We start from the raw sequence: 113,421 nt of genomic DNA, 5'->3' as shown, positions 1-113,421 counted from the left end.
CCTTGGGGTCGATGTCCTTCCACTGCTTGGTGTAGTAGGCCACGGCGATCGTCTGGATCGCGGAGTAGGCCTGGTCCACCGCGCGGTCGCCGAGGTCCGACTTGTAGACCGGCAGGTCCTTGGGCGCGATCTGGCGCAGCACGTCGACGTTGCCGGACTTGAGGTCCTCGTACGCCGTCTCGAGGCTGGTGTAGTTCTTGAAGATCACACCGCCGTTCTTCGCGGCGTTCGGGCCCTTGTAGCCGTCGAACTTGGCGACCTCGATCTGCTTCTTGTGCTGCCAGCTGACGAACTTGTAGGGCCCGTTGCCGATCGGGTGCTCGCCGGCCGCCTTCGGGTCCTTGTAGAAGGACGCGGGCAGCGGGTCGAAGACCTCGTAGCCGAGCTTGTAGACGAAGTACGGCAGCGCCTTCGACAGCGTGATGGTGAAGGTGCTGTCGTCGACGACCTTCAGACCGGAGAGGGTCGTGGCCTTCGGCTTGCCCTTGGCCGGCGCGACGTCGTCGTAGCCCTGGATGTCGGAGAACCAGAAGCTGTTGGTCTGCTTGTTGGCCGGGTTCGCGGCCCAGTTCCACGCCTTGACGTAGGAGTCGGCGGTCACCGGGGTGCCGTCGTGGAACTTCCAGCCGGACTTCAGCTTGACCGTGAAGGTCTTGTTGTCCGTGGAGTCGACCGACTGGGCGTTGACCATCACGATCTTGCCGCTCGAGTCGTAGTCGACCAGGCCCGAGAACAGCGAGCGGATGACGATGCTGCCGTTGGACTCCATGGTGTTGGCCGGCTGCAGCGGGTTCTGCGGCTCGCCCACCTCGACCGAGAACTTTCCGGCCGGGTCGACAGCGGCCTTGCTGTCGCTGCCCTTGTCGTCACTGCCACCGCCACACGCAGTGGCCCCCAGCGCCACAACCGCAGCTATCGCAACCCACTTGGCGCTCTTGGCACCACGCATGGGGCTCCTCCTCATGAGTCCATTGGTTCACCGCATGGAGGAGCACATGACACGTCACCGTCACCGGTGCCTGAAACGGTCAAGTGCCCCCGCGCTCGTGAGTCGGCGCCGCCTGCGACGCGTGACCCGTTGATCCGAGCTCTACGCGCCTAACTATCTGCCATGCGCCGTGGCCGAACCACACTGAAAAGGTCTCGGTTCGATCACACCTGAACCGAACATCTTCCAAAATCCGGACAAACGGTTTGACGAAAGATCCCTGCGAAACGGACTTGTTACACACCTATCGGACCTGCATGTCCGTATACCGAACGCGAAGGGCATGAAAATTCGCTTGCGGATCCAAGTTCGCTGTGTATGGGCGCACGACGGGCCGCTTTCGGCCAACAGGCCTTCTTCTCAAGGCAGTTGGCGGAGCGCACAGCGGAGGGACAGTTCTCACCCTGGCAGAAGCCTAGTGCGGTTCGATCCGCCTTTGCGGAACCGGAACGAGAACTAGGGTTTTCCCTATTTCTGCACCCGCCGTCTTCGCACCCAACGCAAAACCGGGCACCCCGCGTTGCGGAGTGCCCGGCGCCGTCGTGGGACGGCCCGAATCAGCCGTTCTTGGCGCGGCTCGCGGCGCGGGCGCGCTCGCGGGCGTCCAGGTTCACCTTGCGGATGCGGACGGCCTCCGGGGTCACCTCGACGCACTCGTCGTCGCGGCAGAACTCCAGGGACTGCTCCAGGGAGAGCTTGCGCGGCGGCACGATCGCCTCGAACGAGTCGGCCGACGAGGACCGCATGTTCGTGAGCTTCTTCTCCTTGGTGATGTTCACGTCCATGTCGTCGGAGCGCGAGTTCTCGCCGACGATCATGCCCTCGTACACCTCGGTGCCCGGGTCGGTGAACAGCACGCCGCGCTCCTGGAGGTTCGTCATCGCGAAGGCGGTGACGGCACCGGCGCGGTCGGCGACCAGCGAGCCGTTGTTACGGGTCTGCAGCTGGCCGAACCAGGGCTCGTGGCCCTCGTGGATGGAGTGCCCGATGCCCGTGCCGCGGGTCTGCGTCAGGAACTCGGTACGGAAGCCGATGAGACCGCGCGAGGGCACCACGAACTCCATGCGCACCCAACCCGAGCCGTGGTTGGACATGTTGTCCATCCGGCCCTTGCGGACACCCATGAGCTGCGTGACCGCGCCCATGTGCTCCTCGGGCACGTCGATCGTCATGCGCTCGACCGGCTCGTACGTCTTGCCGTCGACGTCCTTGGTGACGACCTGGGGCTTGCCGATGGTCAGCTCGAAGCCCTCGCGGCGCATCTGCTCGACCAGGATGGCGAGCGCCAGCTCACCACGGCCCTGGACCTCCCAGGCGTCCGGGCGCTCGGTGTCGAGCACGCGGAGGGAGACGTTACCGACCAGCTCGCGGTCGAGACGGTCCTTGACCTGACGGGCGGTCACCTTGCGGTCCTTGACCGCGGCCTTGTTGTCGGCGCCCTTGCCGGTACCGCCACGGCCGACCAGCGGCGAGGTGTTGGTGCCGATGGTCATCGAGATCGCCGGCTCGTCCACCGTGATCAGCGGCAGCGGGATCGGGTTCTCGGGGTCGGCGAGGGTCTCGCCGATCATGATGTCCGAGATGCCGGCGACGGCGCAGATGTCGCCCGGGCCGGCCTTCTCGGCGGGCTTGCGGGTGAGCGCCTCGGTCATCAGCAGCTCGGTGATGCGGACGCTGGACATGGTGCCGTCGCGCTTGATCCAGGTGACGGTCTGGCCCTTGCGCAGCTCGCCCTGCTCGACGCGGAGCAGCGCGATACGGCCGAGGAAGTTGTCGGCGTCCAGGTTGGTGACGTGCGCCTGGAGCGGGGCGGCCTCGTCGTACTCGGGGGCCGGGACGTGGGACAGGATCGTGGAGAAGAAGGGCTCCAGGCTGTCGCTGTCCTGCGGGACGGTGCCGTCCTCGGGCTTGGTCAGCGAGGCCACGCCGTCCCGCGCACACGCGTAGACGATCGGGAACTCGATCTGGTCCTCGTCGGCGTCGAGGTCGAGGAAGAGGTCGTAGGCCTCGTTCACGACCTCGTCGATGCGCGAGTCGGGGCGGTCCGTCTTGTTGATGCACAGGATGACGGGCAGGCGGGCCTGCAGCGCCTTGCGCAGCACGAAGCGGGTCTGGGGCAGCGGGCCCTCGGAGGCGTCGACGAGCAGCACCACCGCGTCCACCATCGACAGCCCGCGCTCGACCTCGCCACCGAAGTCGGCGTGGCCCGGGGTGTCGATGATGTTGATGGTGATGACGTCGCCGCCATCCTTGGGGTGGTACTTCACGGCCGTGTTCTTGGCCAGGATCGTGATGCCCTTCTCACGCTCCAGGTCGTTCGAGTCCATCATGCGGTCGTCGAGCGACTCGGCGGCGTGCGCTGCGAAGGCACCGGCCTGCTTCAGCATGGCGTCGACCAGGGTCGTCTTGCCGTGGTCGACGTGGGCGACGATAGCGACGTTGCGGATGTCGTGGCGCGTGGCCATAGTGCGGCGTACTCCCGGAGTGTGAGGAAGGCCTGCGCGGACGTCTGTGTTACGCGGACCCTGCCGGGCTCAACATGCCACGGCCTTACCCCATGGTACGGGGCCCTGGGGCAAGGGGCCTCCGGGGGCCGCCGGGACCCCCTGCCCGCGGGCGGGATCAGGCGCCCTTGGTGGCCTTGGATCCGTCCGGACAGGTCTCGCGGGCGGCGGTACGGCCGGTGGCCACGTCCGTGGGATCGGAGTCGCAGGGGAGGAAGCCGCTGCCGGTCGTCTCCCAGGTGAGCACATGGCCCTTGACCGGCTGCTCGCTCCCGCAGGTGTACGTGAAGTCGGCGTCGACCAGGCTGATGTAGGCCCAGGAGTAGTAGGCGCCCTCAAGGTCCTCGGTCGTCTCGAAGTACTCGTCCTCCGAGGGCCGCTCCACCTCCGACGGGTCGGCGAGTGGCTCCTCGACTTTCAGGTGTGCGCCCAGGACCTTGATCACTCCGGTCGCGGTGGCGCCCGCGGGGACGCCCGTCACCTTGGGCCGGTAGACGGTGTCGCCCACGGGCTTGAGGTGGGCCGAGTAGTGCTCCGTCTTCTTCGCGAACGAGATGGGGTCCGCGAGCGCGGTCAGCTTCTCCGTATGCCGGATGCCCGCCCAGGTGTACGTCCCCTTCGAGCAGGCCTTCGCCCCCTCGTCCACGCTCTTGCCGCCACCGGTACAAGCCGTGAGCCCCGCCGCCACCGTCACCGCGACCAGTCCCGCCGGCCAGGTCCCCCGCCCGAATACGCGCATTCCGCGCCCCCGTCTCCCCCGTGCGCGAACGCCCGGCGCCCGCACCATGATCGATACCGACCTCATGGTGCGGGCGCCGAGCGAATACGGCAAGCGTGCTCAGCCGTCCGACGACGCGCTCGCCGAGGGCTTCGCCCCCTTCTTCAGGAAGCCCATGTCCTCGTACACCGGTGTCTGGAATCCGAAGGCCCCGGCGTTCACCACGTCTCTCTTCGCGGCCGTCAGCTGCGGCCTCTGGTAGAGCGGGATGGAGCCGGCCGCCGCCCAGATGCGGGAGTCGGCCTTGCGGATCAGGTCGCGGCTCTCGTCGTCGTCCAGCGAGGCCATCGCCTGGTCGAAGAGCTGGTCCACCTGGTCCGTGCCCACCCGCGTGTAGTTCTGCTCGACGTCCAGCGAGCCGTCGGCCGCCGGCACGGGCTTCGCGTAGATGGGGCGCGCGTCGGTCGCCGGGAAGGCGGAGGCGGGCCAGGAGTAGAGGGCGAGGTCGTACTGGCCGGCCGCGATGTGGTCCTTGAAGTAGCTGTCGTCGGACACCTTCACGATGTCCGTGCGGATTCCCACGCGCGCCAGCATCCGGCTGATCCGGTCCGCCACCGTGCGCAGGGTCTCGGACCCGGCGCCCGACGGGATCACGAAGCGCAGCGTGAGCGCCTTGCCGTCCTTGGCCAGCTGCGCGGCCGCCGCGCCGGCCGGCGCCGCCGTGCCCTTGGGCGCGTACGCCCCCGGCGCCCCGCCCTGCTTCAGGTGCTTCTCGCCGTACTGCTTGCCGTCGGCGAGGTGCTTGGACCCGTCCTCGCCCTGGTGCTCGTGCTTCTTCTTGTGGTCCTTGGTGTCCTTGCCGTCGGCACCCTTGTTGTCCTCGCCGACGATGTACGTCCCGTCGTCGCCGCCGTCGGAGTCGTCGTCGGCCTTCCTGCCCTTGGCGCCGGCCGCCTTCTCGCCCTTCTTCTGCTCCTTGACCGGACCGCCGGGCACCCATCCGGCGTCGGCGAGCAGCGCCTGCGCCTCCGCGGTGTCCTGGCCGCCGATCGCGCCGCTGTTGTCGGCGTAGTCGGCCTGGCCGGACAGCGCGAGGTGGCTGCCGACCGGCACCGCGGGCAGGCCGAGCGGCCCCAGCACGGCCTCGGCCAGGGCCGCCCGGTCGAGGGCACGGGCCACCGCGCGGCGGACCCGCTCGTCGGCGAGGGGGCCCGCGGAGCCGTTCAGGGCGAGCTGGGTGAAGGCCGGTTCGAGGGACTTGCGGACCTCGAAGCCGCGCAGGGTCTGCTGCTGCTTCTGGTACTTGGCGATCTTCCTGCGCTGCTTCTCGAGGGCGCGCACCTCGTCGTCGGCGGCGTCCTCGTCGGTGCCGTGCGCCAGCGCCCAGGACCGCAGCGACTTCGCGGCGACACGACCGCCGCCGACGGAACCCGCCAGCGGGGAGGCCCCCTGCAACGGCGTGTTGGTCCCCGACTTCGCCCGGTCCGCGAGGGCGATGCGCTCGGCCGCGGACGGGTCGATCTCGGCCAGGTCGATCTTCCCGGCGGCCAGCGCGGCGGCACGCTTGTCACGCGGTACGGCCATCAGGTCGATCTCGGACAGCTTCGCCGGACGGCCCCACCAGCGGGGGTTGCGGGCGAGGGTGACCTGGTCGTCCTTGCGGTCGACCTTCTTGAGGGCGAAGGGTCCCGCGGTGACCTTGAGCTTGCGGCGGGCGCCGTCGTTGAAGGAGTCGGGCGTGCCCATGACGTCCTTGGGGTACAGCGGAGAGAACAACGACTGCCAGTCGGCGTACGGGCGCGCGAAGGTGACCTTGACCTCCAGGTCGTTCGCGCCGCGCTCGATCTTCTCGATGCGGTCGTAGCCGGCGTTGCGGGCGGTCCAGTAGGCGCTGTCCTTGCCGGACAGGGCGCGCCACTGGGCGGCGAAGTCGGCGGCGCCGATCTCCCGGCCGTCGCTCCACACCGCCTGCTGGTTCAGCTTGTAGACGACGACCTGCTTGGGCTCGGTGTCGACGACCTTCGCGGACTCCAGGTAGTCGGCGTTGCGCACGGGCCTGCCGGCGGCGTCCATGCGGTACATCGACGGCAGGACGGCCTGCGCGATGCGGGTCGTGGCCGCGTCGGCGTCCGACTGGAAGGTGTTGAGCGTCTCCGGTACGTCGTCGACGGCCCAGCGCAGGGTGCCGCCGTCGGCGACGAGCTCCCGGGCGGCGGGGGCGACGTCCTGTGCGGCGAGGGGCTTGCCCGCGGGATCGTCCGAGCTGCACCCGGCGAGCAGGGGGACGGCCAGCGCGCCGGCGGTCAGAAAGGCGGCCGATCTGAGTGCTGCGCGGTCGGTAGTCGTTCGTCTGCTGGTCCGTTGTGGCTGGTCGCGCAGTTCCCCGCGCCCCTTCAGGGCGCTGTCCGGGCCGTCGTTCGACATCTTTGGGTTACCTCCGGAGAGCCGCTCCCGCCCATGCCACGAATAGGGCCTCTGATCACATTTGGCGGTATTTTGGAGTTGATCAGATCTACGGCCCCACTGAAGAGGAAAGGGTTCGCCTGCCGGGGGCGACACGGCGGCGGGGGCGGACAAGCCCACCCGTGCGGCGCAATGCCGATGAAATGCGCTCCCCGGCGCACACAGAGCGCATGCGGGCGTGCACTGGAGGCGTGCAATCCGCCAATCGCTGCACATCCCTTCCCACCGGCAGGTGTGACGCGCAACACTCGCAGGCGCATGAACGTTGCCGACCTAGGCCGCAAGGCCGACGGAAGTGAGGTCACGTCATGTCCGTGCACGACGACCTGACGTCAGTCCAGCGCTGCCTCGACGACCTGACCCGGTCGGTGGGCCGCCTGGAACAGCAGCTCGGCAGCGGCGGCCTGGACATGCGCCGCGTCCGCGCCGACGCCGATCACCTGCGGGAGAGCGTCCAGCTCCTGCGCGCGGCGGCGTCGCTCCAGACCACGCCCGCCAAGCCCGAGCTGGTCACGATCCCCGACACCCCGTACGACCCGAAACTGTGGACGGACTCGGACGACGAGGGACTCGGCGCCCGGCACACCCCCTGACCCGACCCCCGGAGCCTTCAGTTGGCCACTGGTACGGAACCCCATCCGAACAGCGGCGGCGTGAGAACCGGTACGCGCGCCGCGATCGCCGCCCCGCACCTGCGCACCGACCGCTGGTGGCTGGCCCCCGCCGCCACCGCGGCCGGACTGCTCGCCTTCATCGTCTACTCGACCTGGCGGGCCTTCGCGAACGCGGACTACTACTCGGCGCCGTACGTCTCCCCGTTCTACTCGCCGTGTCTGGCGGAGAACTGCAAGAACATGCCCTCGGGCCCGAACGCCGATCTCTTCGGGAGCTGGTGGGCCATCTCCCCCGCCATCATCATCCTGATCTTCCCGCTCGGCTTCCGGCTGACCTGCTACTACTACCGCAAGGCCTACTACCGGGGCTTCTGGGCCTCGCCCCCGGCCTGCGCGGTGGCCGAGCCGCACAAGAAGTACTCCGGTGAGACCCGCTTCCCGCTGATCCTTCAGAACGTCCACCGGTACTTCTTCTACGCGGCGATCGTGGTCGCGGGCATCCTGACGTACGACACCGTGCTGTCCTTCCGGGACACCGACGAGAACTGGGGCCACATGGGCCTCGGGACGGTCGTGTTCCTGGTCAACATCACGCTCATCTGGATGTACACGATCTCCTGCCACTCCTGCCGGCACATCGTCGGCGGGAAGCTCAAACACTTCTCCAAACACCCCGTGCGCTACAAGGCATGGCAGTTCGTCGGGAAACTGAATGCCCGTCACATGCTGCTCGCCTGGGCGTCGTTGGTGAGCGTGGCGCTCGCCGACTTCTACGTCTATCTGCTCGCGTCCGGTGCCTTCGACGATCCGCGCTTCTTCTGACTGAGATGAGTGGGGCCTTCTGATGTCCGTGGTCGACCGCCAGGAGTGGGACGTCGTCGTGGTCGGCGCCGGGGGCGCGGGCCTCCGAGCCGCCATCGAAGCGCGTGAACGAGGCGCCCGTACGGCAGTGATCTGCAAGTCCCTGTTCGGCAAGGCGCACACCGTGATGGCCGAGGGCGGCATCGCGGCGGCGATGGCCAACGCCAACGAGCACGACAACTGGCAGGTGCACTTCCGCGACACCATGCGCGGCGGCAAGTTCCTCAACCAGTGGCGGATGGCCGAACTGCACGCCCAGGAGGCCCCGCAGCGGGTCTGGGAGCTGGAGACCTGGGGCGCCCTCTTCGACCGCACGAAGGACGGCCGCATCTCGCAGCGCAACTTCGGCGGGCATGAATACCCGCGGCTCGCGCACGTCGGCGACCGCACGGGCCTCGAGCTGATCCGCACGCTCCAGCAGAAGATCGTGTCGCTCCAGCAGGAGGACAAGAAGGAGACCGGGGACTACGAGTCCCGCCTGAAGGTCTTTCAGGAGTGCACGGTCACCAGGATCCTGAAGGACGGAAGCCGGGTTTCCGGGGTCTTCGCGTACGAGCGGGAGACCGGCCGTTTCTTCGTCCTCGAAGCGCCCTCGGTCGTCATCGCCACCGGTGGCATCGGCAAGTCCTTCAAGGTGACGTCGAACTCGTGGGAGTACACGGGAGACGGACACGCGCTCGCGCTGCTGGCCGGAGCGCCGCTGCTGAACATGGAGTTCGTGCAGTTCCACCCGACCGGCATGGTCTGGCCGCCGTCCGTGAAGGGGATCCTGGTCACCGAGTCCGTCCGCGGTGACGGAGGCGTCCTGCGGAACTCCGAGGGCAAGCGGTTCATGTTCGACTACGTCCCCGACGTCTTCAAGGAGAAGTACGCCGAGTCGGAGGCGGAGGGCGACCGCTGGTACGAGGACCCGGACAACAACCGCCGTCCGCCTGAGCTGTTGCCGCGTGACGAGGTCGCCCGGGCCATCAACTCCGAGGTGAAGGCGGGCCGCGGCTCCCCCCACGGCGGCGTCTTCCTCGACGTGTCGACGCGTATGCCGGCGGAGGTCATCCGGCGCCGACTGCCGTCCATGTACCACCAGTTCAAGGAGCTGGCGGACGTCGACATCACGGCGGAGGCGATGGAGGTCGGGCCGACCTGCCACTACGTGATGGGCGGCATCGCGGTCGAGTCCGACTCCGCGGCGGCTCGCGGGGTGCCGGGCCTGTTCGCGGCCGGCGAGGTGGCCGGCGGCATGCACGGCTCCAACCGCCTCGGCGGCAACTCCCTCTCCGACCTGCTGGTGTTCGGGCGCCGGGCCGGCTGGCACGCGGCCGAGCACGCGACGGGGCTGAAGGGGGCCCGCCCGCCCGTGGACGACGTCCAGATCGACACGGCGGCGGCGGAGGCCCTGCGCCCCTTCTCCGCCGAGGGTCCGGCCCCCGGCGAGGACGACGGACGCCCGCCGGAGAACCCGTACACCCTCCACCAGGAACTCCAGCAGACCATGAACGACCTGGTCGGCATCATCCGCCGCGAGGGCGAGATGGAGCAGGCCCTGGAGAAGCTGGCGGATCTGCGGGTACGGGCCCGTCGGGCCGGCGTCGAGGGCCACCGCCAGTTCAACCCCGGCTGGCACCTCGCGCTCGACCTGCGGAACATGCTGCTGGTCAGCGAATGCGTGGCGCGGGCGGCGCTGGAGCGCACCGAGTCGCGCGGCGGCCACACCCGCGAGGACCATCCGACGATGGACCGCAAGTGGCGCAACATCAACCTGCTGTGCCAACTGACCGACCCCACGGGCGGGTTGGCGGCCACGGACCCCGTCCGCGGCCAGATCGACCTCACCCGCGAGACCACCGAACCCATCCGCGCCGACCTCCTCGCTCTCTTCGAGAAGGAGGAGCTGGTCAAGTACCTCTCCGAAGAGGAGCTCTACGAGTGAGCAGCTACAAGGCCCGCTTCAATGTGTGGCGGGGCGACGTCAAGGGCGGCGGCCTGGAGGACTTCGAAGTCGAGGTCAACGACGGCGAGGTGGTGCTCGACATCATCCACCGCCTCCAGGCCACCCAGGCCCCCGACCTCGCCGTCCGCTGGAACTGCAAGGCGGGCAAGTGCGGTTCGTGCTCCGCCGAGATCAACGGCCGCCCGCGTCTGATGTGCATGACCCGCATGTCGGTCTTCACCCGCGAGGAGACGATCACCGTCACTCCGCTGCGCGCCTTCCCGGTGGTACGGGACCTGGTGACCGACGTCGGCTTCAACTACACCAAGGCGCGCGAGGTCCCGGCGTTCGTGCCGCCGGAGGGTGTGGGTCCCGGCGAGTACCGGATGATGCAGGAGGACGTGGACCGGTCGCAGGAGTTCCGGAAGTGCATCGAGTGCTTCCTGTGCCAGGACACCTGCCATGTCGTCCGTGACCACGAGGAGAACAAGACCGCCTTCGCCGGCCCCCGTTTCCTCATGCGGGTCGCGGAGCTGGACATGCACCCGCTGGACGCCGCCGCCGAGTCCGGCCTGGACCGCAAGAAGACCGCCCAGGACGAACACGGCCTCGGCTACTGCAACATCACCAAGTGCTGCACGGAGGTCTGCCCCGAGGGCATCCACATCACGGACAACGCGCTGATTCCCCTGAAGGAAAGGGCAGTTGACCGCAAGTACGACCCGCTGGTGTGGCTGGGGTCGAAGATCAGACGGCGGTCTTCGTAGGTCGCGGGGTGCGGCCGGGCCGCTCGGCGAGGTACTGGACCCCCAGCCCCGCCATGAACGCGACCCAGCCGCACCATGCGACGCCACCGCGCACGCCGATCGGCGGCCCCGAGAAGGGGCCCAGGAACATGAACAGGCTGCCGCCGACCACGCACATCAGCGCTCCGTATCCCCACAGTCGCGGCCGCAGGACCTTGGACCGCCGCCACGGGATCACCCAGCCGGTCGTGAGGGCGGCTATGCCGAGCGCCCCCATCAGCGACATGACCAGCGTGCCCGCCACCACCAGGTAGATGTGCATGGCGATCAGCATCCCACCAGGGCGAGAGCCTGCGCCAGGTTGTGTTCGGCGATCTCCCGCATGAACCCCCGGTCCGGGAAGTCGCCGTCCAGCAGCCGGAGCGGCCCCGCGGCCAGGGACAGGTGCATGGCCAGCCGGTAGAGCCGGATCCGGTCCTCGTCGAGGTCCGGGGTGCGCAGGGCTTCGTAGTGTTCGTGGAAGCGGATCCGCAGGAAGACGTGCTCCCACTCCACGTCGAAGTAGAGCAGCCCTTCGATGTCGATGAGGGCGGGTTGCCCGTCCGGCGTCAACAGGACGTGGTCCGGGCCGAGTTCACCGTGGATGAGGGAGTAGCGGCTGCGGGGCTGGACGACGGCCGCCAACGCCCTTACAGCGTCGGCCAGTTGATCCCTCGCCGCCGCTGCCCGCGCGTCCCGTACGACGATCTCGTCGATGTCGCGCAGGGCGCCCTCGGTGACGCGCTGCTCGCACGAACCGGCCGTCGGCGTACCGCCGTTGTCGACGAGGGCGGCCTTGCCGAAGGTCGGGCCATGGTGGGCGTGCAACTGCCCGAGCTGGGCGGCGAGCAGCTCGAGCGAGCCGCGGGCCGCGACCGGGTCCCGCCGCAGCGCCTCCTCCAGGCTGCCGCCCGCCATGTCCTCGACGACCACCTGTCCGTCCCCGGCGTACAGCAGGCGGGGCGTGCGGACGCCGGCCGCGGTCAGGCGGTCGTACGCGGCCGTGAACAGGTCGAAACCGGTGCCGTGGGAGAAGGGGTCGCGGAGGTCGGAGGGGCCCGCGTCCCAGAAGTCCTCGTCCGCGGACCAGACGTAGGCGACGGCCGTCGAGTCGTCGTCGTGGACCAGCCGGTAGACGCCCTTCTTGGTGCCGCCGCGCAGCCTCGTGACGGCGGCCAGGGTGCGGCCGGTCGCGGCACGGGCGAGAGGGGCGAGGTCGTCGCGGGTGAGGTGCTTGCGGGTGGCGGTCATCGGCGGATCCTCGCACTCCGGCCGGGCGACCGCAGGCGGATTTCAGCGGACCCAGTCCTCCCGGTACGCCGTCCAGTCCTTCTCCTCGGCCGCGAAGTCGACGTAGAGGGCGACGCCGAAGTTGGCGCGGTCCGCGTCCGTGCGGGACAGGCCGAGGCGGACGCCGCGGACGGCGGCGGGGACGGTCTCCGCGTGATTCCAGTGGCCGAAGCGGTTCTCGTGGTAGAAGGGCAGGCCCATGAGGAGGTCGGTGGAGGGTGGGGTGACCTCCAGGGCGAGCGAGGTCTGCTGGGCCACGTAGCCGCCGTACAGGCTCTGCAAGGGCTGCATGGTGTCGTACGACATCACGGCGATCTGGTCGACCCGGCGCGCGACCTGTCCGAAGAACTTCTGCGACCACCACTTCGGGTGGCCGGCGACCGTGCCCCAGAAGGAGTGGAAGCCGGGGAGCGGGTCTATCTGGTGGGCGGCCACGGAGAGTTGGGCGTCGTGCGCGCGGGTGACGGAGTGGAGGGAGTCGAGGAGGGTGAGGTAGTCGCGGTCGCCGGAGTGGAGGGGTTCCAGGTCGAAGTGGGCGCCGTCGAAGCCGGCGGCCAGGATCCGGCGGGTCGAGGTGACGACGGCGGCGCGGGTCGCGGGGCGGTCGAGGTGCATTCCGGTGGGGGTCTCGGTGGCGAGTACGTCGCCGAGCCAGGCCTGGACGCGGATGCCCGGGGCGGCACGGTGGACGGCCTTGATCAGCCAACCGGCCTTCGGGTACGCCGACTCGGGCAGCGTTCCGTTGTGCTCCAGGGGGCCCGCGTGGACGTACAGATCCCGGATGCCGGTGGTTTTCAGGCGGGCGGTCAGGGCGGTGACGTCGGCGTCGGTCTTGCGGCCGTCGACCCAGGCGTGACCGAGCCAGATGGCGTCCTTCTGGCGGGTGTACGTGCCGGGTTCCGGGTCACCGAAGTAGTTCACGCGGAGGGCGGTCTCGGCGGCGAGGACGGGGAGGAGCAGGACCAGCAGGGCGAGCAGCCCGATCCGACGCGCCCGCCGCCACCCGGCCTTCCGCACGTGCCGCCCGACGCGCTCGCCGGCGCCCTCACCCTCACCCACCGCGGCCCGCTCATCCGCCTCCGTCCGCTCATCCATCCCCGCGCCCTCGCCCTTGCCCGCCTCCGCCCACTCCATCCCCGCTCCCCCGCCGCCGACCCCGTCCGTCGTCATACGTCCCCCTGTCTCACGCCTCCTCCACCCCCACCCCTGCCTCACCCCTGCCTCACCCCGGTCGCGCGGGCGCTTTCCTGCTCATACGCTCCGAAATGTGACGTCATCCTTGATCCGGGGCCGGCCGCGGCGGGCCACCTCTCACATATCCGTGCGGGTGGTGCACACCCTGCTGGGCGGGCTGGCCGGGGTGGTGTGGCTGGTGTTGCCGGGGATGACGATCAGTGGCGGCGGGTCGGTTCCGGACGCGCGTGCGAATTCCGCGGTCGTGAGGGGAAGCCCCGTCGCCGAGGAGGACGAGACCTCGGGCGCCGATCTGGTGCTGCCGTTGGTGGCCGTGGGGGCGGCGGGGGTGCTCGCCGGGTACGGGTACGTGCGGCGCACGCGGCGGGCGCGGAGCCGGACGACACCCGGCGGCGGTTCCTCGCTCACCGGCCCCGCCCCGCCTCCGCTCGGCGAACTGGACGATCAGGTACGGATGTTGCTCGTCGAGGCCGACGACTGCGTGCGCACCAGCCGGGAGGAGCTCGGCTTCGTCGAGGCCCGCTTCGGGGCGAAGGCCGTCGCACCCTTCGCACGGGCGGTACGGGACGCCCACTCCGAACTGTCGGCCGCCTTTCGGATGCGGCAGCAGTACGACGACGGTGTCCCCGAGGACGAGACGGCCCGGCGGCACGCGCTCACGGGGATGGTCGGGCGGTGTCAGGAGGCGGGGCTGCGGCTGGACGCGGAGGCGGACGGCTTCGACCGGCTGCGGGCGCTGGAGGACGGGGTGGGGGAAGCGCTGGAGATCGCCGAGGGCCGTTTCCGGGGGCTGGCCGGGCGGGTCGGGGGCGCGGACGCGACCTTGTCGGAACTGGCCGGGCGGTACGGCTCCCCCGCGGTCGCCGCCACCGCCGGTCACGTCGAACAGGCCAAGGACCGCCTGGTGTTCGCCACGGTCCGGCTCAACGAGGCCCGTCAGTCGGCGGACATGGGCGAGGGGAAGGCGGCGATACGTCATCTGCGCGCCGCCGAGGGCGCGATCACGCAGGCCGACATGTTCATCGCCGACATCGACCGCCTGGCCGACGCGCTGAAGTCGGCGGCAGGGTTGGTGCCGGCCGCGCTGACGGGGGCGGAGGCGGAGCTCGCCGGGGTGCGGGGGCCGGCGTCGCGACCGGAGACCCCGGTCCTCCCCGCCGGTGAGCTGCACGCCGTCGTCGCCCACGCGGACCTCGTACTGACCGCCGTACGAGAAGAACTGACCACGGACGGACCGTACGACCCGCTCGACGCCCTTCGACGGATCGTGGCGGCGACCGCCCCGGCGGGCCTGGGGCGGGCCGGGGTTCTGTCGGCCGCCGCACTGCTGCTGGCGCGGAGTGCCGTCGGCGGGGCCGCCGGGTTCATCGCGACGCACCGGGGAGCGGTGGGCGCCACGGCCCGTACCCGCCTGGCCGAGGCGGAACGCCTCCTCACCACCGAGCCGATCCCCGCCGACACCCTGGCCCGCGACGCCCGGGACCTGGCCGAACAGGACGTACGCCTGCACGGCAACCCTTACGAGAACCACGCGGCGGGAGTGGCCGGAGCGGTCCTGGGCGGAGTCGTGTCCCCCGACGGCACACCCCCGACGTACGGCGGCCCACGCACCCGCCCCCGCCGAGGGAACCATGGGATCGAGCGGTGAGCGGTCGTGGCGACGGGGACCGAGGGGTCGTCGGCCGGGCGGTGAAGGACTTCACCCGGCGCGAGGAGGTCGTTCTCGCCACCAAGGTCTGGATGCGGATGCCAGATCCACCGCTGGGACTACGACACCCCGATCGAGGAAACCCTGGAAGCGCTGCACGACGCGGTCAGGTCCGGGAAGGTCCGCTACCTCGGCGCCTCCCGCTCCGCGCCGACCAGGGCATCGGCGTGATCCCGTGGAGCCCGCTGGCGCGGGGCAGGCTGACGCGGGCCCGGGACACCGCCACGCCTCGGCGCACTCAGAACAGGCTGAGCAACGCCTCCGCGGGATCCGCCAGCCCTGTCTCGCCGTCCGGCAGCGGCAGTTCGAACCACACCGTCTTTCCGCGCGGGGTACGACGAGAGCCCCACGCCGCGCTCAGGAGCCCCACCAGCTGAAGCCCCCGGCCGCCTTCGTCCGTGTCCCGAGCCCGCCGCCGTCGGGGCTGGACCAGCCCCGAGTCCCACACCTCGCACACCAGCGTGCGATCCAGCAGCAGCCGCAGCCGGATGTCGCCCTCGCCGTACCGCAGAGCGTTCGTCACCAGCTCGCTGACCAGCAGCTCCGTCGTGTCGACCAGCGGCTCCAGATCCCAGGAAAGCAGCTGCCCGCGCGCGTACTCACGGGCCCGGCCCACACTCCGCGGCTCCCGCGGCAGCGTCCAGTCGCCCACCGAGTCGGCCGGCAGACCCTGGACCCGGGCCATCAGCAGGGCGATGTCGTCCTCGCCGTGGTGGGTGTCGAGGGTGTTGAGGACGTGGTCGCACACGTCCTCCAGCGGCCGGGTGGGGTCGGTCAGCGCGCCCACGAAGGCCTGGAGGCCCTCGTCCAGGGGGTGATCGCGGCTTTCGACCAGTCCATCCGTGTAGAGCGCGAGCAGGGCGCCTTCGGGTAGTTCGACCTCCACCTCCTCGAAGGGCTCCCCGCCGACGCCGAGCGGCATGCCCGGCGGGACGTCGAGCATCAGCGCGTCCTCGCCGGGTTCGACCAGGACCGGCGGCAGATGCCCGGCGTTGGCGAAGGTGCAGCGGCGGGTGACGGAGTCGTAGACCGCGTAGACGCAGGTCGCGAGGTACACCTCCAGGAGGTCGGCCTCGCGGGGGCGGCGGGCGGAGCGGGTGGCCTGCTGGACACCGCCCGGTGCGCCGAGGCCGCGGGCGATCTCGTCCAACGCGCTGAGGACTTCCGCGGGTTCGAGGTCGAGGAGGGCCAGGGTCCTTACCGCCGACCTGAGTTCGCCCATCGCCACCGCCGCGCGCAGACCGCGGCCCATGACGTCGCCAACCACCAACGCCGTGCGGTGGCCCGGCAGTTCGATCACGTCGAACCAGTCACCGCCGACCTCGCTGGGGCGGTCCGCGGAGGAGTTGCCGGGGAGGTAGCGGCAGGCGATGTCCAGGCCGGAGGCGACCGGGTCGCCGGGCGGGAGCAGGGAGCGCTGGAGTATGAGCGCGCGCTCGTGCTCGCGGCGGTACAGGCGGGCGTTGTCGATACAGACGGCGGCGCGGGCGGCCAACTCCACGGCCAGGTCGCGGTCCCGGTCGCCGAACGGCTCGCTGCCCTTCGTACGGGCGAACTGCGCGATGCCCACGACCGTGTCGTGGGCGACCATCGGCACGGCCAGCGTCGACTGGACGAGGCCGCCCTCCTCGGCCGGGACGAGCTGCGGCCGGGCGGTGCGCAGGGCGTCCGCGCAGGGCGAGTTGAAGGGGAAGTGGTGGACCGCGCCGACCGAGACGGGCGGCCCGGAGCCGATGAACGGGGCGTCGGAGACCGCGCTGGCGAACGCCACCCGGCGCAGCTCCGCGCTGCCGTCGGCGAGGCCCGGCGGGGTCTCGTCGCCGGCCAGCAGGCCCTGGTAGAGGTCGACCGTCGCGAGGTCGCAGAAGCCGGGGACGACGACGTCGAGGAGTTCGCGGGCCGTGGTCTCCAGGTCGAGGGAGTTGCCGATGCGGGCGCCGGCCTCGTTCAGAAGGGCGAGATTGCGCCGCGCCGAGGCCGCTTCCCGGGCCGCCGCGCGGCGGGCGGTGATGTCGGTTCCGAGCCAGGCGATGCCGATGGGGCGCCCGGAACCGCTGTGCACCCGGTAGAGGTTGATGGACCAGTGCCGGCGCTCGTCCGAGCCCGGCAGGAAGCCCGTGACGTGCATGTCCGTGATGGAGTCGCCGGTCTCCAGGACCCGGCGCAGGGTCGCGGCGACCCGCTCGGCCTCGGGGCGCGGCAGGTAGTCGTGCACGTCCTTGCCGCGGTGGTCGTCCGGGGTGCCGCCGAAGAGGGAGGCGAACCGCTGGTTGGCGCGCCGGACCCGCAGATCGGGGTCGATCAGCAGGAAGCCGAACGGAGATTGACCGAAAATCGCCTGCGAGGCGGCGAGGTCGGTCTCGATGCTGCGCAGGGTGCGGACGTCGACCACGATGCAGACGGCGGCCTTCTCGCCCTCCTCGGTCCGCGTCGGCATGACGTAGACCTCGGCGAGGCCCTCCCGGCCGCAGTCGCCGTCGGCCGCCCCCGGAGGAACCCGGAAGGGGACCACACCGGTCCACTCCCGCCCGTCGAGGATCTCGGCCATCTTGCGCTGGCCCTGCTCGCGCAGGTCGGAGTCGATGAACGCCTCGATGGGGTCCATGCCGACGGCGCGCCCCGCGGGGATCCCGAAGAGCTGCTCGGCCCTCAGGCTCCACTGGTCGACCAGGCCGTCCGGGCCGATGGAGAAGGACGCGACCTTGATGTAGTCGTAGATCGAGCCGGGTGGGCTGCTCTGCCACATCGCGTCACCGCCGGGCGCGTCGCCCAGGCCGGTGTCGCGGAGTCCCGTGCGGGACGGCGATCCGCCCGTACCGGATCCGGAAAGCCCCGTGCCGCCCGTCGCATGCCTCGCCGCGTCCGCGGCGGCATCACCCGCGGACTGTGACCTCGCGCGGTCCGACGGGTCCGTGGACCCCGTGGCCTTCGCTGGTATCTCGCTCACGCGAACCGTCCCCTCCAGCTCACCGCGTCCGGCACCGGTCACCGGGGGCGGCTGCCCGCAGTATCCAGCACTACGGCGCCGCACAACACGGTGTTCACGATCACAGCACGGTCCCGACGGTTTTCGGTCCCGGCTGCGACAACACTTCCAGTCTTCTAACCAGCCAACACCTCGTCGAATCACGCGCGGCGACAACCGCCACTGGCCTGAACCAGTCGGTCGACAACGCGGGGGCGGTCGTACAACCCGGATCCGGCCCGGATCGGCCCCGGATCAGCCCGGTACGGCCAGCTCGAACCACACCGTCTTGCCCGCCTCGCCGGGGCGGGTGCCCCAGCGGCGGGAGGAGTGGGCGACCAGCTGGAGTCCGCGGCCGCTCTCGTCCTCGGGGTGGGCGACGCGTTCGCGGGGCGGGTCGGGGAGCGGGTCGGAGACCTCCACCAGCAGGACGTCGGGGAGGCTCACGGGGCGGACGAGGCGGACGCCGATGGGGCCGGTGGCGTGCCGGAGGGAGTTGGTGACCAGCTCGCTGACCAGCAGGGCCGCCAGGTCGCCGAGGGTGTCGAGGTGCCAGGTGTGGAGTTGGCCGCGGACCGCTGCGCGGGCGTTCCGGACGGCGCCCGGTTCCGCGGGAAAGCTCCACTCGGCGCAGTCGCCTTCGGTGTCGATCACGCCGATCACTTCCCGGGCCAGCAGGCTCACCCATGTCCGGTTTCATGGGGTTAATGGGCACATACCCGATATTCGATGGGGAGTACCGTCCGGGGAGGCGCACTGTGGCACGAACGGAGTAGGGGGCGTGCGCCTCCTACAGGTTGGTCAGTGCGCGGACCGCTTCCACGTCCTGGTCGAGCCAGTCCACGTCCCAGATCTCGTCCGGAGCGAGCCAGCGCAGTTCGTCGTGGTCCTGGAGGGGCTTCGGGGCCGGGGATCCCGGGAGGAGGCGGGCCGTCCAGATCCGGAGGACGTACGGGGGCTTCAGGGGCCACTCGCCCGGGACTCGGGTCAGGGGCTCGGCCGCCACGCCCAGTTCCTCCTGGAGTTCGCGCACCAGGGCCGCCTCGGGGGTCTCGCCCTGTTCCACCTTGCCGCCGGGGAGTTCCCAGCGACCGGCCAGGGCCGGCGGCGCGCTGCGGCGGGCCGCCAGGAGGTGGGTGCCGTCGAAGAGGGCCGCGCCCACCACCACGATCCGTTCCGTCATGGGGCGGAGCCTACGGGAGGGGGCGCGGGCCGGGTCAGTTGGCCGTGACCGTGCTGCCCTGGCCGTTCTGGCCGATGCGTTCGACCCAGTAGAGCTGCTTGTGGCCGCGGTCGTCGAGGCTGTCCGCGATCTTCTGGGCCTCCGCCCTGGTCGCGTACCTGCCCACGCGGTAGCGGTTGCCGTTGTCGTCCTGCCGTATGACGAGCCAGGGAAGAGTGATCGTGCCGTCGTTCATCGCCCCCCACCGCCCCTTCCGACCTCGGCCCGCCCGCCTCGCGGTTCGTGCCGTGCCCCGCCCGCTAAGGAAACCGCAATCCGCATATGCCCGAGCCTACGCCTAACCTTTACGCAGCGAACACGGCTTTTCACAAAGAGGTACGCAACCGGCCAGAACGAGGGGGGCGCACGAGTTCGAGCGCGCCGCCCGGGAGCCTTGACGCATCCGGTCAGCGGCATTCCGGGCACGCCTCGGACGACCTGCGAGAACGACCGGAATCCACCGGCGCGCGGACGGGGCGCGCGAGGGGTGGGAGGGGGTACGGCGGGGGGCCGAGGGGAGCAACTCCCGTAAAGGTGTGCGCTATTTCACCGGGAGGTGGTACGCGACCCGGTAGCGGTCGGCCGGGATGACCACGTCGGCGGTCTCCACGGCGCGGCCCGAGGCGTAGAACGTGCGCTGGATGACCAGGACGACATGGCCGGGGACGCCGCCCAGGTCGACGAGTTCCTCGGCGAGGCCGGGGCGGGCGCCGACCTCCTCGGTGACGTTGTCCACCACCACGTCGATCGCCGCCATGCGCTCGACCACGCCCATGCCGCCGAGCGGGCCCTCCTCGGGCAGCATCACGGGCGTCCGGCCGGTGACCGCGAGGGGCTCCCAGGAGGTGGAGAGCATCATCGCCTCGCCGGCCTCCCGGAACACGTACTTCGTGCACATCACGCGGTCGCCGGGCTTGAGGCCGAGGCGCTCGGCGACCATGCCGCTCGCCTCGGTCTGCTCGCTGCGCGACTCCCAGGTGCCGCGGGTCGCGCCGTCGGCCTGCTCCTGGCGGAACGGGGTGGCCCCGCCGTCCGGGCGGAAGCCGGAGCGGGCGACGCTGCGCGGGACGGGGCGCTCACGGACGTACGTCCCCGAGCCGGAGCGGCCCTCGACCAGGCCCTCGGCCATCAGCACCTTGCGCGCCTCCAGGGCGACGGTGTCCGAGACGCCGTACTCCTCGCGGATTCTGGCCTGGGAGGGGAGGCGGGTGTGCGGTGGCAGCGAACCGCTGACGATCTTCTTGCGGAGATCACCCGCGACGCGCAGATACGCCGGCTGCTCACCGAAAGTCACTGGCCGCTCCCATCAGGTTGTACAGACAGCAACAGCGTGGCAACCGTGGGTTCCGCCATGCAAGCAAAGGCCAGAGAATCACTCGATGTGATGACATGTTCCAAGGGAAGGCTTTACGCAGGCACTTTCTCCCCGCTATAGCCGCCGTCACACCTCGAAGCCGGAGGAGTCTCCGCCGCCGTCCCCTCCGCCGCCGGTCTCCCCGTCCGGGGGCGGGGTCGTGGCGAGGCCCAGAGCCTTGCGGGCGGTCACCGACCTGTCGAAGGTGGAGAGGGTCATGGCGCGGTCGTAGGCGACGTAGAAGGCGTCGGCGTCGGTGGCCTTCGCGGCCTTCGCCCACTCCTTCCGGACCGTCTCGACCTGCTGGGCGACGGCCGTGACCGGGCCCTTCGCCCCTGCCGGCCAGTCGTGGGCCCGGAGCGACTCGGCCTGCGCCGTGAACGCGTCCGAAAGGCGCGCGGCCCACTGCGTGTTGGTCTTCAGGTCGTCGTCGGGGCCGTCCACCGGCTGCGAATCCAGGGCCCTGTTCCCGATGTTGACGGCCTTCAGGTAGGCGAGCTGGTCGGCGTCCAGGGTCCGTGCGTCGTTGCGCACCGAGCCGGTCAGGCTCGCCTTCTCGTCGGTGTTGCCGAACACGCAGGTGATCTCACGGTCGCCCAGTCCCCAACTGTCCCGGGTCGGCGTCAGGTAGTACACGTCCACGTCGTCGGGGACGGCCCAGGCGTCCATGGCGTAGTCGTAGCGGAGCGACCAGCACCGGGTGTCGGCGAGGTCGGTGACCTTGCGGTCGCCGGGGTAGGAGGCGTAACCCTTCATCCGGAACGAGGCGAAGACCTCCCCGTCGTGCTTCCCGGTGCACGGCACCTTGTCGACGTCGTAGGCCTCGCCCTCCAGCGAGCCGCTCGGCGAGTCGAAGCACTCGCCCTTGGCGAGGGTGTAGGCGCTGCCGTTGTCGCGGGCGGAGTCCTTGAAGCCGTCCCAGAAGTCGGAGATGCCGCCGGTCGCGACGGCCAGCACCCACAGGGCGAGCCCGAGCGAGGAGAGCACCGACCCGGCGACCGCCATGCCCTTGCCCCGCTCGCCGTTCCGCCTGATCTGCCCGAGCGCGATCAGGCCGAGGAGCAGTCCGAGGGCCGGGATGCAGCAGAGGATGCCCAGGACGAGGGAGGCGATGGCGAGGCCGTTGACGGGGGTGGGGCGGTTGTACGGGCTGTAGCCCTGGGCCCAGGGCTGGTACGGGTACCCGGGGTACTGCGGGAACTGGCCCTGTTGGTACGGCCCTTGGGGCTGCTGTGGCCCAGGGGGCGGGGGTATGGACACGGGTACCGTGCTCCTGGCTCGGGCGGGGTGTGCGGTGCGCAACGGGCATGCGAACTGGGCGCATCGTAAACAGGCGGCCGGCCGGGGCGGAACGGGGCCGGCCTAGCGCGGCCCGCGCTCCTTCTCCAGCACCTGCACACAGCGGCCCAGCAGGCCGACCAGCGCCTCGCGTTCCGCGTCCGTGAACTCGGCGGCCAGCGCCCGCTCCACCCGTACCGCCCGGGCGTCCGCGTCGGCCATCACCTTGCGGCCCTCCTCGGTGAGGCGGGTCTCCAGGACGTTCTTGTGCCACTCGTGCGGGGTGCGTTCGATCAGGGCGCGGTCCTGGAGGTTGTTCAGGACCGTGTTGATCGTCGGGGGTGTGACTCCGCACAGCCGGGCCAGGGCCGCAGCCGAGATGCCGGGGTTCTCGGCGAGGTGGAGCAGCGCGGAGTACTGCGCGACCGTCACGCCCGCCGGTTTCAGGACCGCGGCCTTGGTCGCCATGAGGGCCTGGTCGGCCAGCTTGAGGTGCGAGCCGAGGCGCTCGGACGCGGGCATGGACGTCATCCGCGCATGATATCGGGGCGACTGCCGGTGTGACCTCGCACGACTATTAATGCATTGACGATGATTAGAGTTCTAATCTATGTTCGCCTACGTAATGGAATGCGAAGCCGAACCGAGAGGCTCCGACGTGTCCCGATCCATCCACCGTCGTTCGTTCCTGACCGGCGCGGCCGCCGTCGCCGCCACCGCCGCGCTCCCGGCCACCGCCGCGCGGGCCGCCGACGCGGTCCGTGTCCGTACGGCCTTCACGCTGCCCGGTGAGCGTGTCTATCCGGAGGGCATCGCCCTCGACCCGCGTACCGGCGACGCCTACGTCGGCTCGTACGCGAACGGCGCCGTGTACCGCGCGGCGCGGGGCGGCCGTGCCGCCGAGGTGTACCTGCCTGCCGGCGCCGACGGGCGCTCCACCGCCAACGGCCTGAAGGTCGACCGGGCCGGGCGGCTGTGGGTCATCGACTCCACCGCCGGGGTCGACGTCTACGACCTGCGCGACCGCTCCCCGATCGCCCGCTTCGACGTGCCGGCCACCGGCTCGCACCTGGTCAACGACCTGGTGATCACCGCGGACGGCACCGCGTACCTCACCGACAGCCTGAGCCCGGTGGTCTACCGCGTGACCCCCGCCGAGGTGGCCCGCGGCGGCCGCGCGACGCTGGTCCCGGGCTACGACCTGAGCGGCGTCCTGGCCCCGCACCCCGCCGACGCCTTCACCCTCAACGGCATCGTCGCCGACGCCGCCGGGCGGTATCTGTACGTCGTCGACATGACCGGCGGCGATCTGTTCCGGGTCGCGGTGGCCACCGGCGCCGTACGTCAAGTGACCCTGATCGGGGGCGATCTGACGCACGGCGACGGACTGGAGCTGGCGCACGGCAGGCTGTGGGCCGCGCAGAACGCCAGTAACACCCTCAGCCGGTGGCGGCTGTCGGCCGACGGCGCCTCGGCGCGGCTCGAGCGGCGGTTCAGCGACGCCTCGCTACAGATCCCGACCACGCTGGCCCGCGTCCACGGGCGGCTGCTGGTCGTCCGGTCGCAGTTCGACAAGGGCGGGCCGATGGGGGCGGGGGTGCCCGAGGAGCCGTTCACCGTGGCCTGGGTGGACGGGATCTGACGGGAGCTCCGGTGGCGCGGGACCGCCGGTCGGGGCGGAGGCCGGCCGTCAGTCGACCGGCTCGCCCGCCAGTCTTCGCTGCTCCTCCGCCACGATCCGGCGGGCGATGCCCGCGTCCGTGACGTCGACCGCGTCCGGTGTCGCCTCCGCGGTGTCGCTGCGGCGGGCGTAGGCGTCGAAGAGGCGGTTCTTGTTCTCCAGGATGCGCAGCAGACGTTCGTCCACGCTGTTCGCGGCGAGCAGGCGGTGCACCTGGACCGGGCGGACCTGGCCCATCCGGTGGGCGCGGGCCACGGCCTGGTGTTCCAGGGTGGGTTTGACCTGCGGTTCGCAGAGGATCACGACGGAGGCCGCCTGGAGGTTGAGGCCGACGCCGCCGGCCTCGATCTGGGCGAGCAGCACGGCGTGGCCGTCGGCGGCCGTGAACTCGTCGACGAGCCGCTGGCGGCGGGCGGCCGGGACGCTGCCGGAGATCGGGCCGAACACGTCCTCGCCGAGGGCCTGGTGGACCGTGGCCAGGACGTCCCGGAAGTACGAGAAGACGACCACCTTCAGCCCGTTGGCCGCCGCCTCCGCGACCAGTTCGCGCAGCCGCTGGAGCTTGGCGGACTTCTCGGGGTCGGCGTATCCGGCACGGCGCATCGCCATGAAGTTCCCCGCGGCGACCGCCGTGCGGTACGCGTCCTCGTCGGCCGCGCCGAACTCCTCCCACTCGTCGACCTGGAGCAGGGCGGGCAGTTCGGTCAGCACGTCCTGCTGGTTGCGCCGGAGGTAGGCGGGGGCGACCGACCGGCGGAAGACGTACGGCCCCGCGACCGCGTCGCCGTCGCGGATCCTGGGGACCAGGTCCGGCTGGAGATAGCGGACCAGAGTGCGGAACTCCTCGACGTGGTTCTCCATCGGGGTGCCGGTGAGGAACAGGACGCGGTCGGCCGTCTTCGTCCAGGCGGCGATGGACCTGGCGCGGCGGGTCTCGGGGTTCTTCACGTAGTGCGCCTCGTCGACCACGAGCATGGCGGGCTTCGGAGTCCTCGGGAGGTTCGGGGGCCTGGAGCCCAGGAGCTTCGTGGGCCTTGCGCCGTCCGGTGCGGGCAGGGTGTGCAGCAGGTCGAAGGTGGTGAGGGCGACGCCGCCCCGCTCGCGCCACTCGGCGTACGCCTCCTGCCGGTCGGGGCCGTGCACCGGGACCGCGCGCAGGGCGCTGCGGGAGCGGATCTCGCGGGTCCAGTTGATCAGGACGCTCGCCGGGCAGACGACGAGGAAATGGCTCTGTCCCTCCGCCGCGAGGTGGGCGAGGGCCGCGATCGCCTGGACCGTCTTGCCCAGGCCCATCTCGTCACCGAGCACCACCCGGCGCTGGGCGAGCGCGAAACGGGCGCCGAAGGACTGGTAGCCGCGCAGCGAGACCCGGGTGTGGGTGTCGTCGAGCGGCTGTGCCCGCACCCGCTCGGCCACCTCGGACGGCAGGTAGCCCTCGGCGGCCTCCTCGTCCGGGTGGTGCTCGGAGGCCTCGGCGAGCCGGCTGTAGTACTCGGCGGAGCGCAGCTCGAAGTCGACCCAGGCCTCGACGTCGGAGGCCGGTCCGCGCAGCAGGTCGGTGGAGGCCTGGGCCAGTTGGAGCCGGGTGCCGCGGGTCTCCGCGTCGGCGGTCAGCTCGCGCAGCTCCGCCGTGGCGGCGAGGGCGGCCTCCTTGCGGCGACGGCCGGTGAGCGCGAGGCGGAGTCGGCCGGTGGCCGGGCGGGCCGCGGGCAGCAACTCGCGCAGTCTGCCGTCGAGTCGGGTCGCGTTGCCGACGGCCTTGCGGAGCTCGGGTCCGGCCTCGACGAGTCGGTGCAGGGCGACGACCAGGGCGGTGGTGCGGGGTTCCGGGTTGTCGACGTCGATGCGCACCGAGACCGTCTCCTCGACGGCCCGGGCGATCTGGCGGGCGGCGGCGAGGGCCTGGTCGGCTGTCTGGGCGCCGACGCCGGGGATCTGCCGCAGGTCGAAGCGGGTCGCCTCGTACACCGAACCGACGGTCGCGAACCCCGCCGCCTCGACGGCCGTCAGCCGCAGCCGGCCCTCGGTGGCCTCCTTGAGCCGGGCGACCGGGATGTTCTCCAGCTCCTTGACCACGAGTTCGTCCCGGAGCGGGGCGAGCGCGGAGCGGACCGCCTCCAGGGCGCGGGTGTGATCGTCGAGCACGCTGCGGGCGGCCTCGTACAGCCGCGTGCCCCGCGTGCACACGTCCCGGGCCCCCCGCCCCACGGGCGCCGCCTGCACCTCCCCGACCGCCACGATCCCGCCCCTCGCACGCCACCCGACCCACCCGGTACGCCCATAGTGACACCGGGGTCCGACAACGGGGACGGCCTGTGGACGCGGGTACGCGCGAGCCGCGGGTTCGTCCTGGGGACGCGGGTACGCGCGCCCCCTGGACCCCTCAGTCCCGGAACCCCGTCCTGCGGGTCCGCTTCTCCCACGTCATCACGTCGTCCCGGATCTGGTCGAGGTGGTCCAGGACCGCGCTCACGCCGTCGTCGCCCAGCGGGAGGCGCAGGGGCGTGCGGTCCGAGTCGAGGGCCGTCAGGATCAGGGCCGCCGCCTTCGCCGGGTCGCCGGCCCGGTCGTCGAAGCCCGCGTCGACCATCGCTCGGGTGCCGCCCACCGTGGCGTACGCGCCCGTGTCGATGCTGGCCTGTGTGCCGTCGTACAGGGAAGTGCGGAACGCGCCCGGCTCCACCACCAGCACCTTGATGCGGTACTCCGCGACCTCGCCCGCCAGCGCCTCGGACATGCCCTCCAGGGCGAACTTCGTGCCGCTGTAGGCCGAGAAGCCGGGGTAGGAGGTCTGCCCGCCCATGCTGCTCATCTGCACGATCGCGCCCGAGCGCCGTGAGCGCATGTACGGCAGGACGGCCCGCACCAGCGCAGCCGGCCCGAAGACGTGCACGTCGAACAGGGCGCGCAGTTCGTCGTCGCCGGTCTCCTCGAAGGCGCCGACGTGACCGCGGCCGGCGTTGTTGACCAGCACGTCGATCCGCCCGTGCCGGGCCACCACGTCCCGTACGGCGGGCTCGGCGGCGCTCACGTCGGCGACGTCCAGTCGCAGCGCCTCCACCTGGTCGGGGTGGGCGGCCACCAGGTCGTCCAGCCCCTCGGGGCGCCGCGCCGCGCCCACGACCACGTCACCGTCGGCGACCGCGGCCTCGGCGATGGCCCGCCCCAGTCCGCTGCTCGCGCCGGTGATCAGCCAGACCCTGTTCATGGTTCGCTCCCTCCCGGAATGGTTCGGGATTCAGCTTCTTCCCGTGCCGCGGCACCCGTCCAAGACCTACGGTGATAACCGATGGCTATGACGACGGACGTGCATGTGCGGGACCTGCGGTACTTCGTGACGGTGGCGGAGGAGCTGCACTTCACGCGCGCCGCCGAGCGGCTGTACGTCTCGCAGCCCGCGCTGAGCAAGCAGATCCGGGCGCTGGAGCGGCAGTTGGGGGTGGAGCTGCTGCGCCGGGACCGGCAGGGCGTGGAGCTGACCGCGGCCGGCGCGGCGCTGCTGCCGCACGCCCGGCGGGTGCTGGCCGCGTGGGCGCAGGGCGCGGACGTGGTGGCTCAGGCGCGGGCCGCGCAGCGCAGCACGCTGGTCGTCGGCATGAGCACCAGCCCGGGCCGGGGCGGGCTGCTGCCGGCGATCCGCTCCCGTTTCACGGCCGCCCGGCCCGAGGCCGTCGTGCGGCTGCGTCAGGTGAGTTGGGAGGATCCGACGGCGGGGCTCGCGGACGGCGACGCGGACGTGGCCTTCGTCTGGCTGCCGCTGCCCGACCAGGAGCGGTACGCGTGGACCGTCGTCGCCGAGGAGCCACGCCTGGTCGCCCTGCACGAGGGCCATCCGCTTGCCGCCCGCGCCGAGGTCGACTTCGCGGACCTGGCCGACGAGCCCTTTCTCGCCCTGCCGCCGAGCGCCGGTCCGCTGCGCGACCACTGGCTCGCCCTCGACGAGCGCGACGGGCGCCCGCCGCGGGTCGGCGCGGAGATCGCGAGCACCGAGGAGACGTACGAGGCTCTGGTCGCGGGGCTGGGGGTCTGTCTGGTGGCGGCGGGGAACGTCCCGCTGATCACTCTGGGCGGTGTGCTCACCCGTCCGGTGCGGGGTCTCGCGCCCAGCCGCTATGTCCTGGCCTGGCGGAAGGGGGATCGCAGGCCGCTGGTACGGGCGTACGCGGATGCCTGCCGCCAGGTGGCGGAACGGGCCTGAGCGTCCAGTAGGTTGAGCGCCGTGACGAACCGGATACCCACCGCCGAGGAGCTGGTGGCCGCGCTGCCGGCCTTCGCCGGATACCTCCGCGAGGCCGCGCTGCTCCAACCCTCCGCCGGTGTACCGGGGTTCGGGGAGAGCTCGGTCGGCGGTCCGCTGCTGTGGCCCGCCGGCGAGCCGTGGCCGGTGTGCCCGGGCCCGCACCTCGTGGAGGTCCGCGAGCAGCTCTCGGACGAGGACCGGGAGACCTGGCAGCGCATCGACGAGGCCATGCGCGCCCGCCACCGCGAACACCCGGAACGGGCCTACGAGGTGACCGCGGAGGAGGCCGAGACCCAGCGGCGGATCATGGACGGCGCGGGCGCCCTCGACCTCATCACCTGGGAGACCATGCGGATGGCGCCGGACGCCTCGGGGCCCGGCGTCGCCATGGTCCCGGTCGTCCAGCTGTACGCCCGTGACATGCCCGGCGACGACTGGCACTGGCCCGCCGGGACCGACGTACTTCAGGTGCTGTGGTGCCCGAACGACCACGACGACCTCCCCGGCCAGTCCGGGTACTACGGGCCCGCCGTCGAGCTGCGCTACCGCAGGGCGTCCGACGTCACCGAGGTCCTGGTCGACCCGCCGCACCCGGACCGCACCGACGACTCCTACCTGCCGCAGCCCTGCGTCCTCGACCCGGTCGCGGTGACCGACCTCCCCGACCGGGACGAACTGCCCGGGGAACTGGCCGAGTCGGGGGAGGACTGGGCCGAGGAGCGGGCCGTCGAGTACCACCGGGGGCTGGCCTGCCGGGAGGGCTGGAAGCTGGGCGGCTGGCCCAGCTGGCACCTCACCGACCTCCTCCCGATCGACTGTACGTCGTGCGACAGCACCATGCGGGTGCTGCTGACGGTGGACAGCTGCAACGACGGTCCGGACGTCAATGTCGGACGCTTCGGCGAACTGCGCGTCTTCATCTGCCCGACCGACCTCTCGCATCCCTTCCAGCTCAACATCCAGTGAGGGAAGTGGAGTTCACCGGGCGATCTGCGTCACTATCGACGCGTCGGCTATGCGCGTGTCGTCGGCCAGCAGGAACGCCTTGCTGAGGATGAGTGCCAGGCGGTCGTCCTCGAAGGGCAGGAACACCTTCCCGTCGCCGGCCTTGCCGCGCGCCGGGACGATGCAGAGGTAGGAATCGTCCGGCTCCATCAGGATGTTGGCCGAGCCGAGATGGATCTTGTACGTGCGCAGGTCGCCGCGGACCACCAGGAAACGGCCGTCCAGCGAGCAGCGGTCGGCGATCCTCAGCCGCGGCAGAACGCGCTCCAGGACGTCCCGGCGGGCCTCGGCGCTCGCCGTGAGCTCGGCGAAGCCGGCCCGCTCCCAGTAGGCGCGCACGGGGCCGCCGTCGGTCCAGTCGGGGTCGGCGGCGACGGAGGTGACGCCGACGAAGAGGTCCACGTCCCGCATCGCCTCGCTGAACATCAGCGGCGGCACCTCGGTGAGCGGCGCCTCCCGCCAGGTCCCCTCCGCCCTGCGGGAGAAGCGCACCTGATCGGTCGAGGCCAGCGGCTGGTCGCCGTCCAGGTCGGCCAGCGAGTGCAGGAAGCGGACCCGCCACTCCCCCGCCGCCAAAGTCCTTACTGCGCCGTCCTGTTCCCCGTCGGACCAGTGTCCGAGCAGGTTGCTCCGCCAGCCGCGCGCCCGGAACAGCGCGAACATCCGGTGGTAGTGGACGAGGTGGGCGGCGAAGCGGTTGGAGTAGACGCGGGTCGCCTCCTCGGCCGGGGTGAGGAGGTAGATCTCCCGGAAGGCCTGCTTGAACGGCTGCCGTATGCGCCGCTCGGTCAGCAGGTCCCGCCAGGCCCGCACGGCGTCCGGGTCGGAGCGCAGAGGGTGCCAGAGGCGTACGGCGGCTTCCTCGGGTGCGTCGGGGAGGCCGTCGGTCTCCGGGAGCACGGGCTGCCAGTCGCCCGGCGCCGTCTCGACCTCCCAGATCAGCCGGCGGACCACGGGCCCGGCGAGCGGATGCCCGGCCAGCCCGGTGCGCCAGCGGCCGTACGGGTGGACCGCGGCCATCGCGTAGCCGCCCTCCAACGCCCGGGCGAGGGTGGCGAGTTGGCTGTCGACCCGCTTGGCCAGGTCGCGCACTTCCCTGACCAGGTCGGCGTGGTCGCGACGGACGGCGGCGGGGACGGAGCGCAGGGGGCGGCCGCCCTTCTCCCAGGTCAGTTCGGCGGTGGTGCCGTCGACGCGGACGACGGCCGTGTACTCGCCCGCCTCGCGGCGCAGGACGCCGTCGGCGCCGAAGCCCAGGGCGGGCAGCCGCAGCGCCACGTCGGTGCGCTCGGCGAGGGCCACGTCGATCTTCTTGAGCATCTTGGCGAGCTGCTTGGGCACGCCCGCGTGGCGGACGATCGTGCGTACGTGGCGGAGTGCGGTGACCAGCTCGGGGGTCGGGAAGTCCTGGGCGGCGCGGGCCAGTTCATAGAGGAGCGCCTGGGACGGGACCGTCCTGGCCGCGGTCGGGGCGACCGTGATGCCGGGCAGGAGGCGGTCGAGGAGCGGCGGCAGCCAGGGTTCGTCGCGCAGCAGGGCCACGCGCGCGGCGTGGCCGAGGGCGGCGACCTCGCGGTCCGTGAAGGCCTTGTCCGCCCGGTACGGGATCGTCCCCGCATGCAGCGCGTCGGCGCGATCGGCGGCCTCCTCCAGGGCACCGCGGGCGAATGCGACGTAACCGGGGATGTCGGCGATCCCGCGCCAGGCGTCCGGGAGGGACGGCGGTGAGGTGAACGAGTGGTCGCGCTCGACCTCCGCCAGCAGCGTCCGCTCGGCGTCGGTGAGGCGGGTGAGCGCGGCGAGTTCCGCCAGGCCGATGGGGCCGGCCTCGCGGCCGAGCCGGTCGGTGACCGTGCGCAGGGTGCCCTCGCCCGCGAGGCCGGCCACCGCGAGCAGCGCGTACGGCTGGCGCAGGTCGTTCTTCTCCAGGAGGAACTCGGTCAGCAGGCGGGCGGGACCGGAGAGTTCGGGCCAGGGCCCGGTGCAGCGCGCCAGCGTGCCCGCGCCCAGGGTGAGGTCCGCCCAGTTCCGCACCTCCGTCCCCGCGAGCAGCGCCTCGAACATCCGGCGGCAGGCCTCGGGGGTGTAGCGCGGCTGCCGCTCCCTGCCCGCGTCCTCGACGGAATGACGGACCCGGGTCGCCGTGTACGTGGCGGTGGGCCGGAGGCCGTAGGCGGTCGGGAGGAGGTCGCCGAGCTCCTGGTCGGAGAGGCGGGCCACGTCCTCGTACCGGAACTCCTCGGCGGGTTCCGGGTCGTTGAGCAGGCGCGTCAGGCGGTCGGCGGCGGTCATGCAACGGATGATGGCAGCCGGCACTGACAATGCGAGCGGTCGAGGTGATCGGCCGATGCGATCAACCCGGGCGCAACGCAGACCACTCCCTGTACCCTGTCGCCACTGTGCGTGAGGAGCCGCGACGCTAATCGGGGGATAGGGCGGATGAGTCTCCGGGCATTGCCGTTCGAGGACGAGGACGAGCAGCGAAGACTGTCGGTGTTCCATCTCGTCGGCCTGGCGGCCGGCGGGGTGATCGGCTCCGGCTGGATGCTGGGCGCGGGCGAGGCCTACGGGAAGGCCGGTTCGGACGCGTGGCTGGCCTGGCTGTTCGGCGGGCTGCTGATGCTGCTGATCGCCGGGGTCATGGTCGAACTGGGCACGGCCGCGCCCAAGACCGGCGGGCTGATCTTCCTGCCCTTGCAGAGCAGCGGCGCGCTGGTGGCGACGGTGATGGCGGCCGGGCTGTGGCTCGTCTACGCGATCAACCTGGCCAGCGAGGCCGTCGCGATGACGAAGGGCCTGTCGGGCTGGAAGGGCGTGCACGGGCTGCTCGACCCGTCCGACACGCTGACCACCGAAGGCTGGTGCTACGCCCTGGGGTTCATGGCCGCGATCTCCGCGGTGAACCTCATCGCCCCGCGCATCTTCTTCCGCATCAACTCCTGGCTGACGGTCCTCAAGGTGGTCGTCCCCGTACTGACCGTGGTGCTGCTGATCGCCGCCGGCTTCGACGACAGCGGCCTGCAGGCGAGCGAGCCCAGCGCCGGGAAGGGCGCGGCCGCCGCGCTGACCGCGGTGGTCGGCAGTGGCGTGATCTACGCATACGTGGGTTTCCAGGGCCCGTTGGACTTCGCCGGGAACGTCAAGCGACGGCCACCGGGTGAGGCGGCGCGGCTGCGGCGGGCGGTCTTCGGGACGATCATCGGCTCGATGGTGCTCTACATAGCGCTGCAGATCGTCTTCACCCGTTACCACGACGCCGCCTGGTCCACGGCCAACATGGGCTCGTCCCCGTACGCCCATTTCGCCTCCGCCGCAGGCCTGTTCTGGCTCGGCGTACTGCTCCGCGTCAACGGCGTGATCTCCCCCATGGGCGCCGGCCTGGTCTTCGCCCACTCCCTCACCCGCGAGGTCGCCGCACTCAGCCGCGCCCACCTCACCCACCGCGGCCTCCAGACCGCCCGCAAGGCCTCGCTGAAGCGGCGGTACGACGTCTACTGGCTGGTCCTGGTGGTCGACTGCGTCATCGCGGGCATCGCCCTGTGGGCGGTCGGCGGCAGCTGGCGGACCCTCGTCGCCGTCACCGGCGTACTCACCTTGGTCGTGTACGCCGTCCCGGGCGTGGCCCTGGTCTCCCTGCGCGGCTACCTCCCCGCCCACTCCGACCGCCGCCGCGACGCCCACGAGGTGCTGGCCCGCGCGAGCTTCGCCCTGATCGCACTGATCCTGTACGGCGCCGGGTGGGGCCCTCTGTGGCAGGGCATGACGGCCCTGACGGTGGGCTCCGCGCTGCTCCTGTGCCTACCGATCCTGGCCGGCTGGCTACCGGCTCTGGGGCGCATATACGACGCCAAGGTGCACGTCACGCAGTTCAGGGACTGGCGGACCAGCCCGGCGGCCCAGGCAGCCCTGTGGCTGATCGGCCAGCTGGCGGTCCTGATGCTGGTGACGCTGGTGTTGGGAGACTCCCCGATCACCCTGGACCACAAGGTTCTTGGGGGCTTCCTGGCGGTCGTAACCGCGTTGGTGTCCTTCGAGGGCCTGGTGAGGGCATCCAAGCAACACATGACCGAGATCCCACCGATGCTTCCCGCTCCCGGGCCAGGACAGCGCCCCAAAGGGGCGCGGGGCTCTGTTGAATCTGCGGCTACCGCCGCGCGGGCGCGACCAGCCACGACGGACCCGCAGCCGAGCGCTATCGCAAAGACCGAATGACCTCCCGCGCCTCCGCGTCGAACCCCACATCCCCCAACTCCCCCACCGCCTCCTCCCGCCGCCGCGCATCCGACCACCGCCCCACGGTCGCGCGAAGCAGAAAGTGCCGATCCTCCACCTTCATCGGACTGTCGCAGAGCCGGAGGACGATCGCCGCGACCTCCCTTGGGGTCACCCTCTGCTCGTTCTCCAGGAAGCGTTCCAGCAGATCCCAACCGTCACGCCCGCGCTCCTCACCAAGCTCGTACAGCCTGGCCGCGATCTCGGCGACGACCACACCCGCCCCCTCCGGCACCCGCACCGGGTCGGACGGATCCGCGAGCTCCTTGCAGGCCAGGTACACAGCCTCGGCCCGCCCCGCCGCACGCAGCCCGTCGACATACGCCACGAACAACCCGGGCTCGGCCCCCTGTTCAAGGACGCGGCCAGCGAGCCGCTGGGCGATCGTGTGCGCCGCGCGGTTGCGGTCCCGCGGCCGGTCGACCTTGCCGAGCAGCGTCACCAGATCGGTCCCGGAACGCCCGTCCGTGTGCACCGCGGCAGCGATCCGCAGCAGCCGACGGCACTCCGGCGGGGCGTTGACGTTGCTCAACGCCGTGTCCAGGCGGTCGAGTTCACGCGGGGAGCGGGGGCCCGCGTCCCGGTCGGTCCCCCGCGCGACGATGTCGGCGAGCAGTTCCTTGATCGTGCCCTTGAGCGCGTCGGACTCGTACCAGATCCGGACGATCTCGGCGAGGTCCTCCATCTGCTCCCGGGAGGCCGCGTGCCGGCGGATCTCCGCACACTTCCCGGCGTGCGGCGGCCTGGTCAACTGGCCGCAGATCTCGGCGATGTCGTGCCGCGTACGGCGCCTGCCGACGTGTTCGACGAGGGTGTCGGGGCTGTCCGTGCGGGTGGCGATCAGCCGGGCGATGATCTGCCGGGTGTCGTGGACGTGGTCGTCGAGCTGGAGCTGGGTGTCGACCCACTCCTCCAGGATCCGCTCGGAGGGACTGAGGTGGTGCAGCGCCCCGGCGAGGTCGTGGAACTCCCTTGGCACGGTGTCCGAGGCCAGGGTGCCGTTCCCGGTGATGGCCACCAGCGCCTGGCGCAGGAACTCGGCGGCTTCCTCGGGGCACTTCTCGTCGCGCAGGGCGATGTAGAGCAGCGCCTTGTCGAGGTTGGTGCGGCCGGAGCCCGGTTCGGTGAAGGCGCTGATCGTGCGGTCCACCAGGGCGGGTTCGCCGGCCCGTCGGCACACGCGGATGAACACGGCGACGTCCAGGACCGTCCGCTGGCAGGCGATGTCGTGGATGACGCCGTCGGTCAGCCGCGGCCGCCCCTCCCCGCCCGTGCGCTCCGCCTGCCACTGCCGGATCGCGAGGTCGGCGGCCTGCCGGATGTTCCGGCACAGGGCGGCCGTGGCCAGCATGTTGATGGCGTCCCGGTAGTCGAAGCAGCTCGCGGACTCGATGAGTTGCCCGATGGGGCGCTTGACGGCGAAGGCGTGCAGGGCGCGCACCGCGGTGGCGGGACGCGGGCGTTCACCGCCCTCGGTGCCGGGCCGTTCGCCCTCCCGCATGGCCCGCATCCGGGAGACGAAGGCGTCGACCGTGCAGGTGGTCACCCATTCGTAGCCGAAGCCCCACGCCTCACCGTCCTCGCCCTCCTCCTGGTGCCCCTCCCTCATACGCGCAGTGCCTTCTCCACCTGGTTCCAGTAGCGGGCGAAGGCGTGCGGCTCGCTGAAGGCGTTGTTGGCGCGGGCGTCTATGTGCCGCGCGAGGTGCCGGCTGGCGTCGTCCGGCCGGGTGCTGAGGATGGCGACGACGTCACCGGTCTTGCGCTCGTCCTTCAGCAGGTCGTCGAGGCGGGAGTCGCGGTCCAGCATCAGGGTGCGGACCCAGTCCTCGGGGTCGACCGGGAGCTGCGGGGCGCGGTCGCGCCGGTTGGCCTCCATGCGGTTGGTGAACAGCGGGGTGCCGTCCCGGGCGTCGTTGAGGGACATGCGCGGCACCTGGTGCGGCGCGGCGGCGCAGCTCTCCATCTCCCGCCTGACGGCCTCGCGCAGCAGGCCGATGGTGAGCCGCGCCTCGTGGTCCTTGGTGCCGTCCTGGAGTATCCGCAGCAGATGCCCGCTGAACGGGGTGCACCGCGCGAGGTCCCCGGGGAGGGCCGAACAGCCGTCGGCGGGCGCGAAGTTGGCGTTCTTCACCGCCGTGAACACACAGGTGCCCTCGTCCAGCTCCCCCAGCACGCCCGGCAGCACCGGCTCCTCGCCCAGCTGCGGCAGCAGGTTGGAGTAGCAGCAGTCGGCGATCAGCACCTTGAGCTTGGCCCGGGCGCGGCGCATCACTCGGTAGACGTACCAACTCGACAGCCAGGTCCAGGGTTTGTCCTTGTACGAGGATCCGACGGACAGGTGCACCTGGGCGCCCGGCAGATCGCTCCAGTACTGGCCGTGGCCGACGTAGACGACCAGGAAGATGTCCTCGGGCTCGGTCTCGTCCGCGGCCGCCTGAAGGGCCCGCATGACGCCGTCCGCCGTCTCCACCTCGTCCTTGCCCAGGACCCGGCAGCTGTCGGCGCCCCACATCGCGTCGCCGGCCAGCACCTCGCCGTACATCCGGGCGCTCTCGCCGATCGTCGGATGGCTGTCGATCCCCGAGTTCACGGCGTAGGCCGCCGGCCCGATCACCACCGCCCTGGATGCCATGTCAGCCGTCCGATCCTTCCGGGTCCGCCGAGCCGGTCTCCGCGTCGGGCACGGACTCCGTCCCGACGGTCACGTCCGGCGGGTCGAGCCGCTCGCTCCGCCACCGCTCGACGGCCTGCTTCACGGCGTCCACCGCGGCCGAGACACCGATCTCGACGGTCTTGCCGACGACGGCCACCAGGACGATCTCGACGATGCCGCTGCCGAGGGCGCCGTCCTCCTCGACCTCCCGGACGTGCCACGGCAGGTCGGCGGCCTCCTTGAGCTCGCCGAGCATCCGGTCCGTGTCGTCGAGCCCGGTCGGGCCCTTGACGGACACCGAGATCCGCACTGCCATGCGCACGCCCCCCGTCTCGCACCAACGCCTCTGCCAGGTTACCCACTTGGGCGGGAGCCGATCAGGGGTCCGGCGAGATCGGTGGTGGGCGGAGCGGGGAGCGGGGCATGATGCCGCCATGGCCGAGATCAGCGATTCGCTGTGGAACGACGGTGTTTCCGCGTCCGACTACGACGAGAGGTCCGAGGCCTACCGGGCCGCCCTGTTCGAGCAGTACAAGCTGTGCGTGGAGATGGCGGACCGGGTCAGCTCCCGGCGCAACCTGGCCAACACCTTCTTCCTGACCCTCAACAGCGGCCTGGTCGCCTTCCTGGGCGGCTGGCTCGCCCCGGCCCATCTGCGGGACGCGCCGGTGCTGTTGCTCCTGGCGGGGCTGCCGGTGCTGCTCGCGATCTGCGCGGCCTGGTGGTTCACGGTCCGCTCCTACGAGCAGCTCAACCAGGGCAAGTGGCAGGTGATCGGCGCGCTGGAGGAACGGCTGCCGACGCGGGCCTTCTCCGCCGCCGAGTGGCAGGCGCTGAGGGAGGGCCGGGACTGGCGGGTCTACCTGCGGCTGACCGTTGTGGAACGCTGGGTTCCCATCATCTTCGCCGGCACCTATGTGCTGGGCTTCCTGGCCCTGGCCCTGTGACGAGAGGTACGCAGTGATCACGATCGCCGTCACCGGCCATATGGACCTGGCCGCGGAGGCCACCGGTCCCGTGCGCGAGGCCCTGCGCGCGCTGCTGTCGGGTCTGGCCGGTGCGGAGCCGGCCGGCGAAGAGCTGGTCGGCCGCTCGTGCCTGGCGCGGGGCGCCGACTGCCTGTTCGCCGAGGAGGTCCTCGCCCTCGGCGGCCGGCTGGCGGCGGTCGTCCCGTCCCGGGACTACCGCTCGGCGGTGGTCCGCCCGGAGGATCTCGCCCAGTTCGACGCCCTGCGCGCCGCGGCCGGTGACGTAACGGTTCTCCCGTACGAACACGCGGGCACGGAGGCGTACGAGGCCGCCAACCGCCTTCTCCTTCAGGGCGCCCAGCGCCTGGTGGCCGTCTGGGACGGCAGCGCACCCACCGGCAAGGGCGGCGGCACCGCAGACACGGTGGCAGAGGCACGCGCGGCCGGGCTGGCGGTCGACGTGGTGTGGCCGTCGGGGGCACGGCGGACGGGCGCGCTGCGCTGAGGGCCGCCGCACTCCGCTGAAGGCATGTGCACCTGCCAAGGCCGTCCGGCCGCGCGCGGCGATCAATTCCGGCCATGTCGAAACAGGTCGCCCCAACTGGTGCGGAAGTGAGGCGAGTTGATCCAGGCGCAACTACAATTGACCCCGACATCGCGGCCGTACAGGGTCGTGACACGTCGATGAAGGCCGCGTCGGGGGACGCGTAGGCCTTGGATCGCCCCCGGTGCGTAGCGTTTGTGAACGTGGGACGGGGGCTTTGTGATGCCGGGTTCGGACACGGCCGGCGAGGGACTGTTCGCACTGCCGATGGTCGTCCCCCGGTCGACCGAATATAGCCGTCTCGGTGTGCCCCCGGAGGCGACGGCCCAGGAGATCCGCGCGGCGGCCGGACGATACGACGCCGCGCTCCAGGCGCGCGGCGCGAGCGAGGACGAGATCGTCGCCGCGCACGCCGTGAACCTGGAGAACGCCGAGGCCCGCGCCGAGCACGACGCGCGCTTCCCGCCGCTGCCGCTGCTGCGCCTCGAACCGACCTGGGAGCCCGTCCTCGACGAACGGGACGCCGGACTGACCGTGCTGCGCCGGGAGATCGAGGACTTCCTGACCGCGGCGGGCGAGACCGTGCACCACCCCATGGACACCACCCGCACCGACTTCACCGGCGACTTCACCCGCATTCACCTGCTCGACGGCTTCGCCGACGAGTGAACCCGGAGGATCCCTTGGAAGCTGAGCTGCACCGGGTCGTCGGCATCGACCTCGGCACCACGTACTCCGCCGTCGCCGCCTACGACCCCGACGAATTCGCGCCCACGATCCTCGCCGATCCGGAACTGGACGGCACCGCCGCCGTCGCCACCCCCTCGGTCGTCCGCATCGACCCCGCCACCGGCGCGCTGGTCGTCGGGCACGAGGCGAAGAACGCCATCAGCGGCGCGGCGGGCGCCGGTGACGCGCTGGTGGAGATCAAGCGCGAGATGGGCGCGGTGTTCACGCCGGAGCTGCTCCAGCACTTCGGCGCCGCCGGTGTCTACGCGGTGGACGACCCGGTGCGGGCCAGGCTCGGCGACGAGTGGCTGCGGCCGCAGGAGATCAGCGCGCTGGTGCTGATGCGGATGAAGCGGATCGCCGAGCGGACGCTGGGCGGCGACATCCACGACGCGGTGGTCACCGTACCCGCGTACTTCATGGAGCGGCAGAAGAAGGCCACCGAGGAGGCCGCCCTGCTCGCGGGGCTGTACCCGCGCCAGCTCATCCCCGAGCCGACCGCCGCGGCCATCGCCTACGGGGTCGACCGGGCCGAGTCCGAGAAGCAGGTCTATCTGGTCTTCGACCTCGGCGGCGGCACCTTCGACGTGTCGATCATCGAGACCCGGGACACCGAGATCGAGGTCATCGCGACCGCCGGCGACCAGCGGCTGGGCGGCGGCGACTTCGACGACGCGGTCGCCGCGTGGATCGTCGAGCAGCTCGGCGAGACCCTCGCCAAGGACACCGACCGGCTGCGGATCAAGGCGGCGGCGGAGGCGGCGAAGCGCGAGCTGTCCCTGCGCTCCGCCACCACGATCGACCTCGGCGGTACGGCGGCTCCCCTGGAACTCGACCGGGACGGCTTCGAGCGGCTGATCCAGCCCATCCTCGACCGCTCGCTGCACCAGGTCGACGAGGCCCTGAAGTTCGCCCGCACGGCGAAGGGCGTGCAGCGCGAGGACATCAACGCGGTTCTGCTGGTGGGTGGTTCGACCCGGATCCCGCGGGTCAAGCAGATCCTGCTGGACTACTTCGACCAGGACGAGGGGTTCGTACGAGGTGACGCCAACCCCGACACGCTGGTCGCCCGGGGCGCGGCGATCGTGGCCAACCGGTTCGAGCCGACGGACGCGTTCGACCTCGCCAGCCGGCCGAACGCGGAGCGCTCCGCGGACGAGCAGGACTACACCGTCACCCTGATCACCGAGCACACCCTGGGCGTCGGCGTCCAGCAGGCCCGCTTCAACGCGCTGATCCCGCGCGGCACGAAGATCCCGGCCCGCCAGACGAAGACGTACACGAACCCGGAACAGGCCCAGCGCATCGAGGCCGCGATCTACCAGGGCGAGGGCGAGTACGTCTACGACAACACCCTCATCGGCACGATCCACCTCGACGACATCGAGCCCCGGCCCGAGGGCTACCACCAGTTCGAGGTCGAGTTCTCGCTGGACGTGAACGGCCTGCTCGGCGTCCAGGTCACCCACACCAACACCGGCCGCGAGTACCAGGCGACCTTCGACCAGAGCACGACGATCGGCAAGGTCGACGAACTGGCGGAGCGGCGGGCGGCGTTGGTGAAGCTGTACACGACGGTACGGCCGGCGGGGGCGACGCCTTCCGGGGGTACGGCCGCCTCGGCACCCGCCGCCACACCGGGCGGCGGCGCGCCGGAGTTCACGGTGCCGCCGCCGGTGACCGCCACGGTCCCACCGCCGGTGACCGCCGCGGTTCCGCCCCCGGTGACCGCCGCGATCCCGAACCCCGCCCCGGCGCCGGAAGCCGCCCCCGCCGCCTCCCCCTTCACCGGCGTCGACCCCTCCGTCGTACCCGCCGAATACCGCCGCATGTTCAAGAAGGCCCTGCGCGCCGCCCAGGACGGCACCGCGCCCGCCTCCCTTGCCTCAGCCCTCAGCGGCTTCCTCGACGGCGTCCGCGACGGCGTGGACGAGGACACCCTGGACGATCTCGCCGACCGGCTCGAGGACGCGTATGACGACAGCCGTCGATGACCCGAGGCGGGTCGTCGAGGACGAGCTCGACGCCGAGTTCGCCGGTGTGGGGTGGTGGGGCTCGCTCTACCGCGCCCCTGGCCGGCGCCGGTGGTACCGGCTGATCCCGGTCGAGGAGGTGAGCGGCGAGCAGCGGGCCGAGCTGCTGGCCTGGCAGACCCGGCCGCGCCGCCCCGACCTGGTGCCGGTGGTGCGCGAAGAGCGGGGCGAGCAGCGGCAGTTCGGGGACCGCTGGTTCCAGATCGTGAGTTACGAGACCGACGCGGCCCGCAGCCTCGACGACGTCCTCGGCGACCCGGAACCGGCCTACCGGCTGGCCTGCGTGGCCGCCGCGCTGCGGGCGCTCCCGGGCTGGCGGGACGGGATCGGCCCCGGGCTGGTCCCGCTGCCCGCCGACATCGTGCTGGCCGGCCACAGCCCGCTGCTGCTGCCGCTGCCCGCCTGGGGCCCGCCCTCGCTCGGCCAGCTGTTCGCCGCGCCGGAGCGCCTGGCACACCTGACCCCGGAGGCCGCCCGCGGCCTCCCTCCCGGCGACCGGGACCCCGGCCTGCACGCCCTGTCCGTCACGGCCCTGCGCTGCTTCGAGTCACTGCCGTACGGCGATCCGGACCGCCTGATGCAACGGACGGCCTGCGCAGGGGTGTTCGGCGGGCAGCGCGGAGACGGCCGACTGCCGGTGTGGATGCGGCGGGTCGGGCAAGTGCGGGCGGCGCTGGACGAGTTGGCCGGGATCACCGGACTGCGCGGCGCCAGGGCCGATGGGCGCGACATGGCGCGGCGAGACTCGGGCGGTCTCGCCGGGCCGCGCCGCACCGGACCCGGCGAGGCGGAGCCGGCGCGGCTGGCCGACGTACTCGATGCGGCGCGGCACTCGATGGACCCGGTGACGACCGTGCGTGCGTTGCGTGAGGCGGGCGAGCCGCACCGGGCCCTCGGGCTCGCGCACGCGGCGCTGGTCGACCGGCCGGGTTACGACCTGCTGCTGCTCGCGGCCGGGATCGCCGGCCAGGACCTGCGGGAACCGCTGGAGGCTCTGTCGCTGCTGGAGCGGGCGGTGCTCGCGGATCCGGAGCGCGTGGAGGCGTACGAGGAGCAGCTGGCGATCGTCGGCGGGCTGGCGTCGGCGGGCCGGGGGCGGGTTTCCGGCGGCACCGGCGACTCCTCCGGCTCCTCCGACTCCTCCGACTCCTCCGACTCCTTCGCCGAGCGGCTCAGAGCGACCGCCACCGCGGCCTTCGACCGCCTGCCGCCCGGTCAACGCCGGGACCACGCCCACGAGATGGCGTCCTGTCTCATCGGCCTGGGCGAGCTGACCGCGGCCAACGCCTTCGTGCACGGGTGGCTGCACGACGGGCCGACGCTGATGTGGTGGAGGTTCGACCTGATGATCGACTACGCCGAGACCTTCCTCGGCCTCGGACACCTCGACGCGGCCGCCCAGATCTCGGAACAGGTCAGGGCGGGCCTGAAGAAGGTCAGGGAGAACGGGCAGATGGCCCGGGACGAGATCCACCGGCACGGCATGCGGCTCGCGGACTTCGACCTCACGCTGCTGGCGGCCCGGGACGGGGAGACACACACATGACCACGATCCTGCTGCTGGTGTTCCTGCCGCTGTTCTTCCTGTCGACGGTGGCCAGCGGGCTGTACTTCCTCGTCGTCCTGCCGGGCCGCTGGCGAGTGCCGTACGAGGAGTCCCTGGCACTGCTCGACAGCGACGACCGCGACGAACTTGAGCGGGCCGACCGCCTGCTCGGCCAGGCGGTCAACGCCGGGCCGCGGGGCAAGGGGCTCTCGCGGATCCGGTTCGCGCAGGCCTATGTGCGGGCGATGCTCGGGACCTACGAGCCCGCCCGGTACGCCGCCGCCGCGACCGTCCTCGACGAACTGGTCGCCGCCGACGGGCACTCGGCGCACACCGCGTACCTGGAGCTGTGGGTCCAGTCGAGGCTGGACAACCACGACCGCGTCACCGATCTGTACGCGGAGCAGCGGGAGTTGCTGGACGGTCGTCCGGACAGCCGCCGTATCGCCGCCGTGTCGCATCTCCAACTGGCCGTCGGCCACTGGCGGCGCCGGGAGACCGACGGGGCGCTGCACCACTTCGACCGGGTCCGTGAGCTGGGCGAGCTCACCGAGCGCATCCCGCCCGAGGTGAACGACCTCCAGCTGGTCAAGGGCGTCCAGGCGGTCTTCGACGGGCGGACCGACGAGGCACGGGACGCCTTCGCGGACGCGCGCAGGCGCAGCGCAGAGCGCGGAGTACCCACCGCCCAGGCCGAGTTGGGACTGCTGGCCTGCGACTGGGCGGACGGCGATCCCGGGCAGCTGGGCGAGTGGCTGGAGCGGCTCGCGCAGGAGGTCGAGCGGGAACTGACGGACCTGCCCGCGAATCCCGGCGGGGCCTCTGCGGAATCCGGCGCCGACGAGGACTCCGACGCCGACTCGGACGCCGACACCGACACCGACACCGACGCCGACGCCGACGCCGACGCCGACGCCAAGGAACGCAGCCGCACCGCCGAGCTGCTCCGTACCGGCATCGCCCTGCTGCGGCTCATCGCCCTCGTCCGGGAATGGTCGCGGCGCCCCGCCCTGAGCGGGGCGCCCTCCGCGGCCGACTTCGCGGAGTTCGACGCGCGGGTGGACGCGGTGCGGGCGGCCGACCCCGAACTGGGCGACGCCGCGCTCGTCGGCGGGCTGGTCCGCTACTACTTCGCGCTGAGCCAGCCGGAGCGGGAGCAGGCCCTCGCCGTGCTGGACGGCGGGACCGAGCTGGCCAAGGGCATCATGCTGCCCGAGGTGCTGGACCTGATGGAGCGCGAGCGCGCCCTCGGCGGCGAGGGGGACGCCATCTCCCGCTACCTCGCCCTGGTCACGGAGTTCCTCGACGACCCCGACCGGTCCCCCGAGGACCGGGCCCAGTACCGCAGGCTGAAGGCCAGGTTCACCCGGTTCCAGGACGCGGAGGGCATCGAGGAGGGTGCCGTACCGACGCAGCGGTCCGCGCCCGACGACCACCGGCGCCGCTCGCAGGCGCTGCGTCGGCGGATCGAGCTGATCGTCTATCCACGGGTCCGGGACCTGCCCGACGACGCCCCCGCCAAGCTCGCCCTGCGCGAGCTGCTCGCCGACCTCGACCGCGCCTCCGGGGTGTACGCCGAGGGCGCCGAGGTGCTCCAGAGCGCCGAACAGAAGCTCATCACCAGCACCGGAGCGATCCTGCTGCCCGAGGAGCCCGAGGAGAACGCATGACCAGGAACCTGCCCGACCGACGGGCCGGGTCGGCTCCCGGGCGGCTGGCGGCACTTGGCGGACTGCTGCCCGGGCGGCGCCGTACGGCCGACCACGGGGGGCTGCTCGACCGGCTGCCGCCGGTGGAGCACCGGCCCGCGGCGGACGAGGACCAGCTCTTCGAACAGGCCTCGCTGGCCCGGGTGTTGCTGCTGATGGTGAAGGTCGACCAGGAGTCCGAGTACCTGCTCTGCCGCGAACTGGCCGAGCACGCGCTCGGCACGGTGCCCGAACCGGGCGAGTCACCGGAGTGAGGAGAGGGCGCCCATGAGCGGCACCGGCCGTGACCACACCTTCCAGGAGATCCGCGTGCAGTCCCTGCACGCCCCGGCCTTCGAGTTCAGGGAGCCGACGGAGACCAGGGGGCACGGGGACTTCGCCGAACACGACCGCCGCCTGGAGGAGATCGCCCGCGAGGCGGCCGCCCGGGCCGCCTCGGACACGGCACTGGTCCTCGTACCGCCGATCGCCGCACTCGAGGAGATGGTGCTGGTCCTCGACGGCGACGAGGACCTGCTGGAGGACGCCCGCGCCAACGCGGCCGAAGGCGCCTACGAGCTCGCCCTGGAGCTGCTCGCCGAGTACCTCCAGGCGCACCCCGAGCACCAGGAGGGGCGGTACCTGCGCGCGTACTGCCTCTACCGGCTGGACGGGCCGCAGCAGTCGGAGGCGCTGGAGATCCTGGGCCGGCTGCGCACCGAGGAGGGCCTGCCGGAGGAGCTGCGCGAGCGGATCCGGGACCTGCGCCGCGAGCTGCGCCGCAGGCTCACCCCGCCGGAGATCGCCGCGTACACCGAGAAGGTGCGCTCCGACCCGCTCGGCGCGCAGGCCCGGTTGCAGGCCTTCCTGGAGCTGGCCCCGGAGGAGGGCATGGTCTCCTACCTCCTCGCCCTCGCCCAGGCGCGGCAGAACCGCCTGGAGCTCGCCCTGGACACCGCGGAGCGGGGCGCCGCCGCGGCGGACGTCGACCGGGGCGAGGTGGCGGCGCTGGCGCGCAGGCTGCGGCTCGCGCTGCTCGGCACCCATGCGGCGCCGGCCACGTCCGCGTTCAAGACCGGTGACTTCGACCGCGCCCGGCGCGAGCTGGCCCGGATGGACCCGCGGTGGCGGCGCAGCGCGGTCCTGGACGACTTCGACGCCCATCTCGCCCTGCTGATCGGCCGGCCGCGCGGTGAGCGGCCGCTGCCGCCACCGCGCCTGACCGCCGAACGCGCCGAGGACCTCTACTCGCTGATCGCCGAGGACGACTGCCGGCACGCCTCGATGCTGATGCAGACCGGCCGCGCCGTCGAGGCCGAGCGGCTGCTGGCCCACCTGCTGACCCTGCTCCCCCGCTTCGCCTGGCTCAACTTCCTCTGCGCCGCCTGTCTCTACCGCCTGCGCCGCTCTCCGGACCGGGCGGCGGCCTGCGCCGAGATCGCCCGCACGGACCGCACCCTCACCCAGGCCGGCGAACTCCTCGAAGCGATCCGGAGCTGGCAGGAGGCCACCGTCATCAACCCGGCGGTGGACGAGTACCTCGCCGCCATGGAGTCGGTCCAGGGCGGTGTGTCCGTCGACCGCCTCGCGGCCCTGCGCCGGCGCCTGACCGCGCTGGAGCGGCAGCTTCCCACGCTGCGCGGGGCGGCCCGTACGGAGGGCGGCGCGCAGGTGGTCGAGCAGTTCGGGCAGGCCATCGCGGACCGGCTGCGGGAGATCGACGACGCGATGGTGGTGGGCGGCCTGTACGAGAAGTACGACCGTGTCATGTCCTCCGTGCAGGGCGGCATCAAGGGCGGCGCGGAGGCGGACCGCCTCGACGGCTCCCTCGCCGCCCTGGCGACCGAGATCAAGTCGGTCCGCAAGAACGCCAAGGAGAGCGCCCGCGGCCAGCTCGACGAGCTGACGTCCCTGGTGACCCGGCGCCGCGGCGAGCTGGAAGAGGTGAAGGCCTCCATCCAGGTCTCCGACCTCGTGGGCCGCTTCAACGACCTTGCCCAGCAAGGGCGTTACGCCAACCAGTACACCCTGCGCGCCCAGCTGACCACGATCCTCCAGGAGGCGCAGAAACTGAACCGCCGCAAGAGCCGGCTGGACGCCCGCAGCCGGGAACTCCTCGACCAGCTGATCGGCACCCTCTCCAGGACCCTGCGATGACGACCGAAGCCCCCACCCAGCAGTGGGACGTGTTCATCAGTTACGCCCGCGAGGACTACATCCAGGCCAAGGACCTCCAGGACGCGCTCGGCGAGTACGTGACGGCCCGCGGGGCGGCGCCGAGGATCTACCTCGACGTGTCCCGCAAGGACGGCACGCCCCTCGGCGCGGACTTCCAGAGCTTCCTGGAGGACGCCCTCCCGCGCAGCCGCCATGTGGTGGCGCTCTATTCGCAGACGTACTTCGACAAGCCGATCTGCCAGTGGGAGCTGCACGAGGCGTACAACCTGAACCCCAAGGAGGGCGGGCGGCTCATCCCGCTGCTCATCGATCCCGCGGCCGTCCCGAAGGTGCCGTACATCGTGCACCGGATCAACTGGATCTCGACGACCCGGCCGCGCTGGATCGACGAGGTGGCCGGGGCCCTGGGCCTGCGCCCCACCGAGACCCGCACCGCCCTGCGGTTCGGCACACCCCTCACCGACGCCGTCGCGGGCCACACCCTGCCGCCGGTGACGGTCACCGGTTCGGCCCCGGGCGGCGCGCCCCCGTGGCCGGCCGGCGGGACGGTCACCGTCTCGGCCCAGCCGGAGGACGCCGGCCTGACCGGCACGCTCACGGCCCAAGTGACCCGGGACCGGGCGGTCTTCACCGACCTCGCCTTCGCTTCGGCCGCCTCCGGGGTACGGCTCCTCGCGACCGCCCCCGGCTGCGAACCGGTGACCAGCGCACCCTTCGAGGTGCGCCCCCGCGAGGAACCGCCGTCCTTCCGCGAGACCGACGACCGCCCCGCGCTGCCCGCGCGCGGCCACCCGGTGTTCTTCCCCGACGGCCTGGGGCTGGTGGTACGCGACGGGCGGACCCTCACGGTCCATTCGGAGGGTTACGAGGCGGTCGGCGGCGGCGAGTTGCGGGACCGGCCGCGGCTGTGGGCGCACGGCGAGCGCTGTCTGGCCGTCGCCGACTGGTCGGGGCGGGTGGTCCTGGCGGCCCCGGACGGGCGGACCCGCGTGGTGGACCTCCCGGTCCGGCCCGGCGCCCGCTTCAACGTGCCGGGCGGGCTGGCCTTCGGCGCGGACGACGTGCTGTACGCCGGCACCTGGGGCGGGACCGTGTGGCGGCTGTCCCTCGACGCCGGGGAGCCGGAGCGGGTGCTCGAACACCGGGGCGGCGTCCAGGTGTTGGCGGACGGCGGGGACGGGCTGCTGGTGGGCGGCCTCGACGGCGGGCTCACCGTGTACCGGGGCGACCGGGTGGCGGCGGAGCACACGCTGGAGCCGCTGCTGCCGGCCATGGCGCGGGTGCGGGACTTCGCCCTGGTGGTCGGCGAGCGGCGCGTCCACCGGCTGGACCTCGTCGGCGGACGGCTGCTCCAGGTCGACCAGCCGGTCGGCGCGGTCACCGGGACCCTGCCGGGCGGCGAGCTCACCGCGGTGATGGACGCCGAGGGCCAAGGCGTCTGTCTCGACGCCGAGTTGGCGGTGCGGGTCGGCTTCCGCGGGGTGCCCGGCGCCCGGCCCGTGGCCTCCGGGCTCGGCGGGCGGCTGCTGGTGCTGGAGAACCCGGACGGCTCGCACGCCCTCGTGCGGGACGGCCGTACCACCTATGTGTCGGAGCACCCGATGACCGTCTCCACGGACGGCCGCCGGGCGGCGGTGTCGGACGGGGAACGGCTGATCGTGCTGCCGACCGGTGAACTCGGCGGGACGGCGTCGGCGGAGGGCGGGCGGGCATGAGGACGCGCAGGGCGCCGGAGAACCGGCCCGATGTGCTGTGGCGGATGGTCGGCGGGCTGTGGTCCGACCTGGAGGCCGGACTGCCGCTCACCCAGGGGCAGTTGGACGCCGTCGTCGAGGGCTTCTTCCGGATCGGCGTACACCCCGGCACCGACCCGGCGACCGCGCTGGTCCTCCTGGTCCGCGCCCACCGCCTGGACAGCGCCAACCCGAAACACCCGTACCACGTCGGCCTGTTGTACCTCCGCCACGGCCTCCCGGAGGCGGCCGCCCGCTGGCTGACCGCGGCGGCCGCACTCGCCCCCGCCAGCCACCGCGTCTGGGCCCATCTGAGCCTCACGCACCGGCAGTTGGACAAGGACCCCGCGAGCGGGCAAGGCGGCTCCGGGGAACACCGCGCCCGCGCCGAGTCGATCGCCGGCACGATCCGCGAGGGCCGCGAGGACTTCGACCCGGAGATCGCCGGGTCCGTGCTCCCTCTGCTGCGGCCCGGGGAGTGCCGCTGGTCGGGCGTCCTCGACATGGAGGCCGACAGCCGGCTGCGCGACCGGACCACCACCCGCACCAGGGACGCGCTCGCCGAGGAACTGGAGAGCATCGCGGGGCTGTCGGAGCGCCGCGGGGGCGGGACGGCCGCGTTCACCGTCCTCGCCGTGCAGTGGATGGTGTACGGCTATCCGGCCGCGACGGTACGCCGACTGGCGAAGCGGCTGCCGCCGGACGACGGTCCCGCGGCGCTCCTGCTCGACCTGGTCTGCGACCTGTTCGAGACCGACCGGGCCGAACTCCCCGAGCGACTCGCCACCTGCCTGGCCGAGGGCCTGCTGCCCGAACTCCTCACCGCGCTGATCCACCGACAGCGCCTGCTGTGGCGCCCGTTGCGCTTCCCGGACGTGGGCGCGCACGCGGCGGCCAGGGACTTCACCGACGGCGACCCGGCACGGCACGTGACATCGCTGAGGGCGGCGGAGAAGGAGCTGGGCGCGGGTCCGCCGGAGGAGATGACGGACGTACCGCAGTCGTCCGGGGGCGAGGAGGGGGAGGCGGCGACGCCCGACGAGCGGCTCACGGAGTGCGAGCAAGCCGCCGCCGGGCTCCAGGAGTTGATCCAGGAGGCCAAGGCGCAGGCGCAGGCCCTGGCCAAGGGGAAGGTGGGGAGCGCGGCCGACTTCGCACGGATGTCGGGGGACAAGGAGCTGCTGACCCGGCTGGTCGAGGGCCTCGAAGAGGTACGGATGGCCTGGCTGACCACCCTGAAGGAGCTCACCGGCACCGATCCGGCCGGGCTGGTCATGCCGTTCGAGGAGTTCCAGAAACGGGCGGAGGGGTGCGAGGCCGAACTACAGAAGCCGGCGACGACGCTGCGGAACATCCTGAAGCGGGCGGACCGGAAACTCGACGGCAGGAAGGGGGAGTTCGGGCACCTCCCGACCGAGCCGTCCGAGCAGGCGCTGGCCCTTGAGGGGCGCGTGTCCGCCCTGCGGCAGCAGCAGCCCGCCGGCGCGGCCACCCCTGTGTCCGCGGCCCCGGCCGACCAGCCCTTCTCCCCCGAACCTGCATCACCAGCCCCACCCGAGCCCCCCGCCGAAGCCACCCCCCGCGAGCGCGTCACCCATGCCCTCGCCGCCGCCGAGAGCCGGCTCGACGCCAACTTCGCCGAGGCCTGGCGGACCCTGGACGCCTATCCGCCCGCGCTGTGGCACCGGGACGCCGTCGCCCTGTTGCGGGCCTACGTCGGGGGTCACCAGGCCGAGGCCGATCAGCGGCTGGGGCGGACCACCGCGGCCCGGCGGCGGTGGAGTGCCATGCTCGCCGACGATCCGCTGGACACCGCCGTGCTGCGCAACCTCGCCGTGGCGCACACCACTTCGGGCGACCTGGGCCCCGCCGCGCAGGCGTGGCGCCGTTATCTGGAGGCCCTGTACCTGCGCGACCTGCTGCACGGCGACATCCGCCGCGGCGCCGCCGAACGCGCCGAGGTGCACCGCGTCCTGGCCGGCTCCTTCGGTACGGCCCCGCTGTGCGCCGCGTCGGCGGCGGACCGCGAACTCGACGGCGACCTGCGGCAGGTGCCGCCCGTGCTGGCCAGTCGCGGCAAGGTCACCCTCGCCACCGCCCACCTGCGCCTGGAGGAGCTCAACCACACCCTCGCCCACCGCGGCCCCACGCTGCTGCTCGGCGTCGGCCGCTCGGTCGGCGAGACGGAGCTGGCCGCCGCCCGGGACCGCCGGACCGCCGCCGTCGACACGGCCGTACAGGCGCTGCCGGCCAGGGTCCGGGAGCCGTACGCGAAGCTCTGCCGTCAGTTGGTCGACGAGGCGTTCCGGGAGGCCTCCGAGACGGGCCGGCGTACCCGCAGGGCGGGGGACGAGGCCGAGGAGCAGGCGCACATGGAGTGGGTGCGCGGGCGGATCCTGTGGAAGCTGCGGATCACCAGCGCCATCACGGGCACCCAGGCCGAGTGGCCGCTCACCGAGTACTCCGGCGATGTGATCGGCAACCTGCGGCTCATCGACGCGCTGCCGCTGGACCCGGCGGACGAGACCGTGCTGCGCGCCGCCCAACTGCTGGGCGTGCAGGGCGATCCCGCGGAGTTCGTGGCGCGGCACAACCAACTCTCCGAGCTGGCCGGCGCGTTCGCGCTGCGGCAGATCTTCGACGCGGCCGAGGAGACCAGATCGGGTCCGGTCACCAAGGACTTCCCGGACCGGTTCCGCCGTACCGCCCGCTCCTGGGGCCGTAATTCCGCCACCATCCTCGACCGGTACACGGACCGCCTCGACGACCCGATCGACCTCTACTACCCGTCCGCGCGCTCGGCGTTCGGCGTGCTCGAGGCGTCCGCCGTGCCCACGGACGACCGGGAGCGCGACATCGTCACGGCCGCGGTGGCGGGTCTGGAGCGGTGGGTGGAACGGCTGCCCGGCGCCACCGGCCCCGCCCGCGCCCTGGCCCGGCTGCTCGGCAGCCTCGGCCGGCACGACGAGGCCCGGGAGGTGCTGGTCAGGGCGCGGGACGAAGCCTTCAGCGAGCGCGGGCGGGAGAAGCTCGCCGTGTCCTTCGTCCGGGACTCGATCGCGCGCGAGGAGTACGCGGAGGCGGTCGAGCAGGTACGGGCGCTGCTGGACGGCGGCTCCGACGACGAGCGGCTGCGCTATCTGCTCGTCGAGGCCTACAACCACTGGATCAGCTCGGGGAAGCTGCTCCCTCCGGCTCGCCGCATCACCGAGGACTTCGCCCGGTGGACGGACGACGAGACGGTGCAGAACAGCCGGCTGCTGGTCGTCTCGGCGACCATGGCCCGGCACCGGGACCGCCCGGACGGCACCGGCGCCGGCCGGCTCGCGGACGACCTGCGCGAGGTGTACGAGGCCGACCAGGGCAACCTGGAGGCCCGCTACCACCTGGTGCACGCCCTGTACGGCGAGGCCTGGCAGCTGCGCGAACGGATCCGCTCGGCCTCGGGCGGCCTGCGCCGCACCCTGCGCGAGCAGCTGGACGCCGTACGCGCGGAGTGCGAACGGCACGCCCTGGGCCTCGTCGGCACCGGTCAGGCGGGGGCGTTCGCCGGATCCGACGCGGGGTCCCAGGAGCGGACGGTGGACACGGGCACGCTGCGGGACGCGGAACGGCGGGCGAAGATCCAGGAGATCCTTCAGAAGGTACGACCGCGGGGATGATCCCGGAGCTCAGCCCTTGTGGGTCACGCTCACCCGTACCGTCAGCGAGCCCCGGTTGTCCTGGGAGCAGTATCCGGCCGTGTCGTTCATACCGAGTTGGAGGGTGCCGCCGCCGGCGGCCTTGAAGGTCAGGTTCCTCCCGACGGTGTGCACGGGGGCGTTCTTGACGCCGGCGAGGACGGCCAGCAGCGCGCCGAACGGCGCCACCTTCTTGATCTTGCAGTCCTTCGCGCCGTCGAGGATCCTGTCGGTCCGCGCGTCGTACCCGGCGGGCCCGGTCATGGGCATGTTCGCGTTGGCGGCCGTCCACTCCCCCGACACGAACCGCAGGCCGACCTGGCTGACGGTCGTCGTCCGCGACCCCTCCTGGAAGGGCGGCCACCCGGCGAGGAACAGTCCCCCGACGGCCGCCGCAACCACTACCGCCGTACCCCCGAGCACCCACCGCAGCCGCTTCGGCGCGGCGACCGGCCGGTGCCGGTCCCGGGTCACGGTGTCCGCGTCGGCAAGCACCTCCGAGGCCGACGGCACGCGCACGGTCGCGGGCGGCAGCGGTCCGGTGCCGGCCCGCCCCGCCGCGACACGCTTCAGCTCGGCGCTTACGGCCGCCGCGGAGGGACGCTCCTGCGGCGCCTTGCGCAACAGCGCCTCGACGACGGTCCGCAGCGGCCCGAGTTGCCCCGCCAGCAGGGGTTCCTCGTACGCCACCGCGTGCAGGGTCGCGGGCGCGGCCGGCCGGCGGAACGGGGACTGCCCGCCGCAGACGGTGGCGAGGGTGACGCCGAGCGACCAGAGGTCGGAGGCCGGCCCGGCCTCCGCGCCCGTCACCCGCTCGGGCGCCATGAACTCCAGGGAGCCGACGAGTTCGCCGGTGGTGGTGAGGAAGTCGCCGTCGTCCAGGGCCGCGATGCCGAAGTCGGTGAGGACGGCGCCGCCGTCGGGGCGCAGCAGGACGTTGGCGGGCTTGACGTCGCGGTGCAGGGCGCCGACGGCGTGTACGGCCTCCAGCGCGTCGAGCAGTTGCAGCCCTACTGCGGCCGTGTGCTCCGGCGTGAAGGGGCCGGTCTCCTGGATCCGGCGGGCCAGCGAGGGGCCCCTCGACGAGCTCCATGACGATCCACAGCCGGTCCTCGGCCTCGACCAGGTCGTGCACCCCGATCACATGCGGATGCGGCACCCGGGCGACGGCCCGCGCCTCCCGGACCGCCCGGCGCAGCCGTACCTGGTGCTCCTCGTCGCCGAGGTTCAGGATGTGCAGCCCCGGCCGAGGACGTCGTACAACCGGTACCGACCGTCGATCAGCCGCTGCGCGTCGCATGCCGTCAACTGCCTTGTGATGAACGACCCTTGAGCGATGTCGTTCAAGTGGATCGGGTACAAGTGGGTGGACCGCGAACTGGCCGGAATGGACCCGGAGTCGGACTGGGAGCGCATGGTCTCCCTCTACGTCGGTCATCGCATCCCGGAGTTCGCTCTCGCGATGATGATCTATCCGGGCACCATGCGCATGATGCAACCGCCGCCGACCGCGGCGACCCTGGCGCACACCGGGAAGCTGGAGCGGCGGCCGCACCGCCGTTTCCAGGACGGCAACGCCTTCCTGACGGCCTGGATGGTGGACGGCCCGACCAGCCCGGCGGGCCGCGCGGCCGCCGACCGCCTCAACCGCCTCCACCGCGCCGTCGACCGCCGCACCCCGCACCTCCCCGGCAACTTCGACGACGTCGACGACTTCGTCTACCCGCTGGTCCTGCTGGCGACCTTCGGCGACAGCCTCCAGACCTCCCTCGGTCTGCCCGGCACGAGCGATCCCATGAAGATCGCGTGGCACCACTGGGCGCAGGCCCTCTTCCGCCTCCTGGACCGCGCGTCCGGCCCGCTGGCCGACGAGGCGTTCCCCGAGGACTGGACGGCGATGACCGAGTTCGCCGCGAAGTTCGACGCCCGCCCGTACGAGCCGACGGAGGCCGGCCACCGGGTCGCGACCGCGATGATGAACCACTTCGCCGACCGCTGGTTCCCGTCCCCCTTGCGCCCGTTCGCACGGGACATAACCCGCTACCTCGCCGGCGAACGCGCCTGCCGGCTCCACGGCATCGGCTGGCCGACCCCGCGCCGCGAACGCCTCGTCCGCGCCTTCCTGAGGTCCGCGTTCCGCGCCCAGTCCCTGCTCCCGGACCACCGCACACCGCTGCCCGAGCGCCTCGACCGGAACCGACGTACCAGGATCTCTAGGCTCTACGGCGGTTGCGCCACCAGGTGACCAGCCAGAGGACGTTGATTCCGCCCAGGGTGACCAGCACGGCCGCCGCGTCGGCGTTCCCGGCGAGCCCGTGGCCCGGTCCCAGTCCGCGGGCCGCGCGGGCCAGCAGGGTGATGTCGGCGGGGAGGGTGACGGCGGCCAGGAAGGCCAGACAGGCCACCGTGCCGACGACGAGGACGACGCTGTAGGCGCGGACGGCCCGGCGCTCGTGCGGGGGCAGCCGGGTGCTCGGGTCAGTGGCGTACGCCTTGCCGCGCAGCGCCCGCCGGAACGCGTACCGGGCGTGGGCGAGACCGTCGCCGTACAGGTTCCGGCAGCCCGTGAGGTCCTGGAGGACGAAGTAGAGGTCGGTGCGGGTGAACACCATGCACTGGAAGGGCAGCGGCATCAGGGCCAGCAGCAGGGCGGCGGCCAGGACACGGTGGGCCGTCGTACCGGTGTCCGTCGCGGCGAGGACCAGCATCAGGACCGACGCGACCGACAGGTCGAGGGCGATGCCGGCCAGGTAGGCGGTCAACCGGTGGCGGCGGGGCGCGAGTTCGATGCCACTGATGTCGGTCTGCATGACGAGGAACTGCAACCGGGTGCCCAGCCGGATCCTCCCCGGCACGCCCGCGGCCCGCGCGGTGACCAGGTGCGCCAGTTCGTGGGCGAACAGCAGCGCCCACCCGATCGCCGCACCGGTGAGCAGGACGAGGCTGCCGTGCCGGCTCCACAGCAGGTCGCGGTAGCCGGGCAGCAGGTCGGGACGCCGGATGAGGACGGCGACGGCCGTCAGCAGCAACGCCCCGACGAGCACGGGAAGCGCCGGGTGCAGGGCGTACCGGACCTGGTGGGGGCGCAGCCACGGCAGCGAGGCGCGCGGCGCCTCGGCATCCGGGACCGCCGAGTCCCCGATCCGGGCCACGAACCCCAGGGCGGCCAGGTCCCGGACGAAGTCCGCGATGTCGAGCTCCTCGCCGGTCTCGTCCCGCAGCGCCTCCGCCGTGCGGGCCACGCTCAGGCCCTCGCCGAGCAGTTCCACCGCACGCGCCCCGGCCGCCGGGAGGGCGACGAAGGTCCGGGTGGCCATCCGGCCGACGATCCACTCGTCCCCGTCCCGCCGTACGCCGAGGTCGTGCAGGAGGACGCAGGTCGATACTTCGATACGGGGCTGGCCTTGGGCCGCGGTGTCGGTCACGTGGGGTCCCGTGGGCCCGGATCGCCGCAGGCGGGGCAGTCGGGGCGGCGCTCGGAGCGTTCCAGGACGCCGTCGCCGGGTGTCATGAGGTTGAGGCCGAACCGGCAGCCGGGCTCGACCGGCGGGATCCCGCACAGCAGCATGAGCGCGGCATGCGCCAGCAGGCTGCCGGACAGTCCCGCGGTCACGGCGTTGACCGGGTTCCACGGCATCCGGGGCGAGGCGACGTCCTCGTCCTGGCCGGGCGCGAGCCGCAGATCGCGCCGCTCGATCCCGGTACTGCGCAGACACTCCCAGCACGCGCCCCGCCCGGGTGTGAAGACCCCGACGCTCACCAGGGGCCCGCGATAACCGGCTTCGGCCCAGGCCGTCCCGGAGGCCAGGCAGACCTGGTTGGCCCAACGGCGGATCACGGCGGGCCGGTCGGCGGCGAGCAGCAGTACGTCGTACGGCGATTCCCCGTCGGCCAGCAGGTCCTCGAAGTCCGCCGGCCCGCGTACCTCGCGCCGCTCGCCGGTGACGGTCGCGTCCGAGTTCAGCGCGCGCAGGGCCGCCAGCGCCGCCTCCACCTTGGGCACACCGAGGTCCTGTTCCCGGAAGAGGGTCTGCCGGTTGAGGTTGGAGAGCTCGACGACATCGGGCTCGACGCAGTGCAGCAGCCCCACCCCGGAGGCCACGAGGTCGCGGGCCGCGGCTCCGCCCGTGCCGCCGACGCCGACCAGCAGGACCCGCGCCCGGCGCAGCCGCAGCTGCGGTTCCCAGGCGCTCTCCCGCGGCCGGAGGTCCATCCAGCGCAGCAGGGTCATACCTCGGCCGTACCGCTCGCGTTCCCGCTCGGACAGCTCGGCCGGGGGCGGGGCACCGGCGTCCTCGACGTATCCGGCCATGGTCAGATCCGTGATCGCCTGGACGATGTCCGGTTCCGGCAGCGGCAGTTCGGGATGGTGACGAACCACCTCACCCACGACCTCCTGGACGCCCCGCGTGCCGTCCAGGGCCTCGACAAGCGTCCACACCCAGCCGCCGGGATCCTTGATCTCGGCGCCGATGCCGTGGACGACGCTGCCGATCCGGACATGGCCGTCGACGGTCCGATAGGCCCGGTGTTCCGGCTTGATCCGAGGCCGCCGCAGCGCGTGCACCGTCATCTTCACGCCAATCTCGTGAGCCCCAACTGCCCGGACAAAAGCGGACGTTGACAAGCCTCACCCGCTGCGCGAACTCTGACAAGAGGACGCCGACACCGGCACGTCCCGGCCACCGACGGAAGGACACGACATGTCGAACAAGATCGAGATCCGTCCGCTGGACAAGAAGGAGACCACCAGCCAGAGCAGCGGCAACGGCGGCTCCTGACCGAACGCGCATGCCGGACCGTTACCTCACGGTCGCGGAAGTCGCCGATTCGGCGCGGCGGTTGGCCTCCCGGTTCCCCGGGTCCGGCCGCCTGCGCCGGATCGGCGCGTCACGCGCCGGCCGCCCGATCCTGATGCTGTCCGTGGGCCACGGCCCGCACCACGTCCTGGTGGTCGCCCGACCGCACCCCGACGAACCGGTCGGCGGCACGACCGCGCTGGCCCTGGCGGAGCAGGTGGCACGCGGCGAAGGCCCTTCCCCGGCGACCGACCCCTCCCGCACCACCTGGAACATCGTCCTGTGCCTGGACCCGGACGGCGCGGCGCTCGGCGCGGGCGTCGAAGCGGCGACGGCGGGACCGGCCCCCACCGTCCACGACTACTACCGCACGGCCTTCCGCCCCATCGCGCGCGAACAGCCCGAGTGGGCGCCGATCGAGTCGTACCGACTCCCGGAGAGCCAGGCCCTGTTCGACGTCATCGACGAACTGCGCCCGTTCGTCCAGTGCTCCCTGCACAGCGTCGAAGCAGGGGGCGCCTGGGTCCAGTTGACCCGCCCGCTCCCCGAACTCGCCCTGCCCTTCCGGACGTCCGCCGCGCGGCTCGGCATCCCGGTCCAGCACGGCACCTTCGACGCCCTGTACTGGGAGAATCCGGCCCCCGGCATCCACGTCCTGCCCCCACCGGAGAGCGCCGCCCGCCTGGCGGCCGGCTCCGAGAACATCGCCCGGTCCACCTGGTGCGCACCGCAGCGGTACGGCGGCGTGACGGCGATAGTCGAAGTGCCCATGTGGGCAACCGACTTGGCCGACGACCTCGCCCCGCACCCGGCGCCCGCCATCGCTCTGTCCGACCTGGCCCAGCTGGTACGCGAAGGCGGCCGCCAGGTGACCACGTTCCTCGAGAAGTCCCGCGCCTTCCTGCCCCCGCCCGAGGCGGACCCGTCCAGCCGCGTCCTGGAGTGGATGGCCGACGGCCTCTACGACCTGGTCGCCACCTCCTGGGAACCACTGGCCCGCACGTCACACCCCGACGGCCCCTGCCGCCTGACGACGGCCCACATCTCCGCCCTGGACGCGGTGGCCCGCCGCCAACCCCTGCGCGCGGCGGGCCTGTTGCTACGGCTCCTGCGGGCGGCGGACGACCCCGCCGCCCCCGCCCTCCACCGCGCCCTGGACGGCCTCTTCACCACCTGGTGCGGGGACTTCGAGAGGACCCTGCGCCTGCGCTGGGTGCCCGTGCGGCACCAGGTGGAACTCCAGGCGCGCACGGTGGTGGCGGCCGCGGAGAGCGCGCTGGCGGTCGGGCGGTGACGGTCATGGGGTGACGGTCGTGCGGTGACGGCGAAGGAAATCGGATGGCACCCGCGAGGACAGGCCGTCGACGTCCGGCCTTCATGGCATAACATCGACTTCCCTTTCCGATCAGCACCGACCTCCCCGGCGTGCGCGGCATCGCGGAGTGCCCCCTGCTGGAGCGCGGGCAGTACGCATGCCCGGGAGGGTGACGAGAGGTGACAGGAAGCATGCACACCTGGGGACGGAGCCTGACCGCGGCGGGAATCCGGGAGCCGCGTCTCCGTGACGACTACTCCCGCGGACGCCGGCTGGTGTCCCGCTACCGCCGAAGTTCCTACCTGGCGGCCCGACTTCTGCTGCCCCCGCCGATGCTCCCGCACGTGATCGCCGCCACCGCCTTCATGCACCACGGGGACAACCTGCTGGACACCGGTCCCAAGCGGCAGCGGATCGAGGCCTGGGCCTCCTGGGAACAGCGCGTACGCAAGGCCCTGGACCAGGGAACAGCCGACGATCCGCTGATCCGCGCGCTGCTCCACACCGTCACCGCGTACCCACGGCTCCACGACACGGTGGAGGAGTACCTCGCCACCGCCCACACCGACCTGGAGTTCACCGGCTTCGACTCCGAGGCCGACTACCAGGCCTACGTCGACTCCTACACCCTCCCCGCCTTCATGCTGATCGCCACCCTCCTGGGCCCGGAACGGGACGACGACGGCCGCTACCGGGCGATGTGCCGAACCCTCATGGACGGCAGTCAGCGCCTGGACTTCGTCAACGACCTCGCCGAGGACACCGCGGAAGGCCGACCGGGCATCCCGTCCGAGACGCTGGCCCGCTTCTCCCTCACCCCCGCGGACCTCGACCCGAAGGCCCACGCGGCGGGCCACGAGCCGCCGGGCCTCGCCGAGTTGCTGGCACACGAGATCGGAACGGCCCGCACGGACCTCCACAAGGCCCGGGAACTCCGCGCCCAACTCCCGCCCCTCAACCAGACCCTGCTGACCGCTTTCACCGAGATCGAGCTCCTGACGGCCGACGCGGCCCTGACCCGCGGCCCGGCCCTGCTCCACGGCTCCGCAAGCCCGTCCCTGCCGGCCACGCTACGGGTACTGCGCGAACAGCGCGCCCGAGGCCGGGCCACAGCAGGGTGACCCGGTCGCGCCGAACGAGATCAGTTGACCTGGCCGGCAGGACGCACGACGAGGTGGTTGATGTCCACGCCGCCAGGTTGATTGACGGCGAAGAGGATCGTCTCGGCGATCTGTTCGGCGGTCAGCGCCGGTGCTGCCTCGGGACAGCCGCCACGCTCGTCCCAGAACGGGGTGTCCACCACTCCCGGGGCAACGAGGGTGACGCCGACGCGGTCCTTGGCCACCAGGAGCCGGACGTTCTCGGCCAGGGCGTGCGCGGCCCACTTGGTGACGGAGTACAGGTTGCCGGGCGTGTTCCTGGTCCCAGCGACCGAACCGACGATCACGATCCGGCCCTTGGACTCCCTGAGGTGCGGCAGTGTCTCACGCACCAGCAGAGCCGGGCCGAGGACGTTGGTGAGAACCATGGCACGCATCGCCTCAGGGTCGTGGTCCTCCAGGGTGCCGGGCAGGGAGAACCCGGCGTTGGCGATCACCGTGTCCAGCCGACCCCAGACGCCGACGACATGACGCACAGCGGTGGCGACATGGTTCTCGTCACTGGCGTCACCGCCGATGGTCAACAGCCGCTCCCCCGCTCCGGCCGAGGCGGCGAATGCGGCCAGCCGATCGGCATTGCGGCCGGTGACAGCCACGAAGTGACCTTGCTTGAGCAGGGCACGGGCAACGGCCGCACCGATTCCGCTCGAACCACCTGTGATCAACGTGACGGGTTCCATGGGGCGGCCTCCTCCTTGACGGCGGCATCGACGAAGATGTTACTGCCTGTTACCACTTGTTACTGCGCCACCGGGATCTTGTGACCAGCCTCGGTGGGAGACTCCCGACCGTCCGAAATCGGCGACGGACGGCGCGCCCATCAAGGCCATGACTTCCTCGAACTCGTCAATGAGCAGGCGTAGGACGTCCGCGACCCCCTTGGCACCGGAATGCGACAGCCCCCACAGAGCCGGACGTCCGATCATGACCGCGTCCGCGCCCATGCACAGGGCCTTGGCCACGTCTGCGCCGTGCCGGATCCCCCCGTCAAGGATGACCTGGCATCCTCCTCCCGCAGCGTCCACCACCTCGGTGAGGCACTCCGGAGCGCTCCTGGCGAAATCGAGCTGTCGGCCGCCGTGGTTGGAGACGACCAGCCCGGAAACGCCGTTCTTGACTGCCAGTTCGGCGTCCTCGCCGGTCAGCACGCCCTTCAGCACCACCGGCAGAGTCGTCACTCCACGCAGCCAGGCAAGGTCCTCCCAGGTGATCGAGGCGTCGAACTGCTCCCTCGAGTGCTGTGCGACAGCCGATTGCCCGTTCAGGCTCCGGTGGGAAGCGGCCATGGTCTCCGCAGAGATGTTGACCGCTCGCACATCGGGCGGTACGACGAACTCGTTACGGGCATCGCGCGGGCGGAACGCGACCCTGGGTGCGTCGACGGTCAGCACCAGCGCCCGATAGCCGGCGGACTCGGCCCGGCGGATCAGGCCCGTCATCGCCCCGCGGTCCTTGAGCCAATAGAGCTGGAGCCACAAGGAGCCGCCGGCCGCGGCGGCGATGTCCTCAAGAGTCCGGCTGGCGAACATGCTCACCGTGAACAGCAAGCCCGCGGCGCCCGCGGCGCGCGCCGTCGCCACCTCGCCCTCAGGGTGGGCGAGCCGGTGATAGGCCATGGGAGCGATACCCACTGGAGCCGCCAACTCGGCACCCAACAGGGCGGTTGAGGAGTCGCAGCGGGAGACGTCGACGAGGCAGCGCGGCCGCAACCGAATCCGGTCCAGGGCTTCCCGGCCCGCCGTCAGCATCGACTCGGTGCCGCTGCCGCCCGCCAGGAAATCCCAGACCGGTTTCGGCAGCCGCTCCTTGGCCGCAGCCTCGTAAGCGTCCAGATTCGGCACCTCGTGTTCTCCATTCTCCGTCCGGTGAGCGGGTCGCCGGCGCGCATGTGCCGTTGGGCCTAGCCGGCTGTGCCGGTTGTCTGTGCGGTGATGAAGTCGGCCAACCTCGCAACGCCCTCGGTGATCTCCTGCGGGCTCTGTGAGCTGCACGACAAACGCAGCTGATGAGTGCCGCCGCCGTCCAGATGGAAGTCGCACATCGGGGTCCACAGCACACCGAAGCACCGCGCGGAGAGCTCGAGAGCCCGGTGGTCGGCGACGAAGGGGACGTCGACGACGACGAAGAAGCCGCCGTCGGGACGGTTCCAGCGGACTCCGGCCTCAGCCCGGCGCGCCGCGGGGAAGTGCCGCTCCAACTCGTCGAGCAGCGTGTCCATGTTGGTGCGGTAGTGGGCGACAGCTTGAGAGTTCGCGGTGCGAAGCCGACAGTCGCTTTCGACCAGCAGCCCGCCGATGACGGCCTGGCTGATGGCCGAGGTGTTCACCGTGGTCATGCTCTTGATCTTCGACAGTTCGTCCGTGAGCATCGTGCGCCTGCCGGACGGGCCTACGACCTCCTGGTCGGCGACGATGTAGCCCACACGGGCTCCAGGGAGCGCGGTCTTGGCGAAGGAGCCCAGGAATATCACCCGGCGGCCGCGGTCGAGGGCCTTCAGTGTCGGGCGGGCCGATCCGGTTCGGACGAAGAACCCGTAGGGGTCGTCCTCCAGGACAAGCAGGTCTTCGTCAGCGGCCAAGTCGAGCAGACGCCTCCGCGCCGCCGGACTCATGCTCGCTCCCGAAGGGTTACCGAAATCCGGGACCACGTAGAAGGCCCGGGGGTTCTCGCCTGCCTGCCGGCCGGCACGGACAGCCGCGAGCACCGCTTCCGGATCGGGTCCGGCGGGGCCTTCAGGCACGGGGCGCACCCGGATGCCCAAGAGCTGGGCCGCACCGGTGATGCCCACATAGCAGGGTGAACTGACCAGCAGAGTGTCTTCCGGCCTGGCGAAGAGCGCCCGCAGGGTGAGGAGCAACGCCTCCTGGCACCCCGTCGTCACCACGATCGCTTCCGGCGGGACCTGGATTCCCTCGTCGTTGGCGACCGTCCTGGCAATCAGTTCTCGGATGATGCCGCTGGTACGGCCGTACTGGAACAACTGGGTCCGCACCCGATCACGTGACCAGCCGAGTTCCTTCTCGAGGTACGTGGTGTAGGTCTGTAGATGGTGTGCGAGGTCCTCGGGTTCGAAGCCGCCCTCGGTCGGCCGGCCCGGAGCGAAGGAGATCGCGTCCGGGAAACGGCCGACGACCTCGTTGAGGAAGGTCATCGCGTCGAGGACCGGGTCACTGAGGGAGCCGTGCAGGTCGGCGAGGAACAGGGTCTGATCCGGTGGCGCTCCGACTTGGGTCATCCCTCACGCCCTTCCCGGTGCGGTCGCATAAGTCCGGCTCGGGCCGGCTGCGTCCGTGCTGGACGCGGGGATCCGGGCCCTTCCCTGCACGCCGCGCAGCAGGACGGACGCGAGCCGATCCCTCGAGGCACTGCCTTGCTCCGGCTTCCGGGCGGTGCCCAGTGTGCGCAAGGTGTCGACCATCAGCGCCACGTCGTGGGAGAACTCCGCAAGGACGTCGGCGACGGCCGCGGCATTCGTGCCCAGAATGTCGGTCCACAGTTCGACGCAGCCTCCGGCGAGGCGGGTCACGTCACGGAGTCCCTGTCCTGCGAGCCCGAGCTGGGACTGCTCGCCATGCAGCAGACGCGCCGCGAGCAGGCTCGACACCAGATGCGGGGTGTGGGAGATCAGCGCGACCGCCCGGTCGTGCTCCGCCTGGGTCATCACGACCGGCCTGGCCCCGCACAGCTCGGCCAGGTTCCGCGCACGTTCGACCGTCTGCGCCCGGGTCTGCGGGGCCGGAGTGAGTATCCAGGGACGCCCGTGGAACAGGTCGGCGCTCGCGGCCAGCGGACCCGACTGCTCCCGGCCGCCCATGGGATGCCCTCCGACGAAGCGGGTCAGGTCACAGCCGGTCCGGGCCGCCTCCTGCTGGACCTGCTCCTTGACGCTGGCCGCATCCGTGAAGTCATGTGCCAGCGCCCGTCGCTGGTGTTCTCCGAGGGCCGCCGCGACGTACTGCGGTGGTACCGCGATGACCGCCAGGTCGACCGGTTCACGCGGACTGCCCGTGATGCCGGCCCCGAGTTCGGCGGCCGTGCGCGCCGCCTCCGGGTCGGTGTCGATCAGGTAGGTGGTCACGCCCCGGCCGCGCAGGGCCAGGGCGATCGAGGTGCCGATCAATCCGGTACCGACCACCGCGGCACTACGCATCAGTGGTCGCTCCACAGCAGCGGGAGGTACTCGGGGTCGCTGTAGTCGGGAGTTCCCTCGGCCGTGCGGCGCACCAGCACGTCGTGGTTGTAGCTGACCTGGGTGCCGTCCGAGCGGAAGAACTCGCGGTAGTGGTTCTCGCCGTCCTGAAGGTGGAAGGAGATCGCGCGGCGCGGACGGTCGCTGACGTTGGCCCCGCTGCCGTGGTAGGTGCGGCAGTGGTGGAAGTTGACGTGTCCCTTGGGGATCGTGACCGGGATCTTGGTGACCTCCACGCCGTTGAACTCCGCGTTCTCCTCCAGCATCTGGTCCAGCTCGGAGCGGTCGCGGTCGGCGAAGTGCAGCGAGGTGGCATCGTTGTCGGCGGTCTCCTTCCACAGGTGGCTGCCGTCGACCATGGTGATGGTGCCCATCTCCTCGCCGCAGTCGTGGAAGGGGATGAACGCGGTCAGCATCCGCTCGGAGGTGGAGGTGGACCAGTAGTGGCGGTCGAAGTGCCAGGGCACGATGTTCGACTGCTCCTGCGCCACCGGAGGCTTGTAGATGAGCGTCGACTGGAACACCCGTATCTGCTCGGCCTGGGCGAGGCGCGCGGCGACCGCACCCAGCAGCGGTTTGCTGAGGATCCGGCCGATGGTGTCGTCCTCGTAGTGGATGTAGTCGTTGTGCCGCTGGACGTCGCCCTTCTCCGGCTCCCAGTAGGCCAGCTTGGGCGGGCGGACCGGCAGGGTGCGGTCGCGGTGGCCGGCGTAGAAGCGCTCGCTGGCGGCCTCCAGCCGCTCGATCTCCTCGTCGGTGAACAGCTTCTTCGACAGGTACCAGCCGTGCTCCGCGTAGAAGGCGACGTCCTCGTCGGTCGGCAGCAGCGCGCGCTCCTCGTCGGTGAGGGCGAAGGTCTGGATTGCCTCGGTGGTCATGCTCTTCCTCACAAGTCGGTGGTGCGGTGGATGGACGGCGCCCTGAGCCGGCTCAGGAGACGACCTTCTCGCGGGCGACCGCCTCGTAGAGCGCCTTGATGTTGCCGCTGCCGAAGGTGCGGGCGCCGTGCCGGTCGATGACCTCCCAGAAGTACGTCTTCCGCACGTGCTGGGACTGGGTGAAGATCTGGAACACCTGACCCCAGTGGTCCTCGTCGATCAGGACGTTGGTCCGGCGCAGGTCCTCGACCGCGAGCTCGGAGCGCTCGAAGCGCTCCCGCAGCTGGTCGTAGTAGGAGCCCGGCGTCTGCAGGAAGGTGACGCCCCGCTGCTCCAGGGTCTGCACGGTGCCCACGATGTCGTCGCAGAGCAGCGCCACGTGCTGGACGCCGGCGCCGCCGTGGCGGGCGAGGAAGGTGTCGATCTGGCCGGGTTGGCGGTCGGTGACCGGCTCGATCAGGGTGAAGGTCACCTTGCCGGACGGGCTCTGGACGACCTTGGAGTCCATCGCCTGGGAACCGACCTCGATGAACTCCTCGAAGATCTGCGAGAAGCCGAAGACGTGCTCGTAGAACGCGACCGTGGGGCGCAGTTGGCCCGCCGGCAGGCAGATCGCCGCGTGGTCCACGGTGCTGAGCAGTTCCTCGCCCGCCTCGGGATCCGCGGCGATGATGTCCATCACTCCGGGCAGGAACTGCTTGCGGTCGCCGGTGCGCTGGACGAACCGGTGGGCCACGTCACCGAAGCCCAGGACGGAGGCGGTGACCACCTCGGTGCCGTCCTTGCTGTGGACGGTGGGCTGTTCGACGGCGACGGCGCCCCGTTCGACTGCCAGCTCGAAGGCACGGGTGGCGTCGTCGACCTCGAAGGCGATGTTGGCGACGCCGTCACCGTGCTGCATCACGTAGGACGCGGCCGGGTGGGTGGGGTTGAGGGCGGAGGTGAGGACGACCTCGATGCCGCCCTGGCGCAGCAGCAGCGAGCGGTGGTCGGCCTGTCCGGTCTCGGGGCCGGCCTGGCCGCAGATACGGAAGCCGAAAGCGGTGCAGAGGTAGAACGCGGACTGCTGGGCATCTCCGACGTAGAACTCGATATGGTCTACGGCCCCGATTTTCATGCGAAACCCTTCTGTTTCCGTGTTCGAGAAGAGAAAGTCAAGAGGTTTTCAGAGAGTGGAGAACTCGTTCAAAGGCGACCAGACGCCGTAGTCGCCCCGACGGTAGAGAAGTGGCTCGCGGGGGAAGGTCTCAGCGCCTTCCACCCGGCCTACGAAAAGCCAGTGGTCACTCACTTCGATCGCGTTCTCAACCCTGCATTCCGCAATGCCGAGTGCGATTTCGGTGAGCAACGGAGCGCCTCCGGCGACGGCCGAGGGGCGCCATTCGACATGTGCGAACTTGTCCGTGGCCTTACTCGCGAACACCTGCGAGGCGTCACACGCGGACGAGGAGAGGAAGTTCACCGCGAACGCCTGCGAAGAAACGATCGCCGGCAGCGTGCGGGACCCCTTGCCGACGGAGACCAGCAGCGTCGATGTCGCCGCCGACACCGAACAGACGGCGTTGCTGGTGAAACCGTACGGCTCACCCGCCCCGTCCACTGCCGTGACGATGGCGATCGGAGTCGGGAACGAGCCGAAGAGTTCGCTGAAGCGTACAGAACCGACGTCCATCAAGTTCCCCCATGGTGTGGTGCGGCCCCGGTCCGGGATTCCTTTACTGCGGCACCGGAGCGGTTTCGATCCGGAAATCGGCGATGATCTTCCGGATGTCCTCCGCCACGGTCGACTCGTCGCCGGTGAGGATGAACCGCCCGCTGTGCACGGCGTCGTAGCTGCCGCCGGGCTGCATCACCTCGCCGGGGGTCGGCACCAACTCCCGCCAGATCGTGGCGAAGTGGTCCCGCAGGGAGGTCACCGAGACGACCTCGGCCGGCAGTCCGGCGGGCTTCGGGATGATCAGCCAGCCGCCGGACGGGTCGCCCGTCTGCGGCGGGACCGTCGCCCCGCCCTCGCACAGGGCGTCCAGCCAGAGCTCGAAGAGGTTGACCCCGAAGAGCTTGTCCGTGAGGTACGGCACCTCGGCCCCGCCGATCCGGCCCGCGATCTCCAGGAACACCAGGTCCCCCTCGGCCGTGACGAAGAGCTCGAGGTGGAACGGCATGGAGCTCATGCCCAGACCCGACACGCACTGCCGGGCGAACTCGTGCACACGGTCGCGCAGCGGGGAGTCCTGGACGACGACCGAGCCGAGCGGCTGTCTGCCTGCCTCGAAGGCGAGGCAGTCGCCGATGTAGCGGGACACCGCCATGAACGGGATCTGCGAGTCCCCGCCGACAAACCCGTCCACGTGGTAGATCGGCCCGTCGATGAACTCCTCGAGTTCGTAGTCCCCGGTGTCGACCTGATCCAGCAGCGTGGTGAGCGTGGCCTCGTCCTCGATGCGGTGCACCCCCCTGCTCCCCGCGCCGGACAGCGGCTTGAGGATCAGCGGGAACCCGATCACCCGCGCGAAGGCCACCGCGGACTCGGCGTTCTCGCAGGAAGCGAACCGCGGCACGCGGACACCAGCCGTCGCCACGACTTCCTTCATGCGCAGCTTGTTCAGGTAGAGCGCCACGTCCTCGGGCCGCGGACCGGGGATGCCCAGTGCCGCGCGAACCTCGGCCGCGATACCGAGCGTGGCCTCCGACACGGCGACGAGCCGGTCGACCGGGCCGACGTGGTCCGTGATCTTCTGAACCGCTCCGCGAACCGCCTCGAAGTCCTTGAGGTCTTCGACCTCGACCAGGTCGGCGATCTGCTCGGGATCGGCAAGGACTCCGGTGGCGCCGACCGCGTCGACCACGTAACTGACCTGGTGCCGCTCATGGTCGATGAGCTCCTCGAAGCGGCCCATCGAGAAGTCCCAGCGCGGCCCCTCCTGGAACCTCGGCCACCGGTTGATGACGACAATGTGCATGGTTACTCCTCCGCAGCCTCAAGAGCGCGAATCAGGGGAGCGACATGAGTGAAGAAGTTCCTCATCTCGTCCCGGGTCGGCCACCCCGAGAAGATGAATTCGCTGATACCTGCGGCCTTGTAGCTGTGGATGTACCGGGCCACTTCTTCGTAGCTCCCGACGATGCACAGGGCCGGACCCCCGCGGTAGGCCACGGCACCCGTCCAGATGTAGGGCGAGAGCCAGTCGTCGACCGCGGAGTTCGCCAACTCGTAGGAGGACCTCACCGCCTCGGAGTCGGTGGTGCTGAGCGCCTGGCGGACCCACTCCTTGTGGTCCTCGTTCGGATCGCGCACGAGTTCGGCAAGCTCCGCCACGGCCTCCTCCCGGGTGGGACGAGCCAGCACGTGCATGCGGGTACCCACGCGGCAGCCACCCTCGACGAGCGGCCGGCCGGCCTCTGCCAGCGCCTCAGGGGTGTCGCCGTAGCGCAACCAGCAGTCCCCCAGGGCCAGCGCGGTCTGCTGCGCCACGGCCGACGCCCCGCTGATGTAGATCTGCGGCCGCCCTCCGCCGAGGTGGCCGAGGCCCAACTCCGCGTCCTTGAGCGTGTAGTGCTGCCCGTCGTAGCTCAGCGGCGACTCGCCCTCCCAGAGACCCCGGAGGATCTCCAGGAACTCGTTGCAGCGCGCGTACCTCTCGTCATGGCTGAGGAAGTCGCCGTATCCGGCCTGCTCCGCCGGAGAGGCTCCGGACACGATGTTGAGGGCGATGCGCCCCTCTGTCATCCAGGACAGGGTGTTGACGACCTGTGCGAAGAGCGGCGGCGTCATCAGGCCCGGCCGATAGGCGAGCATGAACCTGACACGATCGGTGACCTGCGAAAGCGCCCCGAGCACCGGGATCGGGTCGGGAAGCCTCTTGGAGATCCCGAACAACAGGGTGTCGACGCCGAGTTCATCGGCCTCCTGGACGAAGTCGATGACTTCCCCCATGTCGAGCTTGCCCATGTTGTAAGGATCCGTGGGCTTCGCCTGCCCCGTGTCCGGCGGTGAGCACCAGTGGAGGCGCAGGGGATTCATCTTCGATCCTTCCTTCCGTGTCAGGTGCTGACCACGCGTACGCGGTCACCGATCTCGGACCAGCGCTCGAGCGCCTCTTCCGGGGAGTCCGCGGTGAAGACGACGGCCGCGATCCGACAGCTGTAGTCCGTCTCATCGGTCTTGATGGGGGCGCCCGGTTCGATGAGGACGTGGCCCCCCACCACCCACGGCTCGGACGTCAGCTCGTCCCAGCCTTCGAGCCGCGCGTACGAACCTGCGCCGCCCGCGGTCAGGAAACGAATTCCCGTCGCCTTGGCGACCGGCTCGCCATGGGCCGCCGCGCTCCGGGGATCCGCTCCGGTGATGTCCGCGAGGACCTTTCCGGGCAGCCTGAGGCCGGTGACCATCTCCATCAGCTCGGTGATCTTGCCGCCGGGCAGGCGCGCGGCCACCTCGATGAGTACGGGGCGCCCCTCACTGAGGCGCAGTTCGCAGTGGAACGGCCCCGTCGTGATCCCCACCGCCCTGACGACATCCACGGCGTACGACGCGAGTTCGTGGCGGACAGCCTCGTCGAGCGGCGCGGGCGTGAGATGCCCCAGCTCCAGGAACCGCGGCTCGGGACCGAGCAGCTTCCGCGTCACCGCCACGACGGTGGCTTCGCCGTTGCTGACGTAGCCGTCGGCGCTGTACTCCGGGCCGGCCACGTACTGTTCGACCATCACGTCGGCGGTCAGCGGCCGGTCGAACTCGAGTCCCTCCTCGGCATGGATCGCAGACACCGCCCGGCGCGCTTCCTCGAGGGAGTCGACGCGCGACACGTGAACGCTCCCGCCGGAATCGACCGGCTTGACGACCGCGGGGAAGCCCACGTAGGCACATGCCGCATCGAGTTCCGCCGGCTCACGGACCACAGTGAACCTCGGTACGTGCAGGCCCGCCGCAGCCACCGCCTCGAGCATCCTCGCCTTGTGCCGGACCTGGTCCACGGCCGTGCCGGCCAGACCGGGCAGCCCCAGCCGGGCGGACAGCCGGGCGGCTGCCGGTACGTAGTACTCGCCGCCGGCGACAACAGCATGAATGGCGTTCCGCTGGTGGGATTGGACGACGGCGGCCTCCAGGACATCCCCGGAGTTGGTATCCGTCACGATCATCTCTGTCGCGGCAGATCGCACGGACTCGGCGACCCTTCGGCCTTCGGCCTCATAAGAGGCCACCACGACATCCCAATTGAGAGAACGGGCATGAGTGATATAGGCGTTCGCAGAGAACGCGGGTTGCACCACCAGGACACGGTAAGGCATAGGGTTTCCTCGAGTTCTAGCTCTGAGCTCGGCTGTGGTTCACGTGACGAGAAGTCAGACCTCAGCGCATTGAGGATTACCGAAGTCCGCGCGGTCAGGATGCGGAGGGCTCCACGATATTCCAGCCGACATCGCCGTCTCCTGCCACGATCGAATCGGGCGCAGACGCCGCCGTGACGGACGGCGAGAATGAGCCGCTCCCCACAGCTATCGCCACCGCCACACCGGTGATGCCGCTGATGAATGCGACACGTACGGTGCGCGTCATACGAGTCAAGATTGCATGAACATGCATGATGCATTTACCCATTCGTCGAAGCCCATTGGGCGTGAGGTAGAAGGTCGACTTGGCCCCAGCTATCTCGGTAGCTGTGCACGCACCCCATTCGGGTTAATTGCGCGTCCGGCCTGCGTCCATCGATTCAGTACACGAATGCCCCCGTAGCAATCAAGCTCTGACCTGCACCCAATCCTTCCCGCACCACCCCCACGGAGGCCAGGCACTAAGATGGCTCCGGTTCCCGCACTGCGGATCTTCACGGGGGTTCAACATGGACAAAGAGGAAAAATGGGAAGGGCTCACGGCAAGGCGAGCCACCGTGGGTGACGAGGCGGACGCCGAGAGTCACTTCGATCATGTCGTTCCGCCGAACGCTCCGACGAAGCCGGAAGAGCTCGTCCAAGGAATGGCCAAATACTTGACGGACTTAAGCCGACTCGTCGATGAACAGGCCAGCCGACTGCACAACGTGTCATACGCAGCCACCAGCCGGAACTCGGATGTCCGCGAAATTCACGGCCTATCCACCATCGCTCAGGCCATCGATGACGCTCTGTCGGCCTCCCGGCGGGAAATTCTTACCGCGCAGCCGGACGGTCCCCGCCCGAGGGAAGTTCTTGACGACGCCCTGGAAAGCGTGCGGCGTCACGTGGCCGCCGGCGTCGTAATGCGTACTCTCTATCAACACACGACGCGTTTCGACGAGGCGACAAAAGAGTACGTCCAGAAGGCGACGAGCCTCGGAGCTTCAGTCCGGACGCTCGACGAGTTCTTCGACCGCCTGATCATCGTGGACGACGTCGCCTTCATCGCGGCGAACGCAGACCGCACCTCTGCGGTCGCGGTGAGCGAGCCGGCCGTCGTCGGCTTTCTCCGTGACATGTTCAACAGGTCATGGGACCGGGCAAAGCCCTTCCCGTTCGTCCCGAATTATGCGGCGCTGGCAGCAAAGGAAGTCATGCCCGCAATGCGTGACTCGATCAAGCGCCTGCTGATCAACGGCTACCCGGACAAGCAGATAGCCCGGCGGCTCGGCATCAGTGAGCGGTCGCTGCAGGGCCACATCGCCACCATGAAGCGAGAGCTCGAGGCACACAACCGGATGCAGATGGGCTATCTCTGGGGCAAAGGCGAGGGTGAGTAGGACGGTCTGCGAGGGCGAACCACGGCGGGCTGCCCAGGCGGATCCGAGGTTGCGGGCGGCGTTCTCGGCGCGACGGGTTCGGACAGGCCGGCGAAGGGCGACCCGGCCGCGCTGACGCCGCTGACGCCGCTGGCACGACCATGGCACACGGGCTCGTGTCGGCGACGAAGTGACCATGCCATCCGTACGCATGGCCGCCGGCGAGCCTGCCGCCGCGCGGCTACCGGCCGGTCCCGGCAGCCACCTACTCGGCCTTGCCCGGGTCGATCCAGCGAAGTGAAGTCCCGGCGGCGGCGAAAACCGCGCCGAGGGTCAGCCAGCCCCATACCGGGAACTGCAGCACGCCGCTTGTCATCACCACCGGTGCAAGCGATGTCGCCGTGGATGTCCCTGATTGGAACAGGCCCTGGTAGGCGCCGGCTTGGCTGTCGGGTGCGAGGTTGTAGCTCAGCGTGGTACTCGAGGCCGCGAAGTACACCTCGGCGATCGTCATGATCAGCGCCGCACCCAGGACCAGGACCGTCGCCGTGATCGCCGACCCGGATCGCGACACGACGAAGACCACGCAGCCCAGGGCCAACAGCCATCCGACGCGCTCGCCGACCCGGATCGCGCCGACACTGTCCTCACTGCCTTTGCTGAGGCGCACCTGGAGCAAGGCTACGAGGGCTGTGTTCATCACGAGCGCCACCGCCACGATCGCCCGCGGTGCACTCGTTTCGCGAACCACCCACAGCGGCAGGCCGACTTCGAAAATGCCGAACTGAAGCGCCAGGACCGTGCATATCACGCTGAACAGAACATAACGCCGATCTCGTAGCACGCCCGAGCGTCGGCGATCCTGCCCGGTGGCTGCGGCGTCGGCCGTCCGGGCGATCGGAAGGCGGGCCAGCATGGCCGCCGCGACGACGAAGGTCAGACAGTCGACGACGATGACGGCGAAGTAGGCGGTAGCCGTGTTCACGGCGAGCGCAAGGCCGCCGACGCCCGCGCCGAGCCCGACCCCGACATTCGCCAGTGCTCGAAGCTTCGCCCGCGCCTTGACCACACCGTCCTGTGGCAGCGCTGTCGCCAGCAGTGCCCGGTACGCGACCACTGCCCCGCGATCCACCGCGGTGATCGGGCAGATCAGCACGAGGAACAGCCAGAACGAATGAACTTGCGTATAACCCAGGATCCCCACGGCCTCCGCGGACCAGAGGATCATCAGCACACGGCGGGCACCCCAGCGGTCGCAAGCCCGGCCGAACGGGACGGACGCGAGGATGCCGCAAACGCCGCCGGCAGCCAGTCCGGTGCCGAACTGAGCCGCCGTCATGTCCCCGAAGTGCGTGAAGAACAGCGCACTGTTCACCCGGAACAGACCGTTGCCGAATGTGTTGATCAGTGTCAGAGGCACGAGCAGCCTGGCTGCGCGGTCCGCGGGCGCCCCGGAGCCTTCGGCCATGGGCGCTCGCGTCTTGGGCAGCGCAGGTATGAGGGAGCGGATTCCCACAGAGTTTCCTCGATTTCCAGCTCTGAGCTCGGCCATGGTTCACGTGACGAGAAAGCAGACCTCAGCGCATTGAGGATTACCGCTGGCGAACCCCGCAGCGATCAAGCTCCAACCTGGGCCGGTCCGCTCGTTCGAGGTACGTGAACAGCTACCCCGCCACCTCGAACCTCCGAGAGGCCCTACGGCCCCGGGGGCCAATCCTTCCCCCACCGCCCCCAAGCGGACCAGGCCCCAAGACGGCTCCGGTTCCCGCACTGCCGAAATTCGCGGGGTCTATCTGGGACTTCCCAGGGACTTTCCGCCAGGCCGGCCATGGCACCAGAGCGACGCCGAGACCGATCCGGACCGCGGAGGGTGGCGGAGAACCCGGCTACGGCAACCCCGCCGCACTCACCGCTCTGGTCGGCTGCGAGATCCGCCCGCACAACCGGAGCCGCCGACCGACCGCTTCGGTCAGCTGCACCCCAAGCTCCGTGCCCAGCACGCTGATCCGACCGACGCGGCCCTGCTCCGCGGCTCCGCAACCCCGCCCCTGCCGGCCACGCTACGGGTACTGCGCAAACAGCACACCCGAGGCCGGGCCACAGCACGGTGACCCGGTCGGCGTACGGCGATCGAACGGCTACACGTTGAAGCGGAATGTTTGGTGCAGAGCTCCCACCTGCGAAAACGCGGCTTCTGGGGTGCCCATCCCAGCACCATCCCAGCACGGTAGCCACGTCCCAGCACCGTCCCAGCAGAGCGGCTCGTCACCCGCGTCTACGCGGCTGGCTCGAACGCCGTCTGCATGATGGCACGACACCGGTCCCACGCCTCCGGCACCAGGTGGCCGTAGATGTCGACCGTGGTTGTGATGGATTTGTGCCCGAGCCAACGCGAGACCTCGTGGATAGGTATGCCCGCGGCGAGCGCGGTCGAAGCGAAGAAGTGCCTCAGCGAGTGCGGGTGGTACTTCGGCTTCCCCTCCACATCGACGAGGCCGGCGGCGACGCACGCCTTCCTGAAGTGATACGAATAGGTGTTCGCCGTAGGCATGGTGCCCTTGCCGCGCTCCCGGGGAGCGAAGAAGACGTCGACCTGACGCGCCTTCCCTGCCTTGTCGCGGAACGTGATCGGGATCGGCGACCACAGCTTCTCGTGCTCGTCGATCTCCGTGCAGATGAAGGGCGCGACCGGCACGTCGCGGTACTCGCCCTCCTCGCGGTGCTTGAGCGGGACGAGCCGTGTCCGGCAGTCGTCACGGTGCGCCTTCGCGCTGATCTGCCAGCGGATCCGGATCATGTCGTTGCGCAGGCATCCGACGTGGAAGGCCAGGGCCTCGCTCACTCGCATGCCGACCCCGGCCTGGAGCCAGACAGTGAGCTTGTACTGGGGCGACATGTGCTTGTGCAGCAGCCGCACCTCGTCGAGGGACGGGATTTCGTCCTCGTCGACGGCGCGCGACCCAGGGGCGTTCTTGACGTCCTTGGTCGGATCTTCCTGGATCCGCTTTTCTTCCTTCGCGGACCAGAAGATGTGCTTCACCATCTTCATGCGGTCGTACACCGTGCTCGCGGCCAGCTCCTTGCTGATGGCCGCTTTGAAGTGCTCGATGTCCCGCTTGGTCACCCCGGCGAGGGTTTTCCGACCTAGTCGGGGGACGAGATGGTTATCGATGAAACCCTTGTAATTGTTATAGGTTCCGTCGCCGATTATTCGACGTTCGAGCCAGTCTTCGACATAGACGCGGACGGTAATCTTGCCAGCATCGGGGTCAATGTAGACCATCATCCCCTTGTCGGTCTCGACCTTGGCAGCAAAGGCATCCGCGCCGTCGGGCCCAGTCTTTTTCGCAAACGTCTTTTCGCGCTGCCGCGCCGTTCGACCGCCAGGCTCCCGATAGCGGACCGTCCAAGAATGCCCACAGCGCGGCTTGTCGCATGGGTACGTGGTGACCTTGGGATCGGACTTGCATCGCTGATATACGGTTGCCAACTGACACCCTTCGTGTGCGAGAAATGGCCGAGCGGCCGTTATCCGTAGTTGTCTTCGAGATAGGCGATAATGTCGCGCTCACGGAATCGCAGAAGGCGTCCGACTTTCTGCGCCTTAAGCCCCCACGCCCGATACTTGTTCTTCACGGTGATCTCGCTCACCTGCAGCCAGGAAGCCACTTCTCCCGGGTGAGGAGCCTGTTGCTTCCGCCGGCGGTCACGGCGCCACCTGCTTGGCAGCAGAAGAGGCTTGCCGTTCAGAGCCGTCATGGAGGCAGCTACCTGAGCGCAAATGGGCAGGGGGTATCACGGATCGGCGCACGTTTGGGTTCCTTGCTGGGGCGCGTGGTCGATTGGGCAATGCCGACAGCACTCCCATGCCATGAGGGGCTTGGAGCGGAAGCCGACAGATACACGAATGCAGCAGACGGGCCGTGTACTACCTCTCTATTTGCTTGGCCCTGTCTGTTAGCCCGCTCCGACTCCACCGCCAAGCACAGTCCGGTGCGAACTCCCTCAATGGTCTGCACGATCCCCGGTTTCGGTAACCGGGGATCGTGGGCTATATTCCGCCCGCGACCGAGGACTACGAGGTCAGCCGGTAGAACCTGAGCGCGGGGTGTACGTCGTCGTCGACCAGGACCACGAGTCCGTTGTCGGTGAGTCGGCTGAGGTTGCGAGCCACGACGCGTTCGGGAGTGCCGACGGCTCGGGCGATACCTCGGGCTTCAGCACCTGGGTGGGCAGCGATGTGCGCGAGCACCATCAGGTCTTGGCGATACCCGCGCTGCACCAGGTCCTCACCGAAAAGGCCGGCGGCGCAGACGCAGAGGCACAGGGCTGTGGAGAGAGCGGCGTAGTCGGCTTTCGCCTGGGCGGTCCATGCGTTCATGGCGCCGAGCGCCAGAAGGATCGGAGCAGTAACGCGGGCCGATCGAAGTGCGGCTTTCGACAGGTGGGCCTCCTCGCTAGGGACTAGGGCACGAGACGAGAGATGGAAGCCAGCGCGGCCCGCTGGCACCCGCACCGCTGGAAGCGTCTCTGACCTGGTGTTTTCCGGGGAGGTTGTACGTTGACATGGACCTGGGGGAGGGTTCCAGTCCTTTGGGGCTCTTTCTCGTCTGCCGTGAGCTGAAGGCCCATGTCCTTCGACAGCGAACCCAGGCGACACCGGTCCTTGCCATCCAACCCAGTCGCTCCAGGTCAGCGGCCCACCTGCCGCACTTCGGCGCTGCGGGCCTTGACAGTTAACCCAGTCGTCGCAGGTCAGGAACTTTCAGCCGGACTGAGTTGGCTGTCCAAGGATAGCCCGGCTGACTCTCGCTCAGCGCTGCTCGCTGTCGTGGGCATGGGAGTGGCTCGGAGCCAGACGCTCATCAGACCCGAAGTCGCTTCCGTGGACAGTTGCCGAGACGTCCATGGACGTCCAGCTGATACCAGCCACACCCAGGGCATTCCGGCTTAGTCTTCCAGCATGGATCTCAGCGTTTGGGCCCGCGACCTGGCCAAGTCCCTCCTCGCGGAACCTCTGCCGCGCCGCTGGACGCACTCCCAAGGCGTAGCTGCGAAGGCAGGGGTTCTAGCAGAGATCCTGGGTGTCGATGCAGAACTGCTGTGGGCTGCGGCGATCTTGCACGACATCGGCTACGCGCCGACGCTGGCGGTGACAGGGTTCCATCCGCTCGACGGGGCTCGCTACCTGCGCGACCACTCGGCCGCGGACGAGCGGCTGGTGCGGTTGGTCGCCAACCACTCGTGTGCCGTGCTGGAGGCGGAGGAACGCGGGCTGAGGGAGCAGCTTGAGGACGAGTTTCCCCTTCTCGATCACCCCGCGCTGGTCGACGCACTGGCCTACTGCGACATGACCACGACGCCGGACGGCGAGCCGACCACGGTCGATGCCCGCTTGGCGGAGATCCTTGGTCGGTACGGTCTCGACAGCATCGTCGGTCGGTTCATCCGTCGAGCGGAACCCGAGCTGTGCGCGGCTGTACACAGGGTCGAAGCCCAGCTCACTGCGGTCGGCGAGAGTAGGAGCGCGGACTTCTAGTCCACGTGCGGGTACGCCCCGTTGAGGAAGTGGGCGATCTGCTTCCTCATGGAGGGGTGGATGTCGTAAGAGTGGAGGTCGCTGGGCCGGATCCAGCGGACGTCGTCGGCTTCGTCGTTGATGGTGGGCTCGCCACCGACCGGCCGACCGATCACCGTCACCTCGTACGCTTGCCGGATCTCTCCGTCCGTGTAGGCCACGACATGTTCAGGGGGCGAGTACACGCCGAGAAGCCCGGTGGGTTCGGCGTCGATTCCGGTCTCCTCCTTGCATTCCCGGACCGCACATTGCGACGGGGACTCCCCGATGTCCATGGCTCCACCGGGAAGGGCCCACTGCCCCGTGTCCCGGCGTCGCTGCAGGAGGATCGCCCCGTCGGACTCTCGAGCGACGAGCATGTTGCACGCCGGGATCAGCGTGTTCGGCTTCGGTGCGTTCTCGTCGTACCAGTACTCCGTACGTCCCATCGCGGGCCGTGCTCCTCACATGGACTCGGGTGACCAGGGCTTCGCAGTCTCCCAGACCGCGTCGAAGCTGCCGGCGTAGTGGTCGAACCAGCCGTCGTCCCCCAGGCGTCGCAGTTCGAACACGGGGTTGGCGCTGGCAGGCTGCCCCCACACATGGGGGTTGACGAGGAGTGCGTCGTCGAAACGGAAGAGGCTGCTGTACAGGGTCGTGTCGTGCAGGCGCACCTCGCAGCCGGGGGTGCCGATCAACTTGCGGTAGTAGGTGAGTGATGCCCTGATCTTCGCGGAGAGCGTGCCGCCGATCCCTTCTTCCTCGTCTCGGACGGCGACCGCCTTGCCGGACGGGTCGCCGAAACAGAGGCGGACCCGGACGCCGGCGTCGGCGCGCTCGGCGAGCATCGCCGCCACCCGCGGGTTGGTCTGGGCGAAGAACGTTCCGCTGAACACCAGGACATCGATGTGCTCCTGCGCGGACTTCAGGAGGCGGACCCAGGTCTTCTGCGGGACGCTCGCGCGGTTAGGGAAGGCGGCGACCAGCTCGGTCTGCTCGGTCGTCTGCGCCTGCTCCTCATCGTCTTCCTCGGGCGGCCACAGGTAAGAGGCGTCCACGCCAAGTTGTTCCGCGACCGCCCATTGGTGCCGGCGGAGCGGCTGCCGCCCCAGGCTGATCCAGCGTTCCACGGTCTTGACGTCTACATGGCATGAGGCCGCGAGCTTCTCCGGGGTCACCTTCCGCTGGAGCATTACCGTACGCAGCCGCTCGTTCACGTTCGCATCTTTCCAGGACGTCCTGGGACGCGGCAAGATCTTGCGGGACGCCAGGACGTCCCATGAGGGCACTATTAACAGGCAGTTCACGCTGCATACCCTGGGCACGTGCAGCTCATCGTGCTCTGGGACGTGGACCACACCCTCGTCGACAACGCCGGCGTCAGCAAAGAGATCTACGCCGGCGCCTTCAAGGCCCTCGCGGGGCGGGATGCCGAGCTGCCTGCGCCGACGGAAGGGCGCACGGACCGGGCGATCATGCATGAGATGTTCGTCCGGCATGGTCTGCCGGTTCCCGGATGGGCCTCGGCGCAGCGGGTGCTGGAGGAAGCGGGGCGGGGCCGCGAGGAGGATCTGCGGCGACGGGGTCGGGTTCTGCCCGGTGTCCAGGAGGGGTTGAAGGCGCTCGCGGCGGACCCCGAGATCTGCTCGTCAGTCCTCACGGGCAACATCGCGGCGAATGCGCGCGTCAAGCTGAGGGCGTTCGGTCTCGACGATCTCCTCGACATGGCCGTGGGTGGGTACGGCGAGGACAGCGAGGACCGGGCCTGTCTCGTCGATGCTGCCCGGTCCCGGATTCACGCCGCCTACGGCGTGGCGCTGACGATGCCGACCGTGCTGATCGGTGACACGCCTCGCGATGTGCAGGCCGCGCATGACGCCGGGGCGCGCTGTGTTGCGGTCGCCTCGGGCATCCACTCGATGGCGGAACTCAGTGCCGCTGGCGCCGACTTCGTCGTTCCGGATCTGACGGATACGGAGGGCCTGCTGGCTCACCTGCGCGCGGCAGCGGCCTGAGCCGGCCTTCCCTGCCGCCGGAGGGCCTCGCCGAGGTCAGGATTGGGATCGTGGCGGGTCAAGGGCGCAGAGCGTAGCAGCGCATCGAGTCCAGGTCTTCGCTTCGTACCAATGACCAGGACGCGGTCAGCAATTCCGCCTGCTGCACGGTGATTCCGATCGATTTCCGTTCCTCCGGGAGGCGTTCAGCAAGAGGGGTCACCAGCCAGAGAGTTCCGCCAGGCGGGAGGAGACATCGGATGCGGTCGAGGAAGGCGGGCTTGTTCTTGATGAAGGCGAACACCAGGCGGCAGGTGACAAGGGCGTAGCCGGCGTCGGGAAGTACGCTGATGTCGTCGGTCTCGATGTCCAGCTGCTGAAAGACCAGCCCGCTCCCGTCTTGCTCGGCCTGCGCGATCTTCAGAGCGGCGGAGGAGCAGTCGATCGCCGTTGTGCGGTATCCCAGGTCGGCGTGCAGGTACCGGCCGAGAGCACCGTCGCCGCAGCCGATGTCGAGCGCGGGCCGGCCGCGGCCGACGCCGAGGAAGCGGCGGGTCAGCTGCTGTTCCTGGGGGCCGAGGCCGCGGTAGCGGCGTCCCGATGCCCACAGCGGGTCCCAGTATCCGGCCGGGTTGGTGATCGTCATGGGTGGGCGGGCTCCTCGGTCGGGGTCAGTGGGATGGGGGCGGCGGTGCTGAGCGCGCGGACGGGCGAGTTCCACAGCACGAGGAACGGGATCACCAGGGCCGCGGTGACGAGCGTGAGGGTGGGGCGCAGTCCGAGCAGGGTGCCCAGCGCACCCGCGGCGAGGGCGGCGAACGGGCGCAAGCTGAAGGCGAGCCAGGCTCCGGTGGCCTGCGCCCGTCCTTGGAGATGGTCAGGTGCCAGTTCCTGGCGGACGGCGCGCTGGAGCCCGCCATGGCACACCGCGGCACCGGTCTGGAGGACCATGCCGACGCCGATGGCGATCTGCCCGCCGAGCCCGGGGCCGGCGAGGACCAGGGGAATCTGGGCGAGGGGGTTGAGGGCGAGCGCGCCGAGCATCACCCTGCCTGGGCCCCAGCGTCGTTCCAGGGGCTGCCAGACGAGGGCTCCGAGGATGCCGCCGATTCCGCCGGCGCCCATGACGATCCCGAGGGCGGTCGGGCTCCAGTGCAGTTCGCGCAGCAGGTACAGCGACCACAGGGCACTGCTGGCGGCCAGGACGAAGGAGGTGGCCGTATTCGACAGCACGATCGAGCGCACGACGGGGGTGCGCAGGGTGTAGGTGAGGCCCTCGCGGATTTCCGCCCAATGGTTGGTGCCGGCTGTGCGGGCGGGTGGCGGGTCCTCGCGGTGCTTGATGCGCCACAGGAGCAGGGCGCTGGCCAGGTAGGAGGCGGCATCGACGGTGACGGCGCGGGCCGCGCCGAGGACGGTGACGAGGACGCCGCCGGAGTTGGTGCCGATCAGGTCGGCCAGGGAGTTGTTGGCGCCCATCTTGGAGTTGCCGTCCTTGATCCGGCCTGGACTGAGGAGGGAGGGCAGGTAGCTGATGGACGCGTTGCTGCCGATGACCTGCAGGGCGGCCACCGTGAAGGCGACCGCGTAGAGGTGGATCAGGGTGATGCGGTCGAGGAGCTGCGCGGCGGGGAGGGTGAGCAGGACGGCGGCGCAGAGCAGGTCGCAGGTGATGATCAGGGGGCGTTTGCGGCGGCGATCGGCCAGGACGCCGGCGTGCAGGGACAGCAGCAGGGGTGGGAGTTTGGAAGCGAAGGAGATCAGCGCGACGTGGAAGGTGGAGGCGTGCAGGTCGACGACGGCCAGGACGGACAGCGCGATCGTGGTCACGCCGCTCCCGGTCACGCTGATGCCCTGCGCGAGCGCGTAGTGCCGGAAGTCCCTGTCCCGCCACAGGCTTCCCCGGGCGTCGGGTTCGGATCGGTGCGGCACGTCAGTGAACTCCCCTCGTGAGTGTGGCCGTTGCGGTCCCGCCGTAACGGCATCCGCGTCCCGTAGTGGGCTACCGCTGGCGATCGGGGCCGCGTGGGTCAGCGCGGCAGGAGCCGTTCCACTCCTTCGCCATGCAGCAGCTGGGTGATGTTTTCCACGAGGCCGCCGAGGTCGTCGGCCGGTCCGGTGGCTGCGACGTAGATCGCGTCGTTGCCCACGGGGTGGAAGACGGCGGCGTCGACTCTGATCCGGCTGAGCTTGTCGGTGTAGTGGGCGTGGACGGAGCAGGCGGTCTGGCAGTTGCCTTTGAGCTGGGCGAGGACGCCGCGTTCCACGGCCAGCAGCCGGGCGGTGGCGGAGTGGTTGATGGCGTCGAGGAGGTGGGCGGCGGCGGTGTCGCCGCTGCGCTGCTCGACGACCAGCGTGCCCGCGCCGGTGGCCGGGGCCAGCAGCGTAGGCGGGATGAGCTGTGTGGCACGGTCCGCCTTGGACACCCGGCACAGTCCGGCGTAGGAGACCACGAGGGCGTCGAGCGGCTTGTCGCCTTCGCCGGCGTCGAGGCGGGCGAGGCGGGGTAGCAGGTTGCCGCGCACCGGCTGAATGGTGAGGTGGGGGTAGCGGGTGCGGAGTTGGGCGATGCGGCGCGGTGCGCTGGTGCCGAGGATGCTTCCGGGTGGGAGGTCGTCCAGGGTGGCGGCGGGCTGTCCGGCGGGGAGGACGAGGGCGTCCCGGGCGTCTTCGCGGGGCAGGACGGCACCGATGGTGGTGTCGGTGCCTCGTTCGTGGGGGCCGGGGAGGTCTTTGGCGCACGAGACGGTGACGTCGACGCGCGCGGCGGCCAGGGCCCGGTCCAGCTCGCGTACCCAGACGGCTTTGCCGCCGATCTGGGACAGGGGCCCCTGGTGCAGGTCGCCGGCGGCCTTCATCGGGGCGACGTGTACGGCAACTTGAGGGAAGGCGCGTTCGAGCAGGTCGGCGACGTGGGCTGCTTGGACCAGGGCCAGGTCTGAGTCGCGGGTGCCGATGACGAGTTTGGGCGGCAGGTTGGTCACGGACGGATCCTGTGATCGGGGAAATGGGCGGTGAGCAGGGTGACGATCGTGGTGATGGCGAGGCCGGCCGCGATCACGCCGACGCAGCCCAGCAGGTCGCGCAGCGTGCTCCACAACGGGTCGGCGGCCCATTTGCTGGGCCTCCGCGTGGCAGGCCGGATGGTGTGCGGCGGGTGGTGGCGGTTAGTCGGGGGTGCTGGCGGCATGTGATTCGCCGTTGGCCGAGGGAGTCGGCAGTACAATGGGTACGGCAGTGCCGTACTGGTTGGCCTGCATGAGGTACATGCGCCGGTATTGGGAATCAGGCCGCGCCATGAGCTCCTGGTGGGAGCCGCTCTCCACGAGGCGCCCTTCGTCCAGGACATAGATGATGTCGGCGTGCTGGACGCCGGCCATCCGGTGGCTGACCAGGACGACGGTCTTGCCCTCATCGGCCAGGCGGCGGATGCGTTCGAAGGACTCGATCTCGGCCTCCGGGTCGAGGGCGGAGGTGGGCTCATCGGCGATGACGAGGCTCGCCTGCCGATGCCGCAGCCGGGCTTGCCCGACCGTCTGCCACTGCCCACCTGACAGTTCCTGGCCGCCGCGGAACTGCCGGGCCAGCAGGGTGGAAAGACCGCGGGGAAGAGCGGCGGCGAGCTTGTCGGCGCCCGAGTAGGCGGCGGCGCGGGCGATGTCGTCGTCCGCGTTGCGTTCCGGCTGGCCGATCTGGATGTTGGTCCGCAGGGTGAAGGGCCAGCGCTGGAAGCCCTGATCGAGAGCGGCCACGTGCCGGAAGATGTCCACCCGGTCGGCCTCGACAAGATCGGTTGGCCCCCACAGGACGCGTCCGGCCGTGGGCCGGTGCAGGCCGGCGAGGAGCTTCACCGCGGTGGACTTGCCGCTGCCGTTCGCGCCGACCAGGGCGATGACGGCTCCGCGCGGGAAGGTCAGGGTCACCTCGTGCAGGGCGGGAGTGTCACGGTCCGGGTAGGCGAAGGACACGTTGTCGAAGGTGACCTGGTCGGGAAAGTCGCTCACGGGCCGGCCGCCCGTGGGGATGGCCCGGCGTTCGGCTTCCTCACGGAAGCGGTCGAGGTCGCGGACGTAGAGGGACTCCTCGTGCAGCCGCAGGATGTTGTCGACGAGGACGCCGAGGCTGGCTGAGCCGGTACGGATCGCGAGGGCGGCGGTGGCCACGGTGGCGGCGCTCATGTGGCCGGTCAGCCACAGCGCGCCCAGGCCCGCGAACGTGGCCGCCGAGGCGAGGCCGGCCATGGCCGCGGCGATCAGTTCGGTGACCGCACGGCCGTCGGCAAGACGGGTCTGTTCGGCCTCGGCGGTCTCGCCCATCTCGTGGAAGTGATCGAGCAGGAACGGGCCGACCTGGTGAACACGGATCTCCGTGGCGGATTCCCGTGCGGTGATGAGGTTGTTGACGAGCCGCTTGGCCCGCTCGTGCTCGATCCACTGCATCCGGGAGGCGTAGCGGCGCTGGGCCACATGCATGGCGCCCCAGCCACGGGGCAGCGCGATGAGCAGCAGCAAAGGCAGCAAGAGGGGGCTGAGGACCGTGACCACGCCGGCCGCGGCGACAAGCGAGAACAAACCGTTCACCACGGCCACGCAGATGCCGATCATGGTGCGGGAGGACTGGGCGCCGAAATAGGCCGAGTCCAGGAGCGTGCGGAACTCGCCGTCTTCGATGGCCTCAAGTTCCGCGTGGGCGGCGCCCTCCAGGAACTGCTCGGTGGCCAGCCTTTCCACCTTCGGCTCCAGCCGCCCGGTCCCCGCCGTCGACAAGCAGGCCAGGACGGTGCCGACCACCGCGATGATGCAGCCCGCGATCAAAGCCGGCAGGGCAGCGTGCAGCCGGGAGACGTTGTCCCCGTCCTTGAGGAGGGCTTGGATGACCTGGTTGGTGACCAGCAGCCCGGCGGCCTGGGTGATGCTCTGGCCCACCTCGGCGATCCCGATGGTCAACAAGGCGCGGCGGTCCGCCTGCCAGGCCAGGCGCAGGGTGCTGCCCACCAGGGCCGGCACCATCCGGGCGGCCTGCCCGAATTTGGTGTCCAGCCGCGCGTACTCGTGGCGTACCCATCCGAGGTTGTAGCGCAGCGCCCCGCCGAAGAGCGCGGCCTCGGACTCGGAGACGGCCTGTTCCGTCTTCCAGACCCGTTTCAGGAGCCGCTTCATCGCGCCTCCGATACGACAGGGCCGGGCAGGAGGCGGGACGTTCCGTCGATCAGCACGGCCGGCACGCCCGAGAGCAACGCGGCGTGCGCCGCCTGGATGCGGCGGGCGAGGCGGTGCGGCAGCCGCCCGAGCGCCTCCTCGACGGGCAGGAACTCGGCGGCTCCGATCTCCCCGTCCACAAAGCGCAGGGACTGCTTCTGCTGGTCGGTGAGGGGACCCACGTGGAACACCGTGACGACCATGGCCCGCCCGTACCGGGCAGCAGGGACCTGGTCCAGAACGAGGAACCGGCCGATCGGCACGCCAGTCAGGTCGAGTTCCTCGCCCAGCTCCCGCTCCAGGCCCTCGATCTGCGTTTCGCCCGCCTCCACCATGCCGCCAGGCATGTCGAAGCCGTCCTTGTAGGTCGGGTCGACCACGAGAATCCGGCCGTCAGCATCGGTGATCAAGGCGGTGCAGGAGGCCATGGGCGCCCCGACCTGGGCCCAGTACGCCCGTTGCTCGTCGGTGACCACGCGGTCAGGGCCACCGACCGACTGTGCAGCGGTGTCAGGTTCGCCGGACATGAGAGTCCTCCTCCAGGGCCAGAAGGGCAGTGCGGGGCATCGCGCCGGCAGGACTCCGGCACGAGGTGGGCGTCACGTGCGGGCGTCAGGGCAGGAGGGCCGCCAGGCCCGTGTGGGGAATCTCGATCGCGGCCTGCGGCGCACTCAACGGAATTCCCCAGCGGACTGCCGCCGTTTGGGCCGCGTACTCGGCCTGTTCGGCTCCGGCGCGTCCGAGGCCGAGCAGCTCGCTCGCCTGCACCGGGCTGACCAGCAGCCGGCCGTAGGTGATGCCGGTCGCGACATCCGGTTCCGCCGGCCCCAGGCAGTCGATGCGTGCGATGTACCGTGCCCGGGCGTTCGCCCCGGTGCCTGGGCCGTAGACCGCACCGTCCGGATCGAGGAGGTAGCCGAGGTAGGCGGCATCGTGCAGGCGCAGAGCCGCTTCTTCGGCGGCTTCACGCTGTGCTGCCGCCTTCGGCCCGTCGTCGTCCGTTTCGACCGTTCCGCCTGGCAAGACGACATGGCCGTCGCGCGGATCCACGAGGACGACGACCCGGCCGAGCGGGTCGAAAGCCCACACCCACGCTTGCTTCACGGGAAGGCCGGCAGCGGGCTCCATGGCCGGGTGCCAGGCAATGTCCTGGTAGCCGATCGCAATACGCGGGACGACGTCCAATCGCTGCAGTGCCTGTCCGAGCCCGATGATCTCACCGTCCTCCAGCACGGCGGGTCCGGCACGGTCGATCCGGGCACGCAAGGCAGCGAGCATCCGCCGCCTCTCGATCGGGCGCATCCGGCGTGCGGCCTGGGCCGGCGGAAGGAAGTGGAACGAGGTGATCTCGTTCTCAGGCAAGCGAATCCGGGCGATGTCGCTCTCCTCCAGGACGCCACCGTCCCAGATGGAGACCGTTTCACCAGGAAAGCCGTATACCGTCCTGTACTCCGGATTGGCCTTGCTGACCCAGTCGACTGCCAACAGTTGGTGTACGTGGGCGGACAACCCAAGCTCCTCGGCCACTTCTCGCACCGCCGCGTCCGAGGGCAGCTCCGGCTGGTCCACACCTCCGCCGGGCAACAGGAGCTTGCCCGGCCGGTACGCCGGATCGAGGACCAGGACCTTGCCCTCCGTATCGGTGAACAACACCGCGGCACCGCCCCAGAAGGCCGCGCGTGAGCGCGCATAGTCCTGCGGCGCCATCAGTCCTGCAGGTTCGCGCCAGTCGTCAGCAGGCATCGGGCCACCCCACCGTGCTCGCGCTCTGACCCCGCTGAATGCAGACCAGGGCTTGGCGTGTGTAACGCACCAGCTTCTCCGGCAGAGCCGAGAGCGACCACCACCGCAGCTCTGCACACTTGTCCGGTTCTGCAGCATGAGGCCGCCCGGCGTACTGCGTGGCGGTGAAGAAGATTTGGAGACGACTCTCGCGAGTCTTGGGGTTGTGGTCATGGACGGTGTGTGCGACCACCAGGTCTTCCTCGGCGAGGGCGATGCCCAGTTCCTCTCGAGCCTCACGGACCATGCCTGTGAGGAAGGATTCGCCCTCTTCGAGATGGCCCGCAGGAACGTGCCACCAGCCGTCGCACCAGGCGGTGCCGGCACGGAGGCCGAGCAGCACCCGGTCCTCCTGGACCAACACCAAGTGAAGCCCGATCACGGAGCGATACGGCAACGGATTCTCCGTGCCGGCATGTCGCAACGGGCGGAGGAGGGCTGACAGTGCCGGAAGTGAAGAGGCGGCTTCCCAGAGGCGGGACCGCTGAAGAGCATGCGCCTCCGTCGCGAGCCAGGGCACCGGTTTGGTGGGCGCAGGGACGGAGAGGGTTCCGTCGCGCGGGCGAAGCGCAGAAGCGGACGCAAACGGCATTACAGAGCCTCCCGGGCATGAAGAATCCACTCGACCTGCCGCCTGTGACCGCAGCGACCCGGGTGCCCGTTGCCGGACTCCGACGAGTCTATCTAGCCTGCGCAGTAAGGGTGTTGGGCGAGGCCGTGTTGTCGCAGCTTCCACTCGTTGTAGTAGTTCTTCGGAGTCTTCGGCGCGTCCCATCAATCCAGCAGGAGGTGCCACGGCTGCAGTTCTGGCCAGGGCGTGCGTTCCCTGCTGTCCGAAACAAGCTGCTCCTTAACACCGTCCAGCACACCAACGGCTTGGCCCCTTCCGGGTCTTGGATGACGTCCCGCCAGGTGGTGTAGGGGATCAAGGGGACGGAACGCGCACGTCAGTGGCGGTGGCCCCACCCCTGGGGCACCCAACCCGCCTCACCGGGACGCTTCGTGGGCCGCCGCGTCCACGGAGATCACCGTGGGCCTCGAACCGGAACGCGTAGCGCTTGATCCCCTACACCACGTCGTGGGACACGACCGGGTCTTGCCTGGCCCTCGCCTTCGATACCGCAGCTCGCCGCCTTGTAGAGGCCCCTAGGTACGCCCAGTGATCGGGAGAGCGGACTTCCGGAGAACCACCACCCACGACAGGTTGAGCAACGACGTGCGTGCGCGGTCCCGCTGTTCGGCAGCTGCGCCCCGGTCGTTGTCAGTGCCCGGGCGGAGAATCAGCGGATGGCCCTCGAACTGACGGCGGTCGGCGAGTCCGAGATCCTCGCCGCTGCCTTACGCGCGTACCTGTCCGAGACCCGCTTCGCCTTCACCGGTCTGACGGGAAAGGAGGCAACCCTGTGCATCACCCGCGCAGTGTCAGAGTGGGCGAAGGCGTCGGGCTGGCGGAACAGATGGGAAGCGCCAATGCGCTACATCGACCCGCCTCGCCGGATGGATGGGGGCTGCCGCATCTACTGGTCGCCGCCCTGGTCCGCCTACTTGGATCTCCGCCTGTTTCGCAAGGAGGGCCCTCCGGTCGCCGTGGAGATCGACCGCGAGGACGACAGCACCGCCGTGGACAAGCTCCGCGACGAGGCCCTTAGGGGGCGCCCCGCACTGTGGATCCGCTGGCACGGTGCCCTGCGTGCCGAGCTCCCGGCCGGTGTCGCCCGCCTGCACCTACCGACGCGGTCCAGCCGCTCTCCCGTCCGGTACTCGCTGACTCCCGTCACCAGCGCGGCGGCGATCGCCCTGGGCGAGGCAGTCACCCCCGAGGCCCGAGCGGACGCCCTGCACCGGGACCAGCAGCGGATAGCGGAGGAGAAGCATGCTGCCGCCCTCCCCCGGGACCTCGGTCCCATTCGGTGCTAGGGGGTTTCGGCACAATGATCCGAAGCAAACGACCACAGTGCGCGTAGAGGAAAGCGCCGACGCCGGGACTCGACACGGCGACTTAATTGGGCAGAACGCCGGCCTGGTGGCGCCACAGCGTGCTCTGGTCTTCCGCGTACGCGACAGTTCTCTGAGCAACGCCTCCGGGCATGGCCAGCGCGGGAAGTCACAGAGCAGAGATCGGTTCTTCCAAAGTGACCAAGGAGATCAAGCGGTGCAGCCGTATCCGTCCTAGTAGCGGGTCTGGTTCCAGTGCCGACAAAAGGCCGTACCCGGGTGGGGTTGCGGCAGTAGGTTGTGCCGATGACCGAATCCCTGCCGCCCGGCGGCGCCGTGCTCGATGTGGACGAAGTGGAGGCCCGGTGGGCGGATGCCTGGCGTCCGGAACAAGTCGCTGAGCGGATGGACGGGGTCGGCGCGCCCTGGTGCATCGCGGCAGGGTGGGCGCTGGATCTGTTTCGCGGGGAACAGTCTCGGCCGCACGGCGATCTGGAGATCGCGGTGCCCTCGGCTAGGTTCCCGGAGATTCGGCACCGCTTCCCCGAGTACGTGTTTGACCCGGTGGGTTCCGGGCGGGTCTGGTCGGGGGCGGGTGCCGAGGCGCTGGCGGCCACGCACCAGACCTGGCTGCGGGATCCAGCGAGCGGCCAGTTCCTGTTCGACGTCTTCCGCGAGCCGCACGAGGGCGAGACGTGGCTCTTCCGGCGGGACGAGAGGCTGCGGCTGCCGTACGACGCGATCATTGAGCGAACGGCGGACGGAGTCCCGTACCTGATGCCGGAGTTGGTGCTGCTGTTCAAAGCCAAGGCGACACGCCCCAAGGATCAGGCGGACTTCGCCGGAGTGCTGCCGCTGCTGGGACGGGCGCGGCGGGATGTCCTTAGTGGGTGGCTGACGCTCGTACATCCCGGGCATCCGTGGCTGGAGGAACTGGCGGGGTGAGTAGCGCGGGCGGCGCCAGAGGATGGCCAAGGACCGTCCCGCCTGCGAGGACTGGCTGACAGAGCCCGTCCTGAAACCCCGTCACCCTGCCCTGACCAGCTGATCAGTACCTCTCGCACGCCGGGGGAACCTCACGGTGGCACGAGGCGCCTTCTCGTTAGCGGCCAGCGAGGAAGCAGCGAAGCACTTGGTAGAGAGTGTCGGAGGTCCTCGCTCGATGCACGCCCGGCGTCACATCGGGCAGCGGCTGGGAGCCGACGAGTGCGGTACAGGTTCCGGCCCTGTGGCCGGCGTTGATGTCGCAGGAGGAGTCGCCAACCATCCACGATGCGGAGAGGTCGAGATCGAGGTCGTGGGCGGCTTGGTGGAGCATGCCGGGGGCGGGCTTCCGGCATGAGCAGAGCCTGCGGTATCGGGGCACCGTGCCGTCCGGATGGTGGGGGCAGGCGTAGATGCCGTCGAGCCGGACCCCGTGGCGGGCGAGGAGAGCGCGGAGTCGGTGGTGCATCGCGTCCAACGCTGTCGTGTCTAACAGCCCCCGCGCCAGCCCGCTCTGGTTCGTGACGACAACCAGGGCGAAGCCAGCGTGCTGGAGGGCGCGCAATGGCAAGCCGATATCCGGCTGTAGGACCAGCTCGTCGGGGTGGGAGGGATAGTGGCGCGGCTCGGTGAGGGTGCCGTCGCGGTCGAGGAACACCGCCCGTCGGCGCGGCCGACCAGCGCCTGTCGTCGGGGCGGGCGGCGCCGGTTCATTCTGTCTCACTGCTGCGGAAGGTCTCGAACAACTCGGCGGCGCGGGCTTCGATGGATTCGGCTGAGACGGTCGGCCGGTTGGCCAGGGCCTTGTCGAGAGCGGTCATGTCAGCGCAGGTGAAGTACTGGTAGGCGGCCGTGTCCGGGTTCGGTACCAGCTCGGCGAGCAGGGGCCGACCGGTGGCCTCACGGTGCAAACGGGCGCACCACTGCACCACGTCTGCGAAGGACGTCGCGTAACCGCCACCGAAGTTGTAGACCCCAGCCGGCACCGGCGGCTGCTCGGCGAGCTGGACGATGGTGGCAGTGACTGTCTCGACGGGAATGTAATCGCGGGCGGCGGTCAGGGAGTCGTCGAAGACGCGGATCTGTCCAGTGCGGGCGGCTTGGCGCAGGAGTTGGGACAGGATCGAGGCCATCGGGCCCTTGTCGGCTTCATCGGGGCCGAAGACGTTGGTATAGCGCAGCCCCACCCATTCGAGGCCGGTGACGTGGCGGGCGCGCATTTGCTGGTCGAGGGCAAGCTTGGAGGCGGCGTACGGGTTGAGCGGCCCGGAGCAGCGGGAGAGGTCAGAGTCCGCGTCCTCGGCGGTCGGCGTGCGGTGGTGGAGGGTGCCGTAGACGGAGTGCGAGGAGGCGTAGATCAGGCGGGCGCCGCCGGTGCGGCAAGCGTCGGCCAGCCGGAGCGGGCCGAGGGTGTTGGTCTCGTCCAGCTCAGGTCCGTGCGGAGCGCGAGTGTCGCTGATGCCGGCCTGGTGCACAACGGTGGCGTAGCGGCCGGCCGTGATCTCGGCGAGGAGAGCCGGGCTGGCGAAGTCGCCGCGCTGCCAGCGGGCCTTGCGGGCAAGGTGGTCGGGGGCTGGGCGCAGGTCGATGGCGGTGACGTGGTGTCCAGCGAGGTGGAAGGCGTCCACTGTGTGTCGGCCGATGAACCCGGCCGCCCCGGTGACCAATACGTTGCCTCCGGGGATCATCGGGCACCTGCCTGTTGGGTGAGCTGGTCGATGCGGTTAGTGGTGGAGTGACCGTCGAGGTAGGGCACCACGACGACCTCACCGTCCCAGCTCTCCACGAGGTCGGCTTCGGTGATCCGCTGGCCCGCATAGTCGCCGCCCTTGACCCAGATGTCGGGGCGGAGCTCGGCCAGCACCTTCTCGGGGGTGTCCTCGCCGAAGATGAGCACGCCGTCCACACAGTCCAGTGCCTCCAGCAGCGCGGCGCGCTCGCGTTCGCCGACGACCGGCCGGTCGTGCCCCTTGAGTCGGCGGACGGAGTCGTCGCTGTTGATGCACACCACCAGGGCGTCTCCGAGGCGACGAGCCTGGTGCAGGAGGGAGAGGTGTCCGGCATGCAGCAGGTCGAAGCAGCCGCCTGCTCCCACGACTTTCCCGCCGCGCGCTCGTACCCGCGCGGCTAGCTCCAGTGGCGCCGACGGGTCAGCGGGCTGCGGGACGTACAGGCTGGCGGGGCCGCCCGCTTGGACGTAGCTGGTCGCAGCATCGACGGCCGCGGCCACGGCGTGTGACGGCAGCCGTCCGGCACCGAGCATCACGGCTGCGGTGACGGCCAGCTGGTCACCGGCCCCACAGGTGTCCCCAGCGGCCGGGCGGCCCGGGACGACCAGGGGGTGGGAGTCGGGGTCTGCGATCAGGACCGCGCCGTTGTGCCCCTGGGTGACGGCGATCTGCTTGACCGGCCACGCGGCCAGAAGCCGCACGCCCCGCCCGACGTCGTCGCCGAGCTCCTGCGGCCCGCTGTCCCCGGTCAGGGCCCGGGCTTCGTCCGCGTTCGGGACGGCCAGGGCCGTCCCCCGGACTGGCTCGGCCCCCTTGGGGTGCGGGTCCCACACCAGCGGGCAGCGGCGGGCCGCGGCGGTGAGGGCCTGGCGGAGTTCGTCGTGTGCGCCGATGCCACGCCCGTAGTCACACACCAGTACGGCTGCGGCCTCGTCCAGCCGGGTGCGGGCGATGTCCGCAAGCGGGCCGAGCCGCAGCGGGGAGGTGGCCGTATCGAAGCGGAGCAGGGTGCGATCGGCGGCGCGGATACGGGTCTTGACCGGGGTGGTGCCGGCGGTGGCCATGTCGACGACCTCGACGCCTGCTTGGTCCAGCAGGGTGCGGACCCGGGCCCCAGGGGTGTCTTGTCCGAGGCCGCACACCAGGGTGACGCGCCAGCCCGGCTCCCGGGCGGCCAGGACTGCGGCCAGTCCGGCGCCGCCCGGACGGTCGATGGCCTGTGAGTCGGCGATGACCGGCACGGGGGCCTCCGGTGAGAGGCGGTCGGCCGTGCCTGTGATATCGCGGTCCAGCAGCACGTCGCCGACCACCACCAGCCGGCGCATGCCGTCCAGCTGTTCATCGTTGGACGCGGCCGGCCCGGTGAGGTGGGCGTCGATGGCCGCGCAAAGGACGTGCACGGCCACCAGGTGGCACTCCTGGACGGTGGCGGTCTGCTCGGTGTCCACGCACACCGCCTGATCGCTGGCCCCGGCGAGCGGGTTCGGTGCGGGGCCTGTCAGCGCCCAGACGGTGAGGCCGAGTTCCCGGCCCGCCTGGGCTGCGGCGAGCACGTTGGGGCTGGTGCCGGAGGTGGAGATCAAAAGTAGGACGTCGCCGGGGCGACCGTGTGCGCGGACCTGACGGGCGAAGACCTCCTGGGCGCCATAGTCGTTGGCGATGGCGGTCATCGAGGAGGAGTCTGCGTGCAGCGCGATGGCGGACATGGGCGCCCGCTCGGCGCGGAAGCGGCCGACGAGTTCGGAGGTGAGGTGCTGGGCCTCGGCCGCCGAGCCGCCGTTGCCCGCGACGAGCAGTCGCCCGCCCGCGGGCAGTCGGCCGGCGAGGAGGCTGCCCCATGCCTGGAGGCGGGCGACATCAAGCAGGGGTAACGCGACGGCGAGCGCCTGTATGTGCTCACGGCCCAGCTGGGGCACGATCAACTCCCTTGAAGGACAAAGAAGACAGCGTCGGGGCGGTTGCCGGGGTGCCGGCGCTCGCCGACCGGCGCCAGCACCCTGAGGGCTTAGGACGCGGCGGGCCGGTAGCGGGCAAACAGCGGGCCGTACGCGGTCAGTGCGCGGTCGCGCTCCAGGAGCGGATAGTCCAGGAGTTTCTCGACGATGCGGTGTTCGGCGAGGAGGCGCTCGGCGTGCTGGAGCAGCACGGTGTCGCCGAGTTCGGTGAGGTGGACGCCGTCGCTCCACACGCCGCCTGCCTGGTCGTCGGCGGGCAAGTGACGGGCGACGGCGGTGAACGGGGTCCACACGTCCAGGAAGTGCGCGCCGTACGCGGCTGCAGCCTTGCGGGCGGCCTCGTTGTATAGGGCGAGCTCGGTGTTCATGGCGGCGACGGTGCCGGGATCCTCGATGGGCCCGAACGGCGTCTCGCTGATGACGACGACCTGTCGGGAGTAGCCGGTCAGCTGCTCCAGCATGGTGGTCATGTGCCGGGTGTACTCCTCGATGTCGACCGCCTCGGACAGCCGGTTCTGGAAGCGGCGCCAGACGTCGTTGATGCCACAGCCGACGAACACCAGGTCGTAGTCGACGCCTTCGGTCGCCCGGTCGGCTTCCACGAGAGCGGCGACGTCCCGGCTTGTGGCACCGCCCTCGCCGTGGTTGCGGACATCGAAGCCGACGTGGGCGTGGGCGGCACGCAGAGACAGTGCGAGGCGGCGTACCCAGCCGCGCTGGTGCCAGCCCTCGACGGTGACCTTGGAGCCGACCTCGGGCAGGTTGGCCTGGGTGGTCATCTGTGTGTTGAACGCTTCGAGGTGCTCCATGATGCTCGTCCCGAAGAACCCGACGGTCAGGGTGCGCCGGTCCTGGCCCGCGACGGGGGCGCCGTCGAAGTGGCGGCGTACGCCGGCGGGGACGCCTGCGGCGACGGTGTCGGGGGCGATGCTGTGGGCGACGACGGCGTTCGCCCCGACCAGTGCGTTCGCCCCGATGCGGACACCGCCGGTGACCGTGACCTTGTTCGAGAGGGTTGCGCCCGTCTCGATGATGATCGGCGCGGCCTCGAACCCGGACGCCCACGGCACGAGCTGCCCGGTGGGCACGTTGGTCGTGGTGCGCGCGCGGTGGTTGTGGTCGTGGAGGTCGACCATGTTCGACAGGGCCGCGCCGTCCCCGAGGCGGATGCCGGCCATGGCGGAGATGAAGGTGTGCTCCCCGATGGCGACGTCGTTGCCGATGATGACGGTGGCGCCGCGGTGGACCTGGATGGTGGACCCGCGCCGGATGGAGACCCGGTCGCCGATCGTCAGGTGGGCGTCGGTGTCGAGCTCGATCACGAGGTCGTCGGGCAGGTCGCAGTCCTCGCCGAGAGTGAGTGCCGCGCCGTGCTGGACGCGCAGCCGGTCGGCTGCTGGCACGTCGGAGGTGGCAGGGGCTGTGCTGGTCATCGCGAATGGTCCTGTTCGCTGGATGTGGATGAGGGCCACGGGGCCGGTTCTCAACCTACCGGCCGTGAACGGATGGTGTCGGACAGTCAGTTAGGCCGGTCCTTGCGGATGAGGAACGGTCCGATGGCGAGTACGCCCAGCGGGCCTGCGGCGAACGTGGCGACCGCGTCGCGGGGGGTGCACACGATCGGCTCGGCCTCGTGGTTGAAGGAGGTGTTGAGCAGCGCGGGCGGACGGCCGGTCTGCTCGGCGAACGAGGAGAGCAGGCAGGCATAGGGGTCGGCGTCGTCGCGGGCGACGGTCTGCGGGCGCAGCGTGCCGTCGGTGTGGACGGCGGCCGGGATCATCTGGTGTGCGGACTCGGTGGCCTGCCTGGCGACGATCATGAATGGGTGGGGGACGTTCGTGCCGATCAGGTCGGGCGCGGCCTCCTGGAGGAGGGCAGGGGCGAGGGGCCGCCAGGGCTCCCGGTGCTTGACATGGTTGTTGATGTGGTCGCGGGCCCGGGTGTGGTGGGCGTCGGCGAGGATGCTGCGTCTGCCGAGCGCGCGGGGGCCTGCCTCCATGCGCCCCTGGAACCAGCCGACGGTGTGCCCGAGCGACAGGTGCCTGGCTACCACGGTCGGCAGGTCGTCGCCATGGTCGTGGAAGGCCAGGCCGTAGTCGGTGAGGGCCGTGGCGATGTCGCCCGGACTGAAGGCGGGGCCGAGGGCGGCGGTGGTCATTGCCGCGCCGGGCAGTGTCAGGTCGCCGCGGCGCACCGCAGCCTCAAGAGCTGCGCCGATGGCGCACCCGGCGTCCCCGGCGGCGGGCTGGACGAACAGCTCGTCCACGCCGCGCAGGGAGGCGAGGTGGCCGTTGGCGGAACAGTTCAGGCCGACGCCACCCGCGACGCACAGGCGCGAGGCGCCGGTGAGGGTGAGGGCTTCGCGGGCCAGCTCCGTCAGGCATTGCTCCAGCAGGTGCTGTGCCGAGGCGGCGAGGTCGGCATGCTCGGGCAGGTATCCGGTGTCGGGCACGGTGCGTCCGCAGGTGTAGGTGCGGGTTCGGTGGTGGCGCGGGATGCCGAGGTCGATGTACGCGGTGGCGTACGCGGCCTTGAGACGACGGTAGTAGCGCAGGTCGGTGTACTGGTCGTCGACCGCCTCGTCGGGGCGGATTCCGTAGCGGGACAGGTCCAGGTGGTAGCCCCCGGCGCGTGGGGTGAGGAAGTCCAGGGTGTAGCGGTCCGGATTGCCGTAGCCGGCCAAGCCCATGAGCTTGCCGGAACTCGTCCAGTCACCGAGCCCGACATGTTCGGCGACCGTCTCGTAGAACCAGCCCAGGGACTGGGAGAAGGGGAACTGGCGCAGGACCTTCAAGCCGCTGGTGGTGCCGTGGGCGAGGGTGGCGGAGATGCCGTCGCCGGAGCCGTCGACCACCAGCACGGCGGCCTCGTCGAACCCGGAAGGGTGGAACGCCGAAGCAGCGTGGGCGAGGTGGTGCTCGATCACGGTGACCTGCTTCGGCCGGTGGTGGCCGAAGAGGGCGGGATTGAGGAGCTCGGCGATCAGCTCGGCGTCCCTGCAGACCTCGCTCGGCGTGGGCCAGGTGGGATTGAAGGCGATGGCGATCTCGTCCACCTGGTCGAGGGAGATGCCGGCCTCGGACAGACAGTACGCCGCGGCCACCGCGCAGGAGCGAGAGTCCTTGTGGTGCTTGCGGCGGGAGAACCGTTCTTCCTCGGCGAAGGCGACGATGCGGCCGTCAATGACCAGGCAGGCGGAGGCGTCGTGGTAGTACGGGCCGCCCAACCCCAGCACGATTCCCAACGTGGTGCTCCTTCTCGCGGCCACCCACGCGCCCCGGCGTGGGGGCGGGTTCAGACGGTGGTCAGGTGCTCGATGGTTGCCTTGAAGACGGTCGGGATGTCGATGGTGTCCATGCAGCCGCCGACTCCGCCGCAGGCGACCTGGTGAGCGCACGGCGAGCACGGAAGCGCAGCGCGCAGTGCGGTCACGTTGGCCACGTGCTTGGGAATGACCTCGGCGCCATTGCTCGGCCCGAGCAGCAGCACGGTCGGCTTCTGGTGCGCGAGGGCGAGATGAAAGCCGAAGGAGTCCCCGGTCACCATCACGTCGACCAGGCCCGGCAGCGCGGCGGCCTCTTCCAGGCTGAGAGGCGCGTACGCCACGCGGGACTCGTCGGCGCCCCGCATCCGAAGGTGTCGGAGCAGGGCCTCGCACGCAGTCCGGTCGCTCGGGCCGCCGAGAAGGGCCAACTGCGCCCCGTGGTCGATGAGGGCGTCGGCGAGCTCGGCCCAGTGCCGGGCCGGCCACAGCTTCGTCGGCAGGGACCCGCCCAGGTTCAGGCATACCCGGGGGCCGGTCCGTTCCCCGAGCAGCCCGGCCGCGCGCCGCCGGGCGGCCTCCGGTACGTCAAGGATGTACGGCTCGCCCGCGTACTCGTATCCGGCGACGGCGAAGTACAGCTCGGTCCACGTCTGCTGGTTGCCGGTGGTGCGGTAGTCGTTCCAGGTGTTCTGGCGGAAGAACTGCATCGCCGCCTCGCCCATCGGATACAGGGCGTGGTGGGGGCCGCCGAAGGCGAGCCCTGCCTTGTGCCCGGCGTCGATGCGGTCCACCAGCGCTGCCGCGGACGGGGTTCGCTCGAAGGAGTACACCGCGTCGAAGCGGCGTGACGGCAGCTGGGCGGCGGCCTCCCAACCGTGGACGAGGACCTCGTCGACGTACGGGTTCATCCGCAGGATCGGCGCGCACGCCTCGTCCACCAGCCAGGTGATGTGCGCGCCGGGCTTCTGGGCGCGGATCCGCGCGGGGAGCGGGGAGGCGATGAGCATGTCCCCCAGCAGGCCGAGCATCACGATCAGCACCCGATGGTCGACCCGGTCGTGGTGCGGGCAGCCGTGACAGGGCCGCCACTGGCGGCACGGCATCCCGCCGGCGAAGTGCCGGCAGTCCGGGCGGATCTCGAACGTGTCCGTCGTGTGCACGGGGCCGAGGAAGAGGCCCCGGGCGGGGAGTTGTTCCGGAATCACGCACCACCTCCTGCTTCGAGGGCTGCCAAAGCCGTGTGCAGGACCCGCTCGTCTGCCCCCTCAGGCTGGTGTGCTTCCGCGAGGGCCCGGGTCCGCGCCGCCAGGGCGGACGGCTCCCGGCCGTCGCGCAGCACGTCGGTGAAGATGTCGGCGAGCTCGTCCATCGCGGCCTCGCCCATCCCGGCCCAGGACACCTCCTGCACGCCCAGGCGGAGCCCCGCCGGAGCGGTGATGTGCGGCAGCGGGATCGCGTTGACGACGATCCCCGCCTCGAACAACCGACGGGAGGCGTCCTCGGCGGCCATCAGCGGGGCGATGTCGATCCACAGCTGATGGCAGTCGGTGAAGCCGCCCTTCTCCCCGCATACCGTGAACCCCCGTTCGGCCAGCGCCGCTCCCAGGCGGCGGGCGTTGGCGACCGTGGCCAGCGCGTAGGCGGCGCCGTGGGCGTCCATCTCGGCGGCGGCGACGGCCAAGGCGACGACGTCGGCCGGATGGTGGTGGGAGACGAAGTGCGAGGCGTGCTCATCAAGCCGGGCTGCGAGTCCGGCGTCATTGGTGGCCAGCAGCCCCTTGTGTGGCCCTGGGTAGGTCTTGTGGGTGGAGCCGCCGAGACTGTCCGCGCCTTCCACGAGCGGGTTCTGCCAGGCGCCGCCGGCGATGAGGCCCAGAGTGTGGGAGGCGTCGTAGTGGATCACTGTGTCGGAGCCGACCACCTCGCGCAGCCCGGGAAGGTCGACGGGAAACAGGCACATGAACGCGTCCAGGTACACCAGCTCCGGCTGCGGCCCGCCGGCCAGCCGGTGGGCGAGGGCGGCCAGGTCTAGGGTCCAGGAGGCCGGGTCGATGGGCAGGTCCTTCATACGCAGGCCCAGCCGAGTGCCAATGAAGCGGGTCGAGCCGTGGCCGCCGTCCCTTTCCGCCCAGTTGAACGCCACCTCCCCGGGGCGGGCCAGCGCCGACAGCGCCACTGTCAGCGCCGACACCCCTGACACCGGCTTGAGGTTCACGTGCCGCGCACCCATCTGCGCGCCGAGCCGTACAGCCGCAGCCCGCTCGATGGCGACCAGGTCCTGCCGTCCCGGCCACGCCCAGTTCTCGCCTCCCCCGTCGGAACCGGGGAAGGCGTAGCGCACGGCGGCCTCCATCAGGTGCGGGATACGGGCGGCTAGCGACAGCCCGTTCTCGCTCGGCACCAGATGCAGCCGGTGCCGAGCGGCCTCGTGGTGGGCTGCCGCCTGTCGCAGGGGGGTGAACGCGTCGGACGGGGTGCGGGTCACGCAGCGGTCTCCTGACGGTCGATGACGAGCGGCACCGCCATGAGCGGGGCCTTGGCGGGCCGGTAGCGGATCCGTCCGGGCAGCCCGCCGGGAAGACGCGGCACGCCCCGATGAAGGACCGAGGCCATGGTGGCGAGGGCCATCAGCTCCGCGAGCGGCCGGCCCAGGCAGGCATGCGCGCCCCCGCCGAACGCCCACAACCGCGCACCACGGGCCTCGCCGTCGAGGAACCGGCCCGGGCGAAAAGCGTACGGCTGCGGAAAGACCTCGGGGTCGAAGTGCCCGGCCGACGGGGAGTACGCCACCCGCGTGCCGGCCGGAATCCGGTAGCCGCCCAGGTCCACCGGACATACTGCCTCCCGCATCGAGAGCAGGTTCGGCGAGTGCAGACGCTGAGTCTCGGCGAGAACCGCCCGCAGAACAGGCAACTCATCCCGCCGGGCCAGCACCCCCGGCGTCACCATTGCCGTGTGCGCCTCCGCCTGCGCGCGCGCCGCATCCTCCCGGTTGCTGGCCAGCTCGACCAGACACCAGGTGATCAGGCTCGCCGTCGTCTCCCGCGCCGCGATCAGCAGCGCCAGCAGATGATGGGGCAGCGGCCCCGCCGCCTGCGGCGCATCCTCGAACGCGGTCACCAGCCCCGCCAGCGCCGAGCCCGGATCCCGCTTCATGACGATTCCCGCCGCCCGCCGGGCGAACAGGGCATGCAGCCGCCGACGGGCTGCGCGCCCCGCCCAGTACCGGCCGGTCATCAACCGATCCCGTCCCGACGGGGCACCGGTCGCGGCGACGAACCGCTCGAAGACGGCCGCGAACACGGCCGCGTCCGCCTCCCCGGGAACGATGCCGAGCAGAATCCGGGCGCTCAGCTCGCCGGTGAGAGCCCGGGCCGCCACATACAGGTCCGCGACGCCGTGCTGAGCCCACCGTTCCGCAGCTGGGCCCGTCACCTCCAGCAGGGACGACACATAGCCGGGCAACGCCCGACCCCCCAGCGCGGGACGCAGCCGACGACGGGCCTCGGCGTGACCGTCGCCGGAGAGATTGAACAGGGCCTGGCCGAACAGGTCATGCACCAGCGGGGTGTTGAGCACCTCCAGACGACCGCGCTCGCCGGCGAACAGCTCACCCAGGCCCGCCCCGGTGCCGACCAGCACCGTCTCGTTGCCGTCGACCGTCATCCGGAACACCGGCCCGTACTGACGGTGGCCTTCCTCAATGGCGCCCAGCGGGTCCCGGTCGAAGCGCTGCACCGTGTGGTGCGGGGGTAACCCGCAGGCGGCAGGTGTGACCCCCTGATCAGACACCTGACCGCTCCACGAGGGTCAGCTGCAGCGCCGCGCGGGCGGTGATGGCCGCGTGGTCGAGCCCCGTCACCTCCAGGGGCGGTCGACAGGCGCAGTCCTGGGGCAGGTCGTCCGCCTGGCCTGTTTCCCCGAATCGCATCAAGGCGTCCACCACCCGGTCCGCGCAGGCCGGGCAGGCGTCGGGGAACACCGACTCGAAGTCGGTGCCCCGCAGGTTCACACACGCCACCCGCACCGCGAGCCGCTCGTGGACCCGGCGTATCGCCTCCACCACGGTCCAGAGGTTCGGCGGCGTGTACTGCCCCGCCTGCCACAGCTCCCACGCCACGGTATTCGGTGACACCCGCGTCGGGCACAGCGTCATCCCGCTCACCCCGAGCCCGGTCAGATAGTCGACCGACTGCACGACGTCGGTCACCGCCTCGCCATCAGTCAGGAACGGCGGCTTGACCATCAGGTAGATCTTCGGATCCACCCCCTGGTCGGCCATCACACTCAGGGCGCGCTCGAAGGAAAGCTGGGAGATCCGGGTGTTCACCAGCGTCTCGCGCACCAATACGTCCGCAGACTGCAGGCCGATCCCGATCTCCAGTCGCACCTCGCCCAGCGCCCGGACGAACGGGGCAAGCACCCCCTCGGTGACGAACTGCGGCAGCGACTCCACCACCAAACGCTTCACCCCGGCCGCCGCGACCAGCCTGGCGATCTCCACCTGGACATCCCGCGGGATCTCTCGCGGTGCAAAGAAGCTGCCGTCGTTGTAGAGGGAGAGCACCTCGTACGGTGGCTCTCCCTCAGCCCGCGCCAGGGTGCGCTGCACCTGATCCAGCAGGCTCTCGCGGGAGGTCCCACCGTCAATGCCGTAGTTGTTCAGGTTGGTGAAAGGGCACATCGTGCAGGTCGGCACCGAGCAGCCGCCAGACATGACGATCACTTTCTTCCGGCCGACAACCTCACCGTCCGGCAGCCGAATCATGTCGAAGTCTACGAACCGAGGCTCCGCCGGCTTTGCCTGCGTCCCCGAAGTGCGTAACTGTAAGGACAGATCACCGATCCGGCGCCGCAAGTCCTTCACCGTCACCGGCGAGTCGAGCGCGTACTCAGGCATGTGGAGCCCCCCTTGATCCCCGGTCGATCAGTCGGGTCTGCCCGCGGACCGGAAGCGCGGCGCAGCCGTCACGAATCCTCAGAAGAGCCGAAGATTCAATGCTTGGGAAGACGGCCTCGAACCCACCAGCCCAGTGGATACGAACCGGGCAGACGACAACACTGCGATACGCAACGCCCGCGCATTCCGATGGCCTAGGAGCTGTAGCGAGAACACATGCTCGCCTTGAGGGTGGCGAAGACACCGGCACACTCGACGAGTCAGCAGAGCGGATTCCGCTCAGTAGCCGACGGTCCGCCGTGGACAGCATGACGGGGCCTCCCAGGGGACGACGAATCAATCCACTTGCCGCCTATGACCGCGACGACCCGGGTGCCCGTTGCCGGACTCCGGCGAGTCTATCTGGCTTGTCCGGCAAGGACCATGAGACGAAACCGCCTGGCTCATCGGCGCCCCGATGCTGACCGCCGCCGTGGCCAGCGTCTGGTGGGCAAGCCCGCTCTGAACCGGCCTCGCCGCAGTTGGTGTCTGCTGCACGGCTCCGCCACCACCGCCCGGCTGCTCGCCGTAGTACCGGCTCTGCACCAGGGCTTTATCCTGCCCGCCACCACCGAGCCAGCGCCCCGCTTTACCAGCGCGTCCGATCGCGCTCGTCACGGCTGGCCCTTCTAGCCCTTCGTCCCGCTGGCTGGGCCCTGGCGGCTGATCTGGGCCACGTCCACCGGACGCCGCCCCGGCTTCGGTAAGGCTGAACGCTGAACACCTTCAACCCCGAGTAACAGAGGGAGCCCTCATGGCTGAAACCGGCACCACGACTGTCCGCAACGCCGCCAAGGCCGTCGTCCTCCATGACGGCCGAATCCTGCTCCAGCGCGCCCACTGGGAGGGACAGGACTGCTACTTCCTTCCCGGCGGCGGCCAGCACCCCGACGAGGCCCTCGGCACCCTGGCCGCCGCGAGGTCCACGAGGAGACCGGCCTGAACGTCACGCCCGAGCGCCTACTTTGGCTACGCGAGTACATAGGCGCCCATCACGGCGGCGCCCCGTAGGACCACCGGGTTGAAGCGATCTTCCTGTGCCGGCCCCAAGGAGCCCCCGGCTGGCTCGGCGGCAACGCCGAAGACGACGCGCAGACCGGGTTGGAATGGGTGGAGCCGGAAAAAGTGCCCGACCTCAACCTGCTGCCCCACGGCCTGCCAGGCCCGATCGCCGACCTCGCCCACGGCGAGCCTCTCACCCGTTACCTCGGCGACATCGCCTGACCGTGAGGATCAATGGCCGGGTCCCCGACGGCGCCACCGAAATCACTACCGACCAGGCCAACCTCGCCTGGTACATCGGCGCACGCAAGCCGTACATCCTCAAGCGCTCCAGTGACCCGGCCCGTGCCGCCAGCGAACCCGCCGTCATCACCCTCCTCACCCACCACAGGGTTCCCAGCCCCCGCCTGCTGCACGCTGGCGTAGAAAGGCCGCTGGCCGTCACTGACCGTTGGAACCGCAACGAGCCGCCTTGACCCGTCCCGTGGGGCAGAATCCCAATGACCACCGATGAAGGGAGAGTTGATCCGGTGCGACCCAGCCAGCAGATGCGTGACCTTGGCATCGTCCAGTACGGTGCCCCCATTCTGGCCGAGACCTCCCGCCCCTTTGGGCTCCCTGATGAGCGGGAGACGACCGACAGGGTCATCAGCCAACTCCTCGACGCCATGGAACGGATCCGCCGCGCGCACGACTTTTCCGGCAAGGGCCTGGGCCTGGCTGCGCCGCAGATCGGAATCAGCCGGGCCGCAGCCGTCGTCCAGCCGCCCAATGCGGACCCAATCGTGCTCCTCAACCCACGTATTACTGCCGCCTCCGACGAGATGGACGAGAAGTTCGAAGGGTGTCTGTCGTTCTTCGACGTACGGACCCCGGTCCCCAGGCCCCTGCAGATCACCGTCGAGACGGTCACGCCTGTCGGCAGCACCGCGACCACGGTCTATGAACGGGGCGAAGCTCGGCTCATCGCACACGAGATCGATCATCTCGGCGGTCTTCTACTGCTGAATCGGGTACGGCCCGGCGTGGCCCCAATTCCCGTCGAGGAGTACCGCACGACGGCCGAAGCCACCGGCCGGGCCTGGTCATACGAGTGGAAGACGCAGGACCCCGAGCGGCACGCACGTCTCGGACCGCCAGAAGGCATGTGAACATCGCTGGCTCAGCGGAGATCAGGTCCGCCCGCCTCGGCGAGCTCGCCTAGCACACTAATCGCCTCGCCGGCGTCGTCCGGAACGTCCGAGCCGACATCAGGAAAGGAACCGGATGCCTCCTCGTCGGCGAGATGCGGGTACTTCTCAAGGAGGAACCGCCGCCGGTAGGCCAGCTCGGCGGCGTCGACGATCCCCTCCAGAGTGGTCCAGTTGAGGGTGCCCCCGACGAGAATCCCGACTGCGGGTACGGCCTTGCCGAGTCCCTCCTTGGTGAGCCGAAAGCCGAACGCCTTCGCGAACTGCGTGGAAACCCTGGCGACAACCGCCTCGTTCAGGGTCTTCCACGTCTTGCCGCGAAAGAGTGCTTGGGTGAGCCGCGAGATGTCGGCCATCGCGGCGTTCTTGGCGGTTGCCGAGCTCGCCGTCCCGGCGTTGACGACAGACATCACGAAGAGCTTCTCGGCAGGCTCTTCGGGGTCGTAGCCGTAGAACAGCGAGACCTGGCCAACGGCGCGGGACGCGAGTCCGAGGACGACTGCGGTGTCGGCAGTAAACGCGCCGACGATCGCACCTCCCGAAGGCGCTGCCGCGGCACCAGCGGAGGCGGCGATGACGAGCTGTCCTCCGGAGATCACCAGTCCCGCGCCCGCTCCCGAGAGCGCTGCGCCGGCCGGGTAGTACCAACTCGCTGCTCGTCCACGGACAGCGTCGATCTGCTGGAGGTCGAGGTGGCGCAGGTCGGCCAGTGAGACAACGTCGTGTCCGCGCTTCTTGTGGCGCACCACCACCCGTTTGGAGGAGAGTCCCGCTCGCGAGACCCGTCCCACCGTCTTCCGTACGGACTGAGAAGCAGCGCCGCTCCAGTCCGGGAGGGCGTCGGCGGCTCCGCGAGCTCCGGCGCTGACCTTGTGAGCGCCCTTGGCTGCGATTTCCTGTCCACGCGAAACCACCGATTGGGCACGTGGGTGGCTCTCCAGGTACTTCGCGGCACGCTTGCCGAGTTCCGCGGCGCCGGTGGCCACTTGCTCGCCGGCGTTTCTCATCACTCGTGACAGTGGGCGGCCCTTGAAACGTTGGATGTCACGCCAGGCCGCGAGCTCGTATTCCGAGGGATCTGCCATGCCGCGATGGTAGTGGCCAAGACCTCCGCGCGGATCAGCCCCTCTCTGCCCAGTAGTTCTCCAGCATCTCGCCGGGCCACGCGGGCTCGTGAACAGGGCCGCGCGGCCCCATCTCGATGAAGAACGGAGACAGGTCGTAAATCTTGGTGCCGACCACGGCATCCAGGTCGATCACCCGCAGACGAAGACCGTCGACCTCCAGCAGGCGGGGAAAGGACTGCGCAAGCTGATTGGGGCGCCGGTGGTTGCGGTGCGCGAAGGTGCCTGTGGCCGGCCACCGTGTGTTCCCACGCGGGCGGCGGGCGTGGTACTCGACGTCGCCCCGGGACGCTTGGTCAAAGCACCACACGACCACCAGATGAGAGAACTCATCCAGGCCCTGCACAGAGTCGAGGGGGAACTCATCCTCGTCAAGCTGAATTACCGACTCGACGCCGCCCCAATAGTCATCGGCGACCTCCGCACGGCCCGCAACAACTTGACCGATCGGCTTGATCTCCAAAGTCATGGTCCGGCCCTTCAGCTCTACCTCAACGACGGTTGCGATCAATCTACTTGGGCCAGATACGTGAACGCCGCGGCGTCGAGCACGGCCACCGCTGGGATGCCACATTTCGGGAAGGGCGACAGAAGTTGTCGCATCTCAAGGGCCCTCTGCCGCGCGCGGCCGAAGTAGATCCCGACTTCCATCGCGTCCGGGACGCTGGTTCAAGTCACGCAGACTACTTCGACGCCACCTTGTGCGATCTGCGTCGCGCCCGCGTGCCCCAGGGTCACCGCGTGCGCCGGCAGGAACGCTGTTCCCCGCGTGCGCACGAAGCGCCGGCACTCCTTGATTGAGCCGCAGGCCAAGATCAAAGATCGGATCCGCGCGACGAGACAAGTCGCCCTTCTGGAAGCGGTCTCTGCGCCAGCGCCATTCGCTGGCCTCCTCGCGGGCCCACGCTTCGGTTCAACGCGACCGAGGCTACGGGACCGCTTCCCACGCCCAGGGGCGAGGCCCGCGCTGACCCCGTACACATGCGATCCGGTACCGGGCCTGTTCGGCAACCACCGGGTTTCCTTCGGAGAGCAGAACTGCGATGGAGACCTGGCGAAGCTCACGTATGCCAAGAAGCACCGGATAGCCGTCCCAGGTCCTCACGTCGTGTCCGTACGCGCGGCAGAAGGCCAGATACTCGTCGCGGGAGATGGAGCCGAACGTGTCGAGCGCGCCGGCCGTCGAGGTCAGATCCCATTCCGGTCGGCCGACAGAGGCGCGCTCGAAGTCCATCAGAATGCTCTTTCCGTTGGCGATGACGGCGACGTTGCCCCTCCAGGCGTCGCCGTGAACGATGCAGCGGGGAAGCCCAGTTGAAAGTTCGGCCCAGGCGATCCGAAGCTCGGCGAGTCGAGCCAACAGCCAAGCGTGATCGTCGCCAGGGAGGCTGCGGGCTTGGGCCAGCCGGGTCTCGACGCGTACGAAGGGATCGAGGTCGCCAACCTCAAAGGCTGGAACGGGAAGGCCGTGCAGTCCACGAAGGAGCGACGCCAGGTCCGCAGTTCGGCCCTGCCGGTGAGAGGGAAGCTCCTGCCAAAAGGTCACCGCTCGCTCGCCCACGTAGACGGGCTGTTCCACGGCGAGCGGCACCACGGCTGGCACATCGTGTTCGGCAAGCCATCGCGTGATGGCGATCTCCCGCCGTGCCGCGGCCTGCTGTCCAGCACGAGTGATGCGGGCAACGACGCCTCCGGGCAAGCGCCACAGCTCGTTCTCGCTCAAGCGAATCACCTCCGCCCCGCGAGCCGACAGATCCGCCATGCCGACTGCTGCCTCAAGGACGGTGCGCGATGCCTCAGTACGGCTTTGGGTCATGAGAGGACGGTAGTGGTGATCCGCTCGATCAGCTCGGCCACCTTTGGCTGTTCTCTATGAGCCTGGGCAAGATTGACCAGCTCCTGCACGTCGTCGGCCGTCCGCCGGGACCGTACGCGGCCGACATCCTGCATCGCACGGTGAGCGATCGCCGCCGCCTCCACTGGATCTCCCGTTGCCATGGTGAGCGAGGCGAGCTTGGTCCCAGAGATCGCACGCGAGCGAACGAACCTCGGCGCATGCTCATCGATGGCGATACGGAACCGCTCGGCTGCACAACCGGGCGAACGCCCGGTCAGGAGTGCGAGGTCGTACAGCGAATGTGCCGTGTCTCCGTGGTGCTGAGCCCGGTCGTAGTACCGCATCCAGACGACGTCCTCGTCGTCACGTGCGTTTGCGAAGATGTCGTCGGAGTGGCCCACAGCGGCCAGGGTCTCCTGCACCCTTTCCATCTTGGCGAGAGCCCGAGCGCGCGCATTGTGCAGCATCGCCTGCTCTCGGTGCGTCAGCAGATCGGACCTGACAAGGCCATGTTCAGCGAGTGTGAGACCAGCATCGGGTGCCCCGCACCATGTTGCTTGCCGCGAACGCCAGTTCAGTGACGTGGCACGGAGATGCCAGTCACCGCCGGCCTCCGCGCAGGCCGTGCCGAACTCCAACAGCGCACGTGCCTCATCGTGTTCGTACGCGTCGAAAGCAGATGCACCGAGGGCTGTCGCTAGCCTCCCGACCGCGGTGAACAGCGGACCCTCCAGCCCAGGAGGGCGGTTCACCTTCAAGAGCCCGGCGGCCCACCTCAGCTGACTGATGGCGGTCTCGCGGGCAAGTCCTCCGCCTCCTGCCCGGTTGTCTGCTTTCGCGAAGGAGGTAGAGGCGAGCCGTACCTCTTCCACGTCCTTCAGCCGAACGGAAGTGGGGAGCGGGGTGCTCGCCAGTGGGGGCAGTGCCCGGTCCATCCGCGATGTAGCCGCCAGAACGGCAACGCCGCCCAGGGCAAGGAAGGACCGGCGCTCGACAGGCGGCAGGGGACGATCACGGGGAGCGGAAGCAGGAGGCGGCAGCTCGCCCCCAACGACCGTCTGTGCTGTGAGAGGCTCGCCGCTCGTCCGCGTCTTGTCCGATTCAAGACGGCGCTGGTCCAAGTCCTTCTCAACCCGGTCCCACAGTCGACGCAAGGCACCACCAGCATTCAGGGCGTCGTCCAGAGCCGCGGCTAACTGCGGGTTGCAGAGCCGGTCTGCTTTTTCAATCTTCCCGATGTAGTTGCCGCTGACGTGCACCTTCAGCCCGAGGGCGTCCTGCGTAAGGCGCCGCTCTCTACGCCAGTTACGTAGCTCGACACCGAACCAGGCGAGCATCGAGTCGTTGTCATCCAGTGGCTTCGGCTGACGCGTCACGCCTTGCCCCTCCCGACTCCAGAATCGGACAACACGCCGCGACACGCGATTGTCCGATTGCCCCTATGGATCCCGACGCTCCGGTACTGGCTGAATGGTCTCACCCCTTCGATACCCCACCGGGGAGCCGACGTTCTTCGGTTCCACTCGTAACGGCACGGGGAGGTTCGCGATGCGCTACGCCGTGCCTGCCGCGGCTGAGCGCATCGGCGTGCCCACACTTGCGGAAACACCTTCGGCCCGGCAACTCCAGGGAAGCCGCAGGGCCGAAGACAGAAAGGTTGATCAATTACTGGCGCGGCAGGTCGAAGTCTCCGACCTTCAGCGCATTGGTGAAGGTCATCCACGCGCGGCCCTCAACGAGGAACGCGGGACCAGCCGGGAGCTTGGAGTCTCGAACAGCCATGCTGGCGTCTGCCAGGCGGGCCCCCTCGACGCAAGCACCTCCATCGTTGTCGCTGTGGCTGGACTTGAACCAGGTGGCATCGGTCAGGTCCGTGGCCCGGATGTGCATCTAGAGCTCCTTGCGTGCTTTCTCGATCATGCTCAGGGACTCGTCATGCCCCAGAGCGATGTTGCCGAGGTCGCGAAAGGCAACCTCGCACTTCTCGACATCATCCGCCTTGCTGGTCACGACAGTGGTGACCAGATTCTCCATGTAGACGATCGGCTTGATCACAGGGTCGGGAAACTGAAGGACGATGAATGGAGCGCCCATACAGGGGTGGCTTCCAGCACTGAACGGTACGACCTGAAGCGTCACGTTGGGGAGTCGGCCCACCTCCAGCATGTGAGCCAGCTGGCCCTTCATTACGTCAGGGCTCCCGACGACTCGGCGCAGCACGGCCTCGTTCACGATGGCGGTGAGCCTCAGCGGGTGATCGCTGCGAGTGAGGATCTCCTGTCGCAACAAGCGAACCTCGACGCGGCGTTGAACCTCATCCGCCGGCAGGTGCTGGCGAACAGCAGCATGACCTGTGCGAACGTATTCCTCGGTCTGCAGGAGCCCTGGCACAAACTCGGCCTGGTACTCGTGCAGTTCGGTGGCGATGGCCTCCAAGCCAAGGAAGGCGTCGAACCCGGGGCGAATGACGGGCCGGTACTGAGGAGACTGCCACCAGTCCTTCTTTGTCTTCGTAACGAACGCGTAGCCCTCCAGACGCGATGTCGTCTCCGCGTCGGCGTCGTACAGCTGGCACAGGACGCGAACATCCATCGGCTCGACGGGCTTGTCCCCGGTCTCGAACCGCGTGATCTTCGCGGGCGACCACGCTGTGAGGTTGGAGACCTCCTGCCCCACCAACCCCTTGGCCTTTCGCAGCTTGCGCAGCTCAATGCCCAGGTAGAGCCGACACAGAGCCGGCGATCCCGCCTCGACGTCTCCTGCCACCGTGAACCTCCCCTACCTGGTTTCACCCAGTCTCTCGGTGCATCGCCACAGTTGGCAACGTGCATGTGCGCCAGCCGCCGTGCACCCCGCCAGATTCATCAACTCGCACGACCGGCAGGCAAGTTCATTCTGCACTCGCGGGCATGAAATTTCATAGATGAGGTTTCATGTTGAAAAATCATGTGCCATCCTAGCGTTGCGATCCTGCACGCTGCGCACGTGCCGTACGACGGTGCGTGAGGACAGCGTGAGCGGAGTAACCGTCCATGACCTGCGACAAGGACTGGCGATGCACCCCACAGCGCAGCCGATCAAATCCACCCGCCCCATGAACTTCAGCCGGTTACACGTGCTGAGGTCGGGGCTGGCCGGAGACACGTGGGGTGAGCTGGATGCAGGCGGTCTCGAAGCCGCACGGGCGCGGGTGCTTCTTCCTCCGCTGGTCCGTGTCGGGCCGCCCTTGCCCGGCTTCGCGGCCTCGGGCACCAAGCCCGCGCCCCGAGAACACGCCCATCGCAGACTCCTGCTCGTCGGTCGATTGCGAGGCGTGGTGCCGGAGGCGGGCGCCAGTGCGCCCCAGCCGCAACTCCGTCCCACCTCTGACACCCACCGGGATCGAAGCCTCAGAGAAGCGGTGCCGTTGGACTCTTCCACCGCCAGGCTGACCGGGAGGCAGGCATGAGGCTCGCCGCTCAGATGCAGGGGTCCCGCACCATGCACCTGGAGTTCCCCGCGCTGGGGAAGCACGCCGGCGATGTCCGGCGGCATCTCAAGGAGCATCTCGCCACGTGGGGCTGGCTGGACATGGTCGACGACACGCTGCTGGCCGCCAACGAGGTATTCGTAAATGCCGTGGAACACGGCAGCTCGGGCGCGAGTGACACCGTATCGGTGGAGATCGACTGCGCCGCGGACACGCTTCGCATCGCCATCACCGACTCATCGCGCTCTCTGCCTGACCCGCGGGTGGCGAGCGGCTTCGCCGTTGGCGGACGCGGCCTGGCACTCGTCGCGGCGGTGAGCGACCGGTGGGGCGCTGAGGTAGCTCATGACGGCAGCGGCAAGCAGGTGTGGTTCACCCTCTCGCGCTCCAGCACTCCGTAGACCACGGCGAGCACACGACCTGCTCACCCTTCCCGATCGAGAACACGATGCCTCATCCATTACCTGCTTCCCTGCCTCCTTCCCAGACCTCGGAGGCGTCCGGCGTGCGCCATGAGACGCCCATTCCTCAACAGCCCGCGTCTGTCCGAACGTTCGAGTCCCCTACTGATCCGCCCAACGGGACGTCCCAGGACGTCCCGGCCGGGTCCTGTGGGGCGGTACCGGTGTCTCCGCGTTCCCTGAACGATTCCCGTGTGGCTCGCAGCGCTGTGTCTCCCCTGAACGAACCGCCCTTGTCGGCGAGTGGCGGCTCGATATGCCTCGGCGGCTCCTCTTGGGGGGCCGCCGAGGCGACGCTCTCATCGCCAACCTCGAACCCAGCCAGTGGAGTTGCCCCTATGTCTCGCACCATGACCTCGGCCCCCACGGCCAGCGGTGGGCAAGTGGAGGGCGCGTCCTGGCCGGAGGGCTCATTCCAGGAACTGGACCGTGACCTGAGGGCCGTTCTGTCGACGCTGGCCCCCGGGCCGTCGCCTCTCGCGGTGCAGGAGACCCTTCATCGCGAACTGACCAGACTGGTCTTCGCCGAGACTGCCTCCGTCAGCGAAGACCCGGACGAGCGACACGTCCAACTGCTGCTCATGCGCGGCCACTTGATGAGACTGCTCGGAGCAGTCCTTCCCGTCGATGCCAACGAGCCTCCTCTGGAAGATGATCGACTGGTCGTACGCGTGCGTGCCCTACTCGACGAAGAGATTCCCGGCGACGCCGTGCGTGCGGCGTCCCTGCACCGGCGGATGTCCGAGGTCGGGCGGGAGCTGCTCGCCGTCCTTCCTGCTGTCGCCGCCTCTGACGACGTTGTCGATGGCTGGGGCAGGGCTGTGTGCGCCGGGTTCGATTCGATGCGTATCCGCGAAGCCATTCGTGCGGCGAAGTCCTGGGAGCAGGCGGGGGTGTACCCGCATCCGCACACCCTCGCGGCGGTCACAAAGGCGCTCAGCGGCTACGTCACGACGCTCGTCCCATACGTCTCGATCCACTTGGAATCGCTCCCCGGCGGGAGTCGAGGGTGGTCCGCATGCGGTGAGGCGATCGAACGCTCGCAGGAGGCCCGCGACGTCGCTCCGGGAGAGGGGCTCAAGGCGGCGAGGGAGCACGCATACCGTCTCGCGGTCCACACCGAGACCCTGCTGCGCTACGCCGAACAGGACTGCGCGCGGGACGGTGAGTGACATGACCGGGTCCTATCGCGCGGCGCCCCCTCAGCGGACTCACCGTGCTCCGGCCTCACCACCGAATTCGGGCTCACCCCGCAAAGACGAGCCGGCTCCAGGGCGCGTTCGACGTGGCTGGCAACAGGCTCGCGAGCACCGGGGCGCCGTCCTCCTCGCTACCGCCATCAGCCTGCCCACCGTCTACGTCCTCGCCGAACTCGCCCTGCAGCTCAACGGCGGTTCTTAGCTCACGCCCCAACCAGCCGACCAGCAAAGTGGGCCGGCCCCGATAAGACGACGCCTGTGCCAGAACAAACACCGAAGGAGTACGACCATGCCGGCCCCGGACGAGACCATCTCGCCGCCGCTTTCCTCTCAGGAGCGGGAGGCTCTGCTGGGCATCTCTCAGGGAAGGACGACCGCAGAGACGGCCTGCGACATGGGAGTGTCCGACAGTACGGTCAAGACGTACATCCTCCGGATCGGCGGAAAGCTGGGAACTTCCGAGCGGGCGGGCATGGTGGACCTCGCCTACCGTCACGGGCACTTGGACGTCCCCGGGCCTGTGGACTACGTCGTCGAGCTGCCCAAGGAGCAGCACACCGTCCTGGCAGGGCTCGCCGGCGGAAAGACCGTCGAGGAGATCGCAGCCGACGAGAAGCGTCCGCTGGACGACGTGCGCAAGGACGCTCGACGCCTGCTGCGGGCGCTGGGCGCCTCCTCGGCCGCGCACGCGGTCACGCGGGGGTGGCAGTTCCGTCTCCTGGGACCCGCGACCGGCCATGAAAGCTCCCGAGACGTCGTCGCCGTGGCAGGACAGTCATGAACGCCCGCGTCGAGGCCGGCAGCCTGCGACCGGGCAGTAGCCGCGTTCACCAGCACGCGGGGGACGTGTTCACCTGCGATCGGCGACAGGACTTCGTGCCCCACGTGATCCGTACGCACCGAGGTGGCCGCTGGCGCAGGGTGGACCGGAACAAGAACGCCGGCGAGTGGGCGAAGTTCGTCCATCGCTCCGAGATGCTCGTGTTCGACGTCGATGACGGTGGGGAGGGCGGCCCTGGCCTCGTCACGGGCGTGATCCCGTCCAAAGAAGACGTTGCGGCACGCCTGGCCGCGCTCGCTCCAGTGCCGGGAACGGCCGTTGCCGAGATCGGCACGGATTGCGGCTGGACGGCAGCCTTGCTGGACCACCGCCTCCAGGGCGGCCAAGTCGTGACGGTCGCGGACACCGAGCGTCTCGCCGAGATCGCCCGGCAGCGCCTGCGCCCCTACCCGCGGGTCCGAGTGGTCAGCGGGCCGGACGCCGGGGTCTTGGGGCCGGCGGGCGCGTTCCACGGGCTTCTGTCCCATCGTGCGGTACGTCGTGTGCCGTGGGAATGGGTCACCCGGGTTCGTCCGGGGGGCCGGTTGTGCCTGCCCGTCCGTACCGCTCTGGGCGGATCCAGCACCCTGCTCGTCCTGACCGTGGCGCGCGACGGGGCGTCGGCCAGCGGGCGTTTCCACGCTGGACCAGCCCCGCAGACCGTGTGGCTGCGCGAGCACCGCCCCGGCGAGGGCATGCCCGTCGAATCGCAGGGCAGCCCGAGGGCGTCGGAAGCCCTGGACACGAGGGGGGCGCACGTACGGCCGGCGGCCCGGTTGTTCGCCGGGTTACTTCGCCCCGACCTTCGGATGCAGGTCGTGCGCGGCGTTGCGCAGCTCGAAGGCGAGGTTGCCGACCGCCTGCGTATTCATGACCACCAGGCGTCTCGGGCAGTGGTCTTCCTCCACTCCCCTCGCATCTACGAGTGGGGACCGCGTGATCTCGGATCCGATCTGTTCGACGCGCTCGGTCAGTGGCACGCGGCCGGAGAGCCAGAGGTTGAGCAGTTGGGCGTGACGATCACGGAGACGGAACACACGCTGTGGCTCGGCGCACCGGACGGTCCGTCGTGGCGTCTGCCCGAACTCCATACGTTCACCGGCGGGGTGGATCGAGATGCGACCTGATCACCCGATGCTCCTCCACTCCTCCGGTGCGGTCGCCGAGTTGCAGTCGCGGCCGTCGAGCGCCCGGATGCAGAACTACCTGCTCGGCGGGCGGGACCACTACATCGTCGACCGGGACGGGGCCCTTCGGGCGGCTGACCGGATGCCGTTCCTGGAGAGCGCCGTCCGCCACGAGCGCCTGTACGTGCTCCGGATGGTGCAGGCCCTGGCCGTAGCGGGCATCCGGCAGCTGGTCGACTTCGGCTGCGGCCTGCCCCATGCCCCAACGCCGGTGGATGTCCTGACCCGCATTCATCCCGACGCCCGCGCCGTGTGCATCGACAACGACGTGCTGGTGCACACCTACGCCGACGAAATGATGGGTGGCAAGGCGCCCGCAGTCGTCGAGAGCTTGTGCGCCGACGTTCGCGATCCCGAGTCGATCCTCGCCTCGCGAGAAATCCTGGAGACGATCAACTGGCGAGAACCGGTCATCCTTCTCTTCGGCAGCGTGCTCCACCACATCGAAGACGCCACGGCGCAGCCCCTGACCGTCCTCGTCGACCAGTACAAACACGTCGCCGCCACCAGCAGCGCTCTGGTCATCACGCACGCCAGCGCCGACGTCTCCGGCAAGCCCGTGCGCAGATTCGCCAAGACCATGACGACGGCCGGCTGCCCCGTCCACTTGCGGACGAAGGAGCAGATCGCCCGGCTGTTCGACGGCTGGCAACTGACCGCCCCGGGCCTGACCGCGCCACAGACACTGGCCCTCGAATACCCGGTCCCGCCCCATGCCGCCTCGTACGCCGGTACCGCCCGAAAGGAGTCCGCGCATGGCCGCGCTGTCTGATCAGCGGACCGGCGTGATCAAGCCGGTGACCAGCCCACTTCCCATGGTGTCCCGGCTAGACTCCGTGACGTCCGGAGACGGGCACCCGGGCGTCGCGGTCACTGACGCTGGACGTCACGTCTGCACCCCGGAGATCCGCATGCCCAACACCCGCGCCTTCCCGCGCGTTGCCGTAATCCACTTTGTGGGGCGGTCAGCTGATGCCGCGCCCTGCTGCCCGGACGCGTGTCGGCTCCGGACGCACCCCCGTCGGGCAGGCCGGCGGTGACCGGGCAGACGGCCTCGCATCAGGGCGGGGAGGACACGGCGCAGAGCGAGTTCGTACACGCCGCGCTGCTCCACGGCTTCGGGGCGCGAGCAACCGCGGTGACGCGGGTGCGCGCCGGGACGGACACCGTCAACCACCGCGCCGTACTCGAGGACGAACGGCAGGTCTTCGTCAAAACCATGCGCCCCGGCCAGGCCGAGGCCAAGGTACGGGCGGCAACGCATCTGGCCTGCTTCGCCCGCAGCGGGGGACTGCCGGTGCCGCGGTTCTGGCTCGGCCTCAACGGCATGCCCTTCGCCCGGCACGACGGCCGCCTCGTCACGGTGCAGGACTACGTCGACGGCGCCCCGGCCTCTGCCTGGCCCCTGACGATCTCCCTGGCCGAGGAGATCGGGTCCGTCATCAGGCGTCTTCACCGACAGCTAGCCGCCTCCCCCGGCACCCTGCCGGTCCTGTCCGCCCGTTGGTGGACCGACGCGGGCCAGCAGCGCTTCGACACCGACTACCAGCGGCTTCGCGACGTTCTCGCCCACTATGAGGGCACGGCAGCCGCGGCGCATGCGCAGATGCTGGAGGAGCGTCGTCAGGACCTGCTCGCCCACGCCGATTCGCTGCGGAAGGGCTTTCCGGCCGTTCCTGTGCGGCAGCCGTTGCATGCCGATCTGACCACGCCCAACGTGCTGTTGAGCCCGGCTGGCCGGGTGGCCGCGGTCATCGACTTCTACGCGCGCACGGGGCCAGCGGCGTGGGAGGTGGGCCGGATCGCCCTCGACCCGCGGACCGTGGCGAGCGAGAGCGACTGGGTTCCCGTCACCCTCGCTCTGATCACCGCTTACCGGGAGGAGAACCCGTATCTGCCCGGCCAGGACCTGGTCGCGTGCGCGCGCATGGCCCTGGTCC

At 70.2% G+C, this 113,421-nt stretch carries 99 protein-coding genes and 1 pseudogene (2 of these 100 running past the window's edge); 38 read left to right on the top strand and 62 right to left on the bottom strand.

Annotation, left to right across the window (positions count from 1 at the left end):
• The 4 genes from ACQEWB_RS32105 to ACQEWB_RS32090 form a co-directional block, all read right to left on the bottom strand.
• On the bottom strand, window positions 1-949 hold the 5' portion of the coding sequence (locus ACQEWB_RS32105) for a peptide ABC transporter substrate-binding protein (RefSeq protein WP_432837145.1). It extends 680 nt beyond the left edge of the window; the window shows 949 of its 1,629 coding nt (coding positions 1-949); the start codon lies at window positions 947-949; its stop codon lies off the left edge, out of view.
• Window positions 950-1,545: 596 nt separating this feature from the next.
• Window positions 1,546-3,453: a translational GTPase TypA gene (gene typA / locus ACQEWB_RS32100; protein WP_432837143.1), complete on the bottom strand. Its 1,908-nt coding sequence runs from the start codon at window positions 3,451-3,453 to the stop codon at window positions 1,546-1,548.
• Window positions 3,454-3,610: 157 nt separating this feature from the next.
• Window positions 3,611-4,231 carry a hypothetical protein gene (locus ACQEWB_RS32095; RefSeq protein WP_432837141.1) on the bottom strand — a complete coding sequence of 207 codons (621 nt, stop codon included), beginning with the start codon at window positions 4,229-4,231 and terminating at the stop codon, window positions 3,611-3,613.
• A gap of 99 nt (window positions 4,232-4,330) precedes the next feature.
• Window positions 4,331-6,634 (bottom strand): ABC transporter substrate-binding protein, encoded by a 2,304-nt coding sequence (locus tag ACQEWB_RS32090; protein ID WP_432837139.1) that lies wholly within the window; start codon window positions 6,632-6,634, stop codon window positions 4,331-4,333.
• Window positions 6,635-6,981: 347 nt separating this feature from the next.
• Here ACQEWB_RS32090 and ACQEWB_RS32085 point away from each other — a divergent pair, with 347 nt between their 5' ends.
• From ACQEWB_RS32085 to ACQEWB_RS32070, 4 genes are read left to right on the top strand one after another with little or no spacing between them, the layout of a single operon-like run.
• Window positions 6,982-7,266, top strand: coding sequence for a hypothetical protein (locus ACQEWB_RS32085; protein WP_432837137.1), 285 nt, complete (start codon window positions 6,982-6,984; stop codon window positions 7,264-7,266).
• A 21-nt stretch (window positions 7,267-7,287) separates the two neighbouring features.
• The gene (locus tag ACQEWB_RS32080; RefSeq protein WP_432837135.1) at window positions 7,288-8,109 is read left to right on the top strand and encodes a hypothetical protein; all 822 of its coding nucleotides are present in this window, start codon (window positions 7,288-7,290) and stop codon (window positions 8,107-8,109) included.
• Between the two features lie 22 nt (window positions 8,110-8,131).
• Complete coding sequence (locus ACQEWB_RS32075; protein WP_432837133.1) at window positions 8,132-10,075, top strand: fumarate reductase/succinate dehydrogenase flavoprotein subunit; 1,944 nt, start codon at window positions 8,132-8,134, stop codon at window positions 10,073-10,075.
• A complete protein-coding gene (locus tag ACQEWB_RS32070; protein ID WP_432837131.1) occupies window positions 10,072-10,842 on the top strand; it encodes a succinate dehydrogenase/fumarate reductase iron-sulfur subunit in 771 nt (256 codons plus the stop codon). Before ACQEWB_RS32075 ends, ACQEWB_RS32070 begins: the two co-directional genes overlap by 4 nt.
• On the opposite strand, the gene ACQEWB_RS32065 is transcribed toward ACQEWB_RS32070, so the two are convergent.
• The 3 genes from ACQEWB_RS32065 to ACQEWB_RS32055 are packed head-to-tail and all read right to left on the bottom strand — an operon-like array spanning window position 10,823 to window position 13,320.
• On the bottom strand, window positions 10,823-11,143 hold the full coding sequence (locus ACQEWB_RS32065) for a hypothetical protein (RefSeq protein ID WP_432837129.1): 321 nt from the start codon (window positions 11,141-11,143) through the stop codon (window positions 10,823-10,825). The two genes, ACQEWB_RS32070 and ACQEWB_RS32065, sit on opposite strands and share 20 nt — an antisense overlap.
• 5 nt (window positions 11,144-11,148) lie before the next feature.
• The gene (locus ACQEWB_RS32060) at window positions 11,149-12,111 is read right to left on the bottom strand and encodes a phosphotransferase (protein ID WP_432837127.1); all 963 of its coding nucleotides are present in this window, start codon (window positions 12,109-12,111) and stop codon (window positions 11,149-11,151) included.
• A gap of 42 nt (window positions 12,112-12,153) precedes the next feature.
• Window positions 12,154-13,320, bottom strand: a complete 1,167-nt coding sequence (locus tag ACQEWB_RS32055; RefSeq protein WP_432837125.1) for a hypothetical protein — start codon at window positions 13,318-13,320, stop codon at window positions 12,154-12,156.
• Between the two features lie 97 nt (window positions 13,321-13,417).
• Here ACQEWB_RS32055 and ACQEWB_RS32050 point away from each other — a divergent pair, with 97 nt between their 5' ends.
• Window positions 13,418-14,992, top strand: coding sequence for a hypothetical protein (locus ACQEWB_RS32050; protein WP_432837123.1), 1,575 nt, complete (start codon window positions 13,418-13,420; stop codon window positions 14,990-14,992).
• Window positions 14,993-15,018: 26 nt separating this feature from the next.
• Window positions 15,019-15,285, top strand: a pseudogene (locus ACQEWB_RS32045) (aldo/keto reductase); the annotation flags it as partial.
• A 5-nt stretch (window positions 15,286-15,290) separates the two neighbouring features.
• Here the strand turns inward: ACQEWB_RS32045 and ACQEWB_RS32040 are convergent.
• The 7 genes from ACQEWB_RS32040 to ACQEWB_RS32010 form a co-directional block, all read right to left on the bottom strand.
• On the bottom strand, window positions 15,291-17,999 hold the full coding sequence (locus ACQEWB_RS32040) for a SpoIIE family protein phosphatase (RefSeq protein WP_432837121.1): 2,709 nt from the start codon (window positions 17,997-17,999) through the stop codon (window positions 15,291-15,293).
• A gap of 273 nt (window positions 18,000-18,272) precedes the next feature.
• Window positions 18,273-18,701, bottom strand: coding sequence for an ATP-binding protein (locus ACQEWB_RS32035; protein ID WP_432837119.1), 429 nt, complete (start codon window positions 18,699-18,701; stop codon window positions 18,273-18,275).
• Window positions 18,702-18,807: 106 nt separating this feature from the next.
• Window positions 18,808-19,200, bottom strand: coding sequence for a (deoxy)nucleoside triphosphate pyrophosphohydrolase (locus ACQEWB_RS32030; RefSeq protein WP_432837117.1), 393 nt, complete (start codon window positions 19,198-19,200; stop codon window positions 18,808-18,810).
• 34 nt (window positions 19,201-19,234) lie between these two features.
• Window positions 19,235-19,435, bottom strand: a complete 201-nt coding sequence (locus ACQEWB_RS32025) for an SPOR domain-containing protein (protein ID WP_432837115.1) — start codon at window positions 19,433-19,435, stop codon at window positions 19,235-19,237.
• 345 nt (window positions 19,436-19,780) lie between these two features.
• Window positions 19,781-20,533, bottom strand: a complete 753-nt coding sequence (locus ACQEWB_RS32020; protein WP_432837114.1) for a GntR family transcriptional regulator — start codon at window positions 20,531-20,533, stop codon at window positions 19,781-19,783.
• A 147-nt stretch (window positions 20,534-20,680) separates the two neighbouring features.
• Window positions 20,681-21,853 (bottom strand): DUF4190 domain-containing protein, encoded by a 1,173-nt coding sequence (locus ACQEWB_RS32015; protein ID WP_432837112.1) that lies wholly within the window; start codon window positions 21,851-21,853, stop codon window positions 20,681-20,683.
• 102 nt (window positions 21,854-21,955) lie between these two features.
• Window positions 21,956-22,402 (bottom strand): MarR family winged helix-turn-helix transcriptional regulator, encoded by a 447-nt coding sequence (locus ACQEWB_RS32010; protein ID WP_432837110.1) that lies wholly within the window; start codon window positions 22,400-22,402, stop codon window positions 21,956-21,958.
• A gap of 127 nt (window positions 22,403-22,529) precedes the next feature.
• Between ACQEWB_RS32010 and ACQEWB_RS32005 the strand changes: the two genes are divergently transcribed.
• Complete coding sequence (locus ACQEWB_RS32005) at window positions 22,530-23,513, top strand: SMP-30/gluconolactonase/LRE family protein (protein ID WP_432837108.1); 984 nt, start codon at window positions 22,530-22,532, stop codon at window positions 23,511-23,513.
• A 48-nt stretch (window positions 23,514-23,561) separates the two neighbouring features.
• Here the strand turns inward: ACQEWB_RS32005 and ACQEWB_RS32000 are convergent, their stop codons facing one another.
• Together ACQEWB_RS32000 and ACQEWB_RS31995 are read right to left on the bottom strand one after the other, a co-directional pair.
• A complete protein-coding gene (locus tag ACQEWB_RS32000; RefSeq protein ID WP_432844127.1) occupies window positions 23,562-25,793 on the bottom strand; it encodes a DEAD/DEAH box helicase in 2,232 nt (743 codons plus the stop codon).
• Window positions 25,794-25,935: 142 nt separating this feature from the next.
• A complete protein-coding gene (locus ACQEWB_RS31995; RefSeq protein ID WP_432837106.1) occupies window positions 25,936-26,760 on the bottom strand; it encodes an SDR family NAD(P)-dependent oxidoreductase in 825 nt (274 codons plus the stop codon).
• 87 nt (window positions 26,761-26,847) lie between these two features.
• On the opposite strand from ACQEWB_RS31995, the gene ACQEWB_RS31990 reads away from it, so the two are divergent.
• Window positions 26,848-27,750 (top strand): LysR family transcriptional regulator, encoded by a 903-nt coding sequence (locus tag ACQEWB_RS31990; protein WP_432844125.1) that lies wholly within the window; start codon window positions 26,848-26,850, stop codon window positions 27,748-27,750.
• A 21-nt stretch (window positions 27,751-27,771) separates the two neighbouring features.
• Window positions 27,772-28,758, top strand: coding sequence for a hypothetical protein (locus ACQEWB_RS31985; protein ID WP_432837104.1), 987 nt, complete (start codon window positions 27,772-27,774; stop codon window positions 28,756-28,758).
• Between the two features lie 12 nt (window positions 28,759-28,770).
• Here ACQEWB_RS31985 and ACQEWB_RS31980 read toward each other — a convergent pair whose 3' ends face one another.
• Window positions 28,771-31,089, bottom strand: a complete 2,319-nt coding sequence (locus ACQEWB_RS31980) for a DUF4132 domain-containing protein (RefSeq protein WP_432837102.1) — start codon at window positions 31,087-31,089, stop codon at window positions 28,771-28,773.
• A 147-nt stretch (window positions 31,090-31,236) separates the two neighbouring features.
• On the opposite strand from ACQEWB_RS31980, the gene ACQEWB_RS31975 reads away from it, so the two are divergent.
• Window positions 31,237-33,009, top strand: a complete 1,773-nt coding sequence (locus tag ACQEWB_RS31975; RefSeq protein WP_432837100.1) for an APC family permease — start codon at window positions 31,237-31,239, stop codon at window positions 33,007-33,009.
• On the opposite strand, the gene ACQEWB_RS31970 is transcribed toward ACQEWB_RS31975, so the two are convergent.
• From ACQEWB_RS31970 to ACQEWB_RS31960, 3 genes are read right to left on the bottom strand one after another with little or no spacing between them, the layout of a single operon-like run.
• The gene (locus tag ACQEWB_RS31970) at window positions 32,990-34,678 is read right to left on the bottom strand and encodes a hypothetical protein (protein WP_432837098.1); all 1,689 of its coding nucleotides are present in this window, start codon (window positions 34,676-34,678) and stop codon (window positions 32,990-32,992) included. The two genes, ACQEWB_RS31975 and ACQEWB_RS31970, sit on opposite strands and share 20 nt — an antisense overlap.
• A complete protein-coding gene (locus tag ACQEWB_RS31965) occupies window positions 34,675-35,703 on the bottom strand; it encodes a hypothetical protein (protein ID WP_432837096.1) in 1,029 nt (342 codons plus the stop codon). The genes ACQEWB_RS31970 and ACQEWB_RS31965 overlap by 4 nt, the downstream gene beginning before the upstream one ends.
• A gap of 1 nt (window position 35,704) precedes the next feature.
• Window positions 35,705-36,040: a hypothetical protein gene (locus tag ACQEWB_RS31960; protein WP_432837094.1), complete on the bottom strand. Its 336-nt coding sequence runs from the start codon at window positions 36,038-36,040 to the stop codon at window positions 35,705-35,707.
• Window positions 36,041-36,158: 118 nt separating this feature from the next.
• On the opposite strand from ACQEWB_RS31960, the gene ACQEWB_RS31955 reads away from it, so the two are divergent.
• From ACQEWB_RS31955 to ACQEWB_RS31910, 10 genes are all read left to right on the top strand, one after another.
• A complete protein-coding gene (locus ACQEWB_RS31955) occupies window positions 36,159-36,671 on the top strand; it encodes a RipA family octameric membrane protein (protein ID WP_432837092.1) in 513 nt (170 codons plus the stop codon).
• 13 nt (window positions 36,672-36,684) lie between these two features.
• Window positions 36,685-37,197, top strand: a complete 513-nt coding sequence (locus ACQEWB_RS31950; protein WP_432837090.1) for a hypothetical protein — start codon at window positions 36,685-36,687, stop codon at window positions 37,195-37,197.
• A 261-nt stretch (window positions 37,198-37,458) separates the two neighbouring features.
• Window positions 37,459-37,905 (top strand): hypothetical protein, encoded by a 447-nt coding sequence (locus ACQEWB_RS31945; RefSeq protein ID WP_432837088.1) that lies wholly within the window; start codon window positions 37,459-37,461, stop codon window positions 37,903-37,905.
• Between the two features lie 14 nt (window positions 37,906-37,919).
• Window positions 37,920-39,959, top strand: a complete 2,040-nt coding sequence (locus ACQEWB_RS31940; protein ID WP_432837086.1) for an Hsp70 family protein — start codon at window positions 37,920-37,922, stop codon at window positions 39,957-39,959.
• Window positions 39,940-41,544, top strand: a complete 1,605-nt coding sequence (locus ACQEWB_RS31935) for a hypothetical protein (RefSeq protein WP_432837084.1) — start codon at window positions 39,940-39,942, stop codon at window positions 41,542-41,544. Before ACQEWB_RS31940 ends, ACQEWB_RS31935 begins: the two co-directional genes overlap by 20 nt.
• A complete protein-coding gene (locus tag ACQEWB_RS31930) occupies window positions 41,541-43,214 on the top strand; it encodes a hypothetical protein (protein WP_432837082.1) in 1,674 nt (557 codons plus the stop codon). The genes ACQEWB_RS31935 and ACQEWB_RS31930 overlap by 4 nt, the downstream gene beginning before the upstream one ends.
• Window positions 43,211-43,507 carry a hypothetical protein gene (locus ACQEWB_RS31925; protein WP_432837080.1) on the top strand — a complete coding sequence of 99 codons (297 nt, stop codon included), beginning with the start codon at window positions 43,211-43,213 and terminating at the stop codon, window positions 43,505-43,507. Before ACQEWB_RS31930 ends, ACQEWB_RS31925 begins: the two co-directional genes overlap by 4 nt.
• A 13-nt stretch (window positions 43,508-43,520) precedes the next feature.
• Complete coding sequence (locus ACQEWB_RS31920) at window positions 43,521-45,389, top strand: alkyl sulfatase dimerization domain-containing protein (protein WP_432837078.1); 1,869 nt, start codon at window positions 43,521-43,523, stop codon at window positions 45,387-45,389.
• Complete coding sequence (locus tag ACQEWB_RS31915; protein WP_432837076.1) at window positions 45,386-47,125, top strand: toll/interleukin-1 receptor domain-containing protein; 1,740 nt, start codon at window positions 45,386-45,388, stop codon at window positions 47,123-47,125. Before ACQEWB_RS31920 ends, ACQEWB_RS31915 begins: the two co-directional genes overlap by 4 nt.
• On the top strand, window positions 47,122-50,805 hold the full coding sequence (locus ACQEWB_RS31910; protein WP_432837074.1) for a hypothetical protein: 3,684 nt from the start codon (window positions 47,122-47,124) through the stop codon (window positions 50,803-50,805). Before ACQEWB_RS31915 ends, ACQEWB_RS31910 begins: the two co-directional genes overlap by 4 nt.
• Window positions 50,806-50,814: 9 nt before the next feature.
• Here the strand turns inward: ACQEWB_RS31910 and ACQEWB_RS31905 are convergent, their stop codons facing one another.
• Window positions 50,815-51,879: a protein kinase domain-containing protein gene (locus ACQEWB_RS31905; RefSeq protein WP_432844123.1), complete on the bottom strand. Its 1,065-nt coding sequence runs from the start codon at window positions 51,877-51,879 to the stop codon at window positions 50,815-50,817.
• Here ACQEWB_RS31905 and ACQEWB_RS31900 point away from each other — a divergent pair.
• Both ACQEWB_RS31900 and ACQEWB_RS31895 read left to right on the top strand, forming a co-directional pair.
• Complete coding sequence (locus tag ACQEWB_RS31900) at window positions 51,845-52,156, top strand: hypothetical protein (RefSeq protein ID WP_432837072.1); 312 nt, start codon at window positions 51,845-51,847, stop codon at window positions 52,154-52,156. The two genes, ACQEWB_RS31905 and ACQEWB_RS31900, sit on opposite strands and share 35 nt — an antisense overlap.
• A 3-nt stretch (window positions 52,157-52,159) precedes the next feature.
• Complete coding sequence (locus ACQEWB_RS31895) at window positions 52,160-53,068, top strand: oxygenase MpaB family protein (RefSeq protein ID WP_432837070.1); 909 nt, start codon at window positions 52,160-52,162, stop codon at window positions 53,066-53,068.
• On the opposite strand, the gene ACQEWB_RS31890 is transcribed toward ACQEWB_RS31895, so the two are convergent.
• Both ACQEWB_RS31890 and ACQEWB_RS31885 read right to left on the bottom strand, forming a co-directional pair.
• Window positions 53,037-54,248: a hypothetical protein gene (locus tag ACQEWB_RS31890; protein ID WP_432837069.1), complete on the bottom strand. Its 1,212-nt coding sequence runs from the start codon at window positions 54,246-54,248 to the stop codon at window positions 53,037-53,039. The genes ACQEWB_RS31895 and ACQEWB_RS31890 overlap by 32 nt on opposite strands.
• Entirely contained in the window at window positions 54,245-55,396 is a 1,152-nt protein-coding gene (locus ACQEWB_RS31885) for a HesA/MoeB/ThiF family protein (RefSeq protein WP_432844121.1), read from the bottom strand. The genes ACQEWB_RS31890 and ACQEWB_RS31885 overlap by 4 nt, the downstream gene beginning before the upstream one ends.
• Window positions 55,397-55,614: 218 nt before the next feature.
• Here ACQEWB_RS31885 and ACQEWB_RS31880 point away from each other — a divergent pair, with 218 nt between their 5' ends.
• Both ACQEWB_RS31880 and ACQEWB_RS31875 read left to right on the top strand, forming a co-directional pair.
• A complete protein-coding gene (locus ACQEWB_RS31880) occupies window positions 55,615-56,916 on the top strand; it encodes a M14 family zinc carboxypeptidase (protein WP_432837068.1) in 1,302 nt (433 codons plus the stop codon).
• A 212-nt stretch (window positions 56,917-57,128) separates the two neighbouring features.
• The gene (locus ACQEWB_RS31875) at window positions 57,129-58,058 is read left to right on the top strand and encodes a squalene/phytoene synthase family protein (RefSeq protein WP_432837066.1); all 930 of its coding nucleotides are present in this window, start codon (window positions 57,129-57,131) and stop codon (window positions 58,056-58,058) included.
• Window positions 58,059-58,078: 20 nt separating this feature from the next.
• On the opposite strand, the gene ACQEWB_RS31870 is transcribed toward ACQEWB_RS31875, so the two are convergent.
• The 11 genes from ACQEWB_RS31870 to ACQEWB_RS31820 form a co-directional block, all read right to left on the bottom strand.
• Entirely contained in the window at window positions 58,079-58,777 is a 699-nt protein-coding gene (locus ACQEWB_RS31870; protein ID WP_432837064.1) for an SDR family oxidoreductase, read from the bottom strand.
• 39 nt (window positions 58,778-58,816) lie between these two features.
• Window positions 58,817-59,938 carry an alpha-hydroxy acid oxidase gene (locus tag ACQEWB_RS31865; protein ID WP_432837062.1) on the bottom strand — a complete coding sequence of 374 codons (1,122 nt, stop codon included), beginning with the start codon at window positions 59,936-59,938 and terminating at the stop codon, window positions 58,817-58,819.
• 59 nt (window positions 59,939-59,997) lie between these two features.
• Entirely contained in the window at window positions 59,998-61,332 is a 1,335-nt protein-coding gene (locus ACQEWB_RS31860; RefSeq protein ID WP_432837060.1) for a PLP-dependent aminotransferase family protein, read from the bottom strand.
• A gap of 3 nt (window positions 61,333-61,335) precedes the next feature.
• Entirely contained in the window at window positions 61,336-62,247 is a 912-nt protein-coding gene (locus ACQEWB_RS31855) for a prephenate dehydrogenase (protein WP_432837058.1), read from the bottom strand.
• Window positions 62,247-63,164, bottom strand: coding sequence for a phytanoyl-CoA dioxygenase family protein (locus ACQEWB_RS31850; RefSeq protein ID WP_432837056.1), 918 nt, complete (start codon window positions 63,162-63,164; stop codon window positions 62,247-62,249). The genes ACQEWB_RS31855 and ACQEWB_RS31850 overlap by 1 nt, the downstream gene beginning before the upstream one ends.
• 52 nt (window positions 63,165-63,216) lie before the next feature.
• A complete protein-coding gene (hppD, locus tag ACQEWB_RS31845; protein WP_432837054.1) occupies window positions 63,217-64,281 on the bottom strand; it encodes a 4-hydroxyphenylpyruvate dioxygenase in 1,065 nt (354 codons plus the stop codon).
• Window positions 64,282-64,329: 48 nt separating this feature from the next.
• Window positions 64,330-64,836: a flavin reductase family protein gene (locus tag ACQEWB_RS31840; protein ID WP_432837052.1), complete on the bottom strand. Its 507-nt coding sequence runs from the start codon at window positions 64,834-64,836 to the stop codon at window positions 64,330-64,332.
• Between the two features lie 43 nt (window positions 64,837-64,879).
• Window positions 64,880-66,124 (bottom strand): ATP-grasp domain-containing protein, encoded by a 1,245-nt coding sequence (locus ACQEWB_RS31835; RefSeq protein ID WP_432837050.1) that lies wholly within the window; start codon window positions 66,122-66,124, stop codon window positions 64,880-64,882.
• Between the two features lie 2 nt (window positions 66,125-66,126).
• Window positions 66,127-67,185: an LLM class flavin-dependent oxidoreductase gene (locus ACQEWB_RS31830; RefSeq protein ID WP_432837048.1), complete on the bottom strand. Its 1,059-nt coding sequence runs from the start codon at window positions 67,183-67,185 to the stop codon at window positions 66,127-66,129.
• A 20-nt stretch (window positions 67,186-67,205) separates the two neighbouring features.
• Window positions 67,206-68,450, bottom strand: a complete 1,245-nt coding sequence (locus ACQEWB_RS31825; RefSeq protein WP_432837046.1) for an ATP-grasp domain-containing protein — start codon at window positions 68,448-68,450, stop codon at window positions 67,206-67,208.
• Between the two features lie 94 nt (window positions 68,451-68,544).
• Window positions 68,545-68,718 (bottom strand): hypothetical protein, encoded by a 174-nt coding sequence (locus ACQEWB_RS31820; protein ID WP_432837044.1) that lies wholly within the window; start codon window positions 68,716-68,718, stop codon window positions 68,545-68,547.
• Window positions 68,719-69,001: 283 nt separating this feature from the next.
• Here ACQEWB_RS31820 and ACQEWB_RS31815 point away from each other — a divergent pair, with 283 nt between their 5' ends.
• Window positions 69,002-69,874, top strand: coding sequence for a LuxR C-terminal-related transcriptional regulator (locus ACQEWB_RS31815; protein ID WP_432837042.1), 873 nt, complete (start codon window positions 69,002-69,004; stop codon window positions 69,872-69,874).
• Window positions 69,875-70,118: 244 nt separating this feature from the next.
• On the opposite strand, the gene ACQEWB_RS31810 is transcribed toward ACQEWB_RS31815, so the two are convergent.
• The 3 genes from ACQEWB_RS31810 to ACQEWB_RS31800 form a co-directional block, all read right to left on the bottom strand.
• Window positions 70,119-71,321 carry an MFS transporter gene (locus tag ACQEWB_RS31810; RefSeq protein ID WP_432837040.1) on the bottom strand — a complete coding sequence of 401 codons (1,203 nt, stop codon included), beginning with the start codon at window positions 71,319-71,321 and terminating at the stop codon, window positions 70,119-70,121.
• A gap of 807 nt (window positions 71,322-72,128) precedes the next feature.
• Entirely contained in the window at window positions 72,129-73,343 is a 1,215-nt protein-coding gene (locus ACQEWB_RS31805; protein ID WP_432837038.1) for a tyrosine-type recombinase/integrase, read from the bottom strand.
• 585 nt (window positions 73,344-73,928) lie between these two features.
• On the bottom strand, window positions 73,929-74,234 hold the full coding sequence (locus ACQEWB_RS31800; RefSeq protein WP_432837036.1) for a winged helix-turn-helix domain-containing protein: 306 nt from the start codon (window positions 74,232-74,234) through the stop codon (window positions 73,929-73,931).
• A gap of 582 nt (window positions 74,235-74,816) precedes the next feature.
• Here ACQEWB_RS31800 and ACQEWB_RS31795 point away from each other — a divergent pair.
• Window positions 74,817-75,392: an HD domain-containing protein gene (locus ACQEWB_RS31795; RefSeq protein ID WP_432837034.1), complete on the top strand. Its 576-nt coding sequence runs from the start codon at window positions 74,817-74,819 to the stop codon at window positions 75,390-75,392.
• On the opposite strand, the gene ACQEWB_RS31790 is transcribed toward ACQEWB_RS31795, so the two are convergent.
• Together ACQEWB_RS31790 and ACQEWB_RS31785 are read right to left on the bottom strand one after the other, a co-directional pair.
• Window positions 75,389-75,859: an NUDIX hydrolase gene (locus ACQEWB_RS31790; protein ID WP_432837032.1), complete on the bottom strand. Its 471-nt coding sequence runs from the start codon at window positions 75,857-75,859 to the stop codon at window positions 75,389-75,391. The two genes, ACQEWB_RS31795 and ACQEWB_RS31790, sit on opposite strands and share 4 nt — an antisense overlap.
• Window positions 75,860-75,874: 15 nt before the next feature.
• On the bottom strand, window positions 75,875-76,627 hold the full coding sequence (locus ACQEWB_RS31785) for an XRE family transcriptional regulator (protein WP_432837030.1): 753 nt from the start codon (window positions 76,625-76,627) through the stop codon (window positions 75,875-75,877).
• 108 nt (window positions 76,628-76,735) lie between these two features.
• Between ACQEWB_RS31785 and ACQEWB_RS31780 the strand changes: the two genes are divergently transcribed.
• Complete coding sequence (locus tag ACQEWB_RS31780; protein ID WP_432837028.1) at window positions 76,736-77,425, top strand: HAD family hydrolase; 690 nt, start codon at window positions 76,736-76,738, stop codon at window positions 77,423-77,425.
• A gap of 58 nt (window positions 77,426-77,483) precedes the next feature.
• On the opposite strand, the gene ACQEWB_RS31775 is transcribed toward ACQEWB_RS31780, so the two are convergent.
• From ACQEWB_RS31775 to ACQEWB_RS31740, 8 genes are all read right to left on the bottom strand, one after another.
• A complete protein-coding gene (locus tag ACQEWB_RS31775) occupies window positions 77,484-78,050 on the bottom strand; it encodes a class I SAM-dependent methyltransferase (RefSeq protein WP_432837026.1) in 567 nt (188 codons plus the stop codon).
• On the bottom strand, window positions 78,047-79,336 hold the full coding sequence (locus ACQEWB_RS31770) for an MFS transporter (protein WP_432837024.1): 1,290 nt from the start codon (window positions 79,334-79,336) through the stop codon (window positions 78,047-78,049). The genes ACQEWB_RS31775 and ACQEWB_RS31770 overlap by 4 nt, the downstream gene beginning before the upstream one ends.
• 98 nt (window positions 79,337-79,434) lie before the next feature.
• Window positions 79,435-80,388 carry a hydroxymethylbilane synthase gene (gene hemC / locus ACQEWB_RS31765; protein ID WP_432837022.1) on the bottom strand — a complete coding sequence of 318 codons (954 nt, stop codon included), beginning with the start codon at window positions 80,386-80,388 and terminating at the stop codon, window positions 79,435-79,437.
• Window positions 80,385-80,594, bottom strand: a complete 210-nt coding sequence (locus ACQEWB_RS31760) for a hypothetical protein (protein WP_432837020.1) — start codon at window positions 80,592-80,594, stop codon at window positions 80,385-80,387. The genes hemC and ACQEWB_RS31760 overlap by 4 nt, the downstream gene beginning before the upstream one ends.
• Window positions 80,572-82,563: an ATP-binding cassette domain-containing protein gene (locus ACQEWB_RS31755; protein WP_432837018.1), complete on the bottom strand. Its 1,992-nt coding sequence runs from the start codon at window positions 82,561-82,563 to the stop codon at window positions 80,572-80,574. The genes ACQEWB_RS31760 and ACQEWB_RS31755 overlap by 23 nt, the downstream gene beginning before the upstream one ends.
• A complete protein-coding gene (locus ACQEWB_RS31750) occupies window positions 82,560-83,129 on the bottom strand; it encodes an NUDIX domain-containing protein (protein ID WP_432837016.1) in 570 nt (189 codons plus the stop codon). Before ACQEWB_RS31750 ends, ACQEWB_RS31755 begins: the two co-directional genes overlap by 4 nt.
• A gap of 85 nt (window positions 83,130-83,214) precedes the next feature.
• On the bottom strand, window positions 83,215-84,345 hold the full coding sequence (locus tag ACQEWB_RS31745; protein WP_432837014.1) for an NUDIX domain-containing protein: 1,131 nt from the start codon (window positions 84,343-84,345) through the stop codon (window positions 83,215-83,217).
• The gene (locus ACQEWB_RS31740) at window positions 84,335-84,781 is read right to left on the bottom strand and encodes an NUDIX hydrolase (RefSeq protein WP_432837012.1); all 447 of its coding nucleotides are present in this window, start codon (window positions 84,779-84,781) and stop codon (window positions 84,335-84,337) included. The genes ACQEWB_RS31745 and ACQEWB_RS31740 overlap by 11 nt, the downstream gene beginning before the upstream one ends.
• Before the next feature lie 890 nt (window positions 84,782-85,671).
• On the opposite strand from ACQEWB_RS31740, the gene ACQEWB_RS31735 reads away from it, so the two are divergent.
• A complete protein-coding gene (locus tag ACQEWB_RS31735; protein ID WP_432837010.1) occupies window positions 85,672-86,301 on the top strand; it encodes a hypothetical protein in 630 nt (209 codons plus the stop codon).
• A 324-nt stretch (window positions 86,302-86,625) separates the two neighbouring features.
• Window positions 86,626-87,264 (top strand): nucleotidyltransferase domain-containing protein, encoded by a 639-nt coding sequence (locus ACQEWB_RS31730; RefSeq protein WP_432837008.1) that lies wholly within the window; start codon window positions 86,626-86,628, stop codon window positions 87,262-87,264.
• 157 nt (window positions 87,265-87,421) lie between these two features.
• Here the strand turns inward: ACQEWB_RS31730 and ACQEWB_RS31725 are convergent, their stop codons facing one another.
• The 9 genes from ACQEWB_RS31725 to ACQEWB_RS31685 all read right to left on the bottom strand — a co-directional run bounded on the left by ACQEWB_RS31725 (window position 87,422) and on the right by ACQEWB_RS31685 (window position 99,153).
• Entirely contained in the window at window positions 87,422-87,961 is a 540-nt protein-coding gene (locus tag ACQEWB_RS31725; protein WP_432837006.1) for a D-glycero-alpha-D-manno-heptose-1,7-bisphosphate 7-phosphatase, read from the bottom strand.
• A gap of 52 nt (window positions 87,962-88,013) precedes the next feature.
• Window positions 88,014-88,991 carry an NAD-dependent epimerase/dehydratase family protein gene (locus ACQEWB_RS31720; RefSeq protein WP_432837004.1) on the bottom strand — a complete coding sequence of 326 codons (978 nt, stop codon included), beginning with the start codon at window positions 88,989-88,991 and terminating at the stop codon, window positions 88,014-88,016.
• Window positions 88,988-90,949, bottom strand: coding sequence for a PfkB family carbohydrate kinase (locus ACQEWB_RS31715; protein ID WP_432837002.1), 1,962 nt, complete (start codon window positions 90,947-90,949; stop codon window positions 88,988-88,990). Before ACQEWB_RS31715 ends, ACQEWB_RS31720 begins: the two co-directional genes overlap by 4 nt.
• 89 nt (window positions 90,950-91,038) lie before the next feature.
• Window positions 91,039-92,421 (bottom strand): GDSL-type esterase/lipase family protein, encoded by a 1,383-nt coding sequence (locus tag ACQEWB_RS31710; protein ID WP_432837000.1) that lies wholly within the window; start codon window positions 92,419-92,421, stop codon window positions 91,039-91,041.
• A gap of 86 nt (window positions 92,422-92,507) precedes the next feature.
• On the bottom strand, window positions 92,508-94,223 hold the full coding sequence (locus tag ACQEWB_RS31705; RefSeq protein ID WP_432844119.1) for a carbamoyltransferase family protein: 1,716 nt from the start codon (window positions 94,221-94,223) through the stop codon (window positions 92,508-92,510).
• A 59-nt stretch (window positions 94,224-94,282) separates the two neighbouring features.
• Window positions 94,283-95,458, bottom strand: coding sequence for a glycosyltransferase family 9 protein (locus ACQEWB_RS31700; protein WP_432836998.1), 1,176 nt, complete (start codon window positions 95,456-95,458; stop codon window positions 94,283-94,285).
• Entirely contained in the window at window positions 95,455-96,738 is a 1,284-nt protein-coding gene (locus ACQEWB_RS31695; protein ID WP_432836996.1) for a hypothetical protein, read from the bottom strand. Before ACQEWB_RS31695 ends, ACQEWB_RS31700 begins: the two co-directional genes overlap by 4 nt.
• Window positions 96,735-97,991 carry a cytochrome P450 gene (locus ACQEWB_RS31690; RefSeq protein WP_432836994.1) on the bottom strand — a complete coding sequence of 419 codons (1,257 nt, stop codon included), beginning with the start codon at window positions 97,989-97,991 and terminating at the stop codon, window positions 96,735-96,737. Before ACQEWB_RS31690 ends, ACQEWB_RS31695 begins: the two co-directional genes overlap by 4 nt.
• Before the next feature lie 46 nt (window positions 97,992-98,037).
• Window positions 98,038-99,153, bottom strand: a complete 1,116-nt coding sequence (locus ACQEWB_RS31685; RefSeq protein ID WP_432836992.1) for a hypothetical protein — start codon at window positions 99,151-99,153, stop codon at window positions 98,038-98,040.
• A gap of 793 nt (window positions 99,154-99,946) precedes the next feature.
• Between ACQEWB_RS31685 and ACQEWB_RS31680 the strand changes: the two genes are divergently transcribed.
• The 3 genes from ACQEWB_RS31680 (at window position 99,947) to ACQEWB_RS31670 (ending at window position 101,345) form a co-directional block, all read left to right on the top strand.
• Entirely contained in the window at window positions 99,947-100,135 is a 189-nt protein-coding gene (locus tag ACQEWB_RS31680; protein ID WP_432836990.1) for a hypothetical protein, read from the top strand.
• Window positions 100,136-100,418: 283 nt separating this feature from the next.
• Window positions 100,419-100,670 carry a hypothetical protein gene (locus tag ACQEWB_RS31675; protein WP_432836988.1) on the top strand — a complete coding sequence of 84 codons (252 nt, stop codon included), beginning with the start codon at window positions 100,419-100,421 and terminating at the stop codon, window positions 100,668-100,670.
• A 24-nt stretch (window positions 100,671-100,694) separates the two neighbouring features.
• Window positions 100,695-101,345, top strand: coding sequence for a peptide deformylase (locus tag ACQEWB_RS31670; protein WP_432836986.1), 651 nt, complete (start codon window positions 100,695-100,697; stop codon window positions 101,343-101,345).
• 11 nt (window positions 101,346-101,356) lie between these two features.
• On the opposite strand, the gene ACQEWB_RS31665 is transcribed toward ACQEWB_RS31670, so the two are convergent.
• The 6 genes from ACQEWB_RS31665 to ACQEWB_RS31640 all read right to left on the bottom strand — a co-directional run bounded on the left by ACQEWB_RS31665 (window position 101,357) and on the right by ACQEWB_RS31640 (window position 107,111).
• Window positions 101,357-102,469, bottom strand: a complete 1,113-nt coding sequence (locus ACQEWB_RS31665; protein WP_432836984.1) for an EcsC family protein — start codon at window positions 102,467-102,469, stop codon at window positions 101,357-101,359.
• A 34-nt stretch (window positions 102,470-102,503) separates the two neighbouring features.
• A complete protein-coding gene (locus ACQEWB_RS31660) occupies window positions 102,504-102,977 on the bottom strand; it encodes a TrmO family methyltransferase domain-containing protein (protein WP_432836982.1) in 474 nt (157 codons plus the stop codon).
• A 459-nt stretch (window positions 102,978-103,436) separates the two neighbouring features.
• The gene (locus tag ACQEWB_RS31655; RefSeq protein WP_432836980.1) at window positions 103,437-104,324 is read right to left on the bottom strand and encodes a phosphotransferase; all 888 of its coding nucleotides are present in this window, start codon (window positions 104,322-104,324) and stop codon (window positions 103,437-103,439) included.
• A complete protein-coding gene (locus ACQEWB_RS31650) occupies window positions 104,321-105,721 on the bottom strand; it encodes a helix-turn-helix transcriptional regulator (RefSeq protein ID WP_432836978.1) in 1,401 nt (466 codons plus the stop codon). The genes ACQEWB_RS31655 and ACQEWB_RS31650 overlap by 4 nt, the downstream gene beginning before the upstream one ends.
• A 289-nt stretch (window positions 105,722-106,010) precedes the next feature.
• Window positions 106,011-106,235: a DUF397 domain-containing protein gene (locus ACQEWB_RS31645; RefSeq protein ID WP_432836976.1), complete on the bottom strand. Its 225-nt coding sequence runs from the start codon at window positions 106,233-106,235 to the stop codon at window positions 106,011-106,013.
• Window positions 106,236-107,111, bottom strand: a complete 876-nt coding sequence (locus ACQEWB_RS31640) for a helix-turn-helix domain-containing protein (protein WP_432836974.1) — start codon at window positions 107,109-107,111, stop codon at window positions 106,236-106,238.
• Window positions 107,112-107,789: 678 nt separating this feature from the next.
• Between ACQEWB_RS31640 and ACQEWB_RS31635 the strand changes: the two genes are divergently transcribed.
• The 6 genes from ACQEWB_RS31635 to ACQEWB_RS31610 all read left to right on the top strand — a co-directional run.
• A complete protein-coding gene (locus ACQEWB_RS31635; RefSeq protein ID WP_432836972.1) occupies window positions 107,790-108,215 on the top strand; it encodes an ATP-binding protein in 426 nt (141 codons plus the stop codon).
• Window positions 108,216-108,625: 410 nt separating this feature from the next.
• Complete coding sequence (locus ACQEWB_RS31630; protein ID WP_432836970.1) at window positions 108,626-109,447, top strand: DUF6415 family natural product biosynthesis protein; 822 nt, start codon at window positions 108,626-108,628, stop codon at window positions 109,445-109,447.
• 316 nt (window positions 109,448-109,763) lie between these two features.
• Complete coding sequence (locus tag ACQEWB_RS31625) at window positions 109,764-110,255, top strand: LuxR C-terminal-related transcriptional regulator (RefSeq protein WP_432836968.1); 492 nt, start codon at window positions 109,764-109,766, stop codon at window positions 110,253-110,255.
• Window positions 110,252-111,421, top strand: coding sequence for a protein-L-isoaspartate O-methyltransferase family protein (locus ACQEWB_RS31620; protein ID WP_432836966.1), 1,170 nt, complete (start codon window positions 110,252-110,254; stop codon window positions 111,419-111,421). The genes ACQEWB_RS31625 and ACQEWB_RS31620 overlap by 4 nt, the downstream gene beginning before the upstream one ends.
• Complete coding sequence (locus ACQEWB_RS31615; protein WP_432836964.1) at window positions 111,411-112,253, top strand: SAM-dependent methyltransferase; 843 nt, start codon at window positions 111,411-111,413, stop codon at window positions 112,251-112,253. The genes ACQEWB_RS31620 and ACQEWB_RS31615 overlap by 11 nt, the downstream gene beginning before the upstream one ends.
• 264 nt (window positions 112,254-112,517) lie before the next feature.
• On the top strand, window positions 112,518-113,421 hold the 5' portion of the coding sequence (locus tag ACQEWB_RS31610; protein ID WP_432836962.1) for a phosphotransferase enzyme family protein. 170 nt of this gene lie beyond the right edge of the window; only the first 904 of its 1,074 coding nucleotides appear in the window; it begins with the start codon at window positions 112,518-112,520; its stop codon lies off the right edge, out of view.

This window comes from Streptomyces sp. CA-249302, from assembly GCF_050936785.1.
In the GTDB taxonomy this organism is placed as follows: domain Bacteria; phylum Actinomycetota; class Actinomycetes; order Streptomycetales; family Streptomycetaceae; genus Streptomyces.
Note: the sequence above shows the minus strand (reverse complement) of the source record. Positions and strands in the feature narration are given on the sequence as shown.

What these genes read in the sequence shown, in the direction of transcription:
- ACQEWB_RS31935 (WP_432837084.1), top strand. Translation starts at nt 39,940, where the DNA reads ATGACGACAGCCGTCGATGACCCGAGGCGGGTCGTCGAGGACGAGCTC.
- ACQEWB_RS31645 (WP_432836976.1), bottom strand. Translation starts at nt 106,235, where the DNA reads ATGCACATCCGGGCCACGGACCTGACCGATGCCACCTGGTTCAAGTCC.
- ACQEWB_RS32060 (WP_432837127.1), bottom strand. Translation starts at nt 12,111, where the DNA reads ATGACCGCCACCCGCAAGCACCTCACCCGCGACGACCTCGCCCCTCTC.
- ACQEWB_RS31800 (WP_432837036.1), bottom strand. Translation starts at nt 74,234, where the DNA reads ATGAACGCATGGACCGCCCAGGCGAAAGCCGACTACGCCGCTCTCTCC.
- ACQEWB_RS31710 (WP_432837000.1), bottom strand. Translation starts at nt 92,421, where the DNA reads ATGACCAGCACAGCCCCTGCCACCTCCGACGTGCCAGCAGCCGACCGG.
- ACQEWB_RS31875 (WP_432837066.1), top strand. Translation starts at nt 57,129, where the DNA reads ATGCACACCTGGGGACGGAGCCTGACCGCGGCGGGAATCCGGGAGCCG.
- ACQEWB_RS31625 (WP_432836968.1), top strand. Translation starts at nt 109,764, where the DNA reads ATGCCGGCCCCGGACGAGACCATCTCGCCGCCGCTTTCCTCTCAGGAG.
- ACQEWB_RS31680 (WP_432836990.1), top strand. Translation starts at nt 99,947, where the DNA reads ATGGCTGAAACCGGCACCACGACTGTCCGCAACGCCGCCAAGGCCGTC.
- ACQEWB_RS31735 (WP_432837010.1), top strand. Translation starts at nt 85,672, where the DNA reads ATGGCCCTCGAACTGACGGCGGTCGGCGAGTCCGAGATCCTCGCCGCT.
- ACQEWB_RS31685 (WP_432836992.1), bottom strand. Translation starts at nt 99,153, where the DNA reads ATGCCTGAGTACGCGCTCGACTCGCCGGTGACGGTGAAGGACTTGCGG.
- ACQEWB_RS31980 (WP_432837102.1), bottom strand. Translation starts at nt 31,089, where the DNA reads ATGACCGCCGCCGACCGCCTGACGCGCCTGCTCAACGACCCGGAACCC.
- ACQEWB_RS31910 (WP_432837074.1), top strand. Translation starts at nt 47,122, where the DNA reads ATGAGGACGCGCAGGGCGCCGGAGAACCGGCCCGATGTGCTGTGGCGG.
- ACQEWB_RS31955 (WP_432837092.1), top strand. Translation starts at nt 36,159, where the DNA reads ATGGCCGAGATCAGCGATTCGCTGTGGAACGACGGTGTTTCCGCGTCC.
- ACQEWB_RS31755 (WP_432837018.1), bottom strand. Translation starts at nt 82,563, where the DNA reads ATGAAGCGGCTCCTGAAACGGGTCTGGAAGACGGAACAGGCCGTCTCC.
- ACQEWB_RS31930 (WP_432837082.1), top strand. Translation starts at nt 41,541, where the DNA reads ATGACCACGATCCTGCTGCTGGTGTTCCTGCCGCTGTTCTTCCTGTCG.
- ACQEWB_RS31920 (WP_432837078.1), top strand. Translation starts at nt 43,521, where the DNA reads ATGAGCGGCACCGGCCGTGACCACACCTTCCAGGAGATCCGCGTGCAG.
- ACQEWB_RS31870 (WP_432837064.1), bottom strand. Translation starts at nt 58,777, where the DNA reads ATGGAACCCGTCACGTTGATCACAGGTGGTTCGAGCGGAATCGGTGCG.
- ACQEWB_RS32010 (WP_432837110.1), bottom strand. Translation starts at nt 22,402, where the DNA reads ATGACGTCCATGCCCGCGTCCGAGCGCCTCGGCTCGCACCTCAAGCTG.
- ACQEWB_RS31620 (WP_432836966.1), top strand. Translation starts at nt 110,252, where the DNA reads ATGAACGCCCGCGTCGAGGCCGGCAGCCTGCGACCGGGCAGTAGCCGC.
- ACQEWB_RS31885 (WP_432844121.1), bottom strand. Translation starts at nt 55,396, where the DNA reads ATGACGGTGCACGCGCTGCGGCGGCCTCGGATCAAGCCGGAACACCGG.
- ACQEWB_RS32075 (WP_432837133.1), top strand. Translation starts at nt 8,132, where the DNA reads ATGTCCGTGGTCGACCGCCAGGAGTGGGACGTCGTCGTGGTCGGCGCC.
- ACQEWB_RS31975 (WP_432837100.1), top strand. Translation starts at nt 31,237, where the DNA reads ATGAGTCTCCGGGCATTGCCGTTCGAGGACGAGGACGAGCAGCGAAGA.
- ACQEWB_RS31840 (WP_432837052.1), bottom strand. Translation starts at nt 64,836, where the DNA reads ATGGACGTCGGTTCTGTACGCTTCAGCGAACTCTTCGGCTCGTTCCCG.
- ACQEWB_RS31990 (WP_432844125.1), top strand. Translation starts at nt 26,848, where the DNA reads ATGACGACGGACGTGCATGTGCGGGACCTGCGGTACTTCGTGACGGTG.
- ACQEWB_RS31835 (WP_432837050.1), bottom strand. Translation starts at nt 66,124, where the DNA reads ATGCACATTGTCGTCATCAACCGGTGGCCGAGGTTCCAGGAGGGGCCG.
- ACQEWB_RS31965 (WP_432837096.1), bottom strand. Translation starts at nt 35,703, where the DNA reads ATGGCATCCAGGGCGGTGGTGATCGGGCCGGCGGCCTACGCCGTGAAC.
- ACQEWB_RS32030 (WP_432837117.1), bottom strand. Translation starts at nt 19,200, where the DNA reads ATGACGGAACGGATCGTGGTGGTGGGCGCGGCCCTCTTCGACGGCACC.
- typA (WP_432837143.1), bottom strand. Translation starts at nt 3,453, where the DNA reads ATGGCCACGCGCCACGACATCCGCAACGTCGCTATCGTCGCCCACGTC.
- ACQEWB_RS31760 (WP_432837020.1), bottom strand. Translation starts at nt 80,594, where the DNA reads ATGCCGCCAGCACCCCCGACTAACCGCCACCACCCGCCGCACACCATC.
- ACQEWB_RS31615 (WP_432836964.1), top strand. Translation starts at nt 111,411, where the DNA reads ATGCGACCTGATCACCCGATGCTCCTCCACTCCTCCGGTGCGGTCGCC.
- ACQEWB_RS31750 (WP_432837016.1), bottom strand. Translation starts at nt 83,129, where the DNA reads ATGTCCGGCGAACCTGACACCGCTGCACAGTCGGTCGGTGGCCCTGAC.
- ACQEWB_RS31660 (WP_432836982.1), bottom strand. Translation starts at nt 102,977, where the DNA reads ATGACTTTGGAGATCAAGCCGATCGGTCAAGTTGTTGCGGGCCGTGCG.
- ACQEWB_RS31995 (WP_432837106.1), bottom strand. Translation starts at nt 26,760, where the DNA reads ATGAACAGGGTCTGGCTGATCACCGGCGCGAGCAGCGGACTGGGGCGG.
- ACQEWB_RS31730 (WP_432837008.1), top strand. Translation starts at nt 86,626, where the DNA reads ATGACCGAATCCCTGCCGCCCGGCGGCGCCGTGCTCGATGTGGACGAA.
- ACQEWB_RS31630 (WP_432836970.1), top strand. Translation starts at nt 108,626, where the DNA reads ATGACCTCGGCCCCCACGGCCAGCGGTGGGCAAGTGGAGGGCGCGTCC.
- ACQEWB_RS31815 (WP_432837042.1), top strand. Translation starts at nt 69,002, where the DNA reads ATGGACAAAGAGGAAAAATGGGAAGGGCTCACGGCAAGGCGAGCCACC.
- ACQEWB_RS32090 (WP_432837139.1), bottom strand. Translation starts at nt 6,634, where the DNA reads ATGTCGAACGACGGCCCGGACAGCGCCCTGAAGGGGCGCGGGGAACTG.
- ACQEWB_RS31825 (WP_432837046.1), bottom strand. Translation starts at nt 68,450, where the DNA reads ATGCCTTACCGTGTCCTGGTGGTGCAACCCGCGTTCTCTGCGAACGCC.
- ACQEWB_RS31945 (WP_432837088.1), top strand. Translation starts at nt 37,459, where the DNA reads ATGCCGGGTTCGGACACGGCCGGCGAGGGACTGTTCGCACTGCCGATG.
- ACQEWB_RS31855 (WP_432837058.1), bottom strand. Translation starts at nt 62,247, where the DNA reads ATGCGTAGTGCCGCGGTGGTCGGTACCGGATTGATCGGCACCTCGATC.
- ACQEWB_RS31960 (WP_432837094.1), bottom strand. Translation starts at nt 36,040, where the DNA reads ATGGCAGTGCGGATCTCGGTGTCCGTCAAGGGCCCGACCGGGCTCGAC.
- ACQEWB_RS31970 (WP_432837098.1), bottom strand. Translation starts at nt 34,678, where the DNA reads ATGAGGGAGGGGCACCAGGAGGAGGGCGAGGACGGTGAGGCGTGGGGC.
- ACQEWB_RS31895 (WP_432837070.1), top strand. Translation starts at nt 52,160, where the DNA reads ATGTCGTTCAAGTGGATCGGGTACAAGTGGGTGGACCGCGAACTGGCC.
- ACQEWB_RS32025 (WP_432837115.1), bottom strand. Translation starts at nt 19,435, where the DNA reads ATGAACGACGGCACGATCACTCTTCCCTGGCTCGTCATACGGCAGGAC.
- ACQEWB_RS31925 (WP_432837080.1), top strand. Translation starts at nt 43,211, where the DNA reads ATGACCAGGAACCTGCCCGACCGACGGGCCGGGTCGGCTCCCGGGCGG.
- ACQEWB_RS31860 (WP_432837060.1), bottom strand. Translation starts at nt 61,332, where the DNA reads ATGACCCAAGTCGGAGCGCCACCGGATCAGACCCTGTTCCTCGCCGAC.
- ACQEWB_RS31880 (WP_432837068.1), top strand. Translation starts at nt 55,615, where the DNA reads ATGCCGGACCGTTACCTCACGGTCGCGGAAGTCGCCGATTCGGCGCGG.
- ACQEWB_RS32095 (WP_432837141.1), bottom strand. Translation starts at nt 4,231, where the DNA reads ATGCGCGTATTCGGGCGGGGGACCTGGCCGGCGGGACTGGTCGCGGTG.
- hppD (WP_432837054.1), bottom strand. Translation starts at nt 64,281, where the DNA reads ATGAAAATCGGGGCCGTAGACCATATCGAGTTCTACGTCGGAGATGCC.
- ACQEWB_RS32065 (WP_432837129.1), bottom strand. Translation starts at nt 11,143, where the DNA reads ATGCACATCTACCTGGTGGTGGCGGGCACGCTGGTCATGTCGCTGATG.
- ACQEWB_RS32085 (WP_432837137.1), top strand. Translation starts at nt 6,982, where the DNA reads ATGTCCGTGCACGACGACCTGACGTCAGTCCAGCGCTGCCTCGACGAC.
- ACQEWB_RS31830 (WP_432837048.1), bottom strand. Translation starts at nt 67,185, where the DNA reads ATGAATCCCCTGCGCCTCCACTGGTGCTCACCGCCGGACACGGGGCAG.
- ACQEWB_RS31745 (WP_432837014.1), bottom strand. Translation starts at nt 84,345, where the DNA reads ATGCCTGCTGACGACTGGCGCGAACCTGCAGGACTGATGGCGCCGCAG.
- ACQEWB_RS31795 (WP_432837034.1), top strand. Translation starts at nt 74,817, where the DNA reads ATGGATCTCAGCGTTTGGGCCCGCGACCTGGCCAAGTCCCTCCTCGCG.
- ACQEWB_RS31820 (WP_432837044.1), bottom strand. Translation starts at nt 68,718, where the DNA reads ATGACGCGCACCGTACGTGTCGCATTCATCAGCGGCATCACCGGTGTG.
- ACQEWB_RS31720 (WP_432837004.1), bottom strand. Translation starts at nt 88,991, where the DNA reads ATGATCCCCGGAGGCAACGTATTGGTCACCGGGGCGGCCGGGTTCATC.
- ACQEWB_RS31665 (WP_432836984.1), bottom strand. Translation starts at nt 102,469, where the DNA reads ATGGCAGATCCCTCGGAATACGAGCTCGCGGCCTGGCGTGACATCCAA.
- ACQEWB_RS31810 (WP_432837040.1), bottom strand. Translation starts at nt 71,321, where the DNA reads ATGGCCGAAGGCTCCGGGGCGCCCGCGGACCGCGCAGCCAGGCTGCTC.
- ACQEWB_RS32055 (WP_432837125.1), bottom strand. Translation starts at nt 13,320, where the DNA reads ATGACGACGGACGGGGTCGGCGGCGGGGGAGCGGGGATGGAGTGGGCG.
- ACQEWB_RS31850 (WP_432837056.1), bottom strand. Translation starts at nt 63,164, where the DNA reads ATGACCACCGAGGCAATCCAGACCTTCGCCCTCACCGACGAGGAGCGC.
- ACQEWB_RS31915 (WP_432837076.1), top strand. Translation starts at nt 45,386, where the DNA reads ATGACGACCGAAGCCCCCACCCAGCAGTGGGACGTGTTCATCAGTTAC.
- ACQEWB_RS31670 (WP_432836986.1), top strand. Translation starts at nt 100,695, where the DNA reads ATGACCACCGATGAAGGGAGAGTTGATCCGGTGCGACCCAGCCAGCAG.
- ACQEWB_RS31790 (WP_432837032.1), bottom strand. Translation starts at nt 75,859, where the DNA reads ATGGGACGTACGGAGTACTGGTACGACGAGAACGCACCGAAGCCGAAC.
- ACQEWB_RS31775 (WP_432837026.1), bottom strand. Translation starts at nt 78,050, where the DNA reads ATGACGATCACCAACCCGGCCGGATACTGGGACCCGCTGTGGGCATCG.
- ACQEWB_RS31655 (WP_432836980.1), bottom strand. Translation starts at nt 104,324, where the DNA reads ATGACCCAAAGCCGTACTGAGGCATCGCGCACCGTCCTTGAGGCAGCA.
- ACQEWB_RS31635 (WP_432836972.1), top strand. Translation starts at nt 107,790, where the DNA reads ATGAGGCTCGCCGCTCAGATGCAGGGGTCCCGCACCATGCACCTGGAG.